The organism is Oceanobacillus manasiensis, from assembly GCF_000724085.1.
Classification (GTDB): domain Bacteria; phylum Bacillota; class Bacilli; order Bacillales; family Amphibacillaceae; genus Oceanobacillus_B; species Oceanobacillus_B manasiensis.
The window spans coordinates 1-85,861 of record NZ_CCDL010000006.1; the positions used below are offsets into that span (position 1 = coordinate 1).

The 85,861-nt window shown below is 40.7% G+C and carries 91 protein-coding genes, 5 rRNA genes, 1 pseudogene and 2 other annotated features; of the genes and pseudogenes, 90 read left to right on the forward strand and 7 right to left on the reverse strand.

Annotated elements, in window-relative coordinates; genetic code table 11:
• Nucleotides 1-44: 44 nt before the first annotated feature.
• Nucleotides 45-160, forward strand: a 5S ribosomal RNA gene (gene rrf / locus BN985_RS18340).
• A 216-nt stretch (nucleotides 161-376) separates the two neighbouring features.
• Here the strand turns inward: rrf (BN985_RS18340) and BN985_RS19640 are convergent.
• Together BN985_RS19640 and BN985_RS19645 are read right to left on the reverse strand one after the other, a co-directional pair.
• The gene (locus BN985_RS19640) at nucleotides 377-508 is read right to left on the reverse strand and encodes a transposase (protein ID WP_141231450.1); all 132 of its coding nucleotides are present in this window, start codon (nucleotides 506-508) and stop codon (nucleotides 377-379) included.
• Nucleotides 509-561: 53 nt separating this feature from the next.
• Nucleotides 562-687 (reverse strand): annotated as a pseudogene (locus tag BN985_RS19645) (hypothetical protein); the annotation flags it as partial.
• Between the two features lie 1,754 nt (nucleotides 688-2,441).
• Here BN985_RS19645 and BN985_RS18345 point away from each other — a divergent pair.
• From BN985_RS18345 to tkt, 75 genes are all read left to right on the forward strand, one after another.
• Nucleotides 2,442-4,005: ribosomal RNA gene (locus BN985_RS18345) — 16S ribosomal RNA — on the forward strand.
• 215 nt (nucleotides 4,006-4,220) lie between these two features.
• A 23S ribosomal RNA gene (locus BN985_RS18350) occupies nucleotides 4,221-7,140 on the forward strand.
• Between the two features lie 112 nt (nucleotides 7,141-7,252).
• A 5S ribosomal RNA gene (gene rrf, locus BN985_RS18355) occupies nucleotides 7,253-7,368 on the forward strand.
• Between the two features lie 174 nt (nucleotides 7,369-7,542).
• A complete protein-coding gene (locus tag BN985_RS18360; protein ID WP_176463540.1) occupies nucleotides 7,543-8,217 on the forward strand; it encodes an MgtC/SapB family protein in 675 nt (224 codons plus the stop codon).
• Between the two features lie 213 nt (nucleotides 8,218-8,430).
• On the forward strand, nucleotides 8,431-8,898 hold the full coding sequence (locus tag BN985_RS18365) for a CtsR family transcriptional regulator (RefSeq protein WP_042225436.1): 468 nt from the start codon (nucleotides 8,431-8,433) through the stop codon (nucleotides 8,896-8,898).
• A gap of 12 nt (nucleotides 8,899-8,910) precedes the next feature.
• Complete coding sequence (locus tag BN985_RS18370) at nucleotides 8,911-9,459, forward strand: UvrB/UvrC motif-containing protein (protein WP_042225437.1); 549 nt, start codon at nucleotides 8,911-8,913, stop codon at nucleotides 9,457-9,459.
• Nucleotides 9,456-10,520 (forward strand): protein arginine kinase, encoded by a 1,065-nt coding sequence (locus tag BN985_RS18375; protein WP_042225438.1) that lies wholly within the window; start codon nucleotides 9,456-9,458, stop codon nucleotides 10,518-10,520. Before BN985_RS18370 ends, BN985_RS18375 begins: the two co-directional genes overlap by 4 nt.
• A gap of 16 nt (nucleotides 10,521-10,536) precedes the next feature.
• Nucleotides 10,537-12,963, forward strand: coding sequence for an ATP-dependent protease ATP-binding subunit ClpC (gene clpC / locus BN985_RS18380; protein WP_042225439.1), 2,427 nt, complete (start codon nucleotides 10,537-10,539; stop codon nucleotides 12,961-12,963).
• A 276-nt stretch (nucleotides 12,964-13,239) separates the two neighbouring features.
• Complete coding sequence (gene radA, locus BN985_RS18385; RefSeq protein ID WP_042225441.1) at nucleotides 13,240-14,613, forward strand: DNA repair protein RadA; 1,374 nt, start codon at nucleotides 13,240-13,242, stop codon at nucleotides 14,611-14,613.
• A gap of 377 nt (nucleotides 14,614-14,990) precedes the next feature.
• The gene (locus BN985_RS18390) at nucleotides 14,991-16,088 is read left to right on the forward strand and encodes a PIN/TRAM domain-containing protein (RefSeq protein ID WP_042225443.1); all 1,098 of its coding nucleotides are present in this window, start codon (nucleotides 14,991-14,993) and stop codon (nucleotides 16,086-16,088) included.
• Between the two features lie 181 nt (nucleotides 16,089-16,269).
• A complete protein-coding gene (gltX, locus tag BN985_RS18395) occupies nucleotides 16,270-17,739 on the forward strand; it encodes a glutamate--tRNA ligase (protein WP_042225445.1) in 1,470 nt (489 codons plus the stop codon).
• 114 nt (nucleotides 17,740-17,853) lie between these two features.
• Nucleotides 17,854-18,066 (forward strand) — a binding site (T-box leader).
• A gap of 178 nt (nucleotides 18,067-18,244) precedes the next feature.
• Entirely contained in the window at nucleotides 18,245-18,907 is a 663-nt protein-coding gene (cysE, locus tag BN985_RS18400) for a serine O-acetyltransferase (protein ID WP_042225584.1), read from the forward strand.
• The gene (cysS, locus tag BN985_RS18405; RefSeq protein WP_042225447.1) at nucleotides 18,888-20,285 is read left to right on the forward strand and encodes a cysteine--tRNA ligase; all 1,398 of its coding nucleotides are present in this window, start codon (nucleotides 18,888-18,890) and stop codon (nucleotides 20,283-20,285) included. Before cysE ends, cysS begins: the two co-directional genes overlap by 20 nt.
• A gap of 2 nt (nucleotides 20,286-20,287) precedes the next feature.
• A complete protein-coding gene (locus tag BN985_RS18410) occupies nucleotides 20,288-20,686 on the forward strand; it encodes a Mini-ribonuclease 3 (RefSeq protein WP_042225449.1) in 399 nt (132 codons plus the stop codon).
• A gap of 1 nt (nucleotide 20,687) precedes the next feature.
• Nucleotides 20,688-21,431, forward strand: a complete 744-nt coding sequence (gene rlmB, locus BN985_RS18415) for a 23S rRNA (guanosine(2251)-2'-O)-methyltransferase RlmB (RefSeq protein ID WP_042225451.1) — start codon at nucleotides 20,688-20,690, stop codon at nucleotides 21,429-21,431.
• A gap of 2 nt (nucleotides 21,432-21,433) precedes the next feature.
• The gene (locus BN985_RS18420; protein ID WP_042225453.1) at nucleotides 21,434-21,943 is read left to right on the forward strand and encodes an NYN domain-containing protein; all 510 of its coding nucleotides are present in this window, start codon (nucleotides 21,434-21,436) and stop codon (nucleotides 21,941-21,943) included.
• Between the two features lie 670 nt (nucleotides 21,944-22,613).
• Entirely contained in the window at nucleotides 22,614-23,342 is a 729-nt protein-coding gene (gene sigH / locus BN985_RS18430) for an RNA polymerase sporulation sigma factor SigH (RefSeq protein WP_084157648.1), read from the forward strand.
• 108 nt (nucleotides 23,343-23,450) lie between these two features.
• Complete coding sequence (gene rpmG, locus BN985_RS18435) at nucleotides 23,451-23,600, forward strand: 50S ribosomal protein L33 (RefSeq protein ID WP_084157644.1); 150 nt, start codon at nucleotides 23,451-23,453, stop codon at nucleotides 23,598-23,600.
• 52 nt (nucleotides 23,601-23,652) lie between these two features.
• Nucleotides 23,653-23,820 carry a preprotein translocase subunit SecE gene (secE, locus tag BN985_RS18440; protein WP_042225457.1) on the forward strand — a complete coding sequence of 56 codons (168 nt, stop codon included), beginning with the start codon at nucleotides 23,653-23,655 and terminating at the stop codon, nucleotides 23,818-23,820.
• A 398-nt stretch (nucleotides 23,821-24,218) separates the two neighbouring features.
• Complete coding sequence (gene nusG, locus BN985_RS18445) at nucleotides 24,219-24,755, forward strand: transcription termination/antitermination protein NusG (protein WP_042225459.1); 537 nt, start codon at nucleotides 24,219-24,221, stop codon at nucleotides 24,753-24,755.
• Between the two features lie 163 nt (nucleotides 24,756-24,918).
• On the forward strand, nucleotides 24,919-25,344 hold the full coding sequence (gene rplK / locus BN985_RS18450) for a 50S ribosomal protein L11 (RefSeq protein WP_042225460.1): 426 nt from the start codon (nucleotides 24,919-24,921) through the stop codon (nucleotides 25,342-25,344).
• Nucleotides 25,345-25,536: 192 nt separating this feature from the next.
• Nucleotides 25,537-26,235: a 50S ribosomal protein L1 gene (rplA, locus tag BN985_RS18455; protein ID WP_042225461.1), complete on the forward strand. Its 699-nt coding sequence runs from the start codon at nucleotides 25,537-25,539 to the stop codon at nucleotides 26,233-26,235.
• Nucleotides 26,236-26,283: 48 nt separating this feature from the next.
• Nucleotides 26,284-26,438: a sequence feature (ribosomal protein L10 leader region), on the forward strand.
• A gap of 94 nt (nucleotides 26,439-26,532) precedes the next feature.
• Nucleotides 26,533-27,033, forward strand: coding sequence for a 50S ribosomal protein L10 (gene rplJ / locus BN985_RS18460; RefSeq protein WP_042225463.1), 501 nt, complete (start codon nucleotides 26,533-26,535; stop codon nucleotides 27,031-27,033).
• A 53-nt stretch (nucleotides 27,034-27,086) separates the two neighbouring features.
• On the forward strand, nucleotides 27,087-27,452 hold the full coding sequence (gene rplL / locus BN985_RS18465) for a 50S ribosomal protein L7/L12 (protein ID WP_042225464.1): 366 nt from the start codon (nucleotides 27,087-27,089) through the stop codon (nucleotides 27,450-27,452).
• Nucleotides 27,453-27,566: 114 nt separating this feature from the next.
• Nucleotides 27,567-28,169: a class I SAM-dependent methyltransferase gene (locus tag BN985_RS18470; protein WP_042225466.1), complete on the forward strand. Its 603-nt coding sequence runs from the start codon at nucleotides 27,567-27,569 to the stop codon at nucleotides 28,167-28,169.
• Between the two features lie 372 nt (nucleotides 28,170-28,541).
• Nucleotides 28,542-32,078 carry a DNA-directed RNA polymerase subunit beta gene (gene rpoB / locus BN985_RS18475; RefSeq protein WP_042225468.1) on the forward strand — a complete coding sequence of 1,179 codons (3,537 nt, stop codon included), beginning with the start codon at nucleotides 28,542-28,544 and terminating at the stop codon, nucleotides 32,076-32,078.
• 195 nt (nucleotides 32,079-32,273) lie between these two features.
• The gene (gene rpoC / locus BN985_RS18480) at nucleotides 32,274-35,885 is read left to right on the forward strand and encodes a DNA-directed RNA polymerase subunit beta' (RefSeq protein ID WP_042225470.1); all 3,612 of its coding nucleotides are present in this window, start codon (nucleotides 32,274-32,276) and stop codon (nucleotides 35,883-35,885) included.
• A gap of 220 nt (nucleotides 35,886-36,105) precedes the next feature.
• Nucleotides 36,106-36,357, forward strand: a complete 252-nt coding sequence (locus BN985_RS18485) for a 50S ribosomal protein L7ae-like protein (protein ID WP_042225471.1) — start codon at nucleotides 36,106-36,108, stop codon at nucleotides 36,355-36,357.
• A 149-nt stretch (nucleotides 36,358-36,506) separates the two neighbouring features.
• Complete coding sequence (rpsL, locus tag BN985_RS18490) at nucleotides 36,507-36,926, forward strand: 30S ribosomal protein S12 (RefSeq protein ID WP_042225473.1); 420 nt, start codon at nucleotides 36,507-36,509, stop codon at nucleotides 36,924-36,926.
• 48 nt (nucleotides 36,927-36,974) lie between these two features.
• The gene (gene rpsG / locus BN985_RS18495) at nucleotides 36,975-37,445 is read left to right on the forward strand and encodes a 30S ribosomal protein S7 (RefSeq protein WP_042225475.1); all 471 of its coding nucleotides are present in this window, start codon (nucleotides 36,975-36,977) and stop codon (nucleotides 37,443-37,445) included.
• A gap of 42 nt (nucleotides 37,446-37,487) precedes the next feature.
• A complete protein-coding gene (gene fusA / locus BN985_RS18500) occupies nucleotides 37,488-39,566 on the forward strand; it encodes an elongation factor G (RefSeq protein ID WP_042225477.1) in 2,079 nt (692 codons plus the stop codon).
• Between the two features lie 120 nt (nucleotides 39,567-39,686).
• Nucleotides 39,687-40,877 carry an elongation factor Tu gene (gene tuf / locus BN985_RS18505; RefSeq protein WP_042225479.1) on the forward strand — a complete coding sequence of 397 codons (1,191 nt, stop codon included), beginning with the start codon at nucleotides 39,687-39,689 and terminating at the stop codon, nucleotides 40,875-40,877.
• A gap of 557 nt (nucleotides 40,878-41,434) precedes the next feature.
• Nucleotides 41,435-41,743, forward strand: coding sequence for a 30S ribosomal protein S10 (gene rpsJ, locus BN985_RS18510; protein ID WP_036578675.1), 309 nt, complete (start codon nucleotides 41,435-41,437; stop codon nucleotides 41,741-41,743).
• Between the two features lie 30 nt (nucleotides 41,744-41,773).
• The gene (gene rplC / locus BN985_RS18515; protein WP_042225481.1) at nucleotides 41,774-42,403 is read left to right on the forward strand and encodes a 50S ribosomal protein L3; all 630 of its coding nucleotides are present in this window, start codon (nucleotides 41,774-41,776) and stop codon (nucleotides 42,401-42,403) included.
• A 26-nt stretch (nucleotides 42,404-42,429) separates the two neighbouring features.
• Nucleotides 42,430-43,053, forward strand: a complete 624-nt coding sequence (gene rplD, locus BN985_RS18520) for a 50S ribosomal protein L4 (RefSeq protein WP_042225483.1) — start codon at nucleotides 42,430-42,432, stop codon at nucleotides 43,051-43,053.
• Nucleotides 43,053-43,340, forward strand: a complete 288-nt coding sequence (rplW, locus tag BN985_RS18525) for a 50S ribosomal protein L23 (RefSeq protein WP_042225485.1) — start codon at nucleotides 43,053-43,055, stop codon at nucleotides 43,338-43,340. Before rplD ends, rplW begins: the two co-directional genes overlap by 1 nt.
• 31 nt (nucleotides 43,341-43,371) lie before the next feature.
• The gene (gene rplB / locus BN985_RS18530; protein WP_042225487.1) at nucleotides 43,372-44,202 is read left to right on the forward strand and encodes a 50S ribosomal protein L2; all 831 of its coding nucleotides are present in this window, start codon (nucleotides 43,372-43,374) and stop codon (nucleotides 44,200-44,202) included.
• Nucleotides 44,203-44,260: 58 nt separating this feature from the next.
• Nucleotides 44,261-44,539, forward strand: a complete 279-nt coding sequence (rpsS, locus tag BN985_RS18535) for a 30S ribosomal protein S19 (protein ID WP_042225489.1) — start codon at nucleotides 44,261-44,263, stop codon at nucleotides 44,537-44,539.
• A gap of 18 nt (nucleotides 44,540-44,557) precedes the next feature.
• Entirely contained in the window at nucleotides 44,558-44,899 is a 342-nt protein-coding gene (rplV, locus tag BN985_RS18540; RefSeq protein WP_042225490.1) for a 50S ribosomal protein L22, read from the forward strand.
• 3 nt (nucleotides 44,900-44,902) lie between these two features.
• Nucleotides 44,903-45,544 carry a 30S ribosomal protein S3 gene (gene rpsC / locus BN985_RS18545; protein WP_036578666.1) on the forward strand — a complete coding sequence of 214 codons (642 nt, stop codon included), beginning with the start codon at nucleotides 44,903-44,905 and terminating at the stop codon, nucleotides 45,542-45,544.
• A gap of 18 nt (nucleotides 45,545-45,562) precedes the next feature.
• Nucleotides 45,563-45,997 carry a 50S ribosomal protein L16 gene (gene rplP, locus BN985_RS18550; protein ID WP_019375527.1) on the forward strand — a complete coding sequence of 145 codons (435 nt, stop codon included), beginning with the start codon at nucleotides 45,563-45,565 and terminating at the stop codon, nucleotides 45,995-45,997.
• Complete coding sequence (gene rpmC / locus BN985_RS18555; RefSeq protein WP_036578662.1) at nucleotides 45,987-46,187, forward strand: 50S ribosomal protein L29; 201 nt, start codon at nucleotides 45,987-45,989, stop codon at nucleotides 46,185-46,187. Before rplP ends, rpmC begins: the two co-directional genes overlap by 11 nt.
• 26 nt (nucleotides 46,188-46,213) lie before the next feature.
• Entirely contained in the window at nucleotides 46,214-46,477 is a 264-nt protein-coding gene (gene rpsQ / locus BN985_RS18560; RefSeq protein WP_036578661.1) for a 30S ribosomal protein S17, read from the forward strand.
• A gap of 42 nt (nucleotides 46,478-46,519) precedes the next feature.
• Nucleotides 46,520-46,888 (forward strand): 50S ribosomal protein L14, encoded by a 369-nt coding sequence (rplN, locus tag BN985_RS18565; RefSeq protein ID WP_036578659.1) that lies wholly within the window; start codon nucleotides 46,520-46,522, stop codon nucleotides 46,886-46,888.
• 34 nt (nucleotides 46,889-46,922) lie between these two features.
• A complete protein-coding gene (rplX, locus tag BN985_RS18570; protein ID WP_042225492.1) occupies nucleotides 46,923-47,234 on the forward strand; it encodes a 50S ribosomal protein L24 in 312 nt (103 codons plus the stop codon).
• A gap of 27 nt (nucleotides 47,235-47,261) precedes the next feature.
• Nucleotides 47,262-47,801 carry a 50S ribosomal protein L5 gene (rplE, locus tag BN985_RS18575; RefSeq protein ID WP_042225494.1) on the forward strand — a complete coding sequence of 180 codons (540 nt, stop codon included), beginning with the start codon at nucleotides 47,262-47,264 and terminating at the stop codon, nucleotides 47,799-47,801.
• Between the two features lie 29 nt (nucleotides 47,802-47,830).
• A complete protein-coding gene (locus tag BN985_RS18580; RefSeq protein ID WP_019375521.1) occupies nucleotides 47,831-48,016 on the forward strand; it encodes a type Z 30S ribosomal protein S14 in 186 nt (61 codons plus the stop codon).
• A 29-nt stretch (nucleotides 48,017-48,045) separates the two neighbouring features.
• The gene (gene rpsH, locus BN985_RS18585; protein WP_042225496.1) at nucleotides 48,046-48,444 is read left to right on the forward strand and encodes a 30S ribosomal protein S8; all 399 of its coding nucleotides are present in this window, start codon (nucleotides 48,046-48,048) and stop codon (nucleotides 48,442-48,444) included.
• 30 nt (nucleotides 48,445-48,474) lie between these two features.
• Nucleotides 48,475-49,011, forward strand: coding sequence for a 50S ribosomal protein L6 (gene rplF / locus BN985_RS18590; protein ID WP_042225498.1), 537 nt, complete (start codon nucleotides 48,475-48,477; stop codon nucleotides 49,009-49,011).
• A 32-nt stretch (nucleotides 49,012-49,043) separates the two neighbouring features.
• Nucleotides 49,044-49,406, forward strand: a complete 363-nt coding sequence (gene rplR, locus BN985_RS18595; RefSeq protein ID WP_036578648.1) for a 50S ribosomal protein L18 — start codon at nucleotides 49,044-49,046, stop codon at nucleotides 49,404-49,406.
• A gap of 23 nt (nucleotides 49,407-49,429) precedes the next feature.
• The gene (gene rpsE, locus BN985_RS18600) at nucleotides 49,430-49,930 is read left to right on the forward strand and encodes a 30S ribosomal protein S5 (protein ID WP_036578733.1); all 501 of its coding nucleotides are present in this window, start codon (nucleotides 49,430-49,432) and stop codon (nucleotides 49,928-49,930) included.
• A 13-nt stretch (nucleotides 49,931-49,943) separates the two neighbouring features.
• Nucleotides 49,944-50,126 (forward strand): 50S ribosomal protein L30, encoded by a 183-nt coding sequence (gene rpmD, locus BN985_RS18605; RefSeq protein ID WP_042225500.1) that lies wholly within the window; start codon nucleotides 49,944-49,946, stop codon nucleotides 50,124-50,126.
• A gap of 31 nt (nucleotides 50,127-50,157) precedes the next feature.
• The gene (gene rplO / locus BN985_RS18610; protein WP_042225501.1) at nucleotides 50,158-50,598 is read left to right on the forward strand and encodes a 50S ribosomal protein L15; all 441 of its coding nucleotides are present in this window, start codon (nucleotides 50,158-50,160) and stop codon (nucleotides 50,596-50,598) included.
• Nucleotides 50,598-51,887, forward strand: a complete 1,290-nt coding sequence (gene secY, locus BN985_RS18615) for a preprotein translocase subunit SecY (protein ID WP_042225503.1) — start codon at nucleotides 50,598-50,600, stop codon at nucleotides 51,885-51,887. The genes rplO and secY overlap by 1 nt, the downstream gene beginning before the upstream one ends.
• Before the next feature lie 34 nt (nucleotides 51,888-51,921).
• On the forward strand, nucleotides 51,922-52,566 hold the full coding sequence (locus tag BN985_RS18620; protein WP_042225505.1) for an adenylate kinase: 645 nt from the start codon (nucleotides 51,922-51,924) through the stop codon (nucleotides 52,564-52,566).
• A gap of 184 nt (nucleotides 52,567-52,750) precedes the next feature.
• Nucleotides 52,751-53,086 (forward strand): KOW domain-containing RNA-binding protein, encoded by a 336-nt coding sequence (locus tag BN985_RS18625; RefSeq protein WP_042225507.1) that lies wholly within the window; start codon nucleotides 52,751-52,753, stop codon nucleotides 53,084-53,086.
• Nucleotides 53,064-53,282 (forward strand): translation initiation factor IF-1, encoded by a 219-nt coding sequence (infA, locus tag BN985_RS18630; RefSeq protein ID WP_010095735.1) that lies wholly within the window; start codon nucleotides 53,064-53,066, stop codon nucleotides 53,280-53,282. The genes BN985_RS18625 and infA overlap by 23 nt, the downstream gene beginning before the upstream one ends.
• Before the next feature lie 33 nt (nucleotides 53,283-53,315).
• Nucleotides 53,316-53,429 (forward strand): 50S ribosomal protein L36, encoded by a 114-nt coding sequence (gene rpmJ, locus BN985_RS18635; protein ID WP_010095733.1) that lies wholly within the window; start codon nucleotides 53,316-53,318, stop codon nucleotides 53,427-53,429.
• Nucleotides 53,430-53,453: 24 nt separating this feature from the next.
• Nucleotides 53,454-53,819 (forward strand): 30S ribosomal protein S13, encoded by a 366-nt coding sequence (rpsM, locus tag BN985_RS18640; RefSeq protein WP_042225510.1) that lies wholly within the window; start codon nucleotides 53,454-53,456, stop codon nucleotides 53,817-53,819.
• Between the two features lie 22 nt (nucleotides 53,820-53,841).
• Entirely contained in the window at nucleotides 53,842-54,231 is a 390-nt protein-coding gene (gene rpsK / locus BN985_RS18645) for a 30S ribosomal protein S11 (RefSeq protein WP_036578637.1), read from the forward strand.
• A gap of 208 nt (nucleotides 54,232-54,439) precedes the next feature.
• Nucleotides 54,440-55,384: a DNA-directed RNA polymerase subunit alpha gene (locus BN985_RS18650; protein ID WP_042225512.1), complete on the forward strand. Its 945-nt coding sequence runs from the start codon at nucleotides 54,440-54,442 to the stop codon at nucleotides 55,382-55,384.
• 152 nt (nucleotides 55,385-55,536) lie between these two features.
• Nucleotides 55,537-55,890 (forward strand): 50S ribosomal protein L17, encoded by a 354-nt coding sequence (gene rplQ, locus BN985_RS18655; protein WP_042225514.1) that lies wholly within the window; start codon nucleotides 55,537-55,539, stop codon nucleotides 55,888-55,890.
• 390 nt (nucleotides 55,891-56,280) lie between these two features.
• Nucleotides 56,281-57,120: an energy-coupling factor ABC transporter ATP-binding protein gene (locus tag BN985_RS18660; protein ID WP_042225516.1), complete on the forward strand. Its 840-nt coding sequence runs from the start codon at nucleotides 56,281-56,283 to the stop codon at nucleotides 57,118-57,120.
• Nucleotides 57,096-57,968 (forward strand): energy-coupling factor ABC transporter ATP-binding protein, encoded by an 873-nt coding sequence (locus BN985_RS18665; protein WP_042225519.1) that lies wholly within the window; start codon nucleotides 57,096-57,098, stop codon nucleotides 57,966-57,968. The genes BN985_RS18660 and BN985_RS18665 overlap by 25 nt, the downstream gene beginning before the upstream one ends.
• Nucleotides 57,961-58,761, forward strand: coding sequence for an energy-coupling factor transporter transmembrane component T family protein (locus tag BN985_RS18670; RefSeq protein ID WP_042225522.1), 801 nt, complete (start codon nucleotides 57,961-57,963; stop codon nucleotides 58,759-58,761). The genes BN985_RS18665 and BN985_RS18670 overlap by 8 nt, the downstream gene beginning before the upstream one ends.
• Before the next feature lie 17 nt (nucleotides 58,762-58,778).
• On the forward strand, nucleotides 58,779-59,534 hold the full coding sequence (gene truA, locus BN985_RS18675) for a tRNA pseudouridine(38-40) synthase TruA (RefSeq protein ID WP_042225524.1): 756 nt from the start codon (nucleotides 58,779-58,781) through the stop codon (nucleotides 59,532-59,534).
• 183 nt (nucleotides 59,535-59,717) lie between these two features.
• A complete protein-coding gene (rplM, locus tag BN985_RS18680) occupies nucleotides 59,718-60,155 on the forward strand; it encodes a 50S ribosomal protein L13 (RefSeq protein WP_042225526.1) in 438 nt (145 codons plus the stop codon).
• A 19-nt stretch (nucleotides 60,156-60,174) separates the two neighbouring features.
• A complete protein-coding gene (gene rpsI / locus BN985_RS18685) occupies nucleotides 60,175-60,567 on the forward strand; it encodes a 30S ribosomal protein S9 (protein ID WP_042225528.1) in 393 nt (130 codons plus the stop codon).
• Nucleotides 60,568-60,817: 250 nt separating this feature from the next.
• Nucleotides 60,818-62,317, forward strand: coding sequence for a BglG family transcription antiterminator (locus BN985_RS18690; protein ID WP_232225623.1), 1,500 nt, complete (start codon nucleotides 60,818-60,820; stop codon nucleotides 62,315-62,317).
• Complete coding sequence (locus BN985_RS18695) at nucleotides 62,307-62,744, forward strand: PTS sugar transporter subunit IIA (RefSeq protein ID WP_042225532.1); 438 nt, start codon at nucleotides 62,307-62,309, stop codon at nucleotides 62,742-62,744. Before BN985_RS18690 ends, BN985_RS18695 begins: the two co-directional genes overlap by 11 nt.
• Before the next feature lie 11 nt (nucleotides 62,745-62,755).
• The gene (locus BN985_RS18700) at nucleotides 62,756-63,073 is read left to right on the forward strand and encodes a PTS fructose transporter subunit IIB (protein WP_042225534.1); all 318 of its coding nucleotides are present in this window, start codon (nucleotides 62,756-62,758) and stop codon (nucleotides 63,071-63,073) included.
• A gap of 29 nt (nucleotides 63,074-63,102) precedes the next feature.
• Nucleotides 63,103-63,555 carry a PTS sugar transporter subunit IIA gene (locus tag BN985_RS18705; RefSeq protein WP_042225536.1) on the forward strand — a complete coding sequence of 151 codons (453 nt, stop codon included), beginning with the start codon at nucleotides 63,103-63,105 and terminating at the stop codon, nucleotides 63,553-63,555.
• 27 nt (nucleotides 63,556-63,582) lie between these two features.
• Entirely contained in the window at nucleotides 63,583-64,683 is a 1,101-nt protein-coding gene (locus tag BN985_RS18710) for a PTS fructose transporter subunit IIC (RefSeq protein WP_042225537.1), read from the forward strand.
• A 40-nt stretch (nucleotides 64,684-64,723) separates the two neighbouring features.
• Nucleotides 64,724-65,413, forward strand: a complete 690-nt coding sequence (alsE, locus tag BN985_RS18715; RefSeq protein WP_042225539.1) for a D-allulose 6-phosphate 3-epimerase — start codon at nucleotides 64,724-64,726, stop codon at nucleotides 65,411-65,413.
• A 76-nt stretch (nucleotides 65,414-65,489) separates the two neighbouring features.
• Nucleotides 65,490-67,484: a transketolase gene (gene tkt / locus BN985_RS18720; protein ID WP_042225540.1), complete on the forward strand. Its 1,995-nt coding sequence runs from the start codon at nucleotides 65,490-65,492 to the stop codon at nucleotides 67,482-67,484.
• 686 nt (nucleotides 67,485-68,170) lie between these two features.
• Here the strand turns inward: tkt and hpaB are convergent.
• Entirely contained in the window at nucleotides 68,171-69,625 is a 1,455-nt protein-coding gene (hpaB, locus tag BN985_RS18725; protein ID WP_042225541.1) for a 4-hydroxyphenylacetate 3-monooxygenase, oxygenase component, read from the reverse strand.
• Between the two features lie 268 nt (nucleotides 69,626-69,893).
• Between hpaB and BN985_RS18730 the strand changes: the two genes are divergently transcribed.
• The 6 genes from BN985_RS18730 (at nucleotide 69,894) to BN985_RS18755 (ending at nucleotide 77,248) form a co-directional block, all read left to right on the forward strand.
• Complete coding sequence (locus tag BN985_RS18730; RefSeq protein WP_042225542.1) at nucleotides 69,894-70,517, forward strand: hypothetical protein; 624 nt, start codon at nucleotides 69,894-69,896, stop codon at nucleotides 70,515-70,517.
• A 64-nt stretch (nucleotides 70,518-70,581) separates the two neighbouring features.
• Nucleotides 70,582-72,048, forward strand: coding sequence for an ATP-binding cassette domain-containing protein (locus tag BN985_RS18735; RefSeq protein ID WP_042225543.1), 1,467 nt, complete (start codon nucleotides 70,582-70,584; stop codon nucleotides 72,046-72,048).
• A 138-nt stretch (nucleotides 72,049-72,186) separates the two neighbouring features.
• Nucleotides 72,187-73,059, forward strand: coding sequence for an ATP-binding protein (locus tag BN985_RS18740; protein WP_042225585.1), 873 nt, complete (start codon nucleotides 72,187-72,189; stop codon nucleotides 73,057-73,059).
• 15 nt (nucleotides 73,060-73,074) lie between these two features.
• Nucleotides 73,075-74,985, forward strand: a complete 1,911-nt coding sequence (locus tag BN985_RS18745; RefSeq protein WP_042225545.1) for a vWA domain-containing protein — start codon at nucleotides 73,075-73,077, stop codon at nucleotides 74,983-74,985.
• A gap of 293 nt (nucleotides 74,986-75,278) precedes the next feature.
• Entirely contained in the window at nucleotides 75,279-75,953 is a 675-nt protein-coding gene (locus BN985_RS18750) for a hypothetical protein (RefSeq protein WP_042225548.1), read from the forward strand.
• On the forward strand, nucleotides 75,953-77,248 hold the full coding sequence (locus tag BN985_RS18755; protein WP_042225551.1) for an efflux RND transporter periplasmic adaptor subunit: 1,296 nt from the start codon (nucleotides 75,953-75,955) through the stop codon (nucleotides 77,246-77,248). The genes BN985_RS18750 and BN985_RS18755 overlap by 1 nt, the downstream gene beginning before the upstream one ends.
• 83 nt (nucleotides 77,249-77,331) lie before the next feature.
• Here the strand turns inward: BN985_RS18755 and BN985_RS18760 are convergent, their stop codons facing one another.
• The gene (locus tag BN985_RS18760; protein WP_042225555.1) at nucleotides 77,332-78,180 is read right to left on the reverse strand and encodes a YihY/virulence factor BrkB family protein; all 849 of its coding nucleotides are present in this window, start codon (nucleotides 78,178-78,180) and stop codon (nucleotides 77,332-77,334) included.
• Nucleotides 78,181-78,303: 123 nt separating this feature from the next.
• Here BN985_RS18760 and BN985_RS18765 point away from each other — a divergent pair, with 123 nt between their 5' ends.
• From BN985_RS18765 to BN985_RS18775, 3 genes are read left to right on the forward strand one after another with little or no spacing between them, the layout of a single operon-like run.
• Nucleotides 78,304-78,798, forward strand: coding sequence for a DUF948 domain-containing protein (locus BN985_RS18765; RefSeq protein ID WP_052360758.1), 495 nt, complete (start codon nucleotides 78,304-78,306; stop codon nucleotides 78,796-78,798).
• 1 nt (nucleotide 78,799) lies between these two features.
• Entirely contained in the window at nucleotides 78,800-79,264 is a 465-nt protein-coding gene (locus tag BN985_RS18770) for a DUF948 domain-containing protein (RefSeq protein WP_042225557.1), read from the forward strand.
• The gene (locus BN985_RS18775; protein WP_042225558.1) at nucleotides 79,248-79,475 is read left to right on the forward strand and encodes a hypothetical protein; all 228 of its coding nucleotides are present in this window, start codon (nucleotides 79,248-79,250) and stop codon (nucleotides 79,473-79,475) included. The genes BN985_RS18770 and BN985_RS18775 overlap by 17 nt, the downstream gene beginning before the upstream one ends.
• 244 nt (nucleotides 79,476-79,719) lie before the next feature.
• On the opposite strand, the gene BN985_RS18780 is transcribed toward BN985_RS18775, so the two are convergent.
• A complete protein-coding gene (locus BN985_RS18780) occupies nucleotides 79,720-80,151 on the reverse strand; it encodes a DUF948 domain-containing protein (protein ID WP_042225561.1) in 432 nt (143 codons plus the stop codon).
• Between the two features lie 190 nt (nucleotides 80,152-80,341).
• Between BN985_RS18780 and cwlD the strand changes: the two genes are divergently transcribed.
• A complete protein-coding gene (gene cwlD, locus BN985_RS18785) occupies nucleotides 80,342-81,070 on the forward strand; it encodes an N-acetylmuramoyl-L-alanine amidase CwlD (protein ID WP_042225564.1) in 729 nt (242 codons plus the stop codon).
• Between the two features lie 118 nt (nucleotides 81,071-81,188).
• Nucleotides 81,189-82,247: an Mrp/NBP35 family ATP-binding protein gene (locus tag BN985_RS18790; protein ID WP_042225568.1), complete on the forward strand. Its 1,059-nt coding sequence runs from the start codon at nucleotides 81,189-81,191 to the stop codon at nucleotides 82,245-82,247.
• A gap of 96 nt (nucleotides 82,248-82,343) precedes the next feature.
• On the opposite strand, the gene gerD is transcribed toward BN985_RS18790, so the two are convergent.
• Complete coding sequence (gene gerD / locus BN985_RS18795; RefSeq protein ID WP_042225571.1) at nucleotides 82,344-83,000, reverse strand: spore germination lipoprotein GerD; 657 nt, start codon at nucleotides 82,998-83,000, stop codon at nucleotides 82,344-82,346.
• A gap of 221 nt (nucleotides 83,001-83,221) precedes the next feature.
• Here gerD and BN985_RS18800 point away from each other — a divergent pair, with 221 nt between their 5' ends.
• Nucleotides 83,222-83,851: a KinB-signaling pathway activation protein gene (locus tag BN985_RS18800; protein ID WP_042225575.1), complete on the forward strand. Its 630-nt coding sequence runs from the start codon at nucleotides 83,222-83,224 to the stop codon at nucleotides 83,849-83,851.
• 95 nt (nucleotides 83,852-83,946) lie between these two features.
• Here BN985_RS18800 and pdaB read toward each other — a convergent pair whose 3' ends face one another.
• Nucleotides 83,947-84,705 (reverse strand): polysaccharide deacetylase family sporulation protein PdaB, encoded by a 759-nt coding sequence (gene pdaB, locus BN985_RS18805; RefSeq protein ID WP_042225578.1) that lies wholly within the window; start codon nucleotides 84,703-84,705, stop codon nucleotides 83,947-83,949.
• A gap of 300 nt (nucleotides 84,706-85,005) precedes the next feature.
• Between pdaB and BN985_RS18810 the strand changes: the two genes are divergently transcribed.
• Together BN985_RS18810 and BN985_RS18815 are read left to right on the forward strand one after the other, a co-directional pair.
• On the forward strand, nucleotides 85,006-85,227 hold the full coding sequence (locus tag BN985_RS18810; protein WP_042225581.1) for a hypothetical protein: 222 nt from the start codon (nucleotides 85,006-85,008) through the stop codon (nucleotides 85,225-85,227).
• A 515-nt stretch (nucleotides 85,228-85,742) separates the two neighbouring features.
• Nucleotides 85,743-85,861 (forward strand): 16S ribosomal RNA (locus BN985_RS18815); the annotation flags it as partial.

Consider the following 85,861-nt stretch of genomic DNA (forward strand, 5'->3'; position numbering starts at 1 on the left):
AGGGTATAAGGTATACCTAATAGGGTTCATGAAGGACCTGTAGGTCTGGTAGTAATAGCGGAGAGGTCACACCTGTTCTCATGCCGAACACAGAAGTTAAGTTCTCCAGCGCCGATGGTAGTTGGGGCTTTGCCCCTGCAAGAGTAGGACGCCGCCAGGCAAATTGAAAAGGGCTATGCATTTAATATGCATAACCCTTTTTTGTGGTTTAGATTGGAATTTTGTTATGAACCAAATAACCTAATGAAATACGAATCTAAGTCAAATCTTGGGTTGAGCTAACGCTCTCTCCTTCCTTCTTTTGCGAGTCGCCCACTAATATTTTTATAATTGAAGTAATAGTACTCTCAAGCGGAACCGATCGAATAGACGATAACTAAAAGATCTTTATCACTTTCGTCTGGTTGTTAACCCACTCAATATAGCCATTATGTAGGTTAAAGGCAAAGTTATTCATAATCTCTTTCTGCCAGCCTTTAAAAGGTTCCACATCCTTCTTAAATTCCAGATGATTTCACTAAATCGCAAATCTCGTATAATCGTTCTTTAACTGTCTTTAAATCAAAAGGACTTATGGCCTTTGCTTCTTTCAAACAAAAGCCTATATGCTTCTTTTAATTGGTGTGCAATCCGCAAGGTGTTCGACACTTTTAAATAACGCTCCAGATACCAGCGTTGCTTCTCGGTTAACGTTTCTTCTTTTTATTAAACATATACTTCATTCGCTTACACTTTTTAAGATCCAAGCGCTAATTGCTTTGGATCTTTTCTTCTAACGTATTTGAGTTCCCAACAAATATATGGCAAAAATGAAAATGTTCATCTACTACAATGGGCTTCTCTAATGGTTGGTCCACGACTGAATGAGGTCACAATGAACTATCTAAGGAGAACTTCTGATTAAATCTAAAGAATTACTTATTTGATTTTTTTATAAAAATACCTCCATTCTTAAGTAAGTAACCTACAAATTATCCACTCACACGAAAAATACTCGGTTAAGGCGGCTAGCAAGAAATAGGTAGTAAGGGGGTTTAAGAAGTGCTAAGGAGTTACTCGGAATTTAACTGAATAATTTATCCCGGAGCAACCGTCCGTAAGACTCCCACTCCAAAACATAAAGCTAAACCGTGATGTTTAAGTGGGATAAAAAACGGACGCTAAAACCCCGATTCGCTCAACTATCAATCAGTGGCGGAAGAACGAAAACCCCACTGATTGAAGTATCACTTTATGGGATCTAAAGACATTCGTTATAACGGAGCAATAGCTAAAGGATTAAAGTTAGCATTTCATATGGGAACACACCTATAATGTTTACCTTAATTAAATTGTTTAAGAAGTAGTAGAAAGGAAATCACCAGCACGTGGGTCAAACTCTGAAAAGAAATAAGAAACAAAGTCTCAGGTAATCGATCATGAACTGAGGAGCAGGAGCCATTTTTAGGACAGACTTTAGGGGGGAATATAGAAACTTGAACTAGATAATACTACTATAAGTAATATTAAAGGGTTCTCAGCTGGAGACCTATATTTCCAAACACACTAAGTTTTGATTCCTATACCTTAGTGTATATTTCCAATAGTAATAATATGAAGATCGGTTTAGGAACATGTTAATTCACAAAAGATCTAAAGGAAATGTTCCCTCTCAGGCAACTGAAGAATTAACAACTAAAGAAAAAGTTAATGTTTTACATAATCCTTTATGGTATAGTTGCGAACTAAACTTCCAGAAGAAAGGCTAATTACTGCGTCAACTTTTTAATTGTTTCCGAGATGTACACCCACTGAGTAACCGTCAGATGAAGGCATGGTATTTAGGGTCATTGTAGAAAGCGAAAGCAATTGATATATCCTACTTAACGTATAGTTGCAGCTAAGGAAACGGTTTTTTACTTTACCTTTTGTCACAGGAGATAACATCAATCTTTATCTCTCGTACGTCTAGTCGAATAAGGTACGATACTAACAACAGGGAATTAGCGTAGCTTCCACCAAAGATGGATTGACTTTGCATCAACTAAAAAAGGCTTAGCTATAAGTTGATACATACCTTCTTTTCACTTTACTGAACACTAAACGGTTACTATCATCTAGTAGGTTTTATAAACTTCTTTTTAATTTTTTCTAGAAACTGTTGACACCTTGGTTGGAAAAATGCTATAGTAATCAAGTCGCCAAATTCGACAGCAATCGACAACTCCTTGAAACAATAAAAAAACAAAAAAAGTTGTTGACAGATTGATGCGGAAATGGTATGATATAAAAGTTGCTTCAAAAAAAGCAACGCAAACAAATTGCTCTTTGAAAACTGAACAAAACAACTAGTATGTCAAGGAAAAACAGACTTTCTGTTTTTCGAAGAAATACAAGCAGAAGCCAGTATTCTGCGAAAGCTAAGACAGATCGTGTTGATTGGTGTCAACATGATACAAACTTTTTTGGAGAGTTTGATCTTGGCTCAGGACGAACGCTGGCGGCGTGCCTAATACATGCAAGTCGAGCGCAGGAAGCAAGCAGATCCCCTTCGGGGGTGACGCTTGTGGAATGAGCGGCGGACGGGTGAGTAACACGTGGGCAACCTGCCTGTAAGACTGGGATAACCCCGGGAAACCGGGGCTAATACCGGATAATACTTTTCTTTGCATAAAGGAAAGTTGAAAGGCGGTTTCGGCTGCCACTTACAGATGGGCCCGCGGCGCATTAGCTAGTTGGTGAGGTAACGGCTCACCAAGGCGACGATGCGTAGCCGACCTGAGAGGGTGATCGGCCACACTGGGACTGAGACACGGCCCAGACTCCTACGGGAGGCAGCAGTAGGGAATCTTCCGCAATGGACGAAAGTCTGACGGAGCAACGCCGCGTGAGTGATGAAGGTTTTCGGATCGTAAAACTCTGTTGTTAGGGAAGAACAAGTCGGGTAGTAACTGACCCGGCCTTGACGGTACCTAACCAGAAAGCCCCGGCTAACTACGTGCCAGCAGCCGCGGTAATACGTAGGGGGCAAGCGTTGTCCGGAATTATTGGGCGTAAAGCGCTCGCAGGCGGTCCTTTAAGTCTGATGTGAAATCTCGCGGCTCAACCGCGAACGGTCATTGGAAACTGGAGGACTTGAGTACAGAAGAGGAGAGTGGAATTCCACGTGTAGCGGTGAAATGCGTAGAGATGTGGAGGAACACCAGTGGCGAAGGCGACTCTCTGGTCTGTAACTGACGCTGAGGAGCGAAAGCGTGGGGAGCGAACAGGATTAGATACCCTGGTAGTCCACGCCGTAAACGATGAGTGCTAGGTGTTAGGGGGTTTCCGCCCCTTAGTGCTGAAGTTAACGCATTAAGCACTCCGCCTGGGGAGTACGGCCGCAAGGCTGAAACTCAAAAGAATTGACGGGGGCCCGCACAAGCGGTGGAGCATGTGGTTTAATTCGAAGCAACGCGAAGAACCTTACCAGGTCTTGACATCCTCTGCTATTCCTAGAGATAGGAAGTTCCCTTCGGGGACAGAGTGACAGGTGGTGCATGGTTGTCGTCAGCTCGTGTCGTGAGATGTTGGGTTAAGTCCCGCAACGAGCGCAACCCTTGATCTTAGTTGCCAGCATTAAGTTGGGCACTCTAAGGTGACTGCCGGTGACAAACCGGAGGAAGGTGGGGATGACGTCAAATCATCATGCCCCTTATGACCTGGGCTACACACGTGCTACAATGGATGGAACAAAGGGAAGCAAAACCGCGAGGTCAAGCAAATCCCATAAAACCATTCTCAGTTCGGATTGCAGGCTGCAACTCGCCTGCATGAAGCCGGAATCGCTAGTAATCGCGGATCAGCATGCCGCGGTGAATACGTTCCCGGGCCTTGTACACACCGCCCGTCACACCACGAGAGTTGGTAACACCCGAAGTCGGTGAGGTAACCTTTTGGAGCCAGCCGCCGAAGGTGGGACCAATGATTGGGGTGAAGTCGTAACAAGGTAGCCGTATCGGAAGGTGCGGCTGGATCACCTCCTTTCTAAGGATAGAAACGGAACGCCGAGGATTCTCTTCGGAGAATCTTCCGGTAAGGATATACTAGTTGTTTGGTTCAGTTTTGAGGGAGCAATTCTCTCATTTGTACCTTGAAAACTAAATAAGAGTAACAACGACATCATTTTTTAAAGCTGCAACAATTTGTTCAGCTTGAATATAGCAAGGCTAAGAAATTAGCACGCTTATTTACTGTAACTTAGTTAAGTGAATAAGGGCGCACGGTGGATGCCTTGGCACTAGGAGCCGAAGAAGGACGGGACTAACACCGATATGTCTCGGGGAGTCGTAAGTAGACATTGATCCGGGAATTTCCGAATGGGGGAACCCACTGTTCGTAATGGAACAGTACCTTTACCTGAATACATAGGGTATTGGAGGCAGACCCGGGGAACTGAAACATCTCAGTACCCGGAGGAAGAGAAAGCAAATGCGATTTCCCAAGTAGCGGCGAGCGAAACGGAATTAGCCCAAACCAGAAAGCTTGCTTTCTGGGGTTGTAGGACACTCCACACGGAGTTACAAAGAAATTCTTTAGATGAATCGATCTGGAACGATCAGCCATAGCGGGTAAGAGCCCTGTAATCGAAAAGGAATTTCCTCCGGAGTGTATCCTGAGTACGGCGGAACACGAGAAATTCCGTCGGAATCCGGGAGGACCATCTCCCAAGGCTAAATACTCCCTAGTGACCGATAGTGAACCAGTACCGTGAGGGAAAGGTGAAAAGCACCCCGGGAGGGGAGTGAAAGAGAACCTGAAACCGTGTGCCTACAAGTAGTCGAAGCCCGTTAATGGGTGACGGCGTACCTTTTGTAGAATGGACCGGCGAGTTACGATCGTATGCAAGGTTAAGTGGAAGACACGGAGCCGCAGCGAAAGCGAGTCTGAATAGGGCGATTTGAGTATGCGGTCGTAGACCCGAAACCGTGTGATCTACCCATGTCCAGGGTGAAGGTCAGGTAACACTGACTGGAGGCCCGAACCCACGTATGTTGAAAAATGCGGGGATGAGGTGTGGGTAGGGGTGAAATGCCAATCGAACACGGAGATAGCTGGTTCTCTCCGAAATAGCTTTAGGGCTAGCCTCAAGCATCGAGTACTGGAGGTAGAGCACTGATTGGACTAGGGGCCCTCACCGGGTTACCGAATTCAGTCAAACTCCGAATGCCAGATACTTAGACTTGGGAGTCAGACTATGGGTGATAAGGTTCATAGTCGAAAGGGAAACAGCCCAGACCGCCAGCTAAGGTCCCAAAGTATACGTTAAGTGGAAAAGGATGTGGAGTTGCCCAGACAACCAGGATGTTGGCTTAGAAGCAGCCACCATTTAAAGAGTGCGTAATAGCTCACTGGTCGAGTGACTCTGCGCCGAAAATGTACCGGGGCTAAACGTATCACCGAAGCTGCGGATTGTTCTTCGAACAATGGTAGGAGAGCGTTCTACGGGCAGTGAAGTCAGACCGTGAGGACTGGTGGAGCGCGTAGAAGTGAGAATGCCGGTATGAGTAGCGAAAAAAGAGTGAGAATCTCTTTCACCGAATGCCTAAGGTTTCCTGAGGAAGGCTCGTCCTCTCAGGGTTAGTCGGGACCTAAGCCGAGGCCGAAAGGCGTAGGCGATGGACAACAGGTAGATATTCCTGTACCACCTCTTGAATGTTTGAGCAATGGGGGGACGCAGAAGGATATGGAATGCGCACCGATGGATGTGTGCGCCCAAGCAGTGAGAATGTTGGATAGGCAAATCCGTCCAACTGAGTTCAAGCTGTGATGGGGAGGGAAATTAAGTACCGAAGTTCCAGATTTCACACTGCCAAGAAAAGCCTCTAGTGAGTTCAAAGGTGCCCGTACCGCAAACCGACACAGGTAGGCGAGGAGAGAATCCTAAGGTGAGCGGGAGAACTCTCGTTAAGGAACTCGGCAAAATGACCCCGTAACTTCGGGAGAAGGGGTGCTCCTTTTTAGGAGGAGCCGCAGTGAATAGGCCCAAGCGACTGTTTAGCAAAAACACAGGTCTCTGCGAAGCCGAAAGGCGAAGTATAGGGGCTGACACCTGCCCGGTGCTGGAAGGTTAAGGGGAAGCGTTAGGCGCAAGCCGAAGCGTAGAACCGAAGCCCCAGTAAACGGCGGCCGTAACTATAACGGTCCTAAGGTAGCGAAATTCCTTGTCGGGTAAGTTCCGACCCGCACGAAAGGTGCAACGACTTGGGCACTGTCTCAACGAGAGACCCGGTGAAATTATACTATGCGTGAAGATGCGCATTACCCGCGACAGGACGGAAAGACCCCGTGGAGCTTTACTGTAGCCTGATATTGAATGTTGGTACAGCTTGTACAGGATAGGTGGGAGCCTTCGAAGCGTGAGCGCTAGCTTACGTGGAGGCATCCGTGGGATACCACCCTGGCTGTACGAACCTTCTAACCCAGGACCGTAATCCGGTTCGGAGACAGTGTCAGGCGGGCAGTTTGACTGGGGCGGTCGCCTCCCAAAAGGTAACGGAGGCGCCCAAAGGTTCCCTCAGAATGGTTGGAAATCATTCGTAGAGTGTAAAGGCACAAGGGAGCTTGACTGCGAGACCTACAAGTCGAGCAGGGACGAAAGTCGGGCTTAGTGATCCGGTGGTTCCGCATGGAAGGGCCATCGCTCAACGGATAAAAGCTACCCCGGGGATAACAGGCTTATCTCCCCCAAGAGTTCACATCGACGGGGAGGTTTGGCACCTCGATGTCGGCTCATCGCATCCTGGGGCTGTAGTCGGTCCCAAGGGTTGGGCTGTTCGCCCATTAAAGCGGTACGCGAGCTGGGTTCAGAACGTCGTGAGACAGTTCGGTCCCTATCCGTCGTGGGCGTTGGAAGTTTGAGAGGAGCTGTCCTTAGTACGAGAGGACCGGGATGGACACACCGCTGGTGTACCAGTTGTTCCGCCAGGAGCATAGCTGGGTAGCTACGTGTGGCAGGGATAAGTGCTGAAAGCATCTAAGCATGAAGCCCCCCTCAAGATGAGACTTCCCATCACTTCGAGTGAGTAAGATCCCTCAGAGACGATGAGGTTGATAGGTCCGAGGTGGAAGCGTGGTGACACGTGGAGCTGACGGATACTAATAGATCGAGGACTTAACTAACATTTTTTGATTCGTTGTTATCTCTTATTTAGTTTTTAGGGTATAAGTAAAAAACCCTTGCATTTTCTTTTAAAAATGCATATAATATATCTTGTCCTTGTTTTTAGGATGGTCTGGTAGTAATAGCGGAGAGGTCACACCTGTTCTCATGCCGAACACAGAAGTTAAGTTCTCCAGCGCCGATGGTAGTTGGGGCTTTGCCCCTGCAAGAGTAGGACGCCGCCAGGCGAATTGAAATGCTAAGTTCACAGTTATTGTGTCTTAGCATTTTTTTGTATATTGTTATTAATATTCGTGGTGACACGTGAGTATCTCTTTACTAATTGGTGAAAGATCATCATATATTATAGAGAGAAAGACGTTGTGGGGGAGGTGTGAAGACTGGAATCATTTATAGAAGGAATGCTTGGGGAAGATTTCTTCCTTATTATGACCCGTATACTGTTTGCACTACTGTTATCGGGATTAATAGGATTTGAAAGAGAAATTAAAAATCACTCAGCTGGTTTTCGGACACACATTCTAGTAGGGGTTGGAGCATGTTTGATGATGCTCCTATCTTTATATGGGTTTGATGTGTTTATGGAAACACACGAGAATGTACAATTTGATCCAGCGCGTATTCCGTCATATGTTATTAGTGGTATTGGGTTTTTAGGTGCCGGTACAATCATAGTATATGGAGGTACAATTAGAGGATTAACTACAGCTGCCTCTATCTGGACCGTTGCAGGTATTGGGCTAGTCGTTGGTGCTGGCATGTATGCTGCTGCATTTTTTACCACCATTGTTATTTTGTTAAGTTTAATTTTTCTTAATAACTTTGAGAAGCTCTTTAGAAAAGGGAGTACTTCCAATCTAATTCTAATTGTTGCACTACCTGAGATAAAAGTGAATGATGTGGTATCCGTTTTTGAAAAGTTTAATTTGTCCATTAAGAATGTAGAAATTATTAAAGCAGAGCATGATATACGGAACATCTTCATAAAAATTGATAGAAATGATCAGTTAAATAGAATTCATTTTTTCGAGGAGCTCTCTCGCATTGATCATATAAAGAACATATCTGAAATTTAAAATCGAATATATTCACGAAAAGTCTTACAGCCTTATCAGAGCTGTGAGATTTTTTGTACACGATAGGAAAAATGAGAGGTTTTGCCATTGCTGTTTTTGTCTAAAATAAATAGGAAAGACAATTATTTGCATCTCATGTGATTTATCGTATAATAAGAATATAGTCAAAGATAGTCAAAGTCAAAAGCCTTTGTGTAAAAGGGGGTGCATAGTATGAGTAATATTTCCGACATCATAGAAAATTATTTAAAACAAATTCTACAAGACCGAGGGAAAAATGCAATTGAAATAAAACGTAGTGAAATTGCGGATCAATTTCAATGTGTGCCTTCACAAATTAATTATGTTATTAAAACACGTTTTACTGTGGAAAAAGGGTATATAGTAGAGAGTAAACGAGGCGGTGGAGGCTATATTCGGATCATGCGTGTGATTCATCAAGACAACTCCGAACTTATTGATGAAATTATAGACATGATTAACCCTACTGTAACGCAGCAGGCAGCAATTGACGTTCTCGATAGATTACTTGAGGAACAGCTTATTACTGCACGTGAAGCGAAGATCATGCTAAGTGCCATTGGTAGAAATACATTGGCATTTCAACTTCCTTTACGAGACGAAGTGCGCGCAAGGGTCTTAACGGCCATGCTGTCCACTTTGAAGTATTTAAATAAGTGAGGGGGTTTTTTCATGGAATGCCAGGAATGCCACGAGCGTCCTGCTACACTACACTTTACGCAATACATTAACGGACAGAAAAGTGAAGTTCACGTTTGTGAGGTTTGTGCAAAGGAAAAGGGATATATGAACTATCCTGAAGAAGGGTATTCTTTGCATAATTTACTTTCAGGCTTAATGAATTTTGATACATCTACAATTAAAGGTCCCCAGCAAAATACTTTTAAGCAGGTACAAGAGTTACAGTGCCCAAAATGTGAAATGACTTTTTCAGAATTCAAACAGGTTGGAAAGTTCGGCTGTGCTGTATGTTATGACACTTTTTCTGGACGGTTAGACCCTATTTTCCGTCGCGTCCATGCAGGGAATACAAAACATCAAGGTAAAATTCCCAAACGCCAAGGGGGAGACCTGCATAAGAAGAAATTGCTGGAAGATTATAAGATGAAATTAAGAAGATTAATCGAGGATGAAGCGTTTGAAGAAGCAGCTGAGATTAGAGATAAGATAAAGGCACTTGAAAATAAACCAGAGGACCCGGAAGAAGGTGATCCTTCATGACACTACAAAATTTTATGAATGAGGCAATTAGTCCTTGGATGCGAGAGGAAGGACCTGACAGTGATATCGTATTAAGTAGTCGTATACGTCTGGCTAGAAACTTTGCGAATATATCCTATCCAATCATTGCAGATAAGGATAAATTGGAAGAGATACGTGACTTCTTTCGTGACAATTATGAGCATCAATCATTTGAAGAGTACAAAGATTTCGCATTTGTAGCGATAGGAGATTTATCGCCTGTTGAGAAACGTGTTCTTGTAGAGAAGCACTTAATTAGTCCACATCTTGCAGAGAATGCTGAGACCGCTGCTGCTATCATCTCGGAAAATGAACAGGTGTCCTTAATGGTCAATGAAGAAGACCATATTCGCATTCAGCTATACTTTCCGGGTTTTCAGTTGGAAAACGCACTACAGAAAGCTTTTACATTTGATGATTTTCTTGAAGAAAAAGTGAATTATGCTTTCGATGAAACGAGAGGTTACTTAACAAGCTGTCCAACCAATGTTGGGACTGGTATGCGTGCGTCTGTTATGATGCATCTGCCTGCTCTGGCAATGACCAAGCAAATTAACCGTATGATTCCAGCAATTAACCAGCTCGGTTTAGTAGTTAGAGGAATCTACGGTGAAGGTAGTGAAGCGGTAGGTAGCATTTTTCAAATATCTAATCAAATTACACTTGGAAAGACAGAGGAAGACATTGTCGAGGATTTACAAAGTGTTGTAAAGCAGTTAATTGACCATGAGAGAAAAGCACGTACTCGCATTATGGAGCAATCAAGAACATCCCTAGAGGATCGTATCTTCCGTTCCTATGGTGTGTTGGAATATAGCAGAATAATTGAATCAAAAGAAGCAGCTGTTTGCCTTTCAAATGTACGGCTTGGTATTGATTTAGGATTCATTGAAAATGTTTCACGGAATATATTAAATGAACTAATGATTTTAACTCAACCGGGATTCCTACAGCAATATGCGAAGCGTACACTCTCCGCCAATGAACGGGATGTGCTTCGAGCCTCATTGATCCGGGAAAGACTGCAATTGGAAAAATAGTTAGGAGGAATACAATATGATGTTTGGACGATTTACAGAAAGAGCACAAAAAGTGCTAGCCTTGTCACAAGAAGAAGCGGTCCGTCTTGGGCACAACAATATTGGAACTGAGCATATTTTGCTAGGACTGGTTCGTGAAGGTGAAGGCATCGCTGCAAAAGCATTGCAGTCACTCGGATTAGAAGTCGCAAAAATTCAAGAGGAAGTAGAAAAGCTGATTGGTGTCGGCAAACAGCCAATGCAATCTATTCATTACACACCGCGCGCTAAAAAGGTAGTTGAATTGTCACAGGATGAGGCAAGAAAGCTAGGACATTCTTATGTGGGAACAGAGCACATCCTACTCGGACTAATTCGTGAAGGTGAAGGTGTGGCTGCACGCGTGCTGAATAATCTAGGTGTAAGTCTCAATAAAGCAAGACAACAGGTTCTTCAGTTACTTGGAAGCAATGAGTCACAGGCAGGTCGTCAAGGCCGTGGACAGCAGTCTAATGCGAATACACCGACATTAGATTCACTGGCAAGAGATTTAACGGTAAGTGCGAAGGAAGGCAATATTGACCCTGTTATCGGTCGTAGCAAAGAAATTGAACGCGTCATCCAAGTACTTAGCCGTCGTACAAAAAACAATCCTGTACTAATCGGGGAACCTGGTGTAGGGAAAACAGCTGTTGCGGAAGGTCTGGCACAGCAAATTATAAATAACGAAGTTCCAGAGACATTACGCGATAAACGCGTTATGACGCTAGATATGGGAACAGTGGTTGCTGGAACAAAGTATCGCGGTGAATTTGAAGATCGCCTTAAAAAGGTAATGGAAGAGATTCGCCAGGCGAACAATATTATTTTGTTCATTGATGAGTTGCACACGTTAATTGGTGCGGGTGGTGCAGAAGGAGCAATTGATGCATCCAATATCCTGAAACCATCTTTAGCTCGTGGTGAGTTGCAATGTATTGGTGCTACAACGATGGATGAGTATCGTAAATACATCGAAAAAGACGCAGCACTAGAGCGTCGTTTCCAACCAATTCAAGTTGATGAACCTACATTAGATGAAACGATACAAATCTTAGGTGGGTTGCGTGACAGATATGAAGCGCATCACAGGGTAACTATAACGGATGAAGCGATTGAGGCAGCAGCAAATCTATCTGATCGTTATATTACCGACCGCTTTTTACCAGATAAAGCAATCGATTTAATCGATGAGGCTGGATCGAAAGTACGCTTGCGTTCTTATACTGTTCCACCAAATCTAAAAGACCTTGAGCAAAAGTTAGAGGAAGTGCGCAAAGAAAAGGATGCTGCTGTACAAAGCCAGGAATTTGAAAAGGCTGCTTCCTTACGAGATTCTGAGCAGCGTTTACGTGAAGAGCTTGATGAAACGAAAAATCAATGGAAAGAAAAACAGGGGCAAACTGACTCTGAAGTAACGGTTGAAGATATAGCAAGTGTTGTTTCCATTTGGACTGGGGTACCTGTTTCCAAATTAACGAAGGACGAGAGTGATCGCCTGCTTAATATGGAAGATACGCTACACAAACGTGTGATAGGTCAAGGGGAAGCAGTAAATGCCATCTCCAAGGCCATTCGCAGAGCGCGTGCTGGGTTAAAAGATCCAAAACGACCAATTGGTTCCTTTATCTTCTTAGGGCCAACAGGTGTAGGGAAAACGGAGCTTGCCCGTGCGCTAGCTGAAACAATGTTTGCTGATGAGGACGCCATGATCCGCATTGACATGTCCGAGTATATGGAGAAACACTCTACCTCTCGACTTGTTGGGTCTCCTCCAGGCTATGTAGGCTATGATGAAGGTGGACAGCTAACAGAAAAAGTCCGTAGAAAACCTTACTCTGTTGTCCTGCTTGATGAAGTAGAAAAGGCACATCCTGAAGTCTTTAACATTCTATTACAAGTGCTTGAAGATGGTCGGTTAACTGATTCTAAAGGACGTTTAGTAGACTTCCGTAACACTGTACTCATTATGACTTCCAATGTAGGAGCAAGTGAGCTGAAGCGGAGTAAGAACCTTGGCTTTACCCTTGGGGAGGCAGGACAGGACTACAAAGATATGAAGGCAAAAGTAACAGAGGAAATGAAGAAAGCCTTCCGACCTGAGTTCTTAAACCGTATTGATGAAATGATTGTCTTCCATTCTCTTGAGAAGAAACATATGAAAGATATCGTTACCCTAATGGTTAACCAACTGCAAAGCAGGCTAAAAGAGCAGGATATCGATTTCTCTCTTACAGATAAGGCAGTGGAAAAAATTGCGACCGAAGGGTTTGATCCTGAATATGGAGCAAGACCACTAAGACGTTCCATTCAAAAAAATGTGGAAGATCTATTATCTGAGGAATTGTTGAAGGGAACCATAGAGAAAGGGAAAAAAATTAAAATTGGTCTAAATAACAAAGGTGAATATATTATTTTGCCGTAAATTTAACACTAGTTATTAATGGTATAGCAAAAGTTAAGTTGCTATATTAGAATGGCCTTACGAAAAGCTAGAAGATCAGTATGTATCTTCTAGCTTTTTTAAAAGGTCATTTTTTGAGTTGTATTTTAACTACCAAAGGAGATAGATAGAAGCTCCAAACCGCTCAAATAGATAATTGTGGCATGAATAAGGAAATTTTTAATTGAATTGATAGGAACCTGTAACTTTATAACGAAACAAAACGTATATAATAGAAACAAAGAAGGGAATAAAGAAATGGCGAAACGAAAAACAAAATTTGTATGTCAAGATTGTGGCTATGAGTCTGCTAGGTGGATGGGGAAGTGCCCTGGATGCAACAATTGGAATACACTCGTGGAAGAAGTGGAAGCATCTGGTTCATCAGGAAAGCATACATTCAATATAGGGGCGAAAACGTCAGGTAAGCCAGAAAAGATAACAGTTATTGAATCACAAAAAGAACCGAGAGTCACAACGTCCATGAAAGAATTTAATCGTGTGTTGGGCGGAGGTATTGTACCAGGATCCCTTGTGCTTATTGGTGGTGATCCAGGTATTGGGAAATCAACCTTACTATTGCAAATTGCGTCTCAGCTTGCAGATAAGCAACTAACTGTGCTCTACATCTCAGGAGAGGAGTCGACACGCCAGACAAAGCTACGTGCAGACCGTCTGGGAGTCACATCAGACCTGTTATATGTATTATCTGAGACGAACTTATTTGATATAGCAAAACAAATAGAAGAAATAAAGCCGTCATTTGTGGTAGTAGATTCTATCCAAACCATTTTTCGTGAGGAGATCTCAAGTGCCCCAGGCAGTGTCTCCCAGGTGAGGGAATCTACAAGCGAATTAATGAAACTAGCAAAATCAAACGGCATCCCGATCTTTATTGTAGGCCATGTTACGAAGGAAGGATCCATTGCCGGCCCCCGCCTTTTAGAGCATATGGTAGATGCAGTTTTATACTTCGAAGGTGAACGGCATCACACATATCGTATTTTACGTGGGGTGAAAAACCGGTTTGGTAGCACAAATGAAATGGGTATTTTTGAGATGAAGGAACAAGGTCTTCGTGAAGTAATGAACCCCTCTGAAATCTTTCTGGAAGAGAGATCGCAAGGAGCGGCAGGCTCGACAGTAGTCGCATCTATGGAAGGAACAAGACCTGTTCTAGTAGAAATTCAAGCACTAATTTCTCCTTCAAGTTTTGGTAACCCTCGGAGAATGGCAACAGGCGTTGATAATAATCGTGTGCCACTTTTGATGGCTGTATTGGAAAAGCGAGTTGGCCTTATGTTGCAAAATCAGGATGCTTATATAAAGGTAGCTGGTGGAGTTAAGCTTGATGAGCCAGCAATCGACTTAGCAATTGCGGTAAGTATAGCTTCCAGCTTCCGAGATCAGCCTACAAAAGGCGAAGATATCTTTGTTGGAGAAGTTGGTCTAACAGGAGAGATTAGAAGAGTGTCTCGAATAGAGCAACGCGTACAGGAAGCAGCAAAGCTTGGCTTTAAGCGAGTTATTTGTCCGAAGAAAAATCTGGATGGCTGGACGGCACCGAAAAATATTGAAGTAATCGGTGTTGATTCTGTGCATGAAGCGTTAAAAGTTGGGCTAGATCAATAGCACATCCAATGTAGTTAGGTAGGCAAATAGTATGTCTAACTCTATTGATTTAAATTAATGTAGTGGTGGCCATATATAGCTTGAGGCAACCAAAAAATAGGCAATTTCATTTTTGTTTTCTGAAAAACTAGTAAAAAAGGTTTGAAATGAAACTAGGATTATGGTACTATTGTACGTTTAACAAATTGATTATCTAAAAAATATATGCTATGATAACTGCCATATACTGTATTTGCTTGAAAGTTAGAAGCCTCACTAAAGGATCTGAATAACGTCCTAGAGGTTGCTTAGCAATTACTGGTAGCAAGCGTTTTTTTTAATATAAAAGGATTAGAAATTATGAAAAAGGTAATAATAGGGGTTAGGAGGTGACAGTGGTGCTTAAAAGAATTGTACATTTGTTTTTCATAGTATTGGGCGGTACCATTGGTTATTTATATATACCAGAAATTATAAATTTATTAGATTTTACGGATGCGAGTTGGGTAGCATCACCCTATTTAGGGACATTTATTGGAGCAATTATTTTGTTTTTCCTTTCCTATTGGTTGGGAGATTATATTGTCGGATTTTTAAAATGGGTAGAGGAATCTCTCATTAAGTTGCCGGCTGGAGATTTGTTTTTCGGAAGTATTGGTCTAATTGTTGGGTTAGTGATCGCATACTTTATCAGTGCACCGTTACAAGATATTAATATTGAAGTAGTATCACAGGTTTTACCGCTATTTATTATGATTCTTTTAGGCTATTTTGGTTTCCAGGTAGGTTTTAGACGTAGAGAAGAGTTTGTTAACCTAATGAACATTAATAAAAGAGAACGTGATAAACGGAAAATACTTGAAGAGGAGCAGGCTGTTAGCAATCAGCCTAAACCAAAAATTCTTGATACAAGTGTCATTATTGATGGCCGTGTTGCCGACATTTGTCAGACAAAGTTTTTGGAGGGGACAATCGTCATTCCTCAGTTTGTTCTCGGCGAACTTCAGCATATAGCAGATTCCTCGGATGTGTTGAAACGCAATAGAGGTAGACGTGGCTTGGATGTACTGAATCGTATTCAAAAAGAACTTCCTGTAGAGGTCCAAATCTATGAGGGAGATTTTGAAGAAATCCATGAAGTAGACAGCAAACTGATTAAGCTGGCTAAAGTAATGGACGGTATTGTTGTCACAAATGATTTTAATTTAAATAAAGTTTGTGATCTTCAGAGTGTTGCCGTTCTAAACATCAATGATCTTGCTAATGCTGTAAAACCAGTTGTACTCCCAGGAGAAGAATTAGTAGTACAAGTAATAAAGGATGGTAAAGAACATAATCAAGGGGTTGCTTACCTCGATGATGGAACGATGATAGTAGTGGAAGAGGGCAGGGATTATATCGGCAAAACGATAGAAGTGCTGATAACGAGTGTCCTGCAGACATCAGCTGGTCGTATGATCTTTGCGAAACCAAAATTACTTGAAAAAGCATTATAAAAAAGGTATAACTAGTAAAGTGATAACAGAAATTGTTATCACTTTTTGATATACTTAGGAAAAGTGTTTAGAAGTTATGGGATTGGAAGAAGCTAGTTCTTACCGATACAGCCATTTAATAGCTTTTAATTAATACGATAACATACACACTAAAAAGGGATGACAGAAGGAGGCAATTATGATGTCAAATCAAGTTCGTGTTAGATATGCACCAAGTCCAACAGGTCATTTGCATATTGGGAATGCGCGTACCGCATTATTTAACTATCTATATGCCAAACATTTTGATGGGACGTTTATTATTAGGATTGAGGATACGGATGATAAAAGAAACGTGGAAGGCGGAGAAGAGAGTCAGCTGGAGTTTCTAAAATGGCTTGGTATTGAATGGGACGAAGGAGCGGATATTGGTGGAAACTACGGACCATACCGCCAAACAGAACGTCTTGACCTATACAATAAATATGTAGGGGAACTTCTTGAAAGAGACCTTGCTTATAAATGCTACATGACCGAAGAAGAGCTTGAGGCAGAACGAGAAGAACAGAAAGCCAATGGACAAGTTCCTAAATATGCCGGAAAGCATTGCAACTTAACGCAAGAGCAAATAGACGAATTTGAAAAAGAAGGACGGAAGCCGAGTATACGCATGCGTGTACCAGCTGGAAAAACATATACTTTCAATGACTTGGTTCGGGGCAATATAACGTTTGAATCGGAAGACTTTGGTGATTGGGTTATCGTGAAGAAAAACGGTATTCCAACATATAATTTTGCGGTTGCGATTGATGATCATCTAATGGAAATCTCTCATGTATTGCGCGGTGAGGAGCATATATCAAACACACCGAAACAGATGATGGTATATGATGCTTTTGGTTGGGAGGCCCCAACATTTGGACATATGACGCTTATCTTGAATGAAGAACGGAAAAAGTTAAGCAAACGGGACGAGCATATTTTACAATTTATTGAGCAATATCGTAACCTAGGATACCTTCCTGAAGCTTTGTTTAACTTTATAACATTGCTTGGTTGGTCACCTGTTGGGGAGGAAGAGATCTTTGATAAGCAAAAATTAATCGAAATCTTTGACCCAGAACGTTTATCTACTTCTGCTGCAATTTTTGATCGCCATAAGTTGAAATGGATGAACAATGAGTATATTAAAGCAATGGATCTAGATAAGGTTATTGACCTTGCTATGCCACAACTAATCAAAGCTGGTAAACTCCCAGAAGATATGGATCAACAAAAGAGGGAATGGGCAGAATCCGTGATTTCCCTATACCGTGAACAATTACGTTATGGTGCAGAAATTGTCGAGCTGACCGAACTATTTTTCAATGAGTCGCTGAGCTATGATGAAGGCGCTATGGACGTACTTCAAGAGGAACAGGTACCGGAAGTGCTACAAGTTTTTGCGGACAAGCTCATTCATTTAGATGACTTTAATAAGGACGATATCAAAGCCCAAATTAAGGCAACTCAAAAGGAAACAGGCCATCGTGGTAAAAAGCTATTTATGCCAATTCGAGTGGCGACTACTGGCCAAACACATGGACCAGAGCTACCAGCGTCTATAGCGTTACTTGGCAAAGAGGTTATTTTGCAAAGACTGGATAGTGTTCTTAAACAATTAGGAGCGTAATAATTCACATTTTTAGGCAAATATAATATAGTATAGAATAAGTATTGAAGAATTGATCATGCTTGGTGTGAAGGGGCAAGGTGTCAAAGTAAATCGCCCTTTCTGCCTATTCATATAAGAACGTTGAAGAGGGAAAGTAAAAAACAAGTTGCTTATCCAGAGAGAACCACCTTGGCTGTGAGTGGTTTTGAGGGTTGTTTTTGAAGTGCTCCTCGGAGTCCGTTATGGAATATAAGTACATAACGGCGGTGCTCTCCCGTTACGAGAGGTGGAGTTGGGGGGAGCTTTCCTTCAAACAGAGTGGGACCGCGCTAAAGCGTCTCTGTGTTTATACGCACAGAGACGCTTTTTTTGTATCTCTACTGCGTATAAAACAACCTCTAACGATGGAAGTGAACGATTTTTTATTCACTATGCCAATCCCGCTTTATGTAAGGATGTTAGACCCTGCCAATTTATAAATATTACGACTCGCATAGGCAAAGGAGGCTCGGCTCACTTGGGGATGTTTAAACGAATGAAGGAAGATATGGATGTTGTGTTTGAACAAGATCCGGCTGCACGTAGCTATATAGAGGTGTTTCTAACATACTCAGGCCTGCACGCCGTTTGGTCACATCGCATCGCACATGCGTTTTATAAGCGAAAGCTCTATTTTATCGCACGGGTTATCTCGCAATTGGCTCGGTTTTTAACAGGAATAGAAATTCATCCTGCGGCCAATATTGGAAGACGGCTGTTTATCGACCATGGAATGGGTGTCGTTATCGGGGAAACCTGTGATATTGGTGATAATGTGACCATCTTTCAGGGTGTTACCCTAGGAGGTACAGGTAAAGAAAAAGGAAAACGACATCCCACTTTAAAAGATCATGCTCTTATTGCGACAGGGGCTAAGGTTCTTGGATCCATTACTATTGGGGAAAGTGCAAAAGTAGGTGCTGGCTCTGTGGTCCTGATGGATGTGCCAGACCATGCTACGATTGTTGGGATTCCGGGAAAAATAGTTAAACAAAATGGGGAAAAGGTAAGAAGAGAGCTTGACCACCATAATTTACCTGATCCAGTACATGACCGGTGTCAGGACCTGCAAAGGGAAATAGATGAATTGAAAATGGAATTAACTCAATTGAAGGAAGGGAATAGCAATGGCGATAAAAATTTATAATACACTTACACGACAAAAAGAAGAATTTCAGCCTTTAGAAGAAGGAAAGGTCAGCATGTATGTTTGCGGACCAACAGTCTATAACTATATCCATATTGGAAACGCCCGTCCGGCAATTGTGTTTGATTCAGTAAGAAGATACTTTGAGTACACTGGCTATAAGGTGGACTATGTGCTTAATTTTACGGATGTAGACGATAAAATCATTAAAACGGCAAAAGAGCTTGGGGAAGAAGTGCCAGCCATTGCCGATCGCTTTATCAATGCATATCTCGAAGATGTTGGCGCATTAGGTGTGAAGGAAGCGACACATAATCCGAGGGTTATGGAGACAATGGACGATATTATTTCTTTTATTCAGGTGCTTATTGATAAAGGTTATGCCTATACAGTCGATGGGGATGTCTATTTTAAGCCACGCGCTTTTGACGGCTATGGAAAATTGTCGCATCAGTCAATAGATGAGCTGCGTTCTGGAGCAAGAATTCAGGTCGGTGAGAAAAAAGAAGATCCGCTTGATTTTGCTTTATGGAAAAACGCTAAGGAAGACGAAATTGCCTGGGAAACGCCATGGGGTAAAGGAAGACCTGGTTGGCATATTGAATGCTCGGCAATGGCTAAAAAATATCTTGGGGAGACAATTGATATTCATGCTGGTGGTCAAGACCTTGCATTCCCCCATCACGAAAATGAAATAGCCCAATCTGAAGCCATGACAGGTAAATCCTTTGCAAGATACTGGATGCATAATGGGTATATTAATATTGAAAATGAAAAAATGTCCAAATCACTTGGAAACTTTGTATTAACAAGGGATTTGATTAACCATCATGATCCACAGGTGCTTCGCTTCTTTATGCTAAGTGTGCATTACCGTAACCCAATCAATTTTACAGAAGAGCTTTTAGAAAGTGCGAAAAATAGCCTTGAGCGAATCAAAACTTCCTACTTTAACCTAGAGCACCGAAAGGCTTCTAGTATGAATTTAGGAAAAGATACAGAATGGGGAAACAAGATTCAGGAGCATAAAAAAGCTTTCGAGCAATCCATGGAAGATGATTTTAATACGGCAAACGCCATTTCTGTCCTATTCGATTTAGCTAAAGATGCAAACGTATATTTGGAATCCAAGCAAACGTGCACAACTGTAATTGAAACTTTTCAAGAGACAATCGCCTCATTGCTCAACGTGCTTGGAATAGAATTGAAGGAAGAAGCGGGCTTACTGGATGAAGAGATTGAGTCGTTAATCCAAGAAAGAAACGAAGCAAGGAAAAACCGTGACTTTGCAAGAGCTGATGAAATTAGAGATAATTTGAAGGACCAGAATATTATTTTAGAAGATACACCACAAGGAGTGCGCTGGAAGAGGGGTTAACAATGGAGCGGAATGTGAAACAAATGAAAAGTCTGGCTCTTGCCTATATGGGAGATGCGGTCTATGAGGTATATGTACGGGAGCATCTCCTTGATTCCGGCCAAGTGAAACCAAACCAGCTCCATCAGCGAGCCATCCGGTTTGTGTCTGGAAAGGCTCAGGCAAATATTATATTACATTGGCTTGAGATAAAGCATTTAACAGAAGAAGAGGAAAAAGTCGTGGCCCGTGGGCGAAATGCCAAATCGGGCACGATTCCTAAAAATATAAGTGTACAAACCTATCGTTATAGTTCGGCATTTGAAGCATTAATTGGGTACCATTACTTAATGAAAAATGAGACAAGATTACAAGAATTGTTGCGAGAAGCGGTTGAATGGACAGAAGGGAGGATGGAGTAAAGTGGACCAAGAAATGATTATAGGAAAAAACCCTGTTATGGAAGCATTAAGGTCAGGGAGATCGGTTAATAAAGTGATGGTTTCAGAGCAATTAAACAGCAATATGCTAGGAAAACTCCATCAAGCATCAAAAGAAGCGGGAACTGTAGTGCAAAAGGTTCCAAGAAACAAACTCGATCAACTATCGAAGGAGAATCATCAAGGCATTATCGCATATGTTGCATCCTACCAGTATGCTTCTTTAGAGGATCTATTTGAGAAGGCAGAAGAAAAGCAGGAAGATCCATTTTTTATTATTTTAGATGAGTTAGAGGATCCGCATAACCTCGGTTCTATCCTGCGAACAGCAGATGCAGTGGGAGTACATGGTGTCATTATTCCCAAACGTAGATCAGTAGGGTTAACTGCTACAGTGGCAAAAACAGCAGCAGGTGCGATGGAGCATATCCCAGTTGCGAGGGTTACGAATATTTCCAACACAATTGACGAACTTAAAGAGCGAAATGTATGGGTTGTTGGAACCGAAGCAGAAGCAACAGAAGATTATCGTTATCTTGATGGTGCATTGCCTATTGCCCTTGTAATCGGGAATGAAGGAAAAGGAATAAGTCGCTTAGTTCGTAAAAAATGTGATTGGACTGTCAGCCTGCCGATGGTTGGAAATGTAACATCCTTAAATGCTTCCGTTGCATGTGGACTGTTATTATATGAGGTATACCGCAAAAGGCACCCGGCTGGTGGTTAGGAATGATTGTTCTTGTAGTAGATGGCTATAACATCATTGGCGACTGGGAGGAACTCAAGCAGCTTAAGGAGAAGGATATCGGACAAGCACGTGACAGGCTTATTGAGCTGATGGCAGAATATCAGGCTTATTCAGGCCACCGTGTTATTGTGGTATTTGATGCTTATTATGTCAGGGGAATTACGAGTAAAACCAAAACGTTTAAGGTAGAAGTGATCTTTACAAAAGAAAAAGAAACAGCAGATGAATGTATTGAAAAGCTAGTAAAAACATTAAAGAATGTGCGAACTCAAGTTTATGTAGCTACATCCGATTATGCAGAACAACGGACAATATTTGGACAAGGCGCACTTAGGAAATCTGCAAGAGAATTGCAGATTGAATTAAGAAGTATTGAACGTGATATTAAGGCGACCATTGAGCAGCACAAAAAAGTACAGGAAAAAAGTAAGATAGTGCTAAATGATGAAATCATGGAGAAATTTGAGAAGTGGAGAAGAGGTGGTTTTTAACATGCCTCTACCAAAAACACTTTGAGTTTGAGCGAGCGCCATTAAGTGAGCGCTCTATTTTTTTTTAAGTGCTTCGAGTGACGAAACGCCTCAGGGGAAACATCTGCGAACGTCCATTCATGTGATACAAGTTGTGACGTGCAAAAATGGGAAGTAACTTGAGGAAAAAGCACGTCATAAGGGTAATGATGTTCAAAAAGAGAGAGGAGTCAGAGGAAAAAGCACGTCATACAGGTAATGACGTTCAAAAAGAGAGAGGAATCAGAGCGAAAAGCACGTCATACGGGTAATGACGTTCAAAAAGAGAGAGGAACCAGAGGAAAAAGCACGTCATACGGGTAATGACGTTCAAAAAGAGAGAGGAACCAGAGCGAAAAGCACGTCATACGGGTAATGACGTTCAAAAGGGAATGAAATTGCTTCCTCCTGATCGCCGTGACCCTTTAATGGGTGATTCATTCAACTCGCACATGGGCCAGGTGATGCCCCTGTTGATACAAGACGGATTAACCTTAGTCGGCTTCCTATAAAACGATTTTGTTTTTTAAAATTTGCTAAATTCTTCCTCCTTGTATTGACTAAAATAAAACGCTTCCTGTATACTATTCATAATAATAACGGAAATAGCGCGGTTAGGAAATCCAGCAATTTGTCGATAATCATCATTACAATGTCGCAATGGATAAGTAATTGTTTCAGGCTGCTATACTCTCGTTATAGTGACTGCGTTGTAGTCGGGGGGTCAAACTTGGTGAATGTCAAGCCATTACAGACAGAATTGAACTTTCAAACGCTTGATGACGATGAGATACTACAATTAGTGCATGAGGGGAACAGTCATGCGCTAGATTTCCTAATTCATAAATATCGTAATTTTGTACGTGCTAAAGCGCGCACTTATTTTTTAATTGGTGCAGATAAAGAAGATATTATTCAAGAAGGAATGATTGGTCTCTACAAGGCAATTCGTGATTTTGACGGGGCCAAGCTATCCTCTTTTAAAGCCTTTGCAGAATTATGTGTCACAAGACAAATTATTACGGCAATTAAAACGGCAACAAGGCAAAAGCACATTCCTCTTAATTCTTATGTTTCTTTGGACAAGCCAATGTACGATGAGGAATCAGAACGAACCCTCCTCGATGTTATCGCAGGTTCTAAGGCAATTGATCCACAGGAGATGCTTTTGCATAGAGAGAAATTCGGTGACATGGAACTAAAATTGTCTGAATTATTAAGCGAGTTAGAAAAGAAAGTGCTGCATCTATACCTTGATGGGCGCACGTATCAAGAGATCTCTGGTACATTAAATCGTCACGTGAAATCAATTGATAACGCGCTCCAGCGGGTGAAGAAAAAGTTAGAACAATTGCTAGAAGCCAACGATATTTCCTATTGAGGGCGCGTTGACACAATGCTATAACCATGCTACATTATTAGTATATTTTGCGCTTTCAGGGAAAGATAGCGCTTTGTGGTGGGACAACCTCACATATGGGGTGAAAAAATGAAGAAGAAGATAACATTGGCGTGTGCAGACTGTTTAAGTAGAAACTATTCAACGAGTAAAAACACATCCACTCAGGCAGAACGCTTGGAAGTGCGTAAATACTGCAAGACATGTGGGAAGCATACGTTGCACCGAGAAACAAAATAAATAAATGTTTATCAGCATATTGGAGATTCCGGTAAACGATGGGGGTACAAGCATGTTTAAGTTCTTGCAAAATGTTTCAAGAGAGATGAAGAAAGTTAGCTGGCCAAAAGGGAAAGAGCTAACGAGTTATACTATTACAGTTATTTCTACAGTAGCATTCGTGGCAGTATTTTTCTTTTTAATTGATCTAGGCATCACTCAAATTTTGAATCTGCTATAATATTCGTTGAATAATTACAATATAATTATGCTATAATGGAAATTAATAGAACATTTAAAGAAACCCGTCTCAACGGGTTTTTTAAATTGTAAAAAAGTATAAAGTTGATTGGCGAAGTTAAAGCGTTAGAATCATTATAATTCCGACGAACATCGACTAGCCACTATGTTTATCCCGCCTTAATCTGGCAGTAAAACTTCCACTTGAAGAATACGAGAGGAAATTAAGCATTCTAAGGGAGACCACCTGCCAGTAAAGGTCCGATTTGTTCAACTAACATTTGGTGAGGCAGAGAGCCCCCACCAGATGAAGTTTCGCTTTATAAACAGCGCTTTACGCTTTTGATTAATAATTTGAAATAAAGGGAGGGAAGGACAAGCGATATTGTCCTGCTATAAATGGAGAAAAATTGGTATGTGGTTCATACGTACTCTGGTTATGAAAACAAAGTAAAAATGAACTTAGAAAAGCGTGTAGAGTCTATGGGAATGGAAGACAAGATTTTTCGTGTCATCGTTCCTGAAGAAGAAGAAACAGAAATAAAGAACGGTAAAAAAAAGGTGACAAAGAAAAAATTCTTCCCTGGCTATGTTTTAACTGAGATGGTTATGACAGATGATTCTTGGTACGTTGTACGAAACACACCTGGTGTAACAGGCTTCATTGGTTCGAGTGGTGGTGGTACGAAACCGACCCCGATTTTGCCGGAAGAAGTTGAGTTTGTATTAAAACGGATGGGTGTATCAGATTCAGTTGTCCAATTTGACTTTGAATTGAAGGAAAATGTTCGCGTGACAGATGGACCATTTACTGACTTTACTGGTTCAATTGAATATATTGACACGGATAAACAGAAGGTCAAAGTTCATGTAAATATGTTTGGTAGGGAAACCCCGGTAGAGCTGGATTTTTCCCAAATCGAAAAACTATCCTAAAGGATGTTCTAAAGAAATAATAGGACAAGGCCTTGCATTATTTTTAAATTCATGCTAAAATTCTTTTGTTATTCATGCACTCTAATTCGAGAGCAATGGAAAATATGAGTGGGAGGGGAAAATCCCCTATTACCACATCACGGACTTTAAGGAGGTGTGTCTCGTGGCTAAAAAAGTAATCAAGTTAGTAAAGCTACAAATTCCAGCTGGAAAAGCGAATCCGGCACCACCAGTAGGACCTGCACTAGGTCAAGCGGGTGTTAATATCATGGGATTCTGTAAAGAATTCAACGCACGTACTCAAGATCAAGCGGGTATGATTATTCCTGTTGAAATCACGGTTTTTGAAGACCGTTCATTTACATTTATTACGAAAACTCCACCAGCAGCAGTGTTGTTGAAAAAAGCAGCAGGTATTGAAACTGCTTCAGGTGAGCCGAATCGTAACAAAGTCGCTTCTGTTTCACGTGATAAAGTAAAAGAAATCGCAGAAACAAAAATGCCTGATTTAAATGCTGCTGATGTTGAAGCAGCGATGCGCATGGTTGAAGGAACTGCACGCAGCATGGGTATCACAATCGAAGACTAATTAGCGGAAGTGCCCGTTAAACGGTTTTTGTTAAGCAAACAATACGGTACAGGTTGCGAATAGTATGCCATACTCGCAACCTTTTTCGTGAATGTGACCTCCTTCTCAGGAGGTGGTCACAGCTTTATAGAAGCATTGGCTTCTGTAAGTGGGAGGTATTACCGTTATAACCACAATAGAGGAGGAAATAAAATGGCTAATAAAGGTAAAAAGCATCAAGAAGCTCTAAAGCTTGTTGATCGTTCAAAATCATACGAAGTAGCTGAAGCAGTTTCTCTTGTAAAAGAGGTAGCTAAAGCTAACTTTGACGAAACAGTAGAGGCAGCTTTCCGTTTGGGAGTAGATCCTAAGAAAGCAGACCAGCAAATCCGTGGAGCAATGGTTCTACCACACGGTACTGGTAAAACACAACGTGTATTGGTTTTCGCTAAAGGCGAAAAAGCAAAAGAGGCAGAAGCAGCTGGAGCTGACTATGTTGGAGAATCTGATTACATCAACCAAATTAACCAAGGTTGGTTTGAATTTGACGTAATCGTTGCAACTCCAGACATGATGGCTGAAGTTGGTAAACTTGGTCGCGTATTGGGACCAAAAGGTTTAATGCCAAACCCGAAAACTGGAACTGTAACATTTGAAGTTGAAAAAGCGGTGAAAGATATCAAAGCAGGTAAAGTAGAATACCGTGTTGATAAACAATCTAACATCCATGTTCCAATCGGAAAACTTTCTTTTGATAATGATAAATTAATCGAAAACTTCGAGGCACTTACAAAACAGCTTGTAAAAGTTAAGCCGCAAGCTGCTAAAGGAACTTATATGAAGAATGCTTCTATAGCTTCTACAATGGGTCCTGGAGTTAAAGTTGATGTATCATCTTACACTCGTGGCTAATTAGTACTTGACTCTTTGGGACACTTGAGTTATACTAAAAAGCGTTGAATAAAAGAATACGTTGTACCGTAGACAGTAGGGGCGGATCCATCCGCTTAATATCCTGCCGAGGTTGTTTATAAAACAGATCGATTAATTCGTAATGATTATCGTAATGTTGTAGTAAGCTCCCGTGTCTGCGCGGGAGCTTGTTTTGTTTATAAAACAGACAATGAGTAAAGATTCTTTCCTTATTGGCTCTGTGCAGATTCGGTTTCCGTATACGGTATAAATATTTGTTAAACAGGAGGTGGAAGAATGTCCGGTATTATTGAGCAAAAGAAACAAGTTGTAGATGAAATCACTGAAAAATTCCGTGCAAGCCAAACTTCTGTAGTTGTTGACTACCGTGGTCTTGACGTTGCGCAGGTTACAGAATTACGTAAACAACTACGTGAGGCTGGAATTGATTTCAAAGTATACAAAAACTCAATGGCTCGCCGTGCTGTTGAAGCTGCTGAGTTAACGGAACTAAGCGACGTGTTGGTTGGACCAACTGCTTTAGCTTTCAGTAACGATGATGTAGTAGCACCAGCAAGAATTCTTAACGATTTCGCGAAAAAGAACGAAGCGTTAGAAATTAAAGGTGGAGTAATTGAAGGGAAAGTTGCAACCCTTGATCAAATAAAAGAGCTTGCAGATCTTCCGAATTACGAAGGCATGGTTTCTATGCTGCTTAGCGTGCTTCAAGCACCAGTACGAAACTTCGCATACGCAACAAAAGCTATCGCGGAGCAAAAAGAAGAACAAGGCGCATAATCTGTGCCTGACGAGATAAAAAAATTACATTTAAAATAGGAGGCAATTTTATCATGACTAAAGAACAAATCATTGATGCGATTAAAGAAATGTCAGTTCTAGATCTAAATGATCTAGTTAAAGCAATCGAAGAAGAATTTGGTGTAACAGCTGCAGCACCAGTAGCAGTAGCAGGTGGAGCAGGAGCTGGAGAGGCTGCTGAAGAGCAAACAGAATTTGATGTAGTACTTGAAAGTGCTGGATCTTCTAAAATTAAAGTTGTTAAAGCAGTACGTGAGATCACTGGTCTTGGTCTTAAAGACGCAAAAGATCTAGTTGATAACGCACCTAAAGCTATCAAAGAAGCTGTTTCTAAAGATGATGCTGAAGAAGTTAAAGCTAAGCTAGAAGAAGCTGGCGCATCTGTAGAAGTTAAGTAATTTCCATAATGGGGCTCGTCGTATTTCATGCGACGGGCTCTCTATGTATAAACCCTTAAGGATAGCAACCCGGCTATTCGTATCTTCGCAAAACTATTAAAAAGTAGGTGCCTAATGTCTGAGCATTACTTCTCACAACAACCTCATTCTAAACGTTCACCAAAGACATGGAGTTATACTTTACGCGGGAAATCCTACACCTTTACAAGCGATGTCGGGGTATTTTCTAAAAATGACGTTGATTTCGGTTCGAGATTGCTTATTGAACAATTTGTGGAACCGGGAATAGACGGAGACATTCTGGATATGGGGTGTGGTTATGGCCCGATCGGCATTACACTGGCAGACCAATTCGCTGGTCGCAACGTGTTCATGGCAGATGTGAACGAACGAGCAGTGGAACTTGCTGAAAAAAATGTGCAATTAAACCATGTTTCCAACACAACAGTCTTCCAAAGTGATCTCTTTGAAAAAGTGACCAAGAGAGACTTTGCTGCGATTTTAACAAACCCTCCTATAAGAGCTGGGAAAAAAGTGGTTCACCAATTGTTTGACGAGGCTCAAGCGGCTTTAGCAGAGGGCGGGGAACTCTGGGTGGTAATTCAAAAAAAGCAAGGCGCCCCATCAGCCATCAAAAAGCTGGAAACATTGTTTGGTGAAGTAGAAACGATAGCGAAAGATAAAGGTTATTTTATTTTGCGGGCTTATAATGTTTGACCGCTCTATTTTGTTATGTTAAGATTGGAAAATGCTAACATGGGGGTTCTTCTGTCAAGAAGTATTTTCATGAAAATTGAAACGTATATTTTATAGGTCTTCGGGGACACTTGTAAAATCGGGTAAAATAAGAGATGGTTTTTTTCTAAAAGAAGCCTTTTTTCTATTTTTATTTTATGTTTCGCTAGCATTTTACGTATTATATTACTTGTAATCCCTCCGAATTACAAGCTTGTTCAGATAGATTGCTGAACAGTCTATGTTTGTTTGCTAGAACCGGAAAACAAACTCTTTTTAATGTTTTCCTAAATATAATAACGCATTCCGAGTGGAGAAATCTACAAAGAATGCATGATTTAAGGGGTGAAGCAGTTGACAGGTCAACTAGTTCAGTATGGACGGCACCGACAACGCAGGAGCTATGCGCGTATTAGTGAAGTATTAGAGTTGCCAAACCTGATTGAGATTCAAACCGCTTCTTATGAGTGGTTCCTAGAAGAAGGTTTGCGGGAAATGTTTAGAGACATCTCTCCTATTGAAGATTTTACAGGTAATTTATCACTAGAGTTTGTAGATTACAGTCTCGGTGAACCAAAATATCCTGTAGACGAATCAAAGGAAAGAGACGTTACGTACAATGCTCCGCTTCGCGTTAAGGTCCGTTTGATTAATAATGAGACCGGTGAAGTAAAAGAGCAGGAAGTATTCATGGGTGACTTCCCATTAATGACAGATACAGGTACTTTCGTAATTAATGGTGCGGAACGAGTAATTGTTTCCCAGCTCGTGCGTTCACCAAGTGTCTACTATAATGAAAAGATAGACAAAAACGGTAAGAGGGGCGTAGCTGCTACGGTTATTCCCAATAGGGGAGCTTGGCTAGAATTTGAAACAGACGCCAAGGATGTTGCCTATGTTCGTATCGATCGTACACGTAAGTTGCCGATCACGGTGCTTCTTCGTGCCCTTGGTTTTGGTACAGATCAGGAAATCATTGATCTTCTTGGTGATAATGAGTACCTTAAAAACACACTTGAAAAAGATAATACAGAGACCACGGATAAAGCGCTACTGGAAATCTATGAGCGTCTTCGTCCTGGTGAGCCACCGACAGTAGAAAATGCTAAAAGTCTTTTAGTATCTCGTTTCTTTGACCCTAAAAGATATGATTTAGCTCATGTTGGACGCTATAAAATGAATAAAAAACTACACATAAAAAACCGCCTATTCAACCAAGTGCTGGCTGAAACGGTTGTGGATCAGGAAACTGGTGAGGTTCTTGCAGAGAAAGGCGAAAAGCTTGAGCGTAAACTATTAAACAAGCTAATCCCTTATCTGGATAAAGCAGAAGGCAAGCTTGGGGAAATAACAAGCGAACCAAAAGATGGTGTGCTTGAAGATGACATTACGTTACAATCCATTAAAATCGTTGATCCAACAGACCCAAGTGGCGAAAGGGAGCTTAACGTAATTGGAAATGCTGATGTGGATACAAGCGTGAAAAACATTACGCCAGCTGATATCCTTTCATCTATCAGTTATTTCTTTAACCTATTACACCGAGTAGGGGACACGGACGATATTGACCATTTAGGTAACCGTCGTTTGCGTTCTGTTGGTGAATTGCTACAAAACCAATTCCGTATTGGATTATCTCGTATGGAGCGTGTAGTGCGTGAAAGAATGTCTATCCAAGACACTTCTAGCATTACGCCACAGCAATTAATCAACATCCGTCCGGTAATTGCATCTATTAAAGAATTCTTTGGTAGTTCGCAGCTATCTCAGTTTATGGATCAGACGAACCCACTTGCAGAGCTAACACATAAGCGTCGTCTTTCTGCACTTGGACCAGGTGGTTTAACACGTGAGCGTGCTGGATTTGAAGTGCGTGACGTACACTACTCCCACTATGGCCGTATGTGTCCAATTGAAACACCGGAGGGACCAAACATTGGTTTGATTAACTCTCTTTCCAGTTATGCGAAAGTGAACAAGTTCGGATTTATCGAAACACCATATCGTCGCGTAGACCCTGAAACAGGGAAGGTTACAGCGCAGATCGATTACCTAACAGCAGACGAAGAAGATAACTATGTTGTTGCACAGGCAAATGCGAAATTAGACGAGGAAGGAAACTTTGTTGATGAAGAAGTAATTGCTCGTTTCCGTGGTGAGAACACAATCGTTCCACGTGCTCAACTTGACTACATGGACGTATCACCTAAACAGGTAGTATCTGCGGCAACAGCATGTATTCCTTTCTTAGAGAATGATGACTCCAACCGTGCACTAATGGGAGCAAACATGCAACGTCAGGCTGTTCCTTTGATGAACCCAGAAGCACCAATTGTTGGTACTGGGATGGAATATGTCGACGGTAAAGACTCTGGTGCAGCGATCATTTGTCGCCATGAAGGAATCGTGGAACGTGTAGAAGCAAAAGAAATTCACATTCGTCGAATTTCTGAAGTGGATGGTAAAGAAGTACAAGGTGACGTTGATCGTTACAAACTACAGAAATATATTCGATCCAACCAAGGAACATGTTACAACCAGCGTCCAATCGTAAGTGGTGGCGATCGTGTAACAAAAGGTGAAATCTTGGCTGATGGTCCTTCCATGGAAGATGGAGAGCTGGCACTAGGGCGTAATGTTCTCGTAGGGTTTATGACTTGGGAAGGTTATAACTATGAGGATGCTATCATCATGAGTGAAAGACTTGTAAAAGACGATGTGTATACTTCTATCCACATCGAGGAGTATGAGTCTGAAGCACGTGATACAAAGCTAGGACCAGAAGAAATCACAAGAGACATCCCAAATGTTGGAGAAGATGCATTGAAAAACCTTAATGAGCACGGAATTATCCGGATTGGTGCTGAAGTAACAGACGGAGACATTCTGGTAGGTAAAGTAACACCAAAAGGAGTTACAGAACTATCTGCTGAAGAGCGTTTGCTACATGCGATCTTTGGTGAAAAAGCTCGTGAAGTAAGAGACACATCCCTACGTGTACCACATGGCGCGGGTGGTATTGTTCACGATGTTAAAATCTTCAACCGTGAAGATGGAGACGAACTACCACCAGGTGTGAACCAACTTGTTCGTGCATATATCGTTCAAAAACGTAAAATTCACGAGGGAGATAAAATGGCAGGACGTCACGGTAACAAAGGTGTAATTTCTAAAATTTTACCTGAAGAAGACATGCCGTTCTTGCCAGATGGTACACCAATTGATATCATGCTTAACCCACTAGGGGTACCATCACGTATGAACATCGGACAGGTGTTTGAGCTACATCTTGGAATGGCTGCAAGACAGCTAGGAATACATGTTGCATCACCAGTATTTGATGGTGCGACAGAAGAAGATGTTTGGGAAACACTTGAAGAAGCGGGAATGCCTCGTGACGCGAAAACCATTCTTTATGATGGAAGAAGCGGCGAACCATTTGATAACCGTGTGTCAGTTGGGGTCATGTACATGATCAAGCTAGCTCACATGGTTGATGATAAACTACACGCCCGTTCAACAGGTCCTTATTCACTTGTAACGCAACAACCACTAGGTGGTAAAGCCCAGTTTGGTGGACAGCGTTTCGGTGAGATGGAGGTTTGGGCACTTGAAGCGTATGGTGCTGCATATACACTACAGGAAATATTAACTGTGAAATCAGATGATATTGTCGGTCGTGTGAAAACATATGAGTCCATTGTGAAAGGTGACAATGTTCCTGAACCAGGCGTTCCAGAATCTTTCAAAGTACTAATCAAAGAACTTCAAAGTCTTGGAATGGATGTTAAGATGCTTTCCAGTGACGAACAAGAAATTGATATGCGCGAATTGGAAGAAGAGGAAACACAACAGGCAAGTAAACTTAACTTAGAAGTTGAAGGTAACTAAAGACAGCTGGAAGGTTCTTATCGGAATAGGAACCTCCCCGCTTTTATGGGCAGTAGGAAGGTTTAAAACTTCCTACTGCATAAGTGTAACTAAGGCTTTCGCCATAAATACTTGGTGATAAGCCTAGTTTCCTAATATATAATGCATGAATAAGCTTGTGGTAAATTTTTGGACACTAAAAGGGAGGTAGGCCCCTTGCTAGATGTAAATAATTTTGAGTATATGAAAATTGGGTTAGCTTCACCAGAAAAGATCCGTTCATGGTCATACGGTGAGGTAAAAAAACCTGAAACAATTAACTATCGGACACTGAAGCCAGAGAAAGACGGCCTGTTTTGTGAACGTATTTTTGGACCGCAAAAGGACTGGGAATGTCATTGTGGGAAATACAAACGCGTTCGTTACAAGGGCGTTGTCTGTGATCGTTGTGGTGTGGAAGTAACAAAAGCAAAAGTTCGTCGTGAGCGTATGGGACACATTGAATTAGCAGCACCTGTTTCCCATATCTGGTACTTCAAAGGAATTCCAAGCCGAATGGGTCTTGTACTAGATATGTCTCCACGAGCGTTGGAAGAAGTTATTTATTTCGCTGCATACATCGTTACAGAGACTGGTAATACACCATTAGAGAAGAAGCAACTTCTCTCAGAAAAAGAATACCGCGCTTATTATGACAAGTACGGAAAAACATTTAAAGCCCAAATGGGTGCAGAAGCTATCCGTAAACTTCTCCAAGACATTGACTTGGAAAAAGAAGTGGATGCAATGAAAGAAGAATTGAAAACTGCTCAAGGACAACGGAGAACACGTGCAATCAAGCGTCTAGAGGTGCTAGAATCATTCCGTAATTCCGGAAATGATACATCTTGGATGGTATTGGACGTATTACCTGTTATTCCACCAGAAATACGTCCGATGGTACAACTGGATGGTGGGCGTTTTGCAACTTCTGATTTAAATGATTTGTACCGTCGTGTAATCAACCGTAACAATCGTCTTAAACGACTATTGGACCTTGGTGCACCAAGTATTATCGTGCAAAACGAAAAACGTATGCTTCAAGAAGCAGTTGACGCACTAATTGATAATGGCCGTCGTGGTCGTCCGGTAACTGGTCCTGGTAATAGACCACTAAAATCCCTTTCCCATATGCTTAAAGGGAAACAAGGTCGTTTCCGTCAGAACTTGCTGGGTAAACGTGTAGACTATTCTGGTCGTTCTGTTATCGTCGTGGGCCCACATTTGAAAATGTATCAATGTGGTTTGCCAAAAGAAATGGCGCTAGAATTATTCAAGCCATTTATTATGAAAGAGCTTGTTTCAAAAGGACTTGCGCATAATATTAAATCTGCTAAGCGCAAAATTGAACGTGTCCACCCAGAAGTTTGGGATGTATTGGAAGAAGTAATCAAGGAACACCCTGTATTACTTAACCGTGCACCAACCCTTCACAGGTTGGGAATCCAGGCGTTTGAGCCGACATTGGTAGAAGGTCGGGCCATCCGTTTGCACCCACTTGTATGTACAGCTTATAACGCTGACTTTGATGGGGACCAAATGGCTGTTCACGTGCCTTTATCTGCAGAAGCACAAGCTGAAGCGCGAATTTTAATGCTTGCAGCACAGAACATTTTGAATCCGAAAGATGGAAAACCAGTTGTTACACCTTCACAGGATATGGTATTAGGAAACTATTACCTAACACTAGAGCGCGAGGGTGCAATTGGGGAAGGTGCCGTCTTTAAAGATCTTGATGAAGCTGTATTAGCATACCAGAACGGGTATGTGCATCTTCATACAAGGATTGCTGTTCATGCTTCAAGTCTAAACAATAAAACATTTACAGAAGAGCAACACAACCAGTTGCTAATCACAACGGTTGGGAAGGTTATTTTCAATAATATTCTTCCAGATTCTTTCCCGTATATTAATGAGCCGACACAAATTAACTTGGAGGTCAAAACTCCAGAGAAATACTTTGTCGCTGGTGGAACAAATATCAGGGAAGAAATCAAATCAAGAGAGATTATTAAGCCGTTCAAAAAAGGTTTTCTTGGTGATATCATCGCAGAAGTCTTTAAACGATTTAAAATCAGTGAAACATCTAAAATGCTTGATAGAATGAAGGATCTTGGATTCAGCTATTCTACCAAAGCAGGTATGACAGTTGGTATTTCTGATATCGTGGTATTACCAGAGAAAGAAACAATCCTTGTAGAAGCACAGAAGAAAGTCGATAATGTCTTAAAACAATTCCGTCGTGGACTGATCACAGATGAAGAGCGTTACGACAGAGTTATCGCTGTATGGTCTCAAGCGAAGGATAATATTCAAGAAAAACTTATGAAATCACTTAGCGAGCGTAACCCAATCTTCATGATGAGTGATTCAGGGGCGAGGGGTAATGCCTCCAACTTCACACAGCTTGCCGGTATGCGTGGTCTAATGGCCAACCCGGCTGGTAAGATTATTGAGTTACCGATCAAGTCAAGTTTCCGTGAAGGACTTACAGTACTAGAGTACTTTATCTCTACTCACGGTGCGCGTAAAGGACTTGCCGATACTGCCTTGAAGACAGCGGACTCTGGTTATCTAACCCGTCGTCTCGTTGACGTAGCGCAGGATGTTATTGTCCGTGAAGATGACTGTGGTACAGACAGAGGCTTAACTGTTTCAGCTCTAACTGACGGAACAGAATTAATTGAACCACTTATCGACCGCCTAATTGGTCGTACTGCGTTCCGCCCTGTGAAGCACCCTGAAACCAATGATGTCATCGTAGAGCATGATGAATTGATCTCAGAGGACCAAGCGAAGCAAATCGTGGAAGCAGGCATTGAGGATGTTACAATCCGTACTGCGTTCACTTGTAACACAAAACATGGTGTTTGTCAGAAGTGTTATGGTCGTAACCTTGCTACTGGCGCTGATGTTGAAGTCGGTGAAGCAGTAGGAATCATCGCAGCTCAATCCATCGGGGAGCCAGGTACACAGCTAACAATGCGTACTTTCCATACAGGCGGGGTTGCTGGAGACGATATTACACAAGGTCTTCCGCGTATCCAAGAGCTATTTGAGGCACGTAACCCGAAAGGTCAGGCTGTAATCAGTGAAGTTCATGGTACAGTTCATGAAATTAAAGAAGTAAAAGATAAACAGGAAATCATTGTACAAAGCGATGTAGAGCAACGCGCATACGCAGTTCCTTACAATGCCCGTATGAAGGTTAGTGTTGGAGACACTGTCATTGCCGGACAGGAACTTACAGAAGGTTCTGTAGATCCAAAAGACCTATTACGTGTGCAAGGTGTGGAAGGCGTTCAGGATTACCTATTACGCGAAGTACAACGCGTATACCGCATGCAAGGTGTGGAAATTGGTGACAAACACGTCGAAGTAATGGTTCGCCAAATGCTTCGTAAGATAAGAGTAATTGATTCAGGAGACACAAGTGTTCTTCCAGGTTCTTTACTTGAATTACATCAATTCCGTGATGCCAACCATACGGTACTAAACGAGGGGGCACAACCAGCGACAGGGAAACCTGTTCTACTTGGTATTACAAAAGCTTCCCTTGAAACAGATTCCTTCTTATCAGCCGCATCGTTCCAAGAAACAACAAGAGTTCTTACAGATGCAGCGATCAAAGGAAAACGCGATGAATTACTAGGTCTAAAAGAGAATGTTATCATTGGTAAACTTGTTCCAGCTGGTACTGGAATGCAACGATACCGTAGTGTGAAAGCTTCTCTAGATCATTTAGAAGAAACGATAAAAGAAGCAGAAGAAACAGAAACAGTTCAGTAATGGACAATGCTTACCAAACCTAAAGACGGGAGTCAGTGAAAAAGAGAGAATTTTGTTACCTTCTAGTAACAGACTGGCTTCCGGAATTCTTTAGGTTAAAAACAAGGGATTATAATTAGCTGCACTAAAAAATATTTTAAATCATGTTGACATAAAAAAATGTGAATGGTAGAATATTCAAGGTGCTTCTGATTATACTTGTTGCTTTGGAGGATATGAAATGTCTTATGAAAAAGTAGCACAGGTTAAATCACGAATAATTATCGGTACTAAACAAACACTTAAAGCTATGAAAAATGGCGAAATTAGTGAATTGGTTATTGCTGATGATGCTGACAGACAAATAACACAAAAGGTTGCAGGTTTGGCTGAAGAACTTGGAATACCTTGTCAGCGAGTAGATTCAATGAAAAAGCTGGGTGCAGCTTGCGGTATTGAAGTAGGCGCCTCAACAGTAGCGATCAGAAGATAATAGTTTTAACGAAGCAAAATCGTTGAAGCTTTGTTTTTTGCCAAAAGATGAACCACCTGGCTGTGTGGTATTACAAACAACCATAAACACTTAGGTTGTTGCCAGTTTATTTTTAAACTATTATATATTCCGGAAGGGAGGAAAATAAAATGCCAACTATAAATCAACTAGTCCGTAAAGGTCGTGTGAGCAAGCCTAAAAAGTCTGACTCACCAGCACTTAACAAAGGCTATAACAGTTTCAAAAAGAAACTTACAGATCAAAACTCTCCACAAAAACGCGGTGTATGTACGCGTGTGGGTACACTAACTCCAAAGAAACCGAACTCTGCACTTCGTAAATATGCGCGTGTTCGTCTTTCTAACAACATGGAAGTAACTGCATACATCCCAGGGATTGGTCACAATCTACAAGAGCACAGCGTTGTATTACTACGCGGTGGACGTGTAAAAGATTTACCTGGTGTGCGTTACCACATTGTTCGTGGAGCACTTGATACAGCAGGAGTTGAAGGTCGTGCACAAGGCCGTTCTAAATACGGTACGAAAAGACCTAAAGCTAAAAAATAAGCGTGACTTAAGTCTCGCATCATCATAATTAGGAAAGGAGGAGGACATATGCCACGTAAAGGACCAGTACCTAAACGCGATGTCTTGCCAGATCCACTTTATAATTCAAAACTTGTCACTCGTTTAATCAACCAGATCATGATTGACGGTAAACGGGGGATCGCTCAAAAAATTCTTTATAATGCATTTGAACTTGTAAGTGAGAAAAGCGGACAAAACGCTATGGAAGTCTTTGAACAAGCTATGAAAAACGTAATGCCTGTACTAGAGGTACGCGCACGTCGTGTTGGTGGTTCAAACTACCAAGTGCCTATGGAGGTTCGTCCAGAACGCCGCCAGGCTCTAGGACTACGTTATATCGTTAATTATTCTCGCTTGCGCGGAGAAAAGACAATGGAAGAACGTCTTGCTAACGAAATTCTGGATGCTTCTAACAATACAGGAGCTTCAGTAAAACGTCGCGAAGAAATGCACAAAATGGCGGAAGCGAACAAAGCATTCGCTCACTATCGCTGGTAAGTTAAAACAAACTATACCTTATAATAGGAAGGAGAAGAATACATGGCTAGAGAGTTCTCCTTGGAAAAGACGCGTAATATTGGGATTATGGCACACATTGATGCAGGTAAAACCACTACTACTGAGCGTATTCTTTTCTACACAGGACGTATTCATAAAATTGGTGAAACACATGAAGGTGCTTCTCAAATGGACTGGATGGAGCAGGAGCAAGAACGTGGAATAACAATTACTTCCGCTGCAACTACTGCTGCATGGAATGACCACCGTATTAATATCATTGATACACCTGGACACGTAGACTTCACTGTTGAGGTTGAACGTTCACTACGTGTACTTGATGGTGCTGTAACAGTTCTTGATGCTCAATCAGGTGTTGAACCTCAAACAGAAACAGTATGGCGTCAGGCTACAACGTATGGTGTGCCAAGAATCGTATTCATTAACAAAATGGATAAAATCGGTGCAGACTTCCTATATTCTACAAATACTTTAAAAGAACGTCTTGGTGCAAACGCGCATCCTGTACAGCTACCAATTGGTGCTGAAGACGAATTTGAAGGTATTATTGACCTTGTAAACATGGAAGCTCACTTCTACCTTGATGACCTTGGTACAAAAGCAGAGTCTCGCGAGATTCCTGCAGAGTACAAGGAAAAAGCAGAAGAGCTAAGAGCTAGCCTGATTGAAGCTGTATCAGAACTTGATGAAGAACTTATGATGAAATTCTTAGAAGGAGAAGAAATCTCCAACGAAGAATTGAGTAACGCAATTCGTCAAGGTACACTAAACGTAGAATTCTACCCAGTATTCTGTGGATCAGCTTTCAAAAACAAAGGTGTTCAATTAATGCTTGATGGTGTTATCAATTATCTTCCAGCACCAACTGATGTTGCTGCTATTGAAGGATTCGTTCCTGGAACTGAAGAGAAAGTTACCCGTCCATCAAGTGACAAAGAACCATTCGCAGCACTAGCGTTTAAAGTTATGACAGACCCGTTCGTTGGTAAATTAACATTTTTCCGCGTATACTCTGGAACTCTAGATTCTGGTTCATATGTGAAAAACTCTGTTAAAGACAAACGTGAACGTGTTGGTCGTATCCTACAGATGCACGCAAACTCCCGTGAAGAGATTTCAAGAGTTTATTCCGGTGAAATTGCTGCAGCTGTTGGTCTTAAAGATACAACAACAGGAGACACTCTTTGTGATGAGAAGAACCTAGTTATTCTTGAATCCATGGAATTCCCTGAGCCGGTTATTGGGGTTGCAATTGAACCTAAAACAAAAGCCGATCAGGATAAAATGGGTATCGCTCTAGGTAAACTTGCTGAAGAGGATCCTACTTTCAAAACAGAAACAAACGTTGAAACAGGACAAACGATCATCTCTGGTATGGGTGAACTTCACCTTGATGTCATTGTTGACCGCCTGAAGCGTGAATTCAAAGTTGAAGCGAATGTTGGTGCGCCACAAGTTGCATACCGTGAAACATTCCGTTCAGCAGCTGAAGTCGAAGGTAAATTCGTACGTCAGTCTGGTGGACGTGGGCAGTACGGACACGTTTGGGTTAAATTTGAGCCAAACGAAGAAGGTGCCGGTTTTGAATTTGAAAATAAAGTTGTTGGTGGTGTTGTACCACGTGAGTATATCGGTTCTGTTGAAGCAGGTATTGAGGAAGCGATGGAAAATGGTGTACTAGCAGGATACCCACTAATCGATGTAAAAGCATCTCTATATGATGGAAGCTACCATGATGTGGATTCCAACGAGATGGCATTTAAAATTGCTGGTTCAATGGCATTGAAAGCAGCGAAAACCAAATGTAGCCCTGTTTTACTTGAGCCAATCGCAAAAGTAGAAATTGTTATTCCTGAAGAATACCTTGGAGATATCATGGGTGACGTAACAAGTCGTCGTGGACGTGTAGAAGGTATGGAAGCACGCGGAACTGCACAGGTAGTTAGAGGATTTGTTCCTTTATCAGAAATGTTCGGTTATGCAACTGCACTACGTTCTAACACTCAAGGACGCGGAGTCTTCACAATGCATTTTGACCACTACGAAGAAGTGCCAAAGAGCATCTCTGAAGAAATTATCAAGAAAAATGCAGGCGAATAATTGATTTTTTCCTGCAACTGAAGTATAACTTTAGTGAAGGCTAAGAAATAATCTAGTATTATTTCTTGGCTACACATAAATTCTACAAATACTTTTATTTATTTAAAGGAGGAACTATAAATGGGTAAAGAAAAGTTTGATCGCTCAAAAAGTCACGTGAACGTTGGTACTATTGGACACGTTGACCATGGTAAAACTACTTTAACTGCTGCTATTACAATCGTAATGCACAAAAAATCTGGTAAAGGTACTCAAATGGCATATGACCAAATTGATAACGCACCAGAAGAAAAAGAGCGTGGAATCACAATCGCGACTTCTCACGTAGAGTACGAAACAGATACTCGTCACTATGCACACGTTGACTGTCCAGGTCACGCTGACTATGTTAAAAACATGATCACTGGTGCTGCACAAATGGACGGAGCTATCCTTGTAGTATCTGCTGCTGATGGTCCAATGCCACAAACTCGTGAGCACATCCTACTATCTCGTAACGTAGGTGTACCTTCAATCGTTGTATTCCTTAACAAAACGGATATGGTTGACGATGAAGAACTTCTTGAGCTAGTTGAAATGGAAGTACGTGACCTACTAACTGAATACGACTTCCCTGGCGATGACGTACCAGTAATTAAAGGTTCTGCTCTTAAAGCAATCGAAGGCGATGCAGACTACGAAGCAAAAATCCATGAACTTATGGACGCTGTTGACGAGTACATCCCTACTCCAGAGCGCGACAAAGACAAACCATTCATGATGCCAGTTGAGGATGTATTCTCAATCACTGGTCGTGGTACTGTAGCAACAGGCCGTGTTGAGCGTGGAGAAGTTAAAGTTGGAGATGAAGTTGAAATCATCGGTATTAACGAAGATGCTTCTAAAACAACTGTAACTGGTGTTGAAATGTTCCGTAAGCTTCTTGACTATGCAGAAGCTGGAGATAACATTGGTGCACTTCTTCGTGGTGTAGCACGTGAAGATATCAACCGTGGACAAGTGCTTGCAAAGCCAGGTTCTATTACTCCACACACTAACTTCAAAGCTGAAGTTTATGTATTGTCAAAAGAAGAAGGTGGACGTCATACTCCATTCTTCGGTAACTACCGCCCACAGTTCTACTTCCGTACAACTGACGTAACTGGTGTTGTTACACTTCCAGAAGGCGTGGAAATGGTAATGCCTGGCGATAACATCGAAATGACAGTAGAATTGATCTCACCAATCGCTATCGAAGACGGTACGCGTTTCTCTATCCGTGAGGGTGGACGTACAGTTGGATCTGGTGTTGTTTCTTCTATTAACAAGTAACACCTATTAAAAAGACTGCGTATTATACGCAGTCTTTTTTTGTATTTTAAACAGGATTCAGATCTAGGGGAGAACCGAATGATGCAAGGTGTTTTATAAAACAACCAAGTGCTTGGGATTAAATGACTATTAAGAGGGACTTCCTGTTTCATATCGTAACATAACCTTACTAAAAGACGATTATCGCTAGCTTTTACTTCTCTATTTAAACTATATAAAGTGTTTCCCCAGTATTATAAATGGAAAGGTAGTAACAACTCAGAATGCGAAAAGTTTTTAAATGCACACTTCTACATTTAAAATTTATAAAAGAGATTTTCACACACCCTTGCATTTAGTAGTGATAGTTAGTATAATACATAGATGTGCGACCCCATAAATGTTTTTTACAAAAAGGGTTGCAAAGACCGTATAAATTCTATATAATAAGAATGTTGGTCATCAAAGGCGATGAAGCGGAAGGTTGTTGGCACACCCGGCCCCTTTGCCATGGCGGGTTGTCGAGATATTTTCGTGGAGAATGTCTATAATAATATGGGCGAGAAGGAGGGAAAATAATGGCAAAAGAGAAGATTAGAATTCGTTTGAAAGCTTATGATCACCGTATTTTAGATCAATCAGCTGAGAAAATCGTAGATACTGCGAAACGTTCAGGTGCTAGTGTGTCTGGTCCGATTCCATTACCTACAGAGAGATCAGTTTACACAGTACTACGTGCGGTGCACAAGTATAAGGATTCACGTGAACAATTCGAAATGCGTACACATAAACGTCTTATCGATATTGTTAACCCAACACCACAAACTGTCGATTCACTAATGCGTCTTGACTTACCATCAGGTGTTGACATTGAAATTAAATTATAAATAAATGTTTTACTATAGGAGGTGTAACGGATGACGAAAGGAATCTTAGGTCGTAAAATCGGCATGACTCAGCTATTTTCTGAAACTGGTGAATTAGTACCTGTGACTGTAATTCAAGCTGAGCCAAACGTAGTTCTACAAAAGAGAACATTAGAAAATGATGGCTATGAAGCACTGCAAATCGGTTTTGCTGATGAAAAAGGATCACGTACTAACAAAGCGGAAAAAGGCCATGCTGACAAAGCAAACACAGCCCCTAAGCGCTACGTTCGTGAAATCCGTGACGCGAAGCTTGACGAACATGAAGTTGGTCAAGAAATCAGCGTTGAAGTTTTTCAAGCAGGAGACAAGATCGACGTAACAGGTACAACCAAAGGTAAAGGATTCCAAGGTTCTATTAAACGCCACAATCAACAACGTGGACCAATGTCCCATGGTTCTCACTACCACAGAAGCCCTGGTTCACTAGGTGCGGTTGACCCAATGCGTGTTTTCAAAGGACGTCCACTACCAGGTCAAATGGGTGGAACTCAAGTAACAATTCAAAACCTTGAAGTTGTTAGCGTGGATGCTGAACGCAACCTGCTATTAATTAAAGGTAATGTACCAGGTGCAAAAAAATCATTCGTAAAAATTACGAGTGCAATAAAGGCTAACTAATCACACACACGAAGGGAGGATATGTCATGCCTAAAGTAGCACTATTAAAACAAGACGGTTCACAAGCTGGTGATTTGGAATTAAATGATTCCGTATTTGGAATTGAGCCAAATACACATGTTTTACATGAAGCAGTAGTAATGCAACGTGCATCATTGCGCCAAGGAACTCATGCTGTTAAAGGTCGTTCTGACGTTCGCGGTGGTGGTCGTAAACCATGGCGTCAAAAAGGAACTGGCCGTGCACGTCAAGGTTCTATTCGCTCTCCACAATGGGTAGGCGGTGGTACTGTGTTTGGTCCAACACCACGCAGCTACAGCTACAAACTACCTAAAAAGGTACGTCGTTTAGCACTAAGATCTGCACTTTCTTCTAAAGTACAAGAAGAAAATCTAGTAGTATTGGAAAGCCTAGCAATGGATGCTCCAAAAACGAAAGAAGTAGTGAGCATGCTTCAAGCGCTTAATGTTGATACAAAAGCATTAATTGTCACTGCTGAAAAAGACGAAACGGTTATCCGTTCCGCAAACAACCTTCAATCTGTTAAAGTTCTAACTGTTGAAGAAGTAAATGTTCTAGATTTGCTTACGCATGACAAGCTGATCCTAACGAAGGATGCAGCTGAAAAAGCAGGGGAGGTGCTTGCATAATGAAAGATCCACGTGATATTATAAAGCGCCCTGTCATTACAGAGAATTCTGCTGACTTAATGGAACAAAAGAAATATACGTTTGAAGTAAGTACAAAAGCAAACAAGACAGAGATTAAAGATGCTATTGAACTTGTATTCGGCGTTAAAGTAGATAAAGTAAACACAATGAACCTTAAAGGTAAATTCAAGCGGATGGGAAGATACGGTGGATACCGTCCAAACCGCAAAAAAGCTATCGTTCAACTTTCAGAAGACAGTAAAGAACTGGAAATCTTTGAAGGTTAACTAGAAATATTCTAGAAGGAGGGAAAACAAGATGGCGATTAAAAAATTCAAACCAACGTCAAACGGAAGACGTAATATGTCAGTATCTGATTTCGCTGAAATCACTACAGATACTCCAGAGAAATCCCTTTTAAGCCCGTTGTACAAACGTGGCGGTCGTAATAACCAAGGGAAACTAACTGTTCGTCATCAAGGTGGCGGTCATAAGCGTCAATACCGTATTATCGACTTCAAACGCGATAAAGATGGTATACCAGGACGCGTTGCTACTATTGAGTATGATCCAAACCGTTCAGCAAATATTGCACTTATCAATTACGCTGATGGTGAAAAACGCTACATTTTGGCTCCGAAAGGACTAAAAGTAGGACAAAAAATCGAATCTGGTGTAGATGCGGATATCAAAGTAGGTAACGCACTTCCACTAGCTAACATTCCAGTTGGTACAATCATTCATAACATTGAATTAAAGCCAGGACGCGGTGGACAACTAGCTCGTTCTGCTGGTGCAGAAGCACAAATTCTTGGACGTGAAGAAAAGTACACACTAGTTCGTTTAGCATCAGGTGAAGTTCGTCTAGTGCTTACAACTTGTCGCGCAACTGTTGGCCAGGTTGGGAACTTAGAACATGAACTTATTCGTATCGGTAAAGCCGGACGTTCTCGCTGGTTAAACAAACGCCCTACAGTTCGTGGTTCTGTTATGAACCCTAACGATCACCCACACGGTGGTGGTGAAGGACGTGCGCCAATCGGACGTAAATCACCAATGTCACCTTGGGGCAAACCTACACTTGGTTACAAAACTCGTAAACGTAATAAGCCGACTGATAAATATATCGTTCGTAAACGTAAAAAATAATCGAAAGTAGTGGACGGGATTATATACCCGTCTCTCAATTGCGGAAGGAGGTTTATCCATGGGTCGTAGCTTAAAAAAAGGACCTTTTGCAGATGACCATCTATTGTCAAAGATCGAGAAATTAAACGAAGACGACAAGAAACAGGTTGTTAAAAGCTGGTCACGTCGTTCAACAATTTTCCCTACTTTTGTTGGTCACACCGTTGCTGTATATGATGGACGTAAACACGTACCTGTCTATATCACAGAAGACATGGTCGGCCATAAACTAGGTGAATTCGCGCCAACTCGCACGTATAAAGGGCATGCTGGCGATGATAAGAAAACTAAACGCTAATGAGAGGAGGCACTAAGTATGCAAGCTAAAGCCATGGCGAAATCGGTTCGTATTGCTCCTCGTAAAGTACGATTAGTCGTTGATTTAATTCGAGGAAAAAACGTCGGCGAAGCAGTTGCAATTCTACGCCACACACAACGCGGTGCTTCTCCAGTCGTAGAGAAGGTTTTGAAGTCTGCTATCGCAAACGCAGAACATAACTACGAAATGGACACGGACAATCTAGTGATTTCCGAAGCATTTGTAAATGAAGGTGCTACATTGAAACGTTTCCGTCCACGTGCACAAGGACGTGCAAGTAAAATTAACAAACGCACAAGCCACATTACAGTGGTTGTAACAGAAAAGAAGGAGGGATAGTCAGTGGGTCAAAAAGTAAATCCAACGGGTCTTCGCGTCGGCATCATTAAAGACTGGGAGTCAAAATGGTATGCTGGTAAAGACTATGCAGACTTACTACATGAAGATATTAAAATCAGAGAATATCTTGAAAACCGCTTGCGTATTGCTGCTGTTTCTTCTATCGACATCGAGCGTGCAGCTAATCGCGTAAACATCACAATTCATACTGGGAAACCAGGAATGGTAATTGGTAAAGGCGGTTCTGAAGTAGAAGCTCTACGTAAATCATTGAACAGCTTGACTGGCAAACGTGTACACATTAACATTGTTGAAATCAAGAAAGTTGATCTTGATGCAACACTTGTTGCTGAAAACATTGCTCGTCAATTAGAAAACCGTATCTCATTCCGTCGTGCACAGAAACAATCTATTCAACGTGCAATGCGCGGAGGAGCAAAAGGAATTAAAACTCAAGTTTCCGGACGTCTTGGTGGAGCAGATATCGCTCGTGCGGAACATTATAGTGAAGGAACAGTACCACTACACACATTGCGCGCTGATATCGATTATGGTACAGCTGAAGCAGATACTACTTACGGTAAACTAGGTGTTAAAGTGTGGATCTATCGTGGGGAAGTCCTTCCAACTAAATCAAACAAATAAGGAAGGGGGCAATGCATTATGTTAATGCCTAAACGCGTGAAATATCGTAGACAACATCGTGGTAAAATGAGAGGCCAAGCAAAAGGTGGTACTACAGTAGCTTTTGGTGAATACGGCCTACAGGCAACAGAAGCATCATGGATCACTAGTCGTCAAATTGAGGCTGCCCGTATTGCAATGACTCGTTACATGAAACGTGGCGGTAAAGTTTGGATTAAAATCTTTCCTGACAAACCATACACTGCAAAACCCCTAGAAGTTCGAATGGGTTCCGGTAAAGGTGCTCCAGAAGGATGGGTAGCAGTAGTAAAACCAGGAAAAATTATGTTTGAAATCGCAGGAGTTTCCGAAGAGGTTGCTCGTGAAGCGTTACGTCTTGCTTCTCACAAACTGCCGATTAAAACGAAGTTCGTAAAACGTGAAGAAATTGGTGGTGAAAGCAATGAAGGCTAATGAAATCAGAGAACTAACCACTGCCGAAATTGAACAAAAAGTTAAATCTTTAAAAGAAGAACTATTTAATTTGCGCTTCCAGCTTGCAACTGGTCAACTGGAAAACACTGCTCGTATTCGTGAAGTAAGAAAGTCAATTGCTCGCATGAAAACAGTAGTACGTCAACGCGAAGTCAGCGTAAATAACTAGAAATCTAAAGAGGAGGTTAGCCTCACATGACTGAACGTAATGATCGTAAGGTATATACAGGCCGTGTCGTATCAGACAAAATGGATAAAACAATTACAGTATTAGTCGAAACTTACAAGTTTCATAAGCTATACGGTAAACGTGTAAAGTACTCTAAAAAATTCAAAACACATGATGAAAACAACCAGGCAAAAACTGGCGATGTAGTTCGTATCATGGAAACTCGTCCGCTATCAGCAACTAAACGTTTCCGTTTGGTTGAAGTCGTTGAAGAAGCGGTAATTATATAATAAAGTTCGCTCGGAAGGTATCCGAAGGGAGGTCACAGCGATATGATTCAACAGGAAACTCGCTTGAAAGTTGCAGATAACTCTGGCGCACGTGAAGTCTTAACTATTAAAGTTCTAGGCGGATCTGGCCGTAAAACTGCCAATATTGGTGATGTAATTGTTTGTACTGTGAAACAAGCAACACCAGGAGGCGTTGTCAAAAAAGGTGAAGTTGTTAAAGCTGTCATCGTACGTACTAAATCTGGTGCACGTCGTAAAGATGGTTCATATATTCGTTTTGATGAAAATGCAGCCGTAATTATCCGTGATGACAAAAGTCCACGAGGTACTCGTATCTTCGGACCAGTTGCACGTGAATTACGTGATGCAAAATTCATGAAAATCGTATCTCTAGCTCCAGAAGTTCTATAAGCTAAAATTAGCCTTGCAAGGAGGTGCGTCAAGCATGCATGTAAAAAAAGGTGATAAAGTTAAAGTAATATCCGGTAAAGACCGTGGTAAAGAAGGCACAATCCTAGAAGTGAGTCCAGCTCAGGAGCGCGTTCTTGTTGAAGGCATCAACATGGTGAAAAAACATGCGAAACCTTCACAGGAAAATCCACAAGGTGGAATCCTAAACCAAGAAGCTCCAATTCACGCTTCTAACGTAATGCCAATAGATCCAAAATCCGGTGAACCAACTCGTGTTGGGTATGAAGTACGTGACGGAAAGAAAGTCCGCATCGCTAAAAAATCCGGTGAAGCAATAGATAAATAATTTAGCGACGAAAGGAGGGCGACATTGATGAATGAATTAAGAAAAAAATACCAAGATGAAGTATCACCATCTTTGATGAATAAATTTAATTATGATTCTGTTATGCAGGTACCTGCTGTTGATAAAATTGTTATCAATATGGGTGTCGGTGATGCAGTTCAAAACTCTAAAGCATTAGATAGCGCTGTTGAAGAGCTTGCGTTAATTTCTGGTCAAAAACCAATGATCACTCGTGCTAAGAAATCAATCGCTGGTTTCCGCCTTCGTGAAGGAATGCCGATCGGTGCAAAAGTTACCCTTCGCGGTGAGCGTATGTACGAATTCCTTCAAAAGCTTATTGCGGTATCACTTCCACGTGTACGTGACTTCCGTGGTATCTCTAAAAAAGCTTTTGATGGTCGTGGAAACTATACATTAGGTGTAAAAGAACAGCTAATATTCCCAGAAATTAATTATGATAAAGTAAACAAGGTACGTGGTATGGATATCGTTATCGTAACGTCATCTAATACTGACGAAGAGGCTCGTGAACTTTTAGCTCAGCTAGGCATGCCTTTCCAAAAATAAGCTTAGAGCTAATACAAGGAGGGAAAATTGTGGCTAAAAAATCAATGATTGCGAAACAAAAACGTCCACAAAAGTATCAAGTACGTGAATATACACGTTGCGAACGTTGTGGCCGTCCACATTCTGTAATCCGTAAATTTAAACTTTGCCGTATTTGTTTCCGTGAACTTGCCTACAAAGGTCAAATTCCTGGTGTCAAAAAAGCAAGCTGGTAAACCCCGATTCGGGAAGGAGGTAATTAGTAATGGTTATGACAGATCCAATTGCAGATATGCTAACTCGTATTCGTAATGCTAACATGGTGCGCCATGAAAAGTTAGAGCTTCCGGCTTCAACAATGAAGAAGGAGATCGCTGACATCCTTAAGCGTGAAGGTTTCGTTTCAGATTATGAGTTTGTTGAAGATAACAAACAAGGTGTTTTGCGTATTTTCCTTAAATACGGTACGAACGAAGAGCGAGTAATTACAGGTATCAAACGTATTAGTAAGCCAGGACTACGTGTTTACGCTAAAGCTGATGAAGTACCTCGCGTACTTAATGGCCTAGGTATAGCTATTGTCTCAACATCAAAAGGTGTGCTTTCTGATAAAGAAGCACGTTCACAAGCTGTTGGTGGCGAAGTTCTTGCATATGTTTGGTAATTAACATTTTTTGATGAGGAGGTGTATGGAATGTCTCGTATAGGACTTAAGCCGATTGAAATTCCAGAAGGTGTCGAAGTGAAGCTTAACGGAACTACAGTGTCTGTGAAAGGACCTAAAGGTGAGTTAACTAGAAACGTACACCAGGATATGAATATTAATATTGAAGATAATGTCGTTACAATTGCACGTCCAAGTGATCATAAAGACCACCGTGCATTACACGGAACTACTCGTAGTTTAATCAACAACATGGTTGAAGGTGTAAGCAAAGGATTCGAAAAATCCCTTGAAATCATCGGGGTTGGTTACCGTGCTATGAAACAAGGAGACAAAGTTGTGATTAACGCTGGTTATTCACACCCAGTTGAACTTGATCCGATTGCCGGCATTGAAATTGACGTTCCTAAAAACACACAAGTTGTTGTTAAAGGAATCGATAAGGAGCTTGTTGGTGCAGTTGCTTCCAATATCAGAGCAATCAGACCACCTGAGCCTTATAAAGGAAAAGGTATTCGCTACGAAGGTGAATATGTACGTCGTAAAGAAGGTAAAACTGCTAAGTAAGACTAGTTAGGGAGCAGAAAGGAGTGACCTAAATGATCACAAAGCCTGACAAAAATATTGTACGTAAAAGAAGGCATGCACGTGTAAGAAAAAACATTTCTGGTACGGAGCAACGTCCACGTCTTAACGTATATCGTTCAAATAAACACATCTATGCACAGTTAATTGATGACAATAATGGTGTTACAGTTGCAAGTGCTTCAACTAAAGATAACGAATTAAAAGTAGAAGCTACAGGTAACCTTGACGCTGCCGTTAAAGTTGGAGAAATGATCGCTAAACGTGCCCAAGATAAAGGTTACAAATCGGTTGTATTCGATCGCGGAGGCTACCTTTATCATGGACGTGTGAAAGCTTTAGCAGATGCTGCCCGCGAGGCAGGTCTTGAATTTTAATCGATAAAGGAGGGACATACATGATGTCAAACATCGATCCGAACAAATTAGATCTTGAAGAACGTGTTGTTACGGTCAACCGTGTTGCAAAAGTAGTTAAAGGTGGACGTCGTTTCCGCTTTGCAGCTTTAGTAGTAGTCGGTGACAAAAACGGCCATGTAGGATTTGGTACAGGTAAAGCACAAGAAGTACCAGAAGCAATTAAAAAAGCAGTTGATGATGCGAAGAAAAATCTGATTACAGTACCGATCGTGGGAACTACCATTCCTCATCAGATTAATGGTCGTTTTGGTTCTGGTAATGTATTGATGAAACCTGCGGCAGAGGGTACTGGAGTTATCTCTGGTGGACCGGTTCGTGCCATCCTTGAACTTGCGGGTGTTGGTGATATTTTAACAAAATCACTTGGTTCAAATACACCAATTAACATGATTCGTGCAACATTAAACGGTTTAACAAACTTGAAGCGCGCAGAAGACGTAGCAAAACTACGTGGAAAGTCTGTGGAAGAACTGTTAGGATAAGGAGGGAACTGTTATGTCTAAAAAATTAGAAATCACCCTCACGCGTAGTGTTATCGGTGGATCAGATGTACAAAAGAAAACTGTTCAAGCATTAGGACTTAAAAAGATTCGTCAATCCGTAGTACGTGAAGATACTGATGCCGTTCGCGGTATGGTTAACAAAGTATCTCATCTAGTAGCGGTTAAAGAAGTTTAATTATATAATTGCGTAAAGAGGAGGTGCTCGAATGAAACTTCATGAATTGAAGCCATCAGAAGGAACACGCACAAATCGTAATCGTGTTGGCCGTGGTATGTCATCTGGTAACGGAAAAACTTCCGGCCGTGGACATAAAGGTCAAAAAGCACGTTCAGGCGGCGGTACTCGTCCGGGCTTTGAAGGTGGTCAAATGCCTTTATTCCAACGTTTACCTAAACGTGGATTTACAAACATTCACCGTAAAGAATTTACTATTGTGAACTTAGATGCGCTAAATCGTTTTGAAGACGGCACAGAAATTACACCTGAGCTATTACTTGAAGAAGGTGTCGTAAGCAAGCTTAATGCAGGTATTAAAGTACTTGGCAAAGGTGCTATCGAAAAAAAACTTACAGTAAAAGCTCATAAGTTCTCTGCTTCAGCAGTTGAAGCAATAGAGGCAGCGGGCGGTAAAACCGAGGTGATTTAATGTTCCGTACAATCTCCAATTTTATGCGCGTAGGTGACATTAGACGGAAAATAATCTTTACATTATTAATGTTGGTTGTCTTCCGTCTAGGCACATTTATTCCTGTGCCTTATACAGATAAGCAAGCAATTGATTTCATGAACTCACAAAATGTATTTGGTTTTCTGAACACATTTGGTGGAGGAGCTCTACAAAACTTCTCCATTTTTGCCATGGGGATTATGCCATACATTACTGCTTCCATCATTATGCAGCTATTGCAGATGGATGTTGTTCCTAAATTTGCCGAGTGGAAAAAGCAAGGTGATGCGGGACGTAAGAAGTTGGCTCAAATCACGCGTTATGGTACGATCGTTCTTGCATTCATACAGGCGATTGCGATGTCCATTGGATTTAACGCAATGGCCGGTGGAATGCTGATTACCGATCCAGACGTGTTAACATTCCTTATCATTGCCATTGTTCTAACTAGTGGAACTGCATTTCTAATGTGGTTGGGAGAACAGATTACAGCAAATGGTGTAGGAAATGGGATCTCTATTATTATCTTTGCGGGTATAGTAGCCGCTGTTCCAAACGGGATCCAACAACTTTACAGTCAGTATTTCATCAACCCTGGTGATGATTTGTTTATCAATATTGTAATTGTTGCCTTGATTGCTTTGGTAGTTGTGGCTGTGACGGTTGGAGTTATCTTCATCCAACAGGCACTACGTAAAATTCCAATTCAATATGCAAAAAAACTTGTTAATCGCTCACCGGTTGGCGGACATTCTACACATTTACCGTTAAAAGTAAATGCTGCTGGAGTTATCCCGGTAATCTTTGCGATAGCATTTATGGTTGCACCAAGTACGGTGGCTAACTTCTTTGAAGGAAGCCTAGCATCAACTATCACAACGATTTTTGACTATACACAGCCAATTGGTATGGCTTTATATGTTGCGCTTATTATAGCCTTCACATATTTCTATACGTTTGTACAGGTAAACCCTGAGCAAATGGCTGAAAATTTACAGAAACAAGGCGGTTATATTCCAGGTATCCGACCTGGTAAAAATACTGAAACGTATTTAACACGCGTGATGTACCGTTTAACTTTTGTCGGTGCTCTCTTCCTTGCGGCTGTCTCTGTGCTTCCTATCCTACTGGGTGGGCTTGCAGGATTACCTACCGCAGTTCAAATTGGTGGCACAAGCTTACTGATCGTTGTTGGAGTAGCATTACAGACAATGAAACAGCTGGAAAGCCAGTTGGTTAAACGACACTACAAAGGTTTTATCAAGTAGGATCCTGCTGCCAATGAGAGTGAGGGGAACTTTGTTGAATTTGATTTTAATGGGTCTTCCTGGTGCCGGTAAAGGTACTCAGGCCGGAAAGATAAACGAAAAATATAACATCCCTCATATTTCAACAGGAGATATGTTCCGATTAGCTATAAAAGAGGGTACAGACCTTGGACAGAAGGCTAAAGAATATATGGATCAAGGTGAGCTTGTTCCGGATGAAGTAACAATTGGGATTGTGAAGGAACGTTTAAGTAAAGCAGATGCTCAAGATGGTTTCTTATTGGATGGATTTCCAAGAACTATTGCCCAGGCTAAAGCCTTACAAGAACTTCTTTCCGATATCAATCAGTCTATTGACTATGTACTGCATGTAGATGTACCAAAAGAAAAATTAGTGGAGCGTCTAACGGGTCGTAGAATTTGTCCGACGTGTGGAGCTACTTATCACGTCCTTTACAACCCACCTAAGGTTGAAGGGGTCTGTGACAAAGATGGTTCCAAGTTAATTCAGCGAGAAGATGATCAAGCCGAAACAGTGAAGAACCGTTTGGCAGTTAATATAAAACAAACACAGCCGTTATTGGACTTTTATGAGGACAAAGGATACTTAGTATCTGTTAACGGTGACCAAGATATTGATCAGGTTTTTGAAAATATTCAAGCCAAGATCGATAAATAATCTTTTATTATAACTGTTGTATAGCCAACGGATGCATTCCATTGGATGAAAAGTTATAATAAAATGGAGTAATGATAACACAACGTGCATTACTTCGAGTTAAGTGACACAGGATTGGATAAGCGATAACCCCTATTTAGTAGGGTGGCAGTATAAACTATAGCCTAAGTGAAGGTGATCGTTGTTGAACGAAGATGATTCGATTCCGCTAATAGGTCAAGTTGTTCGTATTATGCAGGGACGGGAAGCAGGACAATATGCGGTTATTATCAAAATACTTGAAGATCGGTATGTCTTGCTTGCAGATGGGGAAAAACGTAAATATGATCGACCAAAGAAAAAGAACTTGCATCATATTGAAGTTATGGACTACATTTCTCCTGAAGTCCAGAAAAGCCTTCTAGAAACTGGTCGTGTCACAAATGGTAAGCTGCGGTTTGCCATAGCTAAATTTATCAATGAAGTTGTGACTGATTTGAAGAAGGGAGATCAACACGATGGCGAAAGACGATGTAATTGAAGTTGAAGGTACCGTAACCGAAACATTGCCGAATGCGATGTTTAATGTAGAGCTTGAGAATGGCCACACAGTATTGGCACATGTTTCAGGCAAGATTCGTATGCATTTCATCCGCATTCTACCAGGTGATAAAGTAACGGTGGAACTTTCTCCGTATGATTTAACTAGAGGACGAATTACGTACCGTTATAAATAAGCGAGCTCCGATATAAAAGGAGGAAAAGATGAGATGAAAGTAAGAGCATCTGTTAAACCAATTTGTGAAAAATGCAAAGTAATCAAACGTAAAGGTAAAGTTATGGTTATTTGCGAAAACCCGAAACACAAGCAAAAACAAGGCTAAACTAATAGGAGGTGTTACAATCTTATGGCACGTATTGCAGGTATTGATATTCCACGTGACAAACGTGTAGTAATTTCATTGACTTACATTTATGGAATTGGCAAAGTGACCGCAGAGAAAGTCCTTAAAGAAGCAGGCGTTTCAGAGAGCACTCGCGTACGCGATCTAACAGAAGATGAGCTTGGTAAAATCCGTAAAGCAATCGATGAATATACAATCGAAGGGGACCTTCGTCGTGAAGTATCCCTAAACATTAAACGTCTAATCGAAATTGGTTCTTACAGAGGTGTGCGTCATCGCCGTGGGTTGCCAGTTCGTGGACAAAAAACAAAGAACAATTCACGTACTCGTAAAGGACCTCGTCGAGCAGTTGCAGGCAAGAAAAAATAACGTGAAGGAGGTAAGCTAATTAATGGCACGTAAAACTAATACACGTAAGCGTCGTGTGAAAAAGAATATAGAAACTGGTATCGCGCATATCCGTTCTACTTTTAACAATACAATTGTTACAATTACAGATGCGCAAGGTAATGCGATTGGCTGGAGCTCTGCTGGATCATTAGGCTTCAAAGGCTCTCGTAAATCAACTCCATTTGCCGCTCAAATGGCAGCAGAAACTGCAGCAAAATCTGCTGTGGATAATGGAATGAAAACTCTAGAAGTAACAGTTAAAGGACCTGGGGCTGGTCGTGAAGCAGCGATTCGTTCTCTTCAAGCAGCTGGTCTAGAAGTAACAGCAATTGTTGATGTAACTCCTGTTCCTCACAATGGCTGTCGCCCACCAAAACGTCGTCGCGTATAATTATACCGTATAGAATTTGTCACCCTGTCTATAATGGGTTATGATAGCTAAAAATGTAAAGGTTCGCCCTTTACCATACAGCATTCGAGAGACAACAAGTACGAAAGTATTGCAGGTAGTGCAGAAACGCCAACTGCCTATTTGAGGAATTTCGGTTAGACGCGGTGTCTAACCGGGGTTTCGACGTTTTAAAGGAGGGTTTTATTGAATGATCGAAATTGAAAAACCAAAAATTGAGACGGTAGAAGTCAGCGAGGATGCTACATTTGGTAAATTCGTAGTCGAACCGCTTGAACGTGGATATGGTACCACTCTAGGAAACTCCTTGCGTCGTATCCTACTATCCTCACTTCCAGGTGCTGCTGTTACATCTGTTCAATTTGATGGTGCGCTTCATGAATTTTCAACAATTGATGGTGTTGTTGAAGACGTAACGTCTATCATTTTGAACTTGAAGAAACTGGCTTTGAAAATCTACTCTGATGAGGAGAAGGTTTTAGAAGTTGATGTACAAGGAGAAGGAAAAGTTACGGCTGCTGATCTGACATTCGATAGTGATGTAGAAGTATTAAATCCAGAACTACCTATTGCTACATTGAACAGTAAAGGTAACTTGCGTATGAAAATTACCGCAGAACGTGGTCGCGGCTACCGTCCGGCTGAAGCGAATAAAAAAGATGACCAACCTATTGGTGTAGTGCCAATCGATTCTATTTTTACTCCCGTTTCCCGTGTTACCTATCAAGTGGAGAATACACGCGTAGGGCAAGTAGCTAACTTTGATAAACTAACATTAGATGTATCTACAGATGGAAGCATTCGCCCAGAGGAAGCTGTTTCTCTTGGAGCTAAAGTTTTCACTGAGCATCTTAATATTTTTGTTGGTTTAACGGATGAAGCCAAAAAGGCTGAAATCATGGTAGAGAAAGAAGAAGATCAGAAAGAAAAAGTAATGGAAATGACAATTGAAGAACTTGATCTTTCTGTCAGATCCTATAATTGCTTGAAACGTGCCGGGATTAACACGGTTCAAGAACTAGCAAACAAATCCGAAGAAGACATGATGAAGGTTCGTAACTTAGGTCGTAAATCATTAGAAGAAGTAAAAGTAAAACTAATTGATTTAGGCTTAGGCTTACGCGATGACGACTGATCATCGGTTAACCAAAACATCTATGCCTGTTTAACCTAGTCCCGGTAACCGGGACATAACTGGTTAAAGAGGGTAGAAGTGGCAGGTTTTCTTTGCGGTTGTTCGCATTTTTAAATTTAGTCTGTAGTCATCAAGAAAGGGAGGGATAGTCCATGGCTAGAAAACTAGGTCGTACAACAGATTCTCGTATGGCTCTACTACGTAATCTTGCATCTGATTTGATTATTCATGAACGGATTGAAACAACAGAAGCAAAAGCGAAAGAGCTTAAAACAATTGTAGACAAAATGATTACGCTTGGAAAACGTGGTGATCTTCATGCACGTCGTCAAGCTGCAGCTTTCTTATATAACAAAGAAGCTAACGAAAATGAAAGTGTTGTTCAAAAACTTTTCAATGACGTTGCTGCACGCTATGAAGACCGTCAAGGTGGATACACACGCGTTCTTAAATTAGGTGAACGCCAAGGTGATGGAGCAAAAATGGCAATTGTAGAATTAGTTTAATCTACAAAAAGGCGTCGAGGGCAGGACTGAATCTCTTCATGAGGTGAAGCCAAGCCCTTTTTTTGTAAGTTAAAAAGCTATTTTAATGTAAAGTTTTGCAGGGACTTCGAACGAGGGCAAAATATTGCCGGTGGGCTGAAAGTGAGTGGGAGCGACGCAGGGTCGGGCGAAAAAGGCGCAAACTCGAGCGAATCCGCCCCGCGTCCTCTCAGAACACTAGAAAGTCGCATGACTGTAGCACTGAATTTGAAAGTCCCTGTCTTCAGATAAAATTAACACCACGGGTGATAAACCTCTCAGAGTCCTTTTAAAGGCTTCTGGGCAGTGATTGCCCCATTGCCCCTATAATCCACACCTCAGGGGGAGAGAAGAGCTAGAGGAGGCTTTAAAATGAGAGAGAAGCTAATAGAGTTTAGAAATGTATCGTTTCGATATAGAGAAGAGCACCCCTGGGTCTTAAAAAATTGTTCATTTGAAATCTATGAGGATGAATCTATTGCGATTATTGGCCACAATGGATCTGGTAAGTCGACGATCGCAAAGCTTATAAATGGGTTACTTTTTCCACAAGAAGGCGAGATCTTAATCGCAGGAAAGCCAGTAACAGAAGAAACAATTTGGGACATCAGAAAAGATGTGGGAATGGTGTTCCAAAATCCAGACAACCAGTTTGTGGGCACAACGGTACAAGATGATGTCGCTTTTGGAATGGAGAACAGAGGAATCCCACGTGAAGATATGATATCCCGTATTGAGGATTCTTTAACAGCTGTCGGAATGCAGGAATACCATTTAACAGAACCACATCGCCTTTCAGGTGGACAAAAGCAGCGTGTTGCAATAGCAGGAGTACTGGCGGTGTCCCCCAAAGTACTTATCTTAGATGAAGCGACCGCAATGCTAGATCCAAAAGGTAGAACCGAAATAATGAAAACCGTAACGCAAGTACAAGCGAAAAATAATTTATCTTTAATTACAATCACCCATGACTTACATGAAGTAGTGCAGTCTAATCGGGTCATCGTGATGAATCAAGGAGAAATATGGGATGAAGCCACTCCAAGAGAAATATTTGCTAAAAAGCGAGCACTCCGGGAGATTGGGCTAGATGTCCCCTTTGTGGCCATCCTGGCAGATGAATTGCAGGAACAGGGATTAGTCCTATCAAAGGAACCATTAAATCATGAGGAGCTTCTGGAGGAACTATGGACATTACATTCAACAACGTAAGCTATATTTATCAAGAAAATAGCCCCTTCGCTCATAAGGCAATTGAGGATTTGACCTTCCACATTCCTTCCGGTTCCTTTGTTGCTGTGATTGGCCATACAGGTTCGGGGAAATCTACGTTAATTCAACATCTTAATGGGTTGGCTATGCCTACGAGAGGCGAGGTAACGATCGGTGATTTTCACCTTAAAGCAAAGGAAAAGCCAAAGAACATGCGGGAACTGCGTAGCAAGGTAGGAGTAGTCTTCCAATATCCTGAGCATCAGCTTTTCGAGGAAACAGTGGCAAAGGATATAGCCTTTGGTCCTGAAAACTTTGGGGTAGAAAAAGCAGTGATCGAAGAGAGGATTAGTGAAATTATTCCAGCTGTTGGGTTATCTAAAGAAATCTTGGAACGCTCTCCATTTGACCTGAGTGGTGGACAGATGCGCAGGGTGGCCATTGCTGGAGTGATGGCGGTGCAACCAGAAGTACTTGTACTAGATGAACCTACAGCAGGTTTGGACCCACGTGGGCAGAAGGAAATGTTGGAAATGTTTTACGAGCTGCACAAAAAGCAGGGGCTAACTACTGTTCTCGTGACCCATAGTATGGAGGACGCACTGAAATATGCTGATCAGGTTATCATCTTAAATCAAGGTAAAAAGTATATGGAAGGCAATCCTGTCCATGTTTTTACCCAGAAGGATGCCTTGCATAAGGTACAATTAGATGTACCAGAGAGTGTTGCATTCCTAAGTAAGTTTGAAGCTAGATTTAAAAAGTCGCTGCCATTTAGAGGGCAGACGGTGGATGAAATGGCCGAGGACATCCTACGTGTTGTACAAGGGGGCGGAATAGATGAATAACGCCTTGATCATTGGTCAATACGTACCAGGCAACTCTCTAGTCCACAAATTAGATCCGCGAACGAAAATTACGCTCATTTTCTTTTTTGTATTTATCGTATTTTTAGCTAATAATGTATTGAGTTATAGTATTCTAACATTGTTTGCACTGGTCAGTATGGTGATATCTCGTGTACCCATACGATTTATTATGAAGGGGCTGACACCGATATGGTTCCTGATTGTCTTCACGTTCATCTTGCATATCATTGTAACAAAGGAAGGCAGCGTTTGGCTGGAGATCTATTCTTTTCAAATATATTCTGGTGGAGTATTCCAAGGGATAGCCATCTCACTGCGTTTCTTTTTATTAATACTCGTTACATCTCTATTGACCTTAACAACGACACCAATCGAGATTACCGATGCAATTGAAGACATGCTCCATCCCCTTAAAAAGGTGAAATTCCCTGTGCATGAGCTAGCCTTAATGATGTCCATATCGCTTCGGTTTATCCCGACCCTTATGCAGGAAACTGATAAAATCTCTAAAGCTCAAGCTTCCCGAGGAGTTGACTTTCGGACAGGCTCAATTAAAGATCGAGCTAAAGCGGTGGTCCCTTTGCTAATTCCTCTGTTTGTAAGTGCCTTTAAAAGGGCAGAAGAGCTGGCTATGGCTATGGAGGCACGTGGCTACAATGGTGGAGAGGGACGTACGAAACTAAGGGAATTAAAGATAAACGCACGTGATATCGCCGTTTATCTACTTTTTATCGCTGTCATTGCAGGACTACTACTAACAAGAGGCTACTAAGGAAAGGCTGAACCAGAATGGTAAGACTACGATGCACCATTTTTTATGATGGGTCCCAATTTTCCGGTTTTCAAATACAACCCAGAAAGCGTACAATCCAAGGCGAGTTGGAAAAAGCGTTGAAGAAAATGCATAAGGGTCAAGCGATACGGATCCAAGCTTCTGGTAGAACCGACACAGGTGTACATGCGAAAGGGCAGACAATCCATTTTGACTCCCCTTATACGATTCCTGTAGCGAATTGGAAGCTTGCACTAAATACCTTGTTGCCGGGAGATCTTTATATTAAGGATGTTACAGAAGTCTCAGAAACATTTCATGCTCGCTATGACGTAGTAGAAAAAGAGTATCGCTATTATGTAACAAATGAAAAAGAGCCAGATGTTTTTAAACGTCATTACAGCTATCATTTCCCCTATACACTAAATGTCTCGAAAATCAAAGAGGCTTGCACTTACCTGGAAGGGACACATGATTTTACAACCTTTTCATCTGCAAAAGCAACGACAAAGGGAAGTAAGGAAAGAACCCTTTTCCAAGTAAGCTGCGAACAGCAGGGGACAGAGCTGGAGTTTATTTTTCGGGGGAGCGGCTTTTTATATAATATGGTGCGTATTATCGTGGGAGTGCTCCTGGACATCGGTCAGGGGCGGCGACAACCAGAAGATATAAATGAATTGCTAGACCAAAAAGATCGTCAGCTTGTGGGCGAAACTATTCCACCACAAGGGCTTTATTTGTGGAATGTTGTCTATGAAGAAGAACTTTCATAGAATAAATGGAGAGTTTACGCAAATTATCTGCTCACCCCCTTGACAAATCCCTATACTTTGGTATATTATGATCTATGGCAATTTATTTCTGAAACCACGATTAGCCCCGGAATCTAATTGTGTTGAATATAGGAATAACGAAACGAAATTTAAAATGAATTTTTAATTATGGAGGGAACAATCATGCGCACAACTTTCATGGCGAATGAATCTAATATCGAACGCAAATGGCTTGTTGTGGATGCTGAAGGCCAACGTCTTGGTCGTTTAGCAAGTGAGGTTGCTGCAATCCTTCGCGGAAAGCATAAAGCAACTTACACACCACACGCTGACACTGGCGATAATGTAATCATCATTAACGCAGAGAAAATAGAACTATCTGGTAACAAAATCAATGACAAGATCTACTACCGTCACTCAAACCACCCAGGTGGATTGAAAGAACGTAATGCATATGAAATGCGTACTAAATACCCTGAGCAAATGCTTGAGCTTGCTGTTAAAGGAATGCTTCCAAAAGGTTCTCTTGGACGTAAAATGGGTAAGAAATTGCACGTATTCAGAGGCGCTGAACACAATCATCAAGCACAACAACCTGAAGTTTACGAACTTCGCGGGTAATTAAAAGGAGGTTAATCAAATGGCACAAGTACAATACTACGGCACAGGTCGTCGAAAAAAATCAACTGCACGTGTACGCTTAGTTCCAGGTACAGGTAACGTAACAATCAATGGTCGTGAAGCAAAAGACTACTTCCCATATGAAACACAGCTTTTAATCTTGAACCAACCACTAGCTGCTACTGAAACTCAAGGAACTTATGATGTTTTAGTAAACGTTCATGGCGGTGGATTCACTGGCCAAGCTGGTGCAATTCGCCACGGTATCGCTCGCGCACTTCTTGAAGCAGATCCAGAATACCGCGGATCTCTTAAATCAGAAGGTTACCTAACTCGTGACGCTCGTATGAAAGAACGTAAGAAATACGGTCTTAAAGGCGCTCGTCGTGCACCACAGTTCTCAAAACGTTAATTTTATATTTACGTTTCAAGACTCTCAACCAATTGGTTGGGAGTCTTTTTTGTGTTGTATTTCTATTTTGATATAAGAACTTCCGTACATAATGCAAGAAGGTATGCAAGTAAGCATCTCCTGTTCTTTTAATATTAATTTCAACCAAATTAGTATAAACTAACACAATGTCGAAAAAGTGACCGTTGCAACGGTCATTATATAGGGAAGCGTTTTCTCTAAAATATACTATTATAAATAACAAGGAGGCATGGCTGTGAGTTCAAAAAAAAATCGTGAACAACATCTGTTACTGTTTCTCTCAAAAAATCAAGGCTATGTTACCTCGCAGGAACTAGTTAAAGAACTTAATGTTTCTCAAAAAACGGTATATCGTCTAATAAGAAAAGTTAACGATGAATACATGGAAAGTCCTTTAATCATATCTGAAAGAGGGAGAGGTTATAGACTAGATTACGAAAACTTTATTAACTACCAAAAGAGTAATAACAAAAGCCAAGAAAAACAATTTTCTCCTGATGAGAGACGTAAGCGCATTATGGAAGAATTATTATTGTCTTCTCCTAAGCCTATAAATATTTACAATTTGTTTAGTAACTATTATGTAGGGGACTCCGTTATCTTTAAAGACGAACAATTAATGAGCGACGAACTTAAAAAGTACAATTTAGTTTTAGAGCGAAAAGACAGAAAACTAGCCATATTGGGAGAAGAAGCTGATATTAGGAAGGCGATCAAAAATGTTAATGAAATATTTAATACCATTGACATTGATGATTTAAAAAGAAACCAAGAACTTAATTTTAATAAGCATGATGTTTTATTTATATTAGGTCAGATCAGAGATATAGAAAAGGATTTAGATATAACAATTCCTTACCCTTATAATGTAAACATTTTCTCGCACTTATATATATTATTAAGTCGCACAAGGAAAGTTCCATCCTTATTGTTTCCAGATAAGGTTTCTGTTGAAGAAATGGAAAGTATGAAAAGAGATTATATTTTGTATCCGGTTGCTAAAGCTGTTGTTAATAATATAGAAAAGTATTTAAACAGTACTTTGCCAGATATTGAGATATGGTTTCTATATCAGTATTTAGTGTCATCAAGGATGCAGGGATCTCTTGCTAAAACCTCTACTTTTTCCAAAGAGGTCATCCAAGTTACGCAAGCGTATATTGAAGGGATGCGTATTCACTTAGGAATTGATATAGATAGCCAATCCATTTTTACTGATTTAGCCAACCATATCAAACCTATGCTTAATAGATTAGATTACAAAATTCGAACAAAAAATAGCTTGTTAAGCCAAATTAAAGTAACGTATGAAGATGTTTTTTGGGGTGTAACAAGTGTATCTGAATTTGTAAGTAAAAAATTCAACTTACCAGAGATAAACGAAGATGAAAATGGATTTATCACGCTTTATTTTGCAAAGGTAATTGTAACAGGCCAACATCAACGTCCTATAAAAACACTTATTATGTGTACTACGGGAATTGGAACCTCGGAGCTTTTAAAAGCAAAGGTCTCAAGAAAATTTCCTGAGCTAGAAATTGTTGATGTAGTAGCTTCCCAAAATATGAAAACGTTTAAAGAAAAATACTCAGATGCTGAGTTAATCCTGAGCACGGTTCATATAAAAGACGAAGTACCAATTCACTTTTTATTAGTGAGTGCTCTGTTTTCAATTGATGACCAAAAGAGACTTCAGAGAAAAATAGAGGAGATTTATCATGGAAAATAATTTACTCTATCACGTCTACTTTGATTGTGGGCTAACAACAAAAGAAGAAGTACACACATTTATCTCTGAGATGGTATGTCAGGAAGACCCTTCGCAACAAGAGGAGATCATTAACCAGTTAAATGATAGAGATATGGCAGGTAGCACATTAATCGCAGAGCATGTCATGTTACCACATATTGAAAGCGATAAAATAAAGAAGAGTCAGATTATGTTTATCCGACTAGCAAACCCCATACTATCATGGAATTGGCAGACGAAGGATATCCGTTTACTAATAGTTATTTTATTAAAAGAAAATGAAGATGAACAGGTGAAAAAAAGAATATCCTCGTTCACGCGAACTTTAGCAGATGAAGCGTATTTATCTCGATTATTAAATTGTAGTGACGAAGAAACGTTGAATAAAGAAATTAAAAAAACTTAGGAGGAATCATGATGAAAATAGTAGGAGTAGCAGCATGTACAGTTGGGATTGCACACACATATATTGCACAGGAAAAATTAGAGAATGCCGGAAAGAAAGCAGGTCATGAAATTTCAGTAGAAACACAAGGGACAATTGGAACAGAAAGTGAATTAACACAAGAACAAATTGCTGAAGCGGACATCGTTATCATCGCTGCAGACGTTAAAATTGCAGGAAGAGAACGTTTTGAAGGAAAGCGAATCATTCAAGTTACGACGGAAATAGCTGTGAAATCTCCAAATAAATTAATTGAAAAAGCGGTAGAAGTCGTAAATCAAAAGAATTAACTAACGTAATAGAATGGGAGAGAAAAAGCATGGAAGTAAAAGATATTGTAGATTTAAAAACAATCAAAACAGACTTGAGTGCAAAAAATAAAGAGGAAGCATTACAAGAATTAGCAGAAGTATTATTAAAAAATGAATACATTTCAGATGTCGAAGTGTTTCTGGAAGATATATATGCTAGGGAAGCTGTAGGACAAACTGGGATCGGAAATTATATTGCTATTCCACATGGGAATAGTGAAGCAGTCAATAAAATAGGAGTAGCTATCGGTATTACTCAAGAAGAAATTCCTTGGGAAACTCTAGATGGGAATGGCGTTAAGGGGATCATTCTGTTTGCTGTTGGAAAAGAGAATGACGGTGCACAAACGCATCTAAAACTATTATCACTATTTGCTAGAAAACTAGGTAATGATGAAGTCATCGAAAAAATGCTACAGTCGAAAAATGCTTCAGATGTGCAAGAAGCCTTGTGTAATTAAGGTTCGGATTATATAGGAGGGGTGAAAATGAGTAAAATAAAAAATTTAAATCTTAAAGGTCATTTATTGACCGCGATTTCATATTTGATACCAATTGTATGCGGAGCTGGTTTCTTAATAGCAATTGGTATGGCATTTGGTGGGACGAGTCAATCTGAATTAATACAAGGTGAGTTTACCATATGGGATGCATTAGCAACAATGGGTGGAGCAGGTTTAGGCTTATTACCTGTCGTTATATCTACTGGTATTTCATACTCCATTGCTGGAAAACCAGGAATAGCTCCAGGTTTTATTATCGGTTTAACTGCTAATGCAATTGGTGCTGGATTCATTGGCGGGATTTTAGGAGGTTTCTTAGCGGGTTATCTTGCAGTAGCTATTTTAAAACATTTTAAAGTACCGAAGTGGGCTAAAGGCTTAATGCCAACTTTAATTATACCATTTTTCACTTCCATTATTGGTGGTTTAATCATGGTTTATGTGATTGGTTTACCAGTCGCTGGTTTTACCTCTTTATTAACAAATGCGTTGGAAGGTTTAGGTTCTTCTTCCTTGTTGGTATTTGGTGCGATTGTAGGTTTATTGAGTGGAGTTGACTTCGGTGGTCCGATCAACAAAACAGTATTTGCCTTTGTACTGACAATGCAGGCTGAAGGAATTAACGGGCCTATTACGGCATTACAACTAGTAAACACAGCAACTCCAATTGGATTTGGGTTAGCTTACTTTATAGCAAAGTTATTTGGAAAGAAAATCTATACACCAGTGGAAAAAGAGACGTTGAAGTCTGCTGTACCAATGGGTGTCATTAATATTGTCGAAGGTGTCATTCCAATTGTAATGAATGATATTGTTCGTTGCGTAATCGCAGTAGCAATTGGTGGAGCGGCCGGTGGTGCTACATCAATGGTTCTAGGAGCAGATGCAACTGTGCCATTTGGTGGTGTGTTGATGTTACCAACCATGTCACAACCATGGACCGGGGCCGTAGCAATATTAGTGAATGTGCTTGTAACAGGAATAGCCTTGGCTTTAATTAAGAAAAACGTGACGGAAGAGGATGTTAAAGCACAAGAAGAGGTAGAAGAGGACGATATTGATTTAGATGATATTCAAATTTACTAACCAAGTGTAGTTGCAAGATTTCAAGGAGGATAACTAGATTATGAATAAAGTAGAATTTTCACCATCATTGATGACAATGGACTTAGATAAATTTAAAGAGCAAATTACGTTTTTAAATGATCATGTAGATTCTTATCACATTGATATAATGGACGGGCATTATGTTCCAAATATTACATTATCCCCATGGTTCATTGATGAAGTACGGAAAATAAGTGATCTACCAATGTCTGTCCATCTTATGGTCACAGATCCAAGTTTCTGGGTTGGACAATTAGTTGATATGAAGTGTGAATGGATATGCATGCATGCAGAAGTACTTGATGGCTTGGCTTTCCGCTTGATTGATCAAATACATGATGCCGGATTAAAAGCAGGGGTGGTACTAAATCCAGAAACGCCTATTGAGACTATTTTCCCTTATATTGAATTAGTAGATAAAATCACCATCATGACAGTTGATCCAGGGTTCGCTGGACAACGTTTTATCGATGGCACCCTTGATAAAATTGTCGCATTAAGAGAATTACGAGAAGAAAAGGATTATCAATATGTTATCGAAATGGATGGATCATCTAATCGGAAATCATTTAAAAAGATTGATGCAGCGGGTCCCGATATCTATATTGTAGGCCGTAGTGGTTTATTTGGATTAGATGATGAAATTGAGAAATCATGGGAAATTATGAGTAAAGATTATGAAGACATGACTGGAAAAACAATAAAGTAAAAATCTTAAGAGGCTGGTTTGGCAATCTCTATCGCAGATTGTTTAAAAGCCTCTTTTCTTGGGAGGAGAAATGTATATGTTTGATAAAATTGATCAACTTGGTGTTGATACGTTACGTACATTAAGTATTGATGCCGTTCAAAAAGCAAATTCTGGGCACCCAGGTCTACCTATGGGGGCTGCACCAATGGCATATGCTTTATGGACAAAGCACTTAAAAATTAATCCAGCAACATCACGTAATTGGGTAGATCGCGACCGTTTTGTGCTATCAGCAGGTCATGGTTCTGCATTGCTATATAGCATGCTTCATTGTGCAGGATATCAAGTTACAATAGATGACTTGAAAAGTTTCCGCCAATGGGACAGCAAAACACCTGGACATCCAGAAGTAGGCCACACAGACGGCGTAGAAGCAACTACTGGTCCATTAGGCCAAGGAATCGCGATGTCTGTTGGAATGGCTATGGCAGAAGCACATTTAGCCGCAACCTATAATCGTGAAGACTATAATGTCGTTGATCATTATACCTACGCACTTTGTGGAGATGGTGATCTAATGGAAGGTGTTTCCCAAGAAGCTGCTTCATTAGCGGGACACTTAAAATTAGGCAAATTGGTTGTTTTATATGATTCAAATGATATTTCACTAGATGGACCTACCACTAAAGCCTTTACTGAAAATGTCGGTAAACGGTTTGAAGCAAGTGGTTGGCAGCATCTCTTAGTGAAAGACGGTACAGATTTAAACGCGATTTCTAAAGCGATTGAAGAAGCGCAAGCAGAAACAGAAAAACCAACATTAATTGAAGTAAAAACAGTCATTGGGTTTGGCGCTCCGAATGCTGGAACATCATCGGTTCATGGGGCACCATTAGGCACAGAAGGTATTGAATCAGCTAAGAAGGCGTATGGTTGGGATTACCCAGCTTTTACAGTTCCGGAAGAAGCGGCTGCCCGTTTTAAAGAATCTATTCAAGATCGCGGTCAAGTTGCTGAAGAGGCATGGAATCAAACGTTTGAAGCTTATGCAAAAGCATACCCTGCATTAGCTAAGCAATTTAAACAAGCATTTGCTGGTGAGTTGCCTGAAGGCTGGGATAGCGAGCTACCGACTTATGACGTAGGCGAAAGCCAAGCGAGCCGTGTTTCTAGTAAAGAAATGATTCAAGCATTATCAAAAGCTGTACCAAGCTTTTGGGGTGGTTCTGCAGATTTATCTGCATCAAACAATACGATGGTCGCCGCTGAAAAGGATTTCCAACCCGGTCAATACGAAGGACGCAACATTTGGTTTGGTGTGCGTGAATTTGCAATGGCTTGTGCAATGAATGGGATTCAACTTCATGGTGGGACACATATATATGGCGGAACATTCTTCGTATTTGTCGATTACCTACGACCAGCCGTCCGTTTATCCGCAATTCAACATGCTCCTGTAACATATGTCTTAACTCACGATTCAGTAGCAGTTGGAGAAGACGGTCCAACACACGAACCAGTCGAACAATTAGCAAGCTTACGTGCGATGCCAAATGTCCATGTTATTCGTCCAGCGGATGGTAATGAAACCCGTGCAGCATGGAAAATTGCGATGACTTCTAAAGATACACCGACCATTTTAGTGTTAAGTCGTCAAAACCTACCAGTCATCGAAGGAACAAAAGAAAATGCGGATGAAAATGTAGCTAAAGGTGGCTATGTAATCTCCCCTCAAAAAGGTGAATTGCCTGAAGGCATCCTTATTGCTACTGGTTCAGAAGTAAGCCTAGCAATGGAGGCGCAAAAGGCTTTAGGGGAAGAAGGCGTCGATGTATCCGTCGTTTCCTTACCAAGTTTTGATCTATTTGAAGCACAATCACCTGAATACAAGGAATCTGTATTACCAGAAGCGGTGAAAAAGCGTATTTCAATCGAAATGGGATCCAAGTTTGGTTGGGAAGAGTATGTAGGTGATCAAGGCACTTCATTGAGTATTAATAGATTTGGGGCTAGTGCTCCAGGGAATAAAATTATAAGTGAATTTGGATTTACAAGTGAGGCTATTCAAGAGGCTTATAGGAACCTATAAGTGTGTGTTGATAAAATTATCGTACGTTATAACTAATCATTATTCTAAAACTATGCTACAAGAGATTCTAATGAATAACACTAAATATAGACAAGAACGTTAATATAACGGGCACTTTCCATTTTGGGGAGTGCTTTTTTTATGGCAAACATGTTGCTATAAGTCATTATGGCTATTAATAATGTACCCTTGAAACTCTACCCGCTGCTTTTAATTGCTTGAAATTATATTAAAATCTATTTCGGAACACTTCCTCTCTATTGATTGCATAGGTTTTCGATAAACGTAAGTAATCCCAAAAATTTCACATTCTTTTGTTTATAAGATAAATTCTCCGGTTTTGAGAGACCTGGCATCTAGATAGTCCATCTTTTTAATACCTATAACTGTCGCAACAAAAAAGTAACCACCCATTAAACGCCTAGCAAGCCTTTGGGTTGGTTACTTTTTAAAATCAAATTGTCAGCTTCCCCTCGAAGGAATTTTACACATTAGGCCGTTCCATGTACCCCCATGGACGGTCCTTTATTATCATATTACTATCTATGAACAGGACACCTCATTTTTTCTATAAGATAAAACATAACCCATATTAACAATAAACGCTGTCTATATGTTTAAAGTCTAATAGAACAGACTTGACTAGAAACCTTTGATTTTGTCCTTAAATTCCAAATGATATCTTGTTAATCTTCCGTTCCCAAGTCTAAAAAATGCCTAACTTCTTTCACATAATCATCAAGTCGATATGCATTGTATAGGCGGCCGGATAATCGGATTGGGTCTCCGAAAAAGTACCTCTCATATTGGGTTTGTCTCGTTCCAAATGAACTCATTGTTAGGTCCCAGGCTAACCTAAATATTTTCACTCGATCTTCGGCGTTACTAGTTGCTGCTTGAAGATATTGATCGAGATCTGCTCGAATAGACGATTTAAATGCATTTTCAGTAGGCAGACTAACCAGGCCACTAGCGCCAATTAATTGAATAATTTCGGTGAAGCGGGGATACATTTTAGGGAAGATGTTATTGGCAACCTTAAGCGGAACAATATCCGGACGCATGACTCCCCACTGATCCAACTCCGCATCATTCTCCGATTTTTCCAATAGAGCTTTCATTGTTACTAGACCAATAATGATCTCCGACAGCTTTTCCTGAATATGTTGATATTCTCTCACGTTAATAGTCTGCACAAGGAGCTCAGCCAGGCCTAAAATGAATTCCGTTTTAGCAATTTGCCTGGTTATGACTTGGTGGGTCGTAAAACTGTGAAAAGAACTTTGGTATGAGAAATCTGCGGCGACAATAGCATTGTCATAATAGAAAATTCGATTCCACGGAACGAGTACATTGTCGAAAACAAGAATGGTATCCATCTCTTCGAAACGAGAGCTTAAGGGGTGATTAAAAAGAGAATCCCCACCAACAAACTGCTCTCTGCAAATGAATTTTAACCCCTTCGTATCTGAGGGAATGGAAAAGGCAAAAGCTTCATCTTCATTTAGCAAAAATTTAGGAGTACTAATAACTAATACTTCGTCGGTTAACCCACCTTGAGTAGCTAAGAGTCGTGACCCTTTAATTACAATCCCTTCTTCATTCCTATCAACCACCCGGGCTACAATGGGTTCTTCCTCAGAGGATTCTAAGTATGACTCTGAACGGTTTACTTGGGGTGTGACAAATGTATGGGTGAATGAAAGGTCTTTTTTCATCGCCAATTCATATAAGGACTGGATATTTTCCGGAAAACAGTTGGCTCTTCCTCTTAGTAAGGGAGAAGAAGAGGCGAAACTCATTATAGCGGTATTGAGGTAATCGGGGCTTCTCCCAATCAATCCACCTGTACGTTTAGCCCAATGCTCACTTGCCTTTCTTCTTTTTATTAAGTCATCTTTTGTTTTAGGTTGCAGGAAGGAAAGCCCAACAGCCTCCCCTGTTTCTGTGTGAGGGAAAGTCATCTCCTCTTTAATCACAGGGTCATGTTGCATATCATATAGGGAAGCCTTTGTTTGAAGAATTCCTTTGAATGCTGGATGCTCAGAAATTTCCCCCTCCACCTTTTCTCCATCCAGCCAAATTTCAGTATCCAGTTGATTTAAACGTTTTATAAAATCATTTCCAGTAATAGCTGCCACAATAACACTTCCTTAACCAGGTGTTTTTATAAAGTAATGATATTTTTACTGTATTATTTTATTAAACCGGGTGTTTATTTGTTCACTTTTTTTAAATTGAAAAAGTCCGTATACAAAGAAGAAATAAAGCCGTGATACCTGTAAAAGCTAGTTGAATTTTTTAATAGGTATGGTAAGATTTTCAGACACAGAATAATCCGATTCATTTGTTGGGGGAGGTAAATCCCCGGCAAAGTGTAGTATTTAACATTATTAAAGGATGAATTAATTGAGGTATATAACGGTATTTTTCATAGCTTTATCAATCGTTATATTATTAAGTGGTTGTAATAATGATGGGGACAGGGAATCTACCCAAATCCCATCACTTATTCAAGATCATAAGTTTGGTTTACATAGTTTCGGAAAATATTACAGATACAAAAAGTTTGAAGATGTTGGCACATATGAAATGGGTCCAATAGCTGTAACTATCGAAATGGCAGAAGTGGTAAAAGGGCGAAGTACAGTGGAATTTAGAACGGAAGATCATAATAAATTGATGGAAATGGTTAATGTACAAATTAAATTTGAATTAAACAGAGAACTTAGAGACGGTTTTACTTTTAATAATGAGCATCTACAACTATCAACAAATACTGGAGAATTGATTCAACAGCCGGATGAATTTATGAGTAGTATTATTCATATGTCAGTCCTTGAAACGAACCAAAAGTATGGTAATGAGAGTAACCTTCGTCAATTTACATTTCTTCTTAAAGATTCTACTGTAGAAGAAATTGAGAAAGCAACACTGAAAATAGATTCACCGATTGACCATAATGGTCAGATTCTAGGGGAAGGATTGGAGGTTGAAATTGATTTCTCTAATAGTGAGGACACGACCTTATAAACCGCCTAATTATTTAACACTGAGTTAGCAGAATTGCCATGTTACGTAAAAGGAGCCACTAGCTATGTCAGGAAACATACTCGTCAAAAATATGACATTTAAATACCCCTCCATGATTTCACCACTTTTCTATAATGTATCGGTAAACATCCATGAAGATTGGAAGCTAGCCTTGATTGGCAGAAATGGCCGTGGAAAAACGACATTATTTAAAATCCTTTTAAATCAATTAGACCATGAAGGTACTGTACAATCGTCCCTTCCGTTTAAGTACTTTCCCATTTATCCAGACCCGATAAGCATTACAGCAGAGCAGCTGTTGCTTCAAGTAAATCCTTTGACTGAGCGCTGGGAAATGGAGCTTGAGCTATCCTGTATGGACCTCCCTGCTGACATTTTGGACAAAGACTTTCATATTTTGAGCGGCGGGGAGCAAACAAAAATCCTGTTAATTGGATTATTTCTAAATGAACACTGCTTCCCATTAATTGATGAGCCGACAAATAATTTAGACGTCCATGGGAGAAAAGTAGTTGGGGAGTACTTAAATCGGAAAAAAGGATTTATTGTGGTTAGTCATGACCAACATTTTCTAAATCAGTTTGTGGATCATGTCCTTGCGATTAACAAAGAAAGCATAGACGTTTTGCAAGGTAATATCGATACATGGCAGCTTGAGAAAAAGAACGCGGATAATTTAGCGGAAGAAACGAATCAAAAGCTATTTAATGAGATCAATCGTCTTGATGCTGTTTCAAAAAGGGTTGGTGCTTGGGGACAAAAGAGAGAAAACAGCTCAAAAGATGCGGCTGAGAGAAGGTTAGCCGCAAAACAGATGAAGCGGTCAAAAGCTATTAAAAAGAGAACGGAAGAGAAAATAAAAGATAAGCAAGATCTTATACGTAACGTGGAAGAAGTTGCAGGTTTGAAGATTCATGTAGAGCGGCCAACAAAGCAAATTCTCTTTTTGAGAAATTTTTCAATATTACGAGAAGGGAAGCCATTATTCGAGCCAATTAACGTGGACATGTATCCAGGGGATCGATTGTTTATCACTGGGAAAAACGGTGTAGGTAAATCAACATTATTGAACTTTATTCTTGGGAACGGTCAGTTTGAAATTGCCGGCGACTATAATATACGGTTGCCTGACAAGTTGTCTGTTTTAAATCAAAAAAATCAGCTTAATGAAGATTATGCCACTATCTTGAATGAACTCACGGCAGATGAAAAAGAGACTTATTTACATTTGCTCCATCAATTAGGTTTTACACGCTCTCGCTTTGCAGATCAATCAAGTACTCATTGGAGTGCAGGTGAACAGAAAAAAGTATTCCTCGCACATGCATTACTTGGTAATCATTCCTTATTTATTTGGGATGAGGTTACCAACTATCTAGATATGATGATCATTGAACAACTAATAAATTCAATTAAGAGGTATGAACCTACCATGATAGGAGTCGACCATAACGAACATTTTGTGGATTCTCTTGCAACAAAGAATATAGTGCTACGAAGTATAACGTAAACATACAGAGTTAAACTCTTTTCCATTTTGGGGAATTAGAAATGGACAACTTCCCGCTTTGTTTTAACAAAAAGCCCCTTTCTTTTCTAATTTTCCTCAAAAAAGGTACAATAACAGGGAAAGGAGTTACGTATGACAATGACAGCACAATATGATTTACCACAACAAATAAGTGAATTATTAGATGAAAAGAAGAGAACGACGGATAACTTGAGTGAATTAATTCGACCTGGAGGCTATATGCCACCAAATGAGGATCTACTAATAGATGCAATCTCAGCGCTTAGTATGGGAAAAAACATTTTGTTGAAAGGGCCAACTGGAGCGGGGAAAACGAAATTTGCAGAAACACTATCAAGCCTGTTTCACCAGCCGATGTATAGTGTCAATTGCTCTGTTGATCTGGATGCAGAGAGTCTTATTGGTTTTAAAACATTGGCCTATGAAGGGGAGAAACAAGTCATAGACTTTGTACCTGGCCCTGTGATGAACGCAATGGGTAACGGGACGTTTCTCTATATTGATGAAATCAACATGGCAAAACCTGAGACACTGCCACTAATTAACGGTGTACTTGATTACCGCAGGACGATTACGAATCCATTTACCAATGAAATCGTAACAGCCCAGGATGGATTTGGTGTTATTGCAGCAATTAACGAAGGGTATGTCGGCACCGTACCATTGAACGAGGCATTAAAGAACCGCTTTGTTGTCATTGATGTTCCGTACATCGAAGGGGAACAACTGAAGAGTCTTATTAAAAACAACACACGCCTACAGGATGAACGCATGGTAGATCTGTTTGTCTCGTTATCAGCCGATCTCGTACAAGCTGCGTTTCAAGGGAAGATCTCAGAAGATGCAGCATCTATCCGGGCTATTCTTGATGCGTGTGACTTAAGCTCCATTATCCCGCCACACCGAGCTGTACAACGAGCCATTGCCGCAAAGCTCGATGAAGAGCGAGAGCAAGAATTCATTATGAGTTTAGCCGAAACCTTATTCTAGTTAGGAGCATGATTCATGTATCGTTTTTATGATGCAAAAGTAGATACATTTTTATTTCGTCAGCTTCAGGATCTTGCTACCGTACTAGCAAGGAGAGCTGACCTCACATTCGAGTATAGCTATGGGGCATATATTGATATGGTAGACAATAAGGTCACTGCAAGCAGAACGTGGGATACGGCTCCAGCATCGTTACAAATGGGTGGGCTCAAGTCAGATATCTATTTACGAACGATAGGTACCATGCATTTTTCCAAGCTTCCAGAACTAAAGGCATACTTGGAGGCAGTGGAAGAAGCAGGATTGCCTAAGTTTTCTTCACAACTTATGACCTTATTTGAGGATTTAAGGCTAGAGGAAAAAATTCGAAAAGACCGCCCAGGGACAAAACGTGTTTTTGACATGCGCACCCAGTATTACCGGCATAAATTTACAACTGACCTTGCAGCACATGTGACGAGAGGGTTTGCCCTTGATGAGTTGTTTTGTCTTATCTATTTATCCTTGCAATCAGACAGCCCTGACCCAAGCTTTCCGAGAGCGACGCAACCACAGCTAGACCAGCTAGCTACTATTCAGTCGCTCTTGTATGAAGTGTTTGAAGCGAGGGACACAAGGTCGATTGCACGCATTGCGGAACAAGTCGTGTATCGTGTACATGATCAATACCGCGATATGGTTGATGAGTATTTCGTCTTCCCTGTTGGCCATTTGGAGAGTTATACAAAGAACACCTTGTTTGATGAGTTGACGAGAACAGACGAACTGGCCAATGATGATAGCGAGGAAGTAGATGAAGAGAATAACGAATATATTGATGAGGAATTTTCCACCTGGCACAGGGAGAATGAAAACAGTGACCGGAAACAGACCTTCCTGCAGTTTGAACTGGAAGTAGGAACCAAAACAAACATTAAAGGTGGCGGAGCAAGGGAAACAGAGGATGCAGACCAGGCAATGGGTTCCATTCAAGGTTCGTCCCAGCAAACGAGAAATAAAGATTACTCAGAGCTGGATGCCCTGGATAAGCAAGAAGATAATAAAGGAGCTTCCGCGGAGAATCAATTCGGTGAAGAAAATAAAGATGCCGTTAAATTAATTGAGGAAGCAGAAAAACCAACGGCCAAAGATCGAGAAGACTATCAAGAGATCCTTCACGCAATTGAGCCGTATAAGCGGAAGCTTGCCACCGTTATTAAAAAAACGATTGAGCATAAAAAGAACTCACCGAGAAAGGATCTCATGGCAGGACGTCTCTCCAAAAAGTTATTGCCACTCATGTTAGAGGAGAAGCCACGGGTTTTCTACAAAAAGAATCAGGAGTCCAAAGAATTTGATGCGGCGTTTACATTGCTTGTCGATTGCTCTGCATCAATGCAAGGGAAGATGGAAGAAACAAGGCATGGAATAGCACTATTTCATGAAGTATTAAAAACCTTCCACATCCCCCATTCGATCATTGGTTTCTGGGAGGATGCCATGGACGTTCAGGAAAATTATCAGCCGAACTACTTCCATGTTATCCATTCTTTCCAGGATTCGCTTTACAAAGAAAATGGCGCAAAGATTATGCAGCTTGAAGCTAGAGAGGATAACAGAGATGGGTTCAGTATCCGTGTGGCTGCGAAAGAACTGGATAAACGTCGAGAAAAAAACAGATTCTTACTTGTTTTCTCAGACGGCGAGCCAGCAGCAGCCAACTATAACCAAAATGGAATTATAGACACAAATCTAGCTGTAACAGAGGCGCGTAAAAAAGACATCGAAGTCATAGGGATGTTTTTATCCGATGGAGAAGTAGAAGAGCGGGATGAAGTCTTAATGAAAAACATCTACGGACGAGAAAAAATCATCGTCCCTGCTGTCTCCGAACTACCGGACCACTTCGCCCCATTATTGAAAAAATTACTGTTGAAAAGTATATAGAGAACTAGTGTTTATTTAAGGTCGTGTGACTCGAAAGGAATAATCTTCGAATTCACACGGCCTTTTCTTGCTCTATTTGTTCCGCTAGCGAAGTATTTTTTGTAGCGCATTTCTAGCGTATGTACTGGAAGCAATCTGTAATTCAACTAGGTCTTTTGGCGGAATATGGCTTCTGGACCGGGAAAATCTAACAATAATTTACAAAAACAATAGATTTTTATAGTATTGTACGATAAAATTGAAGAAATATTTTAAATTTACTATGATTGTTACATAGAAAAGGAATGTAGCGAATGAACTATCAAAATAACCTTCTTCGATTTTTATTTTCCATGGATGATCATGTCATAACGATAAGAGAGGCAGAGAGCGTAAAACGCGTATGGAAGGTTAACCTTTTGCTCATCTTAATTAGTCTAATCCTATACGGTTACATGGCTTATTTAGGAATGGGGACAAACATCTTGTCACCAGAAGCACAAAGCGTTGCCCCAATAGCCTATGAACAACAAAAATTTTGGTTTCTCATTGGTAGATTAGCATTTGGATTGATATTCGCATCGTTCATATTATTTGCTCCAACACTTTATTTTTCATTGCTAACAGATATTCCATATAGGAAATTAGTTGTCATGCAACAGGTCGTGCTTTTCGTAATGTTAATAGAACGGGGAATTTGGATTCCTTTGGCTGTTTTCAATGGTCTTGACTGGTATGTATCCCCTGTCTCGTTTGGTATCATTACATCTTATCTCACCGATGTCTCGTGGCTCATTTACTTTTTTGGTGCTATATCACTCTTTCAATTCTGGATTATCTGGTTTCAAGTACGTTATATACGCTCCATGACAGAAATTAAAAAGCTACATATCTGGGTATATGTCCTCCTGTTTCACTTCTTTTTATGGGTGCTGACAGCCTTACTCGCATTCATGGACCAATCTATGATTAACAGGTGGTTTGGATAATGAAATTTAGGAAAAAGCGTCTTATACAGCTCATCGTGTTACTATTTATAGCCACGAATTTTTCACTCGTGTTCTTAGATGAAGAAGAGAAGGTAGATCGTATTGCATACATTAATGAATGGTCCGAGGTTTTTCAATCAGATCTAGAGGAAACGGTTAGTACGCCGGGAGTGCTCGCAGCAATGGAGGAAAATCCGATTTATCTTGATGAAGAAAGCGGGACCTTCAACGAATTTTTGGTAGAAGAGAGAGATTACGTAACGGTTGGAGATCCACTATTTTCCTATAGTGTACATAATTATTATGAAACAGAAGCAAATTTACTAGAAGAAGCAACAAAGCTTGAGAGTCAGCTTACATCCATTGAAACAGCAATTACAACAATTAGCGCCTATCAAATCCCTGAAACAGATACAGAATCGGCACCTTCCTTTGAAGTGACTAACGAGGAGATTCGCGTAGAGTTTCCGCAAGATCCTATTGAAGCAAATTTGATGAAGGAGCAATACCTCGCAGAAAAGGAAAATGAACTAAGCCAAAAAACTGCCGAGCTTGCCTTAGTCGAGGCACAAATCTTGGAGCTTCAGGAAACAGGAGATACGATAACGGTAGAAAGCCCATTTGAAGGAAGAATAAAAGAGCTATCCCATGAACTTAATAACCCGCTCATCACCGTAGAAAGTACAGCATTGCATGCAAAAGGGGAGCTTGCAGAGTCTGTTAGACCATTGATTGAACAGGGTTTTCCAGTAAGAGTTGAGGTAGCAGAAGTAGCAGCACTACTCGAAGGTACGGTAGAAGAGGTTAGTGATTCACCAAAAGAAGAGGTATCTGTTGAAGGAGAAAGTATTTATCCACTGCATGTTACGTTTGAAGATCCTGCCTTAACGGAAGAGGAAACGTTAGATGAAACAGATGATAGTGAGGAGAGTGCAGAAATCATCGACTTACTACCTGGCTATCACGCAAATCTAACCATTATCACAGATTCGGCAGAAGGGGCTGCTACTCTATTTGAACGAACTATTTTCAAAAACAGAGTGTGGAAAATGACTGTTGATGGAAGGTTACAGGAACAAACGGTAGCCACGGGTATCCACATGGATGATATGTTAGAAATTGTAGAAGGTGTCACAATTGGAGATTGGGTGGCAGGTGGTCCAGAGGGACAGCTACGTGATAATGCTACGTTTGTTACACCATTAAAACTTTGGGAGCAGCCGTGGAGGAAGTTGATGAGCCCGCAGGAAACCAACTGGTGGGATCATTTTGTGACAGGAATTATATCACGCTAATTTTTACTAAAACTAAAAAAGAAATCGGCAACCAGCCGATTTCTTTTGATTATAAACATAACGTGTGCTCTCCGATTTTGCACTTACATATTGGATGCTTGTTTTGTTTCGTTTGTTTTTTGATGTTCGCGGTAATTCAATACGTTTACAACTGCGCCGATCATTAAGACCATTCCTGTAAGAAAGAACCAGATCATGAGGACGATAATCCCCCCAAGACTTCCATATGTTGCGGAATAATTACTAAAGTTGCTGACGTAAAAGGAAAAACCTAATGAAATGAGCAACCATAAAATGCTCGCAGTTAGAGCTCCAGGAAGTATATACTTAAAAGGAATCCGTTTATTTGGAGCAAATCTGTACAGAATAAGCAGGAATCCGGTTATTGCCAACAAGCTGACTGTCCAACGTAATACTTGAAGTACTATTTCCATTGCTCCTGAAAATCCAACGAAAGAACTTACAAAGCTTAAGATAACATCACCGAAGACTGGGACAAGAATGGCGATAACAAGTGTTACAATCATGCCTAATGTGAGTCCTAATGAGATGAGCCTTACGACGAGAAAATTACGTGTTTCTTCCACGTGGTATGCTTCATTTGTTGATTTGATAAAAGCATTTATCCCTGCCGATGAGGACCATAATGCACCAATAATACCTACTGTAAGTAGTCCGCCCCTTGGAGTATTCACAAGGTTAATAATGTTTTCTTCAAACACACCTGCAATCTCGCTTGGCAAAATGTTACTTATAAAGCTCACTGCTTCTTGTGGGTTTATGTTAAAATACGGTATTAATGCAAAGCAAACGACAATTAAAGGGAAAATGGAGAGGAAATAGTAATATGCCTGTGCCGCAGCTAGTATTGGTACATTATCCCGTTGAAATTGGTCTATAAACTTTTTTCCGTATGCTTTTACTTTTTTCATATGCTAACCTCCAAACGTGTTTCTTTTCCTATACCCATCATGTTAATCATTCAATCGTAAGAGGCTTCACGTTTTATTTCGAGAGGGTAGTGGTATAATGCAATTAAGAAGGAGGGTTTTTTAGTGGAAGGAATATTTTATCTAGCAATTTTATTACTCGCTCTAGCGTTTGCATTAGTTTCAATTTATATAGCCATTGTATTAAAGCGTCTTGCTGATAACATTAAAACAATGGGCAACACGCTCGGAGAATTCGAAAAAGAACTACAATACATTACTCCCCCATTAAAGGAGACCATCCGGGAGACCGGGAACACCATTGACGATATTCAGGAAAAATTAGATGCAACAAACAGCGTATTCGATACCGTTGACCATGTAGGGACATCGGTAAATACGACCAACGAATTTATTCAAAGCAATTATAGCGAGCTGTCTGATGAGGAAATGCAGGAAAAAACAAAACCATTCCAGGAAGCAATTAGATGGAGTGAGGCAGCACTTAAAGTATTTAATATGTTTAAACAAACAAAGAAATCAAATGAAAAGAACGAGCTGATGTTACAAAATGAGAAGCAGCTTGTACCAGTAAATCCATCAGGGAGAGAGGAAAGATAATATGACATTAACAGGAGTCGGCGTATTACTTATCGGGGTTGCTTTTATTGTAATCGCCATTTTTGTAGCACACGTACTTAATAATTTAGCTGGAGTATTGAGTGGAGTAGAGAAGACGGTACAACAGATGCCGAAACAAATGGAGAACATTTTTAAGGAAACTGGAAGTCTTATCGAAGAGAGCAATAATACACTTCGTGATATTAATGATAAGATGCACCAGTTAAGCCCCATGTTTCATATCATGGGAGATGTTGGGAATGTGACACGGAAGTTTTCATCTTCTCTAGTAGATGTTACAGATTCTTTGAAGATGAAGACGGGAGAAGTAAATGATGTAACCAATAAAAATAAACTTGGTGGTGCGTATGGTACGTTTGCACTTGGGTATTATTGGTTGCAGAAAAAAAGACAGCAAAAGAAAACGCAGAACGATGGAGTAGCTGGTCGTGAATTCAATGAATAAAGCTATATTGTCTATTTTAGCAGTAACGACCGGCGCTGCAGCGGGTTGGTTTGTTAAAAACATCAAGGATAAGCGTAACGACCTTGAGGAGAATAAGCCACTTTTAGAGAGGTTAAAACAAGCTGAGAGAAAGCTGTATGAGGCTGGGCAGCGACATGATGAGCAATTGAAACGCATTAAGAGCGAGATTGATCAAAAAGTATCAAACTAAAAATCCCCATTTTGGGGATTTTTTTAATGTTTTTCCTTAACGGCGCTCTGCGCTTTTCTTTTGTCTAGCTACGAGCGCCAGAACCTAGGCGACTTCGTAAATCGCCCTACAATAAAGAAGACTTGCAGATTGGTGTGAACCAGAGGTGTAGTCGCACTTATACCCGGAGGGTGAAAGTCATCATCGATTCGTTCCTCATCATGATTCCTTTATTTCAGTTGATTCACTCCAGCCGCTACGCTTCTTAACGGCGCTCTGCGCTTTTCTTTTGTTGTTGGACTACGTAATAAATTAGTGTACCTAACCCGTAAATTCCTTCTAGGTCATGCTTTGTGATAAAGGAGCGACCTTCGGCGGTGTCTACTTTTACATTCATTACTTTATCGGCGATCGATGTTGATAAATGATTTGTAGCTCTGCCTGCATCTCCAATTGTATGGAAGATCGGACTTAGCTCCTTAATTTGGTTGTTTATTTGAGATAACGTGTCGTTACCGGATTGCAAAGCATTTTTCGTTTGGGACATCATGTCATCTACTTGTTTCGGAAGATTGTCTGTTGTCTTTTGTAATCCACCTAAAACACCTGCCAGTTTATTCAATGGCTTAATTAATACAATAACCAATACTAAAAATGCAATGCCAATAACCAGTACGCCAATTCCAAGCCAATCCATAGAATTCCCCTTCCTTTATTAACTTATTTTTATAATACCACTACTTATTTTAAATGAAACGTAAGAGGCCTTAAATATGACATAAGGATAGTATTTCTCCTAAGTCGGAGCTTATGTGTCATGAAGGCATATTCGAACAAGTTGTCCCATAGAATAAGCTAAGGTAATTTACGGTAAAGGGGACTAGCAAATGAAACGGGGAAGTAAGTTTATAATATGGGGAATAGGGATGCTTTTATTAGTATTTTTAATTCAATTGCCTTTGACTGAAAGTGATAAGGAATGGAGTGCATCTTCGTGGTCACTACCTTTGTCAGGGAAAACGATTGTAATTGACCCAGGTCATGGTGGGCCTGATGGCGGTGCAGTTGGAAAAGATAATACACTTGAAAAGGGTATATCCCTTGAAGTGTCAAAAAAGGTACAGAACTATTTACAGCAGGCTGGGGCATTAGTTTATCTAACAAGGGACGTAGATAAGGATTTGGCAAAAGAAGATACGAAAGGACTAGCCCGGAGGAAGGCACAAGATATCCGAAATCGTCTTGAGTTTATTCATGAAAAAGAACCGGACTTTTTTCTGACGATACATTTAAACGCACTGCCTTCCACAAAGTGGAGAGGCGCACAGACTTTCTATTATCCTCAATTTGAGGAGAACAAACATCTTGCAAGCATGATTCAAGCCGAAGTGATTCGGAATATGGAAAACACCAATAGGGAGCCAATGGCAATTAACGGAATATACTTATTAAAGCATGCAGAGGTACCCGGAGCATTAGTGGAAATTGGCTTTTTATCTAATGAAGAAGAGAGAGAATTGTTAAAACAAGATGATTACCAACGACAAATGTCAGCAAGTATTTATGAGGGAGTTCTACGCTATGTAACAGAGGAACCTAAACAGGAAAAAGAATGAAAGGGTGACCAATCCTAATCCGGTAAGGAATTCATATCACTTAGATTTTGGCTAATTTATGTTATACTAGCCATGAGTGTAGGGATACACAATAGCTGGAAAGGGAAGGTGACGTATTGTGTTGAAAAAGGACGAAATAATTCAATTACTAAATCCTGTTAAAGATCCATTTTTACATAGATCGCTTGAAGAAACAGAAGGGGTCAAAGAAGTAACGATAAAGGAAGACAAGAACCATGTAAGTGTAAAGGTGGCCATCGGAAAAACCAATACCGCTGAACAAATGCAGCTACAACAAGAAATTGTGGGCATATTGAAGAAGAATGGTGCATCCACAGTGGGGCTTCGTTTTGAACAACTGCCTGATGACGTAATTAAGAAGTATCAGTCGGCTGTAGAAGAATCTAAGGAAGCATCGCTAATGGGTGGCAATACAGATACAAAATTTATTGCGGTTGCAAGCGGAAAAGGTGGAGTAGGAAAATCAACAGTTACTGTGAATCTTGCTATGTCCCTTATGCGTTTAGGTAAAAAAGTTGGGATCATTGATGCGGATATTTATGGTTTCAGTGTACCTGATATGATGGGGATTGAGGAGCGACCAGTAGTTCGGGCAGAAAAGATTATTCCTGTTGAGAGGTTTGGAATAAAAGTAGTATCAATGGGCTTTTTCGTTGAAGATAACTCACCAATTATTTGGCGTGGTCCTATGCTTGGTAAAATGATTAACAGTTTCTTCAAAGAAGTAGAGTGGGGAGACTTAGATTATCTCCTGCTCGATTTGCCACCAGGTACTGGAGACATCGCGATGGATGTCCACTCCTTATTACCAAGCTGTAAGGAAGTCATTGTAACAACACCACATCCAACGGCAGCGTTCGTCGCAGCACGTGCTGGGCAAATGGCGCTGAAAACGGATCACGAAATCCTTGGGGTTGTAGAAAACATGGCTTATTTTGAAAGTAAAAAGACAGGGGAAAAAGAATATGTCTTTGGACAAGGTGGCGGGAAGAAGTTGGCTGAGGCGTTAAGCACCAAGGTGCTTGGCCAATTGCCACTTCAGCAGCCCTATGAGGAAGAAGATGTTTTTGCACCATCCATTTACCAACAAGACCATCCAATTGGACAAGAGTACCACAAGATTGCGTCCAAAGTTGTCGCAAAAATGGAAGAGTAAAATAACGAACATACGAAAGCAGAGCGGAGGCATCATTTCACCGCTCTGTTTTTTAATGCAAATAAGATAGAAAAGTATGGAACTATAGGAGATGTTTTAAGAGCCACCACCGCCACCGGCACCACCGCCGGATTGCTCTCCGCCGCCTTCGCCACTAGCTCCACTTTGTTCTTGAGATTTTTCGCCGCCATCTTCTTGCCCACTTCCTTGCTTTTCTGCGGCTTTCAAAAGTATGTCTTGCATTTTAGCCTGAAAGGTAGGGGTTTCCAATGTCTGTTGGATGGTTTCCTCGAGATGGGAGCGGAATTCCTGCCCCTTTAATGTGCTGAGCATTTGGTCGGTAATTTGGGGGTTTTGCAAAAGATCTAGCATTTGCTTTTGGTAATCAGAGTCATTCATTAAGCTTTTCATCAGCTTTTTTTGTTCTTCTTCCATCGATTTTGCATAGCCTTCGACAAATTTGGGATCTTTAAATAAGGTGGACCACATTTCAGCACCTTTTTCTGATCCAAGTGTTTCATTTATGGATTTCTTTACAACATCTGATTGGATGACAAGCTCTTGTTTCATTTTTTCATCTGCCATAATTTCTCCGAGGGCCTTCTTGCCATCTTCGGTCTGTAATATATCGACAACCATTTTCTTTGTTGTCTCATAATCCCCTTCTTCTCCCGAGGCACTACCACCTCCACTGCATGCTGTAATAAAGACTGCAGTTATAGAAAGAAAGGTAATGAATATTAAGCGGTTCATGGGTAATCCTCCTTCCTCCACACCTTTAATATGAGTGTCGAAAAAGAAAAATATGCGCTAGGGTAAGGAAAAATGTCTTCCATCGTGATAAACTACATATGTAAGCATTTGCGTACATATGCAATAATTTTTAAAATGTAAGAAATTATAAAAGTTGCTAACATGGTGGCGTGTAACAGCGAGGCTCTGTGCTTTTCTTGCATACATAGGGGGAAGTTGTCTTGAATAGTAGAAAATTGGTGAACTTCTTTATGAAAACCCTGTTTTTAGGAGGGTTAGCCGGTTTAATTACCAGCTTTTTTGTGAAATGGGAGGATTATCGTAGTAATTTTTCTCCGTTTGATTTTATGGAGTTACTTGGACTGGTCATCTTTTTTATAGGGATCGGGCTCGTATTTAGTGCGATTAGCCAAACAGGTTTTTTTGCATACTTATTTATTAACCGTTTAGGGTTAGGATTATTCAGAGGCTATTGGCCAACTGTGCAAGTGCTTTTAATCGCATTTGTCGTATTTGACTTGGTTTATTTCCCTTACCAGGCTACTGATGGGGAAGTGTCTGTGTTCTGGTACATCCTAATGGCTGCAGCAATCTTGGGATACGGTTGGTTTGTTGCTCGTATTAAAGCACAAGAAACGAATAAGCGTGCATTCATCCCAGCTTTATTTCTAATGGTAGTTATGACAACGCTAGAATGGATTCCGGGATTGAATACTGAAGGAACAGACTATGCGGTACTTATGATTGTGACATTATTAGTGTGTAATACGTACCAATTACTCACATTACACCGTATAAACCCAGGCAAGCCGGCGGAGGCGAATGGGAATAAGAAGGGCGAAAAACAATAAGGTGATTTAAAAACCTGCTGTGTATGATATACAGCAGGTTTTTCTGTCTAAAATGGTAGTACGGCTTCTTCACCTATCACGTTGCACTTTATATGCTAATCCACGATTTTTGATTCGGCATGTGCCTGGCTTTGTAATTCACTAATTGGGATAAAGGAAAAGCCCTTGTTTTTTAACCCTGGAAGAATTTTGTTAAGAGCTCCAGCAGTTTGCTTTGCTGAATCTGAAGCATGCATAAGGAGAATATCACCATTCTCAGTATGTTTCATTACATTATCGACAATGCTATCAGTACCGGGATTGTTCCAGTCATTTGAGTTTACATTCCAGTGCACCACTGTATATCCCATGTTCGTTGCCAATTCTATAGTATCTTTGTTGAACTGGCCGCTTGGTGGGCGAAGAAGTTTAATATCTTCATACCCCAGTTTCGTAAATGTCTCTTCTGCTTTACTTAGGTCATTTCTTATTTGATCTGTTTCCATTTTTAAATAGCTTTTGTAGCGATAACCGAGCATTCCCAATTCATGCTTTCCTTCTGTGATTGCCTTCAGTATATCTGGATGCCTTTCCGCCCATTCCCCGCTGACAAAAAAGGTAGCCTGGACTTGCTTGTCCTCTAGCTGTTTCAAAATCTCGTGTACTTTCTCTTCTCCCCAACTGATATTAAATGTCAGCGCGATATTTGTTTCGTTCGCATTTCCTTTTGTTAATGCCTCAGGTGTGTCACTCGAAAAAACGGAAAATGCACCGTCCCGCTCAAACCAAACAAAAGTAGCTGTAAATAAGGCAAACAGTACAATAATCAACCAGCGTTTCCATTTGTTAAATTTTAAAACGTAAAAATGCTGCAAGTTTAGCCCCCCTAAATACTTGTCCTTTCCTTATCCTATGCAATAAAGGCTCCACTCTAGAACTTATTCGGTAATAGCTAAAAAAGAAAGAATAGAGAAATATGGATGAAAAAGGAGTAAAAGTGGGAATAGTAATCCTATGATGTTACCAAAATAGACACGAAACCTTTTTGTACCGACAAAATCCGCCAAGAATCCCGAATGTTTATATTAAGCAATACAGTAAAGTAGATTTTGTCTAAGAATGAACTGGACTAAAAATGAAACCTGCACACAGAAAATGAAATATGAGGTGAATACATGTTAGGGTTACTAATTAACGAAATGGAACAAAAGGAAGTAGAGTATCTTTTAAAACGGGAACTAGAAGAATTGCTAATGGATTTGGAAGACCATCGTATTGATCAAAAGGTTAAACGGTCTATGCGAGAAAGGTACCAACTTCTATTTCAATTATTTCGTAGAGTGGCCAGTGAAAAGGAATGCCTGAAGTACATGCCCAAGCGGAGTGAGCATCAATAATAGAAATCGCCATAAGATGGCGGTTTTTTTATAACGGTGGAAATGGTGAGAAAAAGTTTCGCCTCCTTGGGGGTGGTGGTGACATATTAAGCATAAATGCAGCATGAAAAAGCCACTCTCTCTTAGGTCTAAGCCGATTGTATTGTACCTTCTGTTACTATTAATAGTAGGAAATGGTAACGAAGAATAAAAAAATATAAGTTTTTTTCGTTTTCCTATTGAACTTATTTTTTCTGTATGGTATATTATTTTCTGTTGTCAATAAACAACGAAACACGCAACACAGTTTCAAAAAATAATTTAAAAAACATGTTGACATTAAAATGAAAACATGATAAATTATATCTTGTCGCAAAAAACGACAGAAACTTAAATCGCTCTTTGAAAACTGAACAAAACAACTAGTATGTCAAGGAAAAACAGATATTCTGTTTTTCGAAGAAATACAAGCAGAAGCCAGTATTCTGCGAAAGCTAAGACAGATCGTGTTGATTGGTGTCAACATGGTACAAACTTTTTTGGAGAGTTTGATCTTGGCTCAGGACGAACGCTGGCGGCGTGCCTAATACATGCAAGTCGAGCGCAGGAAGCAAGCAGATCCCCTTCGGGGGTGACACTTGTGGAATGAGCGGCG

Coding starts and splice junctions, on each gene's coding strand:
- BN985_RS18360 (WP_176463540.1), top strand. CDS start 7,543: ATGCTTGGGGAAGATTTCTTCCTTATTATGACCCGTATACTGTTTGCA.
- BN985_RS18365 (WP_042225436.1), top strand. CDS start 8,431: ATGAGTAATATTTCCGACATCATAGAAAATTATTTAAAACAAATTCTA.
- BN985_RS18370 (WP_042225437.1), top strand. CDS start 8,911: ATGGAATGCCAGGAATGCCACGAGCGTCCTGCTACACTACACTTTACG.
- BN985_RS18375 (WP_042225438.1), top strand. CDS start 9,456: ATGACACTACAAAATTTTATGAATGAGGCAATTAGTCCTTGGATGCGA.
- clpC (WP_042225439.1), top strand. CDS start 10,537: ATGATGTTTGGACGATTTACAGAAAGAGCACAAAAAGTGCTAGCCTTG.
- radA (WP_042225441.1), top strand. CDS start 13,240: ATGGCGAAACGAAAAACAAAATTTGTATGTCAAGATTGTGGCTATGAG.
- gltX (WP_042225445.1), top strand. CDS start 16,270: ATGTCAAATCAAGTTCGTGTTAGATATGCACCAAGTCCAACAGGTCAT.
- cysE (WP_042225584.1), top strand. CDS start 18,245: ATGTTTAAACGAATGAAGGAAGATATGGATGTTGTGTTTGAACAAGAT.
- cysS (WP_042225447.1), top strand. CDS start 18,888: ATGGCGATAAAAATTTATAATACACTTACACGACAAAAAGAAGAATTT.
- BN985_RS18410 (WP_042225449.1), top strand. CDS start 20,288: ATGGAGCGGAATGTGAAACAAATGAAAAGTCTGGCTCTTGCCTATATG.
- BN985_RS18420 (WP_042225453.1), top strand. CDS start 21,434: ATGATTGTTCTTGTAGTAGATGGCTATAACATCATTGGCGACTGGGAG.
- sigH (WP_084157648.1), top strand. CDS start 22,614: ATGTCGCAATGGATAAGTAATTGTTTCAGGCTGCTATACTCTCGTTAT.
- rpmG (WP_084157644.1), top strand. CDS start 23,451: ATGAAGAAGAAGATAACATTGGCGTGTGCAGACTGTTTAAGTAGAAAC.
- secE (WP_042225457.1), top strand. CDS start 23,653: ATGTTTAAGTTCTTGCAAAATGTTTCAAGAGAGATGAAGAAAGTTAGC.
- nusG (WP_042225459.1), top strand. CDS start 24,219: ATGGAGAAAAATTGGTATGTGGTTCATACGTACTCTGGTTATGAAAAC.
- rplA (WP_042225461.1), top strand. CDS start 25,537: ATGGCTAATAAAGGTAAAAAGCATCAAGAAGCTCTAAAGCTTGTTGAT.
- rplJ (WP_042225463.1), top strand. CDS start 26,533: ATGTCCGGTATTATTGAGCAAAAGAAACAAGTTGTAGATGAAATCACT.
- rplL (WP_042225464.1), top strand. CDS start 27,087: ATGACTAAAGAACAAATCATTGATGCGATTAAAGAAATGTCAGTTCTA.
- BN985_RS18470 (WP_042225466.1), top strand. CDS start 27,567: ATGTCTGAGCATTACTTCTCACAACAACCTCATTCTAAACGTTCACCA.
- BN985_RS18485 (WP_042225471.1), top strand. CDS start 36,106: ATGTCTTATGAAAAAGTAGCACAGGTTAAATCACGAATAATTATCGGT.
- rpsL (WP_042225473.1), top strand. CDS start 36,507: ATGCCAACTATAAATCAACTAGTCCGTAAAGGTCGTGTGAGCAAGCCT.
- rpsG (WP_042225475.1), top strand. CDS start 36,975: ATGCCACGTAAAGGACCAGTACCTAAACGCGATGTCTTGCCAGATCCA.
- fusA (WP_042225477.1), top strand. CDS start 37,488: ATGGCTAGAGAGTTCTCCTTGGAAAAGACGCGTAATATTGGGATTATG.
- tuf (WP_042225479.1), top strand. CDS start 39,687: ATGGGTAAAGAAAAGTTTGATCGCTCAAAAAGTCACGTGAACGTTGGT.
- rpsJ (WP_036578675.1), top strand. CDS start 41,435: ATGGCAAAAGAGAAGATTAGAATTCGTTTGAAAGCTTATGATCACCGT.
- rplC (WP_042225481.1), top strand. CDS start 41,774: ATGACGAAAGGAATCTTAGGTCGTAAAATCGGCATGACTCAGCTATTT.
- rplD (WP_042225483.1), top strand. CDS start 42,430: ATGCCTAAAGTAGCACTATTAAAACAAGACGGTTCACAAGCTGGTGAT.
- rplW (WP_042225485.1), top strand. CDS start 43,053: ATGAAAGATCCACGTGATATTATAAAGCGCCCTGTCATTACAGAGAAT.
- rplB (WP_042225487.1), top strand. CDS start 43,372: ATGGCGATTAAAAAATTCAAACCAACGTCAAACGGAAGACGTAATATG.
- rpsS (WP_042225489.1), top strand. CDS start 44,261: ATGGGTCGTAGCTTAAAAAAAGGACCTTTTGCAGATGACCATCTATTG.
- rplV (WP_042225490.1), top strand. CDS start 44,558: ATGCAAGCTAAAGCCATGGCGAAATCGGTTCGTATTGCTCCTCGTAAA.
- rplP (WP_019375527.1), top strand. CDS start 45,563: ATGTTAATGCCTAAACGCGTGAAATATCGTAGACAACATCGTGGTAAA.
- rpmC (WP_036578662.1), top strand. CDS start 45,987: ATGAAGGCTAATGAAATCAGAGAACTAACCACTGCCGAAATTGAACAA.
- rpsQ (WP_036578661.1), top strand. CDS start 46,214: ATGACTGAACGTAATGATCGTAAGGTATATACAGGCCGTGTCGTATCA.
- rplN (WP_036578659.1), top strand. CDS start 46,520: ATGATTCAACAGGAAACTCGCTTGAAAGTTGCAGATAACTCTGGCGCA.
- rplX (WP_042225492.1), top strand. CDS start 46,923: ATGCATGTAAAAAAAGGTGATAAAGTTAAAGTAATATCCGGTAAAGAC.
- rplE (WP_042225494.1), top strand. CDS start 47,262: ATGAATGAATTAAGAAAAAAATACCAAGATGAAGTATCACCATCTTTG.
- rpsH (WP_042225496.1), top strand. CDS start 48,046: ATGGTTATGACAGATCCAATTGCAGATATGCTAACTCGTATTCGTAAT.
- rplF (WP_042225498.1), top strand. CDS start 48,475: ATGTCTCGTATAGGACTTAAGCCGATTGAAATTCCAGAAGGTGTCGAA.
- rplR (WP_036578648.1), top strand. CDS start 49,044: ATGATCACAAAGCCTGACAAAAATATTGTACGTAAAAGAAGGCATGCA.
- rpsE (WP_036578733.1), top strand. CDS start 49,430: ATGTCAAACATCGATCCGAACAAATTAGATCTTGAAGAACGTGTTGTT.
- rpmD (WP_042225500.1), top strand. CDS start 49,944: ATGTCTAAAAAATTAGAAATCACCCTCACGCGTAGTGTTATCGGTGGA.
- rplO (WP_042225501.1), top strand. CDS start 50,158: ATGAAACTTCATGAATTGAAGCCATCAGAAGGAACACGCACAAATCGT.
- secY (WP_042225503.1), top strand. CDS start 50,598: ATGTTCCGTACAATCTCCAATTTTATGCGCGTAGGTGACATTAGACGG.
- infA (WP_010095735.1), top strand. CDS start 53,064: ATGGCGAAAGACGATGTAATTGAAGTTGAAGGTACCGTAACCGAAACA.
- rpmJ (WP_010095733.1), top strand. CDS start 53,316: ATGAAAGTAAGAGCATCTGTTAAACCAATTTGTGAAAAATGCAAAGTA.
- rpsM (WP_042225510.1), top strand. CDS start 53,454: ATGGCACGTATTGCAGGTATTGATATTCCACGTGACAAACGTGTAGTA.
- rpsK (WP_036578637.1), top strand. CDS start 53,842: ATGGCACGTAAAACTAATACACGTAAGCGTCGTGTGAAAAAGAATATA.
- BN985_RS18650 (WP_042225512.1), top strand. CDS start 54,440: ATGATCGAAATTGAAAAACCAAAAATTGAGACGGTAGAAGTCAGCGAG.
- rplQ (WP_042225514.1), top strand. CDS start 55,537: ATGGCTAGAAAACTAGGTCGTACAACAGATTCTCGTATGGCTCTACTA.
- BN985_RS18660 (WP_042225516.1), top strand. CDS start 56,281: ATGAGAGAGAAGCTAATAGAGTTTAGAAATGTATCGTTTCGATATAGA.
- BN985_RS18665 (WP_042225519.1), top strand. CDS start 57,096: ATGGACATTACATTCAACAACGTAAGCTATATTTATCAAGAAAATAGC.
- BN985_RS18670 (WP_042225522.1), top strand. CDS start 57,961: ATGAATAACGCCTTGATCATTGGTCAATACGTACCAGGCAACTCTCTA.
- truA (WP_042225524.1), top strand. CDS start 58,779: ATGGTAAGACTACGATGCACCATTTTTTATGATGGGTCCCAATTTTCC.
- rplM (WP_042225526.1), top strand. CDS start 59,718: ATGCGCACAACTTTCATGGCGAATGAATCTAATATCGAACGCAAATGG.
- rpsI (WP_042225528.1), top strand. CDS start 60,175: ATGGCACAAGTACAATACTACGGCACAGGTCGTCGAAAAAAATCAACT.
- BN985_RS18690 (WP_232225623.1), top strand. CDS start 60,818: ATGGCTGTGAGTTCAAAAAAAAATCGTGAACAACATCTGTTACTGTTT.
- BN985_RS18695 (WP_042225532.1), top strand. CDS start 62,307: ATGGAAAATAATTTACTCTATCACGTCTACTTTGATTGTGGGCTAACA.
- BN985_RS18700 (WP_042225534.1), top strand. CDS start 62,756: ATGAAAATAGTAGGAGTAGCAGCATGTACAGTTGGGATTGCACACACA.
- BN985_RS18705 (WP_042225536.1), top strand. CDS start 63,103: ATGGAAGTAAAAGATATTGTAGATTTAAAAACAATCAAAACAGACTTG.
- BN985_RS18710 (WP_042225537.1), top strand. CDS start 63,583: ATGAGTAAAATAAAAAATTTAAATCTTAAAGGTCATTTATTGACCGCG.
- alsE (WP_042225539.1), top strand. CDS start 64,724: ATGAATAAAGTAGAATTTTCACCATCATTGATGACAATGGACTTAGAT.
- tkt (WP_042225540.1), top strand. CDS start 65,490: ATGTTTGATAAAATTGATCAACTTGGTGTTGATACGTTACGTACATTA.
- BN985_RS18735 (WP_042225543.1), top strand. CDS start 70,582: ATGTCAGGAAACATACTCGTCAAAAATATGACATTTAAATACCCCTCC.
- BN985_RS18740 (WP_042225585.1), top strand. CDS start 72,187: ATGACAGCACAATATGATTTACCACAACAAATAAGTGAATTATTAGAT.
- BN985_RS18745 (WP_042225545.1), top strand. CDS start 73,075: ATGTATCGTTTTTATGATGCAAAAGTAGATACATTTTTATTTCGTCAG.
- BN985_RS18750 (WP_042225548.1), top strand. CDS start 75,279: ATGAACTATCAAAATAACCTTCTTCGATTTTTATTTTCCATGGATGAT.
- BN985_RS18755 (WP_042225551.1), top strand. CDS start 75,953: ATGAAATTTAGGAAAAAGCGTCTTATACAGCTCATCGTGTTACTATTT.
- BN985_RS18760 (WP_042225555.1), bottom strand. CDS start 78,180: ATGAAAAAAGTAAAAGCATACGGAAAAAAGTTTATAGACCAATTTCAA.
- BN985_RS18770 (WP_042225557.1), top strand. CDS start 78,800: ATGACATTAACAGGAGTCGGCGTATTACTTATCGGGGTTGCTTTTATT.
- BN985_RS18780 (WP_042225561.1), bottom strand. CDS start 80,151: ATGGATTGGCTTGGAATTGGCGTACTGGTTATTGGCATTGCATTTTTA.
- cwlD (WP_042225564.1), top strand. CDS start 80,342: ATGAAACGGGGAAGTAAGTTTATAATATGGGGAATAGGGATGCTTTTA.
- gerD (WP_042225571.1), bottom strand. CDS start 83,000: ATGAACCGCTTAATATTCATTACCTTTCTTTCTATAACTGCAGTCTTT.
- BN985_RS18810 (WP_042225581.1), top strand. CDS start 85,006: ATGTTAGGGTTACTAATTAACGAAATGGAACAAAAGGAAGTAGAGTAT.